Raw genomic sequence first — 84,975 nt, 5'->3', positions numbered from 1 at the left:
GTGGGGGAGCGTGGGGGCGATCCAGGCCGCCGCCGGGCCGCTCCCAAGGCGGCCTGCGGCCCCCTCGGGGGGCAGCGAGTACACGAAGTGACGGCGCGTGGGGGCCACATTCAGCCTTTGCGGGCGGCTGAGCGGCGGATGGCTTCGTTGATTTCGGCGATCGAGCGCTCGATGGCGTCGTCGTCGAGGTCGTCGAGCTCGCTGTCGGAAGGCATGCCGGCCTGGATGGTGGAGGCGAACACGCCGTCGCTGATGCTGTCGGTGGAAACGCCGCGCTTCTGGCCCAGCTCGTCGTGGGTTTCCCATTCGAGCGCGATCAGCGTGACGTTGTCGCTGTGGCTGCCGCCGTTGCGCAGGGCCATCTCGGCCAGGTCGGGCGCCGAGTCGGACACCGGCTTGCCCGACGACAGGATGTGCACGATGACGCCGTCGTCGAGCACGCCCCAGACGCCGTCGGAGCACAGCATGATGCGGTCGCCGCGCAGCAGCGGCAGCGGCGCCGAGACGTCGAACAGCGGCGTGGTCGGCGAGCCCAGGCAGGTCAGCAGCAGGTTGCGGTTGACCGGCTCGGGGCCGGCGTTGGCGCGCGGGCGCTCGGCGTGGGAGTGGTCGCGGGTGCGGGTGAGCAGCTCGCCGTCGCGGATCACGTACAGGCGCGAGTCGCCGCAGTGGATCCAGGTGGCCGTGTTGTCCTGGATGACCGCCGCCACGACCGTGGTGCGGGGCGTGTCGAGCATGCCCTTGTTGCCGGCGTAGCGCATGATCTGCTGGTGCGCGGCCATCACCGCCGAGGTCAGGAAGGCCTTGACGTCCTTGACGACCGGCCGCGCCTCGTGCTGGTAGAGCGCCGCGATGGACTGCAGCGCCAGCTGGGCCGCCACCTCGCCTTCGGGGTGCCCGCCCATGCCGTCGGCCAGCACGAAGAGGCCCGACTCCCGCGTGTAGCAGTAGCCCATGCGGTCTTCGTTCTTGAGACGGCCGCCTTTGCGGCTGACCTGGAATACGGAGAACTTCACAGTGCCTGCCCGGCCGCCCGAAAGGCACTGAGCCCCCCCTGGGGGGGCAGCGAATACACGAAGTGATGAGCGTGGGGGGTCATGCGGGACGTGTGGTGGGTGCTGCGGCCTTGGGCAGGCCCTTCTTTTCGAAGGAGCGCATGTTGTCGATGGAAAGACGCACCTTCTCGCCGACCGTGAGCTTGGTGTAGCGGCGCTCGCCTTCGCGGCTGAGCTCTTTTTGCAGCGCGAACACCGACTGCGGGCGCGACAGCGGGTCGAGCGACATGCACCACTCGACCACCTCGATCAGGTTGTCGGAGTAGATGCCGCGCAGCCGCGAGAGCGACAGGCCGAGGCGGTCTTTCTCGATGCGCTGGGGGGCGTCGTTGGGCGGGTAGCCCTGCATGCAGGCGTAGATGCAGGCGCCGATGGCGTAGATGTCGGTCCAGGGGCCCATCGACGAGTCGCGCCGGTACATCTCGGGGGCCGCGAAGCCGGGGGTGTACATGGGGCGGATGAAGTTGCCCTCCTTGGACAGCACCTCGCGGGCGGCGCCGAAGTCGATCATCACGGCGCGGTCGTCGTCGGTGACGAAGATGTTGGCGGGCTTGATGTCCAGGTGCAGCATCTTGTGCTGGTGGACGATGCGCAGGCCGCGCAGGATCTCGTCGAAGAGCGAGCGGATGGTCGACTCGCGGAATACTTTCTGCTTCTTCAGGTCGCGCGCGGTGACGATGAAATCCTGCAGGGTGGCGCCCTCCAGGTAGTTCATGACCATGTAGACGGTCTCGTTCTCGCGGAAGAAGTTGAGCACGCTGACCACCGAGGCGTGCGAGATCTGGGCCAGCGAGCGGCCTTCCTCGAAGAAGCTCTTGAGGCCCAGGCGGTAGAGCGAGAGCTTTTCGGGCGGCACCTGGGGGGCGAGCTCGCCGGTGCCGCGGGTGGCCAGCGACGAGGGCAGGTATTCCTTGATGGCGACCTGCTGGCCGCCGGTGTCGACGGCCAGGTAGACGACGCCGAAACCGCCGGCGGAAAGCCGCCGCACGACGCGGTAGCCCCCGATCATGGTGTCGGGAAGCAGGGGCGAAGGTTTGACCTTTGACATAATCAGGGAGTTTCGCCCGAAGGCGATGGTGCAGCAAGCGAACGCCGTGCCGAGCCCTCGGTGAAAAGCAAACAAACCACAGCGAGGCGCGATGCCAGTTTACAGCATGACCGGCTATGCCAGCGGCCAGAACGGCCCCACAGGCAGCCACTCCGACGCCGAAGCACGGCCCCAGCCAGCGGGCCGGCTCGGGGTCGAGATCCGTTCGGTCAACAGCCGATTCCTCGACCTGACCTTCAAGCTCCCCGAAGAGCTGCGCCAGCACGAACCGGCGCTGCGCGAGCTGCTCACCGGGCAGTTGAAACGCGGCAAGGTCGAGCTGCGGGTGGCGATCGAGAACACCGCCACCGCCGGTGTCGCCGACCCCTCGCCCAGGCTGCTTCAGCGGCTGAACGGGGTGCAGGACACCATCAAGGCCTGGCTGCCGAGCGCGCGGGACCTGAGCGTGGCCGACGTGCTGCGGCTGGCGGCCGGGGATTCGGCGCCCCGGGGCGACTGGGGGCCGGAGCTGACCGATCTCACCGAGAAGACCGTGAAAGCCCTGATGGCCGCGCGCGAGCGCGAAGGTGCGCGGCTGGCCAAGATGCTGCTGGACCACCTGGGCCAGCTGCGCAAGCTGGCGGCCCAGGCCCTGCCGCTGGTGCCCAAGCTGGTCGAGCAGCAGCGCACCCGTTTTCTCGAACGCTGGACGGAGGCCATGGGCCTGGGCGGCGGCACCACCCCGCCCGAGGCGGCGCAAGACCGGGCGCTGTCGGAAGCCACGGCCTTCGCGATCCGCATCGACGTCGCCGAGGAGCTGACCCGGCTCGACTCGCACCTGGACGAGATCGAGCGGCTGGTGAAGAAGGGCGGCGAGATCGGCAAGCGGCTCGATTTCCTCATCCAGGAGCTGCACCGGGAGGCCAACACCCTGGGTTCGAAGTCGGCCACGCTGGAGCTGACGCGGATCGGGGTGGACATGAAGGTGCTGGTGGAGCAGATGCGGGAGCAGGTGCAGAACATCGAGTGAGGGTTTCAGCCGGCCGAGAGAGGGTGCTCGGCCCGGGAGACGGTCAGAGCTCGTCGTACTTCTCGCGGCTGCCGCGCGCGCGGTCGACCGGATACTTCACGGCGTTGACCTGAAGTTTGGCCTGCGCCGCCGCGATCGGATCGATGCCCAGCGCGCTGCCGAGCTGGATCAGGTACAGCAGGACGTCGGCCACCTCGGCGCCGACGGCGTCTCGTTTCTCGGGCGTCAGCGCCCTGCTCTCCGAATCGGTCAGCCACTGGAAATGCTCGAGCAGTTCGCCCGCCTCGACGACCAGTGCCGATGCCAGGTTCTTCGGGGAATGAAACTGCTGCCAGTTGCGCTCCTTGGCGAACTGGTCGAGTTGGTTCGCGAGTTCGCGGAGTGAGTCGGTCATGGCGAGGGGTCGAAAACGATCATGCGGACGGCCAACAAGGCTAGCATCGAAATGAGGCGACGATGCGCCGAACCCCTGTCACAACACCAGGACCTGAAACGTCTGAGGTGCACATGACCGACCCCACCGCCACCTTCAACCGCCTCCGCCCGCGCCTGCAGGGCATCGCCTACCGCATGCTCGGCTCGGTGGCCGAGGCCGAGGACGTGGTGCAGGACGCCTGGCTGCGCTGGCATGAAGCCGAGCAGGCCGGCATCGACAACGCCGAGGCCTGGCTGGTGACCATCACCACGCGGATCTCGATCGACCGGCTGCGCGCCGCCAAGGTGCAGCGCGAGCACTACGTCGGCTACTGGCTGCCCGAGCCGGTGCTGACCGATGRGCCCTCGACGCCCGAGCAGACCAAGGAGCTGTCGGACGATGTCTCGGTGGCCTTCCTGTTCATGCTCGAACGCCTCGCGCCCGAGGCGCGCGCCGCCTTCCTGCTGCGCGAGGTGTTCGACGCCGACTACGACGAAGTGGCCAAGGCCATCGGCAAGAGCGAGGCGGCCTGCCGCCAGATCGTGCACCGCGCCAAGACGCAGCTGCGCGAGGAGCGGCCGCGCTTCGCGGTCTCGCGCGACACGCACCACCAGCTGATGCGCGGCTTCGCCGAAGCGCTGTCGCGCGGCGACTTCGCGGCCATGAACGGCATGCTGGCCGAGAACGCCGAGCTGATCGGCGACGGCGGCGGCATCGTGCCGAGCTTCGGCAAGCCGCTGCTGGGCGGCCAGCGCATCGCGCAGCTCTTCTATGCCACCCACCTTCGCTTCGGCAGCGGCGTGCGCGTCGAGCTCGCGATGGTCAACGGCGAATGGGCGCTGCTGCGCTTCATCGACGGGGTGCTCGAATCCGCCCAGTCGTACGAGACCGACGGCGAGCACATCACGCGCATCCACGTGCAGCGCAATCCCGAGAAGCTGGCGCGGCTGGCGGCGGCTTTCCGGGGCCATTGAGGCGGGGTCTGTCACAAACCGGCGCGCTGGCGCGTCTTGTGGGCATGGACGAAAAAAAGACGCCCATGCAGCGAGATTTCGCAAGCGGATGCCTCAGCCGTTCTGAGGCTCTCAAGGAAGTGACCATGACCCAACGCATCAACCCCATGCAGCAATCGCCCGCTCTGTACAAGAAATTCGTCGAGTTCAGCATGCTGCAGAAAGACAGCGCGATCGAGCAGAAGATCCAGGACCTGGTGCACATCCGCGCCTCGCAGATCAACGGCTGCGGCTTCTGCCTCGACATGCACGTGAAGGAAGCCAGGCTGCACGGCGAGCGCGAGCTGCGCATCCACCATCTGCCGATCTGGCGCGAATCGAGCCTGTTCGACCCGCGCGAGCGCGCCGCGCTGGCCTGGACCGAGATCCTGACCCGGCTGCCCGAACACGGCGTGCCCGACGAGGTCTACGAGCGCGTGCGCACCCAGCTGTCGGAAAAGGAACTGTCGGACCTGAGCTTCGTCGTGATGACGATCAATGCCTGGAATCGCCTCAGCATCGGCTTCAGGAGTGTGCCGGGCTCGGCCGACAAGGCCTACGGCCTCGACAAGGCAGGACTGGAGTGAACACCATGAAGATCGTCGTCATCGGCGGCTCCGGCCTGATCGGGAGCAAGCTCGTCGCCAACCTGCGCCAGCGCGGCCATGAGGTGCTCGCGGCCTCGCCGGCCTCGGGCGTCAACACCATCACGGGCGAGGGCCTGGCCGAAGCGCTGGCGGGCGCGCAGGTGGTGGTCGACGTCGCGAACTCGCCGTCGTTCGAGGACAAGGCTGTGCTGGAATTCTTCGAGACCGCGGGCCGCAACCTGCTGGCCGCGGAAGCCGCGGCAGGCGTCAAGCACCACGTCGCGCTGTCGGTGGTCGGCACCGACCTGCTGGCCGAGAGCGGCTACTTCCGCGGCAAGATCGCGCAGGAGAAGCTGATCCGCGCCGGCGGGGTCCCCTACACGATTGTCCAGTCGACGCAGTTCTTCGAGTTCCTCGGCGGTATCGCGCACTCGGGCACCGACGGCGAGACCGTGAAGCTCTCGCCGGCCTTCGTGCAGCCGATCAGCTCCGACGACGTGGCGGCGGCGATGGCCGACTACACGCTGGGCGCGCCGGTCAATGGCGTGGTCGAGATCGCCGGGCCGGAACGGGTGCGCTTGTCCGAGCTGGTGCAGCGCTACCTGGCCGCGACGCAGGACCCGCGCAAGGTCGTGGCCGATCCGCAGGCGCGCTACTTCGGCGCCTTGCTGGAAGACAGCACGCTGGTGCCGAGCGGCAAGAGCCCGTGGCTGGGGTCGGTGGGGTTCGAGGACTGGTTCCGCAAGTCCGCGGCCTCGAAGTAGCCGCTCACGCGCTGCGCAGGCCCAGTCCCCCGACCCGTTCCACCCGCTTGCGCACCGCGCCCTGCATCACCTCCGGTGCCGCCACCAGCGTGAACCAGTGCCGGGCCCGCGTGATGCCGGTGTAGACCAGCTCGCGCGTCAGCACCGGGCTGGCCCGTTCGGGCAGCAGCAGCGCGGCATGCGCGAACTCGGAGCCCTGCGACTTGTGGACCGTCATCGCGAACACGGTCTCGACCGCGCGCAGCCGGCTCGGCAGCACCCAGCGGATGCCGTCCTGGCCGTCGCCGGCGGCAAAGGCCACGCGCAAAGTCCAGCGCGGGCGCTGCTCGCCGGGCACCGAGGTCGGCATCGCCAGCGTGACGCCGACGTCGCCGTTCATCAGGCCCAGGCCGTAGTCGTTGCGGGTGACCAGCACCGGACGGCCCGGGTACCAGCCGCCATGCTCGGCCTCCAGCAGGCCCTCGGCGCGCAGCAGGCCGGCGATGCGCTGGTTCAGTCCCTCGACGCCCTGCGGGCCGCTGCGCAAGGCGCATAACAGCTGGAACCGGCCATAGGCCGCGAGCACCTTGCGCGCCCAGGCGTCGAAGTCGGCCTGCGCGGCATCGATGCCCGGCTTGCCTTCGCGCATCTGCGCCAGGTAGTGGCGGTAGCCGGCCGGCGGCGGCACGGCCTTCCCGCCATCGAGGCGCCCCTGTCCCTGGCCCGCGAAGCCCTCGGGGGCGCCGTCGACCACCAGTCGGCGCAGCGCCGCGTCGTCGAGGCTGCGCTGCTGCGACAGGTCCGCATAGCCGCGCTCGAACACGCGCCGCGCCGCGCCGGCGTCGCCCGCATTGACCGCCTCGGCCAGCTTGCCGATGCCGCTCGCGGCACTGAAGCGATGGCTGATGCGCAGCTTGACCACCGCCTGGTCGAGCGCGCTGCCGGCTGCATCGCACAGCTCGGGCTCGAGCAGTTCGCCGGTGACGGCCTGCAGCCATGTGTCGGTGTCGACGCTGTAGTGGCCCGCATCGGCGCGCCGGCAGAGGTCGCCCAGCACCGCGCCGGCCTCGACCGAGGCGAGCTGGTCCTTGTCGCCGAGCAGGATCAACGGCGCATGCGGCGGCAGCGCCGCGAAGACGGCGGCCATCATCTCGAGGTCGAGCATCGAGGCTTCGTCGATCACCAGCAGGTCGAGCGCCAGCGGATTGCGAGCGTCGTGGCGGAAATGGCGGGTGTCGGGGCGGCTGCCGAGCAGCCGGTGCACCGTCGTGACCTCGGTCGGGATGGCCGCGCGCACCGCCGCCGGATCGGCCAGCCCGTCGAGCGGCAGCCGCTCGACCGCGCCGGCGATCGATTCGTTGAGCCGCGCCGCCGCCTTGCCGGTGGGCGCGGCCAGCCGGATGCGCAGGCGGCGGCCCTCCCCGCCGGCCAGCGCCAGGTGCTGCAGTACCGCCAGCAAGCGCACCACGGTGGTCGTCTTGCCGGTGCCCGGGCCGCCGGTGACGATGCCGAAGCCCTGCCGCGCCGCGAGCGCGCAAGCGATCTTCTGCCAGTCGACGGCGGCGCCGTCGCGGTGCGGGAACAGCACGTCGAGCGCCGCGGCCAGGGTGGCCCGGGCCTCGGGCGCGGCCACCGCGGTGGGCGTCGCGACCCGCTCGGCGATGGCCGCGCGCACCGATTGCTCGTACTGCCAGTAGCGGCGCAGATACAGGCGATGGCCGATGCGCACCAGCGGCGTCGCGCCGGCGCCGCCGCCGACCAGCGCGGGATGCGTCAATGCCTTGGTCCAGCGCGCCAGCGTCACGCCGGCCAGCAAGGTCGAAGGCGCGGTGATCGGCGCGGCGTCCTCGGCCGCCCGCCCAGCGCCTTCGGGCGGCATCGACAAGGCCAGGCCCGCATCGGCCAGCGCGGCCTGCAGGTCCAGGCAGGCATGGCCGCGGCCGAGCTGGTGGCTGACGAGCGCGGCAGCGAGGATCAGCAGCGGATCGGCATCGGGCGCCTTCTGCGCCAGGAAGGCCGCGAAGCTGCGGTCGAGCGCGCGCAACCAGCCTTCGGCGACCCAGCGATCGAGGTCGGCGAGCAGGGGCGCATGGCGCGCGGGCAGCGGGCCGAGGAAGACGCCGGCGGACACGGACGAGGCCTTCATGCCGACAACTCCGTCGCGGGGATCGCCGCACCGCCGAACAGGGCGTCGAGCGCATCGATCAGCACTTTCGGCGGCCGCTCGCAGTGCAGCCCCTGGCCCGGCGCCGCATGGCCGCGCAGGAAGAGATAGACCGCGCCGCCGACATGGCGCTCGTAGTCGTAGTCGGGCAGCCGCGCGCGCAGCAGCCGGTGCAGCGCGAAGACGTAGAGCACGTACTGCAGCTCGTAGCGGTGCTGCAGCACGGCGTCGCGCAGCGCGGCGGGCGTGTAGTCGGCATCGCGCGGGCCCAGCCAGTTGGACTTGTAGTCGGCCACGAAGTAGCGGCCGTGGTGCTCGAACACGAGGTCGATGTAGCCCTTGAGCATGCCGTTGAGCTGCTGCGGCAGCAGGGCGGCGCGCGGCGCGGCGCCGAGCGTGTGGCGGCAGACCAGCGCGTCGAGCGCGCGCAGGTCGACCTGCCGCACGCCGAACCAGAACTCCATCTCGATCTGCACCCGGCCCAGCGACGCCGGGGCCACGGCGCCGGCATCGGGGCCCAGCGCGGCGAGGTCCAGCGGCGCGGCCAGCCAGCCCAGCAGCCATTGGCGCAGCGGCTCGGTCCAGGCGCTCCAGCCGCTGAGGTTGCAGCGCCGGGCGATCAGGTCGGCCAGGTCGGCCTGCGCCGCCGCGTCGGACCGCACGCGCCCGAAGCCCTGGCGGCCCACCCATTCGAGCAGGCTGTGCAGGAAGCTGCCCGGGCCGGCGCCGCGAGGGAAGTCGTGCAGGCCGCCGGTGCTGGGCGCGTTGATCTCGTCTTCCGGCGCGGCGGCATCGGAGCGGCTGTCGGCGTAGATGTCCTCGGCGGCACTGGTCGGCGTCGGCGGCAGGGCCAGCCGCGTCGCGGGCTCGCCGAGCGCCAGCGCGGCTTCGTCGTCGAGCGTGTCGGCGGCCCGGCTCAGCGCCGAATAGCTGGCGATCCACCAGCGCTCGCGCGGGCCCTGGGGCAGCGCGGGCTCGGGCGCGAGCTGCGGGGCGGCAGCGACCGGGCGGTAGCGTTCGTCGCCCGCTGCGGGTGCGGCTTCGACCGCGATCGCCGGAGAAGTCTTTGCCAGTTCGAGCAATGCGTCGGTAAGAGCGGAAGACGGCAGCGACGCGCCGCCGCCCAGCAGGTAGCCGAGCGCGCTGCGCTCCACGCCGGCCAGCGGCGCGACGCCGATCCAGGTCGCATGGCGGGCACGCGTGAGCGCCACGTAGAGCTTGCGCAGGTCTTCGCCGAGGCGCTCGCGGTCGACGCGTTCCAGCGCATCGGCATCGGCCTGCAGCGCGACCACGCGTCGCCCCTGGTCGTCGTGCCACTTGAGCGGCAGGTCGTCGGCCTTGGCGGCGCGGAAGGCGGTGGCGAAGGGCAGGAAGACCAGCGGGTACTCGAGCCCCTTGGACTTGTGCACGGTGACGACCTTGACCAGGTCGGCATCGCTTTCGAGACGCAGCTTGCGCGCCTCGTTCTCGCTCGCGCTGTCTTCGCGCTGCTCGGCCAGCCAGCGGATCAGCGCGTGCTCGCCGTCGAGCTGCGCGCTGGCCTGCTGCAGCAGTTCGGCCAGGTGCAGCAGGTCGGTCAGCGTGCGTTCGTCCCCCGCGGCCAGCAGGCGCTGCGGCACGCCGAAGTCGTTCAGCAGGTGGCGCAGCATCGGCAGCACGCCCTGGCGCCGCCAGGTCTGCTGGTAGCGGCGGAACTGCAGCACCCGCGCTTCCCACTGCAGCTCGTCGTGGTTGAGGCGGTCGAGTTCGGTCCAGCTCAACGCCAGCGCGGCGCTGCCCAGCGCGGCGCGCAGCGGCCGGTCGTCGTCGGGCTCGGCGCAGGCGGCCAGCCAGCGCTGCAGCTCGGCCGCCACCGGGCTCTCGAAGACCGAATCCTTGTCCGACAGATAGACGCTGCGCACGCCGCGCTGGGCCAGCGCCTGGCGCACCGCGCCGGCCTCGCGGCCGCTGTTGACCAGCACCGCGATGTCGCCGGGCTGCACAGGGCGCAGCGCCTCGCCTTGTTTCGCGAAGCCGGTGCGGCCAGCCAGTCCATCGGCGAGCAGCCGCACGATCTCGGTGGCGCAGGCGGCGGCCAGCAGGCGCTGGGCCTCGCCGTTGCCGGGCGGCGGGTCGGCGTCGAGCGTCCAGCAGGTGAGCGCGGATGCTTCCTCGCCGGCGACAACCCAGCGCTCGCTGCGGCCCCGGGCCTGCACCGCGAGGAACGGCAGCGGGTTCTCGCCGCGCGCGCGGAACAGGAAGGCGCCCTGCCCTTCCTCGCGCTCCTCGGCCTGCCGGAAGACGCGGTTGACCGCCTCGACCATCGCGGGGGTCGAGCGGAAGTTGGTGCCGAGCGTGGCGTGGCGCCCGCCGGTGTCGCGCCGGGCCGCCAGGTAGGTGTGGATGTCGGCGCCGCGGAAGGCGTAGATCGCCTGCTTGGGGTCGCCGATCAGCACCACGGCGCTGTCCTGCGCGTTGGCGGCGATGCCGTAGACGGCGTCGAAGATGCGGTACTGCAGCGGATCGGTGTCCTGGAACTCGTCGATCAGCGCCACCGGGAACTGGCGCCGGATCAGGGCCGCGAGGCGCTCGCCGTTGGGGCCCTGCAGCGCGGCGTCGAGCCGGGTCAGCAGTTCGTCGAAACCCATCTGGGCGCGGCGCGCCTGCTCGCTGGCGAAGCGCTCGGCGGTCCAGCGGGCCGCGTGGCGCAGCAGGTCCTGGCGGCCGTCGGGCAGGGTCCTCACGGCGTCCTGCAGGCCGGCCAGTGCATGCAGCGCCGGATGGCGCAGCAATGCGGTGTCGCCACTCCAGCCGTCACTCAATCCGCTCGGCGTGAGCCGGTCCCAGGCGGTCTTGGTCAGCGCGGGCAGAAGCGCATCGCCCTCGGCCCAGTCGCGCAGCTTCTGCATCCACTCCTTGCGCTTCGGCAGCTTGCACTGCTTGGCCGCGGCGGCGGCCTCGAGGCCCGCCAGCAGCTCGGCGGCCCAGCCTTCGTCGCCGGCCCACGGTGCCTTGAGGACGGACAGCTCGCGCCCGGTGCGCTCGCGCGCGCGCTGCAGCGCCGCGGCAGGCGGCAGGCCTTCGCCCAGCACCTCGCTCAGGCCGACCAGCTTCTCGACCGCCTTCAGCAAGGCATCGGGCGTGGCCCACCAGCCGTGCACCTGCTTCGCATCGGCCGGCGCCAGCGGCGTGAAGAAGCTGCGCCAGTAGTCGCGCACGACCTCGGCCTGCAGCTCGCGCTGATCGGTCTCCAGCGTCTGCGTGAACAGGCTGCCGCTGTCGAAGGCATGCTCGCGCAGCATGCGGTTGCACCAGCCGTGGATGGTGGACACCGCGGCCTCGTCCATCCACTCGGCCGCGAGCCGCAGGGTGCGGGCGCAGGCCAGCCATTGCGTGGGCGGATAGTCGGCGCGCAGGTCGTGCAGCAGGTCCTCGCCCGGCGCCTTCGGCTGCACCGCCGCGGGATCCGCCAGGAAGGCCTCGGCCGCTTCGGCCAGCCGGGCCCGGATGCGGTCGCGCAGTTCCTTGGTGGCGGCATCGGTGAAGGTGACGACCAGGATCTCGGGCGGCGCCAGCGGCCGCGTGAAGGCGGCCGCGCCGCCGTGCCCCAGCACCAGCCGCAAATACAGCGCGGCGATCGTGAAGGTCTTGCCGGTGCCGGCGCTGGCCTCGATCAGCCGGCTGCCGCGCAACGGGAAGCTCAACGGCTCCAGCAGGGAGGGCAAGGTCATGCGGCCTCCCTGGCCGGCGCCCGGCCGACCGCATCGCTCATCGGCTTCAGCAGCGCCAGGGCCCAGCGGGCGAACTCGCCATCGGCCCACAACGCCTCGAAATCGGGATAGGCGCGGGCCAGGTAGGCATTGCCGTCGCGTTCGCCGAACTTGCCGTACTGCGGGTCGCTGTYCTCGTAGCTGGCGCGTGCGGCTTCGCGCGCTGCGCCGGCCGCCGGATCGGCCGCGGAACCGCCCTTGCCCAGCCACGCCAGGGCGCTGCGCAGCGCCATCGGCAGCGGCCGGGCAAGGCCCTGCTGCCAGGCGTCCAGCAGCACCGACCAACTGGCACGCGCCTGCGCCACGTCGAGCGCATGCAGGGTCACGCTGCCGGCCTTGCTGACGATGCGGCTGGTGAGCGCACCGCCCTCCAGGTGCGCAGCCACGTGCGCGATCCAGAAGGGCACCAGCTTGTCGAGGCGGTATCGGCCCTCCTTGACCAGGCTGCCGCTGTCGAGCAGCAGGCGGCAGCGCTCGCCGCCGGCATTCGCGCGCAGGCCGCCGAGCCAGTCGGACAGGCGCAGCGGCTCTGCGAGGCCCTCGGGCAGGTAATCCAGCGCCGCATCGGGCAGCGCCTCGGGCCATTCGGCCAGCGCCTTCGTGTACTCGGCGAACATCTTCTCCATCGGCTCGGCCAGGCGCTCCTGGGCGAGGTCGGCGAAGTGGCCGGCCGGCAGTTCGCCGCGCCGCGCCATGCGTGCAAGCTGCGCGACCATCGCCTCTTCGCGCGAACCGCCGGCCTCCAGCGCCGCGCGCTGCGCCTGGATCAGTTCGTTCTGCAATTGCCAGTTCTCCAGTGCATCGATGGCGAAGGGCTCCTCGTCCTCGCCGACCGGATCGTCGACCTCGAAGTGGATGCCCAGGCGCTGCCGGAAGAAGCTCTTCACCGGGTCCTTGAGAAAATCGGCCAGCAGGCGCAGCGTGAGCGGGCCGTCGAAGGCCCAGGGCGCCAGCGCCGGTGCTCCGGCATCCGCTTCGATCGACGGTGGTGCCTGCAGGCCGGACCGCCATTCGCGCGCATGGCTGAACAGCCGCGCATCGCCGCCAAGCGTGAAGTAGGCCGGGTGAAAGGGCTGGAGCCGGTGCTCGACAGTCAACGCATGCAACAGCCGCTTGGCGGCTTCCTGCTGCGTCAGGTGCTCGTCGCCCGCCAATCGCCAGCCGGCCGCGAGGTGGTCGCGCAGCTGGGCCACCAGCACCGAGGGCGGGCGCTCCGAATGGTCGAGGATGCTGCGGCCGACCCAGCTGATGTGCAGACGCTCGCGCGCCGACAGCAGCGCCTCGAGGAACAGGTAGCGGTCGTCCTCGCGCCGCGAGCGATCGCCGGGCCGGTAGTCGTGGCCCATCAGGTCGAAGTCCATCGGCACGCGGCTGCGCGGATAGTCGCCGTCGTTCATGCCCAGCAGCGCCACCACGCGGAACGGAATCGCGCGCATCGGCATCAAGGTCGCGAAGGTCACGGCGCCGGCGAAGAAGGGCTGGTTGAGGCTGGCCTGGTCGATCTGCGCCAGCCAGTGTTCGCGCACCACCGACAGCGGGATCTCCTCGGCCATCGCGGCATTGGCGCAGGCGTCGAGCCACTGCTGCAGCGACATCTCGAGCCGCTTCAGCGTGAAGCCGTCGCTTTCCTCGTCGGCGGCGAAGAAGTCGGCCAGCAGCGCACGCAGCCGTTCGCCCCAGGCCGCGGGCGTTGCCGGCGTGGCCAGCGTGCGCCAGTGGGCCTCGAGGGTGGCCAGCAGCTGCACCAGCGGTCCGAGCAGCGCGGCGTCGAGGCCGCCCACTTCGTCGAGCGGCTCGACCTCTTCCCAGGCCTCGCCGCTGCCCACGGCATAGCCCAGCAGCATGCGCTGCAGCCCGAAGTCCCAGCTGTTCTGCGCCAGCGCCTCGGGCAGGTCGAGCCCGCGGCGCTGCTCGGCATGCAGGCCCCAGCGGATGTTGGCGGCCGAGATCCAGCGGTGCAGCAGCGGCAGCTGGTTCTCGTCGATGCCGAAGCGCGCACGCAGCGCCGGCACCTCGAGCCAGTCGAGCAGGTCGCTGACCGCGATGCGCGACTGCGGCAGGGCCAGCAGCTTCTCGAGCGCGCCCAGCAGCGGGTCGTGGTGACGCTGGCCCTGGTCGGCCAAGGTGTAGGGCAGGTGGCGCGGATCGTCGGCGGCCAGCAGGCCGAACACGGCCTGGATGTGCGGCGCGTAGGCGGCGACGTCGGGCACCATCACGATCACGTCGCGCGGACGCAGCGTGGCATCGGCCGCGAAGGCCGACAGCAGCTGGTCGTGCAGCACTTCGACCTCGCGCTGCGGGCCGTGCGTGACGTGGAAGCGGATCGAGCGATCTGCCCGCGCGTCGAGCGCCGGCCATTTGTCGCGGGTCTCGGCCAGCGGGCGCAGGTCGCGGATGTCGTCCTGCAGCTGGCGCAGCAGCGTGTCCTGCGGGTTGGCATCGAAGCAGTCGATGCGCTGGCCGATGGCATCGAAGTGCTGCGCGTAGGCCTCCTGCGCATCGTGGGCGTCGAGCAGGCGGATGAAGTCGCGGCCCTGCTTGCCCCAGGCGGCCAGCAGCGGCTGCGCGTGCAGGTGCAGGCTCTCCTCGGCGATGACACCTTCGCCGCCCGGGCGCCGGCGCTGCCGCAGCCGCTCGGCGCGCAGCAGGTCCTTGTCGGCCACGATGTGCGACCAGTCGTGCTCGCAGGGGTTGTGCACGCACATCAGCACCTGCATCCAGCGCGCCAGCGCACCGAGCACCTCGAGCGACTGCTGCGGCAGCGAGGAGATGCCGAACACCACCAGCCGCCGCGGCAGTCCGGCCGGCCGCTCGCCCTGCCAGCCAGTCGCCGCGGCCATGAAGCGCTGGTGCACGGCGGCACGGCTGTGGGTGGCGCCGGCCGGGCCGACGTCGCCCTGCAGCGCGCGCCACAGGCGCGGCTGCCAGCGCAGCGCGTCGGGCACCGGCTGGGCACCGGTGCGGCTGGCGACGATCCGGTCGTGGCCTTCGGCCCAGCCGGCCAGCCAGTCGGCCCGGTAGACCTGGTACTGGTCGAACAGGTCGGCCAGGCGCTCGGCCAGCTGGTGGCGCTTGCGCAGGTCGGCGTCGTCGGCCAGGAAGCGGCGCAGCGGCGCGAACACCGCCTCGTCGAGCAGCGCGGGCAGCAGGCGCATCAGCCGCCATACCAGCAAGGGCTTGTCGAAGGGCGAGGCCGCGGGCACGGCCTGGACGCCCAGCACCGCGCGGTAGGCCTGCCAGATGAAGGCGGCCGGCAGCTCGGTCTGCAATGCGGCGGCGATGCCGATGCCGCCCTGCCCGGCATCGCGCGCCAGCGACAGCTTGAGCCACTGCGCCACGCCGTTGCTCTGCACCAGCACCCATTCGTCCTCCAGTGGCGCCAGCGGATGGCGCGCCATCCAGGCCAGCATCAGGTCGCGCAGCGCTTCCGGATGGTTGCTGTGCACGGCCATGAAGCCGGGGAAGAGGACGGGGTCGGTCATTGCTTGGGGGATGGGGGATCGTGTCAGGCCAGCGGCCGCACGGCCACGCCCATGTCCTGCCAATTCTGCGGGTGGCAGGTGAACAGCAGCACCTGGTGGCGCTGCGCGGCATCGAAGAGCACGCGCTTCATCCGGGCCAGGCGCGGCGCATCGCTGTGCACCAGCGCATCGTCGAGGATCAGCAGCGTCGGTCGGCCGGCCTGCTGCAGCAGGTCGGCGTAGGCGAAGCGGCTGATCAGGCCGAGCTGCTCGCGGGCGCCGAAGCTCAGGTCCTGCACCTGGCCCGATTCGATCGCGCCGCCGTCCTGCGTGCGGATCAGCGTGCCAGGCGCGAGGCCGGCGTCGATCTGCACCGTGGCGCCGGGCAGCAGCAGCGGCAGGTAGTGCTGCAGCCGCTCCTGCAGCGGCGCCTGCAGGCGGGCCAGCGTGGCCTGGCGCTTGGCGTCGAGCATGCTGCACAGCAGGTCGAGCGCCTCGGCGCGGCGCTGCAGTTCGGCATGGCGGCGGCGGGCCTGGGCAAGGCGGCCGGCCAGCGCGTCGCGCTGCTCCTCCAGCCCCTGCGCGCCGGCCTGCTGCAGCGTGTTCTCGAGCAGCAGGACGTCCTCGCGGCGCTGCTGGTGGCTGCGCGTCATCTGCTCGACGCTGCGCTGAAGGCGGTCGATGTCCTGGGCCACGATGTCGGGCCGGGCCTCGCGAACCTGGGCGCCGGCCTCCTCGATCCGCGCCGCCAGCGCAGCATGCTCGGCACCGGTGGCCAGCAGCTGCTGCTGCGCCTCGGCCTGGCGCCGGGTGCGCGCCGGATCGGCCAGCGCGGCCTGGGCCGCGCGCTGCTCGTGCCGGGCCGTGTCGTGCAGGCTCTGCGCCGCGGCCTGGCGGCGCTGCGCCTGGACCAGCGCGGCGGCGGTGCGCTCCTCGGTGGCCGCGGCGGCGTCCTGTTCGGCCTCGGCCTGGTCCTGCGGCAGCACGGCCTCGGCCGGGGCCGCCGGCAGGCGGGCCAGGGCTTCCTGCGCCGTGCGGATGCGCGACTGCGCCTCGGCCTGGGCGCTGCGCAGAGGCTCCAGCCCCTTCGGCGCGACGATCGCGAAAGCCTGCTCGGCCAGCCGCATCTGCGCTTCGCGATCGGCGACCGCGCTGAGCCGCGCCTGCGCTTCGGCAAGGTCGGCCACGCCCAGCGCCAGCAGCCCGGCCTGCAGCCCCTGCTTCGCCTCCGTATGGCTGCGGGCCAGCTGCGCCAGGTCATCGCCGCCCGGCGTGATGACCAGCTCGCCGCCGCCGGGCAGCTGGAGCGTGGTCGGCGCATCGAGCAGCCGCTCGCCGCGGGCTTGCAGGTCGAGGCTCTGGCCCTGGGTGCGCAGGCCGAGCCTCTGGCCCTCGGGCAGGTTGAACTGCAGCCGCGTGGCCACCGCCTGGCGCCGCAGCGCGGCATCGCGTTCGGCGCGGTCGAGTTCGAGCAGCCGCTGCACCTGGGCCTTGCCGATGGTGGGCGCCGCGGCGGCACCGGCGCGCAGCGCGGCCAGGCGCTGCTGGGCTTCTTCGGCGCGCTGCAGCGCTTCCGCGCTGCGAACGCGCTCGGTCTCGGCCTGCCGCACCTGCTGCCGCAGGCTGTCGCGCTGGCCTTCCTGCCGGGCGATGCGCCAGGCCTCGCGGGCTGCGTGGGCACGCGCGCGGGCCGCTTCGGCATGTTGGCGCGCCGTGGCCACAGCCGCATCGGCAGCCTGCAATTGCTCGGCGGCCTGGGCCTGGGCCTGCCCGCGGGCGGCGGCGTCGGACTGCTGCCGCACCAGAGCTTCGAGTTCCTTGGCGAGCAGGCCGCGGGTGCCTTCGAGTTGAAGCAGGCGGGCCCGGTCGCCCTGCAGCTGCGCCTGGCTCGCCTGCAGCGCCTGCTGGTGCTGGCGGGCGGCGGCCAGTTCCTGGCGCAGCGCCTCCCAGGGCTGGGCCACCTCGTCGGTCCGATGCTGCTGGCGCAGCGCGGCCAGCTGGTCGACCTGCTGGCGGTAGCTGGYGATCTGGGTGTCGAGCGCATCGGCCTGCGATTGCAGGGTGGCGATCGCCTCGGCCGCCTCGAGGTAGGCGGCGCGCGGCTTGCCGGTGCCGGTCAGCAGTTCATTGCGCTGAGCCCGGAACTGCTCCAGCAGCTCATCGCCGCCGGTGGCCGCCAGCGCGCCCGCAGCGGCGCCGACCTGCCCCTGCAGTGCATCGTGCAGATGGTCGCGCGCCGGGTCCACGTCCAGCTCCTGGCCGGTGCCCTGCTCGACCCACAGCAGGCCCGGAATGCCCCAGTGCTCGGGCTTGCTGGCCCCCTTGCTGGCGAAGGCGAAGCCGAGGCTCTGGGCCAGGTGGTCTTCGGCCTCGGTGCCGTCCATCGTGCGCACGCCGATGCGCAAGGTGCAGCGCTTCTTGCCGAGGAAGCTCTTGACCAGCTGGTGCGGCTGGCCGTCGAGCACGAAGTCGAGCTCGACTTGCGGCGCCGCGCTGCTGCCCTCGCCCCAGGGCCGCAGGTCGTCGACCACGGTGGAGCGGTGGCGCTCGAAGAAGGCGGCGCGGATGGCGCGCACCAGCGTGCTCTTGCCGGCCTCGTTGGGGGCCGCGAGGATGTTGAGCCCGGGTTCGAAGCCGCGCAGCTCCAGCGGCTGGCGGAAACGACGCAGCTGCTCGACGCGCAGTCGGGTGATCTGAAGGCTCATGCCGCCGCTGCCTCCAGCGGGACGATGGCCGCCGCCGGCGCGCGCTGCACCAGCGCGGTGGCCAGCAGGGCGAGCGCGTCCTGCGCGACCTGCGCCTGCGGGTCGGTGCCGCCCTGGGCTTCGCGCAGCTCGGCGATCACCTCGCCCAGGTAGCCGTCGGCCTGCAGGCCGGCGATGTCCTCGTCGGTCGGCACCAGCTGCAGCGCCGACAGGTCGGCCTGCAGGTGGCGCGCCCGCGCCTCGGCGCTGCCGACCGCGGCCTGCAGCCGCTGCCGCCCTGCCAGGTCGATGCGGCCCTGCACGCGCAGGTCGACCACCTCCTGGGCGCCGAGCTCCGCGAGTTGCGCCAGCAAGGCATCGAGATCGCTCGCGACATGCAAACGGGCGCCCAGCAGGTGCCAGCGGAACTGGCCGACGGCCAGCGGCGTCACCCGCGGCTCGGCGCCCGGCGCCGTGATCTCCACCAGCAGCGCCTGGCCGGCGTCGTTCGCCTTGAAGCGGTCGGGCTCGGGCGTGCCGGCGTACCAGGTGCGGGCGTCGATGCGCTTGCAGCCGTGCCAGTCGCCCAGGGCCAAGTAGTCGAGCCGCGCGCTGGCGGCGCGATCGGGCGCCAGCGGGTTCGCCGAATCGATGCCTTCGGCCAGGATGCCCTGCACGCTGCCGTGCCCGAGGCCGATGCGCAGCAGGCCGGCCGGCGTCTCGGCGCCGTCGAACCAGGCCGTCAGGTCGTTGTAGGTGTGGCGCTGCGTCAGCGGGGCCGGCAGCACCGCGAAGCCCTGCGCCTCGAAAAGCCGGAGCTCGGGCGCCAGCAACAGATGGGCGTTGGGCGGCACGGCGCCCAGGCGCTGGGCGCGGGTCCAGACGCTTTCGGCCAGGGCGGCGTCATGGTTGCCGGGAATCATCAGCCAGGGGCCGGCGTAGCCCGCCAGCGCATTGAACAGGCGGCGCACGGTGCGCTCCGACACCGTCTGGGCGTCGAACACGTCGCCGGCGACCAGCACCGCGTCGACCCGGTGCTCGGCCGCCAGCGCGGCCAGGCGTTCGACCGCGGCAATGCGCGCCTCCGCGAGGATCGGCGCATGTTCGGGGTCGAAAGAAGCGAACTGGCGCCCGATCTGCCAATCTGCGGTGTGAATGAAGCGGGGCATGGATCTCCAGAAAACCGGGGACGAGGTGGTGGGCGGGTCGAGTGTTGCATTTTCTGCGGTCGACCCCGGGGCCGGCGGGCACTGGAGCCCGGCTGATAAAATGCCGAGGATCGCACCGCCGCTGGTTCGCTCGCCTGCCTTGATCGCATGCCGTCGCCCGACAGCGCAGCCAACCGTAATCGAACACAGAACACCAGCGAATGGACTACCCCGRCAACATCTTCGTGGTCGCTGCACCCAGCGGCGCCGGCAAATCGAGCCTGGTCAAGGCCCTGATGGAGCTCGACTCGGCCGTGCAGCCCTCGGTCTCGCACACCACACGCCCGCCCCGCGGCCAGGAAAAGCACGGCCGCGAGTACTTTTTCGCCTCGCACCCCGAGTTCGACGCCATGGTCGAGGCCGAAGCCTTCGTCGAATGGGCCCACGTGCACGGCCAGCGCTACGGCACCTCCAAGAAGGCGATCGAGGAGCGCATCGCCCAGGGCGCCGACGTGATCCTCGAGATCGACTTCCAGGGCGCGCTGCAGATCCGCAAGACCTTCTCGAACGCGGTCATGATCTTCATCCTGCCGCCGAGCTGGGAAGAACTGCGCTCGCGGCTCGAGCGGCGCGGCGAGGACAGCGCCTCGATCATCGAACTGCGCCTCCAGAACGCCGCCGAAGAGATGGCGCGCGCAGGGGAATTCGACTTCGTTATAATCAACGAGGTATTTGAGCGCGCACTTTTCGACCTGAAGGCGATCGTCCACGCTCAGCGGCTACGCTATTCCGCACAGCGCCGCGCACGCGCCGACACCTTCGCCGCGCTGAACATTCCCTGAAACGACCCCTCGTCCGCCCACCGAAAGATCCTCATGGCCCGCATCACCGTCGAAGATTGCCTCGTTCACATCCCGAATCGCTTCCAGCTCGTGCTGGCCGCCACCTACCGCGCGCGCATGCTGAGCCAGGGCCACGCCCCGAAGATCGAAAGCAAGAACAAGCCGGCCGTGACCGCGCTGCGCGAAATCGCCGAAGGCAAGATCGGCCTCGAGATGCTCAAGAAGGTCCCCGGCTGAGAAGTTGATGCTCACATGCAACAAGGAAGCACCGTACGCGGTGCTTTTTTTGTGCCCGAATGCGACGATTCGGCGGCCAAGCTAAAGTGGTACCCATGAGCGCGGTCGTCAAGCCCCAGACCGGGGCACCCCCTGCCCTGCGGCCGAGTCCCGCAGCGCTGAACGCGGYCGCCGCCAGTTTCGCGGCCCTGACCGACCGGCTCGACTACCTGGGCCCCGAAGACATCGAGCAGATTCGTCGCGCCTACCGTTTCGCCGACGAGGCCCACCTGGGACAGTTGCGCAACAGCGGCGAGCCCTACATCACCCACCCGATCGCGGTGGCGGCGCAGTGCGCCGAATGGAAGCTCGACGCCCAGGCGCTGATGGCGGCCCTGCTGCACGACGCGATCGAGGACTGCGGCGTCACCAAGTCCGAGCTGATCGAGCGCTTCGGCGCCCCGGTGGCCGAACTGGTCGACGGCCTCACCAAGCTGGACAAGCTGCGCTTCAACACCCGCGAGGAGAACCAGGCCGAGTCCTTCCGCAAGATGCTGCTGGCGATGGCGCGTGATGTCCGGGTGATCCTGGTCAAGCTGGCCGACCGCACCCACAACATGCGCACGCTGGACGACGCGCCGCGCGAGAAATGGGCCCGCATCTCCAGCGAGACGCTCGACATCTACGCCCCGATCGCGCACCGGCTGGGCCTCAACCAGACCTACCGCGAGCTGCAGGACCTGTCGTTCCGGCACCTGCGGCCCTGGCGCTATTCGGTGCTGTCGAAAGCGGTCGCCAAGGCGCGCGGCCGGCGCCGCGACCTGATCCAGAAGGTGCAGCAGGAAGTCGAGACTTCCTTCGCCGCCGCCGGCATGAACGTGCGCATCGCCGGCCGCGAGAAGACCCTCTATTCCATCTACCGCAAGATGGACGAGAAGCACCTGAGCTTCGCCCAGGTGACCGACATCTACGGCTTCCGGCTGATCGTTCCGACCGTGATCTCCTGCTACACCGGGCTCGGCATCCTGCACCAGATGTACAAGCCGCTGCCGGGCAAGTTCAAGGACCACATCGCGATCGCCAAGCTCAACGGCTACCAGTCGCTGCACACCACGCTGGTGGGCCCTTCGGGCGTCAACGTCGAGTTCCAGCTGCGAACGGAGGCCATGCACGTGGTGGCCGAGTCGGGCGTCGCGGCCCACTGGCTCTACAAGGCGGCCGAGCCCACGGCGGCGACCAGCGAGCGGCTGGGCGCCAAGTGGCTGCAGTCGCTGCTCGACATCCAGGACGAGACCCGCGACGCCGCCGAGTTCTGGGACCACGTCAAGGTCGACCTGTTCCCCGACGCGGTCTACGTCTTCACGCCCAAGAGCCAGATCATGGCGCTGCCGCGCGGCGCGACCGTGGTCGACTTCGCCTACGCGATCCACAGCAACATCGGCGACCACACCTCGGCGGCGCGCATCAACGGCGACCAGGTGCCGCTGCGCACCGAGCTCAAGAACGGCGACGTGGTCGAGATCATCACGGCGCCGGTGTCGACGCCCAACCCGGCCTGGCTCGGCTTCGTGCGCACCGGCCGCGCCCGCTCCAAGATCCGCCACTACCTGAAGACCCTGGCGCATGCCGAATCCGAAGGCCTGGGCGAGAAATTGCTGGCGCAGGCGCTGCGCGCCGAAGGCCTGGGCAAGCTGCCCGAGGACGACGCCGAGCACCAGCCGCTATGGGAAAAGCTGCTGCGCTTCACCGGCAACCGGACCCGCTCCGAGCTGCTGACCGACATCGGCCTGGGCAAGCGTATCGCCAGCATCGTGGCCAAGCGGCTGATGGCGCTCCTGGCCGAGCGCGGCGAGAAGCCCGACGCGCTGATGCTGAGCCGCGAGCGCTTCACCGCGCACGAGGCCGTGTCGCAGGGCGCGGTCACGCTGGACGGCAGCGAGAACTCGTCGGTGCGCTTTGCGCTCTGCTGCCGGCCGATTCCGGGCGACGGCATCGTCGGCTACCTCGGCCACGGCGAGGGGCTGGTGGTCCACACCGAGGAATGCGGCGTCGGCCAGCGGTTGCGCTACAAGGACAGCGAGCGTTTCTTCGCGGTCGAATGGGCCGACGAACCGGTGCGCACCTTCGAGACCGGCGTGGTCATCACGGTGCGCAACGACAAGGGCGTGCTGGCGCGCGTAGCTGCGACGCTCGCCGATGCCGAAGCCGACATCACGCACGTCGAGATGGCCGACGAGACGCCGCAGGATTCGACCGACCTGCGCTTCGTGATCGCAGTGCGCGACCGCACGCACCTCGATGCGGTGCTGCGGGCGGTGCGGCGGACGTCTTCGGTGCTGGCCGCGGCGCGGACGGTTCCGGCGCCCTGAATATTCAAGTCGGCGCCGGGTAGCTGACCGACAGCACCTCGATCTCGTGCACGCCACCGGGCGTCGCGAGCCTGACCACATCGCCTTCCCTGGCCTTCAGCAGCGCCCGCGCGATCGGCGAGATCCAGCTGACCTGCGCCTGGGCGCTGTTCGCCTCGTCGATGCCGAGGATGGTGACTTCGCGCTCCTCGCCTTCCTCGTCGGCGTAGCGCACGGTGGCGCCGAAGAACACCTGGTCGCGGCCGTGGTGCACCGTCGGGTCGGTCAGCTCCGCCACCTCGAGCCGCTTGGTCAGGAAGCGGATCCGGCGGTCGATCTCGCGCAGCCGCTTCTTGCCGTAGAGGTAGTCGCCGTTCTCGGAGCGGTCGCCGTTCTTGGCCGCCCAATGCACCGCCTCGACCACCTTCGGCCGCTCGTTGTCCATCAGGTCGAGCAGTTCGGCGCGCAGCCGCGCATAGCCGGCCGGCGTCATGTAGTTCTTGCCGCCAGCGGGCAGCGGCGGCAGGGCGGCGCCTTCGCCGTCATCGTCGCCGCTGTCGCTTTCCTTCGTGAATGCCTTGCTCATGCTCCGAAGCTTGTATCACAGCCAAAAGCTAGTCGGTGGTGCTCAGCACCTCGCCGAAGACCTGCCATTGCGAGCCCGTGAAGCGCGCCAGCTGGCCCTGCTTGACCAGGAAGAAATCGGTCGGCGTGGTGTTCAGCGACATGCCCGTCAAGAGCAGCGGCAGCCTCAGGTTCTTGATGTTGGCGGCCTGCTTCATCACGTTCTCGCGCGTGAGATCGTTGCCGCACTGCTTGAGGATCTGCACCATGGTCTGCGCCGCCAGGTAGGCGTAGAGGTTGGCGGCGTCCTTCGGGTCGCCCTCCTTGTAGTAGCGGCCCATGAAGGCGCGCCACTCGAGCATCGCCGGGTCGTCCTTCCACTGCGGGTCGTTCGGGTCCTTGTAGTACAGCAGCGTGAGCAGTCCGGTCGACTTGTCGAGCCCGGCCGGTGCCAGCACCGAGCCCACCGAGGCGGCGACGTTGTTGACGATGTGCAGCGGCTTCCAGCCCGAATCGAAGGCCTTGCGGATCGCCTGGGCCGCGAACTTCGGCGTCGTGATGTCGATGAAGGTGTCGGCGCCGGAGTTCTGCAAGGTGAGGATCTGCGAGTCGACCGTCGGGTCGGTCACTTCGTAGCTGGCTTCGGAGACGACCATCCTGGCGCCCTTCGCGCCCAGGCCGTCCTTCACGCCCTTGAGCAGGTCCTTGCCGTAGTCGTCGTTCTGATAAAGGATCGCGATCTTCGCGTTGGGCTTCTCCTTCATCAAGTACTTGGCGTAGATCAGGCCTTCGGCCTGGTAGCTCAGGTTGAAGCCGAGCGTCCACGGAAAGTTCTGGGGGTCGGCCCACTTGGTCGCGCCGGTGGCCAGCAGCAGGTGCGGCACCTTCTTCGCGTTCACGTACTTGTGGATCGCCGAGTTGCTCGGCGTGCCCAGCGTCTGGAACAGCGCCAGCACCTCGTCCTGCTCGACCAGCCGGCGCACCTGCTCCACCGCTTTCGGCGGACTGTAGCCGTCGTCGAGGCTGATCAGGTTGATCTTCCGGCCGTTGATGCCGCCGTTGTCGTTGATCATCTTGAAATAGGCCTGCTCGAGCTTGCCGATGGTGCCGTAGGCCGAAGCCGGTCCGCTGTAGGGCATGGTCTGGCCGAGCTTGATCTCGGTGTCGGTGACGCCGGGGCCGTATTTCTTCTGCGCCAGCGCCGGTGCCGCGATGACGGCCAGGGCCGCGGCGAGCAAGGTGGCGCGACGGTAGGGACTGAATTTCATGATGTCTCCTTCTGTGTCAACGATGAACTCTCTTGTCGCTCGCGCCGCTGCCGGAAGCGGCCGGCGAGGATGCGAACCAGCCCGGCCACGCCGGTGGGCATCACGTACATGAAGACGATCAGGAAGATGCCGTAGATCGCCCACGGTGCGGCCTTGGAGATCTGGTCGGCGACGTTCGGTATGAACTGGATGAACAGCGCCCCGTAGATCGCGCCCTGGATCGATGCCAGGCCGCCGATCACCACGCCCACCACCAGCGTGATCGACAGGAAGATGGTGAACGAGTCCGGCGCGACGAACTGGACCACGATCGCCCCCAGTGCCCCCGCAACGCCGGTGTACATCGCCGAGACGCCGAAAGTCAACGACTTCACCATCGCGGTGTCGACCCCCATCGCCTGGGCCGCGATCGGCTGGTCGCGGATCGCCACCATCGCGCGTCCGATGCGCCCGCGCAGCAGGTTCCAGGCGAGGACGAACATCACGACCAGCACCCCCAGCACCACGAAGTAGAGCCACTGGTCCTGCGAGAGGCCGGTCCATTCGGGCGCCTCGGGCTTGACGATCACGATGCCCTGCGCGCCGCCGGTCCAGTGCTCGAAGTGCTTGTACTTGAGGATCTGCGGCATCGCCACGCCGAGCGCGAAGGTGGCCAGCGCGAGGTAGAGCCCTTCGAGGCGCAGCGCCGGCAGGCCGAACAGGAAACCGGCCAGCAGGCAGACCGCGCCGGCGGCCGGCACCGTGAGCCAGTAGGGCACGCCGAACTGGTCCATGAGGATCGCCGCCACATAGGCGCCGATGGCGTAGAAGGCGCCGTGGCCGAGCGAGATCTGGCCGTTGTAGCCGGTCAGCATGTTGAGCCCGAGCAGGGCGATGGCGTAGACCAGCGCCAGCGTGAACTGGAACACCCGGTAGTTGCTGACCACGAAGGGCAGCGCGCAGGCCAGCACGACCAGCAGCAGCAGGCCTGCCAGTTGGGCCCTGCTCGGCGCTGTGCGGGTCGGGGTGGGTGGCTGCTTCATGGCTCAGACCCGCGTGACGCTGACCTTCCCGAACAGGCCCGAGGGCCGGATCACCAGCACGCCGACGATCAGCACCAGCGCGACTGTGAGCTTGAGCTCGGTGCCCAGCACCGCGCCGACCAGGTTCTCGAGCACGCCGACGATGAAGCCGCCGAGCACCGCGCCGCCCGGGCTGTCGATGCCGCCGAGCAGGGCGGCGGCGAAGGCATACAGCAGGATGCCGGCCATCATGTTCGGCTCGAGGAACACGGCGGGCGCGACCATGATGCCGGCGATGGCGCCGATCGCCGCCGCCAGGCCCCAGCCGAGGGCCAGCATCCAGCCGACCCGGATGCCCACCAGCCGGCTCGAGACCGGGTTCTGCGCCGCCGCGCGCATCGCCAGGCCCAGCGGCGTGTAGCGGAAGAACACGAACACCATCGCCAGCACCGCCAGCGTGATGCCGATCGAGCCCAGCTCGTGCGAGGACATGAAGCGATTGCCGAACAGCGGCTCGGCCGGGAACGGGCTCGGGAAGGGCTTGATCGTGTAGCTGAAGATCCAGCCCGCGAGGCTGTTGAGGATGACGAGCAGGCCGATGAAGACGATGACCACCGCGAGGATCGGCGCGTTCTCGACCGGCCGCACGACGATGCGCTCGATCAGCACGCCGAGGGCGAAGGCGATCGCCACCGTGACGAAGAACGCGGCCCAGTAGGGCAGGCCGGCCTGCATCAGGCTCCAGGCGATGTAGGTGGAGAACATCGCGAGCTCGCCCTGCGCGAAGTTCACCAGGTGCGTGGCCTGGTAGATCATCACCAGCGCCAGCGCCACGCTGGCATAGATCCCGCCGGTGGCGAGGCCGGAGAGCACCTGGTGCAGAAACAGATTCATGTCAGGTCTCCGCCCGCGATCGCATGAGACCGGCGCAACTCAGGACCACCAGGGATACCGCGGAACCGGCTTCGCCGGGCCGCTGGTATCGCCCCCTTGAGGGGGAGGCGCCGCAGGCGCTTCGGGGGTGTTTCATGTCAATAGCCGAGGTACGAACGCCGCACCGCTTCGTCGTCGCGAACGGTCTCGGCGCGGCCGGAGATCACCACGCGGCCGGTTTCGAGCAGATAGGCGTGGTCGGCCAGCCGCAGCGCCAGTGCCGCGTTCTGCTCCACCAACAGCATGCTCACGCGCTCCCTGGCGTTGATCTCGCGCAGGATCTCGAACAGCTCCTGCACGATGCGCGGCGCCAGGCCGAAGGAGGGCTCGTCGAGCAGCAGCAGCCGCGGCCGCAGCATCAGGGCGCGCGACACCGCCAGCATCTGCTGCTCGCCGCCCGACAGCGTGCCGGCCTGCTGGTACCGGCGCTCGCGCAGCCGCGGGAAGTGGTTGTAGACGCGCTCGAAATCGGCCGCTACCTCGGCCTTGTCGCGGCGGGTGTAGGCGCCCAGGCGCAGGTTCTCCTCGACGCTCAGCGCGACGAAGGTGCCGCGCCCGTCCGGCACGTGGGCGACGCCGAGCCGGACGATGGACTCGGTCGCGCGGCCCTCGATGCGCTGGCCCGCGAAGGCGATCTCGCCCTCGGTCCTGACCATGCCGCAGACCGCCCGCAGGGTGGTCGTCTTGCCGGCGCCGTTGGCACCGAGGATGGTCGTGATGCCGCCCTCCTCGACGCCGAAGTCGATGCCGTGCAGCACCTTGCTCGCGCCGTACTGCGCGCGCAGGCCGCGGACGTCGAGCAGGCGGGCCATCAGTCCGGGTCTCCCAGGTAGGCGCGGATCACTTCGGCGTTGGCCTGCACCTCGGCCGGCGAGCCGTCGGCGATGACGCGGCCGAAGTCCAGCGCCACCACCTGGTCGGAGACCCGCATCACGAGATTCATGTGGTGCTCGACCAGCAGCATCGTGAGCCGGAGCCGCTCGCGCACCTGGCGCAGCAGGTCCATCAGCTTGCCGACTTCCTCATGGTTCAGGCCGCCGGCCGGCTCGTCGAGCAGCAGCAGCTTCGGCCGGCTCGCCAGCGCCCGCGCCAGCTCGACGCGCTTCTGGGTGCCGAAGGGAAGGTCCATCACGCGGGTGGCGGCCACGGCGCCGAGGCCGAGCAGGTCGACCAGCTGGTCGGCGTGCGCTTCGAGCACCTGCTCTTCGCGCCGCACCCCCGGCAGCCGCAGGGCATTGGCGAGGAAGCCGCTGCGGGTGCGGCAATGGCCGCCGAGCAGGATGTTCTGCCGCACGGTCATGGTCCGGAACAGCGCCAGGTTCTGGAAGGTGCGGCCGATGCCCATCGCCGCGACGCCGTGCGCCGGCGTCTCGACCAGCGAGCGGCCCTCGAACGAGATGCGGCCCTCGCTGAAGGCATAGAGCCGCGACAGGCAGTTGAAGAGCGTGGTCTTGCCGGCACCGTTCGGACCGATCAGGCCGACGATGAAACCCTCGGGCACCGCGAACGACACCTTGTCGAGCGCCGTGATTCCCCCAAAGCGCACGGTGACGCCTTCGACGCGCAGCAGATCGGCACGGGGGGCAGGCGAGGCGATTTCCGACTCCTTGCACAGTGGAACCCAACCCGAGCGGGACACTCGGATGCCACTGGATACAAAAGATACCGGTGTTCGGACGAATGGAAAGCCGGCTTTACCCTTGATTGCCCGGCGCGGCAGCCCACGGCTGCGCCGGCGCGCGGACCGCGAAGGCCTGCTGCCGGATCGGAACTGGGAGAGCCTGGGTCAGGCGCGGCGCTCAGCCGACCTGCACTTGCGCGTCGGACGGCAAGGGGCCGGATGCACCGAAGGTCTGCTGCTGGACTTGCACGGGCTCCGTCGCGAGGGCCGACGCCTTCTTGGGCACGACGCCCCGGACGAGGTGCCTCGGCACGTGGTGCTTCTTCTTCAGCAGGGCCAGGGCCTCGCTGCGCGCGGGCTCGGAGGCCGGCAGGAACATGTGCAAAAAGCTCATCGTGGTCGCCCCAATGAACGCCAGGATTCGACAGGGGCCCCTGGCTTGGCCGGATTGCGATTATGGGCGGCGGGCGGTCCGCCGTCACTGGCGGCCCCGCCGGCGGTAGTGTTGATGGGGCCGCCCCCGCATGGGCTCACGAACCGCCCGGGATGTTGGCGACGATGCGCTTGCCCATGCTGACGCGCGGCTCGACCACGTAGCCAAGCGCTTCGTAGAAGGCCGCCACCGACTCGTTGCCGGGCGCAATCTGCAGGTTGATCTTCATGCAACCCCGATCCGCCAGGGCGCGCTCCGCGTGCGCGACCAAGGCCGTGCCGATGCCCCGCGACCGATGCCCCGGATCCACGGCGACGGAGTACAGCCAGCCCCGGTGTCCGTCGTAGCCTGCCAGCACGGTGCCGACCACCGAGCCCTGCGCCAGAGCGACGAAGAAAAGACCATCGGCGACCGCCAGCTTCTTGTCGATGCCGAGGGCGGGCGCGTTGTGCGCCGTGCCGTAGCGGAATGCGGTCTCCCAGAGACGGATCACCTGCGCTCGGTGGACATCATCGAGGTACGGGGCGACCAGGGTCATGCAGTCCCCCTCGGGCTCCGGGGCATGGCAGGCGACGCAGAACTTGTTGCCGTCGGGATCCCGGAAGTAGGCGCCGTAGTAGTGCGGGTGGTACTGGGCCCTCAAGCCGGGTGCGCCTTCGCAACTGCCGCCCTGGGCGAGCGCGACGCGGTGCACCGTGCGCACCATGGCCCGGTCGGCCGCGGCGAAGGCCACCATCTGGCCGTTGCCGGGCGCATGCGGCAGGCCGTTGTGCGGCTCGCAGACCACGAAGAAGGGCCGCGTGCGGCCGGTTCCGTGCCAGCCGGCCCAGGGCTTGTCTCGCTCGCAGAAGCGAAGCTCGAGGCCCAGGCCCTGCATCACCGGCTGATAGAAAAGCAGTGCGCGCTCGAAGTCGCTCACGCTCACGAAGACATGCGAAAACATCTCGGCTCCCCGGAGCGCTTGCCCCTGACGAGCCGAAGATAACGGAAAGCGCTCAGTTCTTCGCCGGCACCGGCACCTCGGTGGGGCGAGAACGGCAAGAAACCGCACGTCCTGCGCACGCTCCAGCTACCAGAACCGCCACCAAGGCCGCGCAGGCCTGCCTTTGGGCTCGAGCGGGGTGCGATCGGACGGTGTGGAACCCAGGCGCCTGCGCAGCTCCGCCTCCATGCGTTGCGCCTGCTTCAAGGCATCCGGGTCGCCAAGCTCGGCCCGCTTTCGCAGCACATACGCAGCCGCGGCGAGTTCTTCGTCTCCCATCGTCTCCATTCATGGAATTCTGGCTGCGGCCGTCGAGGCGGCCAATAAGCCATCCGGCCGGTGTGACTCGGCCGCGCGACATGCGCCCGCCCTAAGTCTTGGTGGCGGATTTCGAAGACGCGGCCATGCTGGTGGCCAGGAAGACCCAGGCGATCAAGCTGACGAGCGTGCCGCCCCAGCCGAACCCGGTCCTGCAGTCGACCTTGAAGAATTCCGCGACCAGCGGAAAGCTGTCGACGATGACCATGCCCGTGTAGGCGCGAAGATGGAAGACGTACACCGCCCAGGTGACGAAGTCGTCGAGGGAGACGACACCATCGGCGTTCGCATCGAGCGTCTGTCGGACGGCGTCTCCCGCCCTGGAGCCGACCCACCAGCGGCGGCAATGTTCGCTGTCATTGACGATACGCATGCTGGCGTTCTCCTCGAATTCGCTGTCGTCGCGGGGCGCCGACGCGCGAGGGAGTGTCGTCCTACGTCGTCAGGATGGCAAAAACTTCATGTTCATCCGGTGGTCCTTGCGGCTCGAGCAGGCGGAGGGAAGGATCGACTCCCCTGAAAGTCCCCCAAAAGAAAATGGCCTAGAGGAGAAAAATCCTCTAGGCCATTCGAGAGAGTGGTGCGGCTGGCAGGAATTGAACCCACGACCCCTTGGTTCGTAGCCAAGTACTCTATCCAACTGAGCTACAGCCGCACAGCTTGCGATTATAGCATCCATTTCAGCCATCTGTCCACGCTTCGATTCTTGACTTGCAAAAGAAGCTTCGCGGAAGCAGACCCGAGTCTCCGGCGGATGCTTTTGGTAGGCCGTGCTGGGCTTGAACCAGCGACCAACGGATTATGAGTCCGCTGCTCTAACCAACTGAGCTAACGGCCCACGTGGCACCAATTCTAGTAGGGCGCGGCGCCCTTCTCTACTTGCGGTGGCTCAGCGCGTTGGTGACCAGCTTCGACGTGATGTCGACGATCTGGATCATGCGTTCGTAGGGCATGCGGGTCGGGCCGATGACGCCCAGTGTGCCGACAACCTTTCCGTCGACCTCGTAGTTCGCGCTGACGATCGACAGGTCGTCGAAGGGCACCACCTGGCTCTCGCCGCCGATGAAGATGCGCACGCCCTCGGCCTGGCTCGAGACGTCGAGCAGGCGCATCAGCTGCGTCTTGTGCTCGAACAACTCGAAGGCGCGCCGCAGGTGCCCCATGTCGCTGGAAAAGTCGGTGACCGCGAGCAGGTTGCGCTCGCCCGCGATCACGACCTCGTCCTGGGCCTCGGTCATGACCTCGGAGCTGACCTGCACGGCAGCCTGCATCAGCGCCGCGATCTCGCCGCGCAGCTGCTCGACCTCGGACTGCAGCCGGTCGCGCACCTGCTCGATCGAGAGGCCGGCGAAATGGGTGTTGATGTAGTTGGAGGCCTCGACCAGCTGCGACTGCGTGTAGTCGACCTCGGGGAAGATCACGCGGTTCTGCACGTCGCCGTCGGGCGCGACGATGATCACCAGCAACCGACGGTCGGACAGCCGCAGGAACTCGATCTGCCGGAACACCGAGGCGCGCCGCGGCGCCATCACCACGCCCACGAACTGCGACAGGTTCGACAGCAGGTTGGCGGCGTTCGCGATCACCTTCTGCGGCTGGTCGGCCGCCAGGCTCGGCGCCGACGCGAACTGCTCGCGCTGCGCGGTCAGCATGGTGTCGACGAAGAGGCGGTAACCCCGTGCGGTCGGAATGCGGCCTGCGGAGGTGTGGGGGCTTGCGATCAGCCCGAGCACCTCGAGGTCGGACATCACGTTGCGGATGGTCGCGGGGGACAGGTCCAGCCCCGGCGCGCGGGAAAGCGTGCGCGACCCCACGGGCTGCCCGTCGGCGATGTAGCGCTCGACGAGAGTCTTCAGCAGCAACTTGGCACGGTCGTCCAGCATCGAATGATTTTAATGTTGTAATTTGTGAATGAGCTCCCGCTTTCGGCATGTCGCACTGATCGGTAAATACCAGGCCTCCGGCGCCCGGGCGCAATGCGGCGCGCATGACAACGTCATGGAGGGCATCGGCGCCTTCCTCGAATCGCAGGGCTGCAAGGTCTTCGTCGAGAAGTCGCAGTCGGACTCGGTCGAATCCGGCCCCTATCCCGCACTGACGGTGGAGGAAATCGGCCAGCAGTGCGACCTCGGCCTGGTGGTCGGCGGCGACGGCACCATGCTCGGCATCGGCCGCCAGCTGGCGCCGCACGACGTGCCGCTGATCGGCATCAACCGCGGCCGGCTCGGCTTCATCACCGACATCTCGCTCGACAACTACCAGGCGACGCTGATCCCGATGCTGGCCGGCGACTACGAGGAAGACCTGCGCACGCTGATGAAGGCGCGGGTGGTGCGCGACGGCGAGTCGGTGTTCGACACCCTGGCAATGAACGACGTGGTGGTCAACCGCGGCGCCACTTCGGGCATGGTCGAGCTGCGGGTCACGGTGGGCCACCATTTCGTGGCCAACCAGCGCGCCGACGGCATGATCATCTCCACGCCCACGGGCTCGACCGCCTACGCGCTGTCGGCCGGGGGGCCGCTGCTGCATCCCGCGGTGCGCGGCTGGGTGCTGGTGCCGATCGCGCCGCACACGCTGTCGAATCGGCCGCTGCTGCTGCCCGACGCCGACGAGGTCACGATGGAACTGGTCGGCGGGCGCGATGCCAGCGCCAATTTCGACATGCAATCGCTGGCCACGCTGGCCATCGGCGACAAGGTGATGGTGCGCCGCTCGGACTATCGGGTGCGCTTCCTGCATCCGCGAGGCTGGAGCTATTTCGACACCTTGCGCAGGAAACTGCATTGGAACGAAGGGGGATCTTGAGATGGCGTTGAGGCGCATTGCGCTGCGGGATTTCGTGATCGTGCGCTCGCTCGAGCTCGATTTCTCCGCCGGCTTCACGGTGCTCACCGGCGAGACCGGCGCCGGCAAGTCGATCCTGATCGACGCACTGCAGCTGGCACTGGGCAACCGGGCCGATGCCGGCGCGGTGCGCGAAGGCGCCGAGCGGCTGGACGTCAGCGCCGAGTTCGATGCCGACCCGGGCCTCGCCGGCTGGCTCGACGAGGGCGGCTTCGAAGGCGGCGATGCCCTGCTGCTGCGCCGCACGGTCGACCTCCAGGGCCGCAGCCGCGGCTGGATCAACGGCAGCCCGGCCACCGCCACCCAGTTGCGCGAGCTCGGCGACCACCTGCTGGACATCCATGGCCAGCACGCCTGGCAGAGCCTGACCCGGCCCGAGGCCGTGCGCGGCCTGCTCGATGCCTACGCCGGCATCGACACCGGCGCGCTCGAGAGCGCCTGGCAGCTCTGGCGGCAGGCGATCGGGGCACTCGAAACCGCCCGCTCGGCCCAGGATTCCCTGCAGCGCGAACGCGAACGCCTCCAGTGGCAGGTCGCCGAGGTCGCCAAGCTGGCACCGGGCGACGACGAGTGGGAAGAGCTGTCGGCGAGCCACAGCCGCATTTCCAACGCCCAGGCGCTGATCGATGCCGCCGAAGGCGCCAGCAACGCGCTCGAGGATGACGACAGCGGCGCCCTGGCGGCGCTCGGCCGCGCCCTCGCGCTGCTGCAGAACTGCGAGCACATCGAGCCGGAATTCAAGGCGCTGGGCGAGGTGCTGGCCTCCAGCGTGGCCCAGGCCTCGGATGCCGCGCATTCGCTGCACAGCTACCTGCGCCAGGCCGACCCCGACCCCGAGCGGCTGGCCGAACTGGACGAGCGCATGGGCAGCTGGATGTCGCTCGCGCGCCGCTACCGGCGTCCGCCGGCCGAGTTGCCGGCCTTACTCGCCGGCTGGCAGGCCGAGTTGAAGGCCCTCGACGCGCAGAGCGACCTCGACGCGCTCGAGCGCACCGAGCAGTCGGCGCAGCAGGCCTACCTGAAAGAGGCCAAGGCCGTGGCCAGGGCCCGCAAGCAGGCGGCGCCCAAGCTCTCGCAGGCGGTCACGCAGGCGATGCAGGAACTCGGCATGAAGGGCGGCCGCTTCGAGGTCGCACTGCAGCCGCTGGCGCAACCCGGCCGGGCCGGCCTCGAAGAGATCTCCTTCCTGGTCAGCGGCCATGCGGGCAGCACGCCGCGTTCGATCGGCAAGGTGGCCTCCGGCGGCGAGCTCTCCCGCATCGCGCTGGCCATCGCGGTCACGACCAGCGAGCTCGGCGCCGCCCAGACGCTGATCTTCGACGAGGTCGATGCCGGTGTCGGCGGTGCCGTGGCCGAGACCGTCGGCCGGCTCATGAAGCAGCTCGGCCGCGATCGCCAGGTGCTGGCGGTGACCCACCTGCCGCAGGTGGCGGCCTGCGCGGACCACCACCTGGTGGTCGCCAARCGGCAGACCGCCGCCAAGGGCCAGGACGCCGCCCGCACCGAAAGCAGTGTCGCCGTGCTCGACGGCGAAGGCCGCGCCCAGGAGGTTGCCCGGATGCTGGGCGGCGAGCGCGTCTCCCGAACCTCGCTGGCGCATGCGCGCGAAATGCTGGGCCAGAAGGCACAGGTGGCCTGGCCATGAGCCTCGAACTCGTGCTCATCACCGGCATGTCCGGTTCCGGCAAGTCCGTCGCCCTGCACGCGCTCGAGGACGCGGGCTATTACTGCGTCGACAACCTGCCGCCCGAGCTGCTTTCGCCCTTTATCGCGCTGCAACAGCAGCAGCATGTCGCCAAGGTGGCGATCGCGATGGACGTGCGCAGCGGTGTCTCGCTGCCCCTGGTGCCGCAGCAGCTCGAGGGCCTGCGGCAGCAGGGCATTTCGCTGCGCTCGCTGTTCCTCGACGCCACCACCGATGCCCTGGTGCGCCGCTATTCCGAAACCCGGCGCCGCCATCCGCTGTCGCGCCAGGAAGGCCGCACCGACGCGCCCGAACAGCAGCGCGTGCTGGTGCAGGCGATCGAGCTCGAGCGGGAATTGCTCGCCGACCTGCGCGATGGCGCCGACGTGATCGACACCAGCATCATCCGCCCGGCGCAGCTCCAGAGCTACGTCAAGGCGCTGATCTCGGCACCCGACAGTGCATTGACCCTGGTGTTCGAGTCCTTCGCCTTCAAGCGCGGCGTGCCGCTCGACGCCGACTTCGTGTTCGACGTCCGCATGCTGCCCAATCCGCACTACGTGCCGGCGCTGCGCGCACTGACCGGACGCGATGCGCCCGTGATCGAGTGGCTGCGCGAACACGAGGATGTCGCCCGCATGTACGGCGACATCGAACAGTTCCTGCAGCGCTGGCTCGACGCCCTGGCGCGCGACCATCGCAGCTATGTCACGGTGGCCATCGGCTGCACCGGCGGCCAGCATCGCTCGGTGTTCCTGGTCGAGCAACTGGCGCGCGGCTTCGGCGCCCGCTGGGCCGCGCTCAAGCGGCACCGCGAGCTCGACAGCGCCTAGCTGCTGCTCACGAGCCGTTTTCGCACGGGTGCCGGCAAGCCCAGCGCGGTCCACTGATCGGCGGCAAACCAGCCCCCCGTCCCGGCCAGTGGCTGCGTGCTGCGGCGTTCGACCGCCACCGGATGCAGGTGCAGATCCTTGTGCGTGAGCACATGCAGGAAGGCGGCTTCGTCGTGGACGCTGGCGAGGTCCCTGGCAGTGAGCGTTGCCGCCAGCGCCTCGCGACTCTCGTAGATCGGCACACAGTAGAGCCCGGCCCAGATGCCGCGCGACGGCCGCTTCTCCAACCACACGCGCCCCTCCGGGTCGCGAGCCAGCAGCATCCAGAGCGACTGCGACGTCCGCCGCAGCTTGCGGGTCTTGACCGGGTAGTTCTCCGGCGCCCCCTGGCGGCGGCCCGCGCACAGGTCGCTCACCGGGCAGATCATGCAGCTGGGCTTGCGCGGCAGACACACCGTGGCACCCAGGTCCATCAAGCCCTGGGTGTAGCCGGCGATGGCGCCTCGATCCTCGGCCGGCGGCAGCAGTTCGGTCGCCTCGTTCCACAGCAGCCGCTCCTGGGCAGCCGACGACAGGTCGCCGTCGAAGGCCAGCAACCGCGACAGCACCCGCTTGACGTTGCCGTCCAGGATCGCCACCCGTTCGCCGAAGCAGAAGGCCGCGATCGCCGCCGCGGTCGAGCGGCCGATCCCGGGCAGTGTCTGCAGTTCGGCCGCCGTGCGCGGGAATTCGCCGCCGAAGCGCGCCACCACGTCCTGCGCGCAGCGATGCATGTTGCGCGCGCGACTGTAGTAGCCGAGTCCGCTCCAGAGCCCGAACACCTCGTCCTCGGTGCCGGCCGCCAGGTCGGCCACCGACGGGAAGCGTGCCAGGAAGCGCGCGAAGTAGCCGAGCACGGTGCTCACCTGGGTCTGCTGCAGCATCACCTCGGACAACCAGACGCGATAGGGGTCCCGGGTGTTCTGCCACGGCAGTTCGCTGCGGCCGTGGCTGCGCTGCCAGGCCACGATGCGCTCTGCGAAGCCCGGTGCGCGCCCCTGCGGACTTTCAGGCAACAAGTTCGGTCCGTGCCACCGGAGCGTTCGGCGCTTCGTTGCTGGTCAGCAAGGTGGTGAGTTCGGCCAGCCGCCGGTGCAGCTCGCCCAGATGGCCCTCCTGGGCGGCCAGCTCGGCCAGGCGCTCGTCGAGGCTGCCAGCCGCGCCCTGGATGCGTTCGACGGCCTCGATGCGCTTGGTGAAATTGCGGCGCCGCTCCCTGAGCTGCGCATCGAGCTGGGCGCCTGCACCTTTGCTCCAGCGCTCGACCTCGGTCATCGCTGCCTCGTTGACCACCCGCAGCCGGCTGGCCAGCGCGCGCACCAGCTTGTCGCAGAAATCGGGCTGTGCCAGCTTGAGCATGTTGCCCACGCCCAGGTAGTGGACATGGCTGCGTTCGATCTGGTCGAGCTGCTGCTCGAAGCCCGACAGGTCGGGCTCGGGCGGCGCCTGCAGCGTGAAGCCGTGTTCGGCATTGAGCTGGCGAAAGGTCGCATGCAGCATCGACTGGATCTCGGCGCTGGTCGCCTGCACCTCGCGCAGGTTGTTGCGCAGCGATTCGAAGGTCTCGCCGTAGACTTTGCGCACGCTGAACTTGATGCCTCGCCGCTTGAGCGCCGCCGACAGGCGGCCCATGTCGGCCTTGAGCGCGGTGCCGCCGAGCACCGCATAGACCTCGCGCAGCAGCTTGCCCTGCACCGAGCGCAGCGCCAGGATGCGGGCGTTGCTGCCCTCGAACTCGGTCTGCTCCTGCTCGATGCGCGTGCGCATGTGGCGGATCACCGATCCGTTCTTGCCGCGCAGGCCCTGCAGTTCGAGCGCCTGCTCGGACAGGTCGCGCTGGCGCACGTTGAGGATGCGCGCGGCTTCGGTCCTGAGCGCGACGATGCCGGCATCGACGGCGAGCCTGAGCATCGTCTCGCGCTTGCCGAGCAGGCCCTCGCCGAGCACCGCTTCGAGCGCCGGCAGCCGGCTCGCCTGGAGCAGCGGCACGTCGCGGCGGATCTTGGCCTGCAGCCCCTTCTGCGCCGAGACCGGCAGGACCTGCGGCAGCGGGACGCCGAGCAGTTCGGCGGCACCCTTTCGCTGGCGCTGGATCTGGGCATCGATCTGGGCCGGCGTGCTGAGGATGTCCCACATCGTGTCGATCTTGTTGAGCACCACGATCCGGGTTTCGCTCAGGTCGCCCTCGGTGACCAGGTGCTCGCGCCAGATGGAAAGGTCGGAACGGGTCACCCCGGTGTCGGCGCCGAGGATGAAGACCACCGCGTGGGCCTGCGGAATCAGGCTCACCGTGAGCTCGGGTTCGGCGCCGATCGCGTTGAGGCCGGGCGTGTCGAGGATCACCAACCCCTGCTCCAGCAGCGGATGCGGCATGTTCAGCACCGCATGGCGCCAGCGCGGGATCTCGACCCGGCCATCCGAATCGGGCACCGGGTTGTCGTCCGGGACATCGTCGCTCCAGAAGCCGAGTGCGCGCGCTTCCTCGAGCGGCACCCAGCGCACCTCGGCGACCTTGCTCATCGCCTGCGACAGATCCTCGGCGTTCTCGACATTGATCGCGATCTCGATCCAGCGCTCGGGCTCGTCGCGCCAATGGGCCAGCGAATGCGCCTCGAGGCGGGTTTCGATCGGCAGCAGACGCAGGCTGGGCGGCAGCGTGTGGTCATAGCCGAGCTCGGTCGGGCACATCGTGGTGCGGCCCGCGCTGGCCGGCATGATCCGGCGCCCGTAGCCGGCGAAGAAGATCGCGTTGATCAGCTCGGATTTGCCGCGCGAGAACTCGGCCACGAAGGCGACCATGACCTTGCTGGTGCGCAGTTGGGATTCCAGGTCGCGCAGCCGTTCGGCCACGCTCTGGTTCAGTAGTTCGTTTTCATTCAGCCAGCGGGACAACCACTTGAGGCGGTGCGCGAAATTGCGCCGCCAAGCGCCATGCTTGTCGAATTGCTGATTGAAGGAATCGGTCAAAGCAGGATTTGTAAGGGCGACTTACAAAATATAGCATCGGCACGCGCTTCGGGGCGCCATTCACTGGTGGGATTCAATGCTTTTGGCACACCGGACAGAAATAGGTTGCGCGCTGGCCCTGGCGAATCATGCGCACCGGTGTCGCGCAGACCCGACACGGCTCGCCCTCGCGCCCGTAGACCGTGGCCTCCAGCTGGAAATAGCCGCTCTGGCCGTCCACGTTCGAGAAATCCCGCAAGGTGCTGCCGCCGCGCTCGACCGCCCGCGCAAGAATGTCCCGCACCGCGGCATGCAGGCGCAGCGCACGCGGCCGGCTGATGCGCGCGGCCGACAGGGTCGGGCGGATGCCGGCAAGAAAGAGCGCCTCGGACGCATAGATGTTGCCCACGCCGACCACCACGTCGCCCGCCAGCAGCACCTGCTTGATCGGTGCGCGGCGCCGGCGCAGGCCGGCGTGGAAGGCCTCGAAGTCGAAGGCATCGCCGAGCGGCTCCATGCCCAGACCGCCGAGCAGCTTGAGCGCCAGCGGCGAGCGCTCGTCCTCGACATGGACCACGGCACCGAAGCGGCGCGGATCGTTGAGTCGCAGCGTGCCGCGGCTGGTGACGAGGTCGAAGTGATCGTGCGCCCCAGGGGCGGGCAGCGCGGTGTCGAAGCGCAGGCTGCCCGACATGCCCAGGTGCATCAGCAGCAATCCGGCATCGAGGTCGACCAGCAGGTACTTGCCGCGCCGGCGGACGGCGCGCACGGTGCGCCCCACCAGTTCGACGGGATCCACCGCCAACGCCCAGCGCAACGGCTTGCCGACCCGCACCGCCTCGATGCGGGCGCCCGCGATGCGATCCGCGAATCCGCGGCGGGTGACTTCGACTTCGGGGAGTTCAGGCATGGGAGCGGGCTGACTTGAAAAAAGGTCGGCGTTGAAACCCCACGCGACAAGACGCAAAAGGCTTGGATTATTATGGCTTCGATGACCTTTACGCCTCGCCGATCCCGCCTTGCGGCGGCCGCTTTCCTGGCCCTGATCGCGCTCGCGGCGCAAGGCCAGACCGAAGCGCCCGCACCCTCCGGCCCCGCATCCATCGTCGACCCCGCGCGGCCCGCAGGATCGCCCGAGACACCGGAGCCCCCCAAGGCGAGCGCGCAGGCCCAGCCGTCGGCAATGACCGCCGAGCTGTTCTACGAAGTGCTGCTGGGCGAGCTCAACGCGCGCTCCGACCCCGGCACGGCCTACGGACTGGTGCTCGACGCCGCCCGTCGTGCGCGCGACGGCAAGCTGTTCCAGCGCGCGGTCGAGATCGCACTGCAGTCGCGCTCCGGCGATTCCGCCCTGGCGGCGGCCCGGGCCTGGAAGGAAACGCTGCCCGATTCGCGCGATGCACGCCGCTTCGAGCTCCAGATCCTGATCGCCCTGAACCGCATCGCCGAGACGGTCGAGCCGCTGCGCGCCGAGATGGCCGCCACGCCCCAGGTCGAACGCCCGTTCCTGATGGCCCTGATCGCCCGCAACTATTCCAGGGCCACGGACAAGAAGCTCGCGGCATCCGTGGTCGAACAGGCGCTGGCCGACGAACTCGCAAGCCCCGCCACCGGGGGGGCCGCCTGGGCCACCGTGGGCCGCCTGCGGCTGGCCGCCGGCGACATCCCCGGTGCACTCGACGCCGCCATCAAGGGCCAGCAACTGGACCCGTCGGCCGAGGGACCCGCGCTGCTGGCGCTCGAGATCATGGACCCCAGCCAGCCGCTGGCCGAGCCGATCATCAAGCGCTACCTCGCCGGACCGAAGGCCCAGCCCGAAATGCGCGTCGGCTACGCACGGGCGCTGGTCGAGGGACGGCGCTACGCCGAGGCCTCGGCCGAGCTCACGACGCTCACCGCGGCCCGGCCCGAACTGCCCGAACCCTGGCTGCTGCTCGGCAGCCTCCAGATTCAGGCGCGCCAGGACAAGGCGGCCGAGGCCTCGCTCAACCGCTTCATCTCGCTCGCGCCCACGCTGCGCGACCCCGAGAGCCGCGAGCGCGGCTTGACGCAGGCCTACCTGCTGATGGCGCAGCTGTCCGAGCGGCGCAAGGATTTCACCGGCGCCGAGGCCTGGCTGGCCCGCATCGACAGCACCGACGACCTGGTCGGCGCACAGGCGCGCCGCGCCGCGCTGCTGGCCCGCCAGGGCAAGCTGGCGCAAGCGCGCGAGCTGGTCCGCAGCCTGCCCGAACGCACCGCGGACGAGAAGAAGCAGAAGTTCCTGACCGAAGTGCAGCTGCTGCGCGACGCCAAGCAGTACCAGGCCGCCTTCGACATGCTGGCCCAGGCCAGCGCCGCGGCGCCGACCGACACCGACCTGATCTACGACCAGGCGATGGTGGCCGAGAAGCTCAACCGCCTCGACGAGATGGAACGCCTTCTGCGCCGCGTGATCGAGATCAAGCCGGACAACCAGAACGCCTACAACGCGCTGGGCTACTCGCTGGCCGATCGCAAGGTGCGGCTCGAAGAGGCGCGCACGCTGATCCAGAAGGCGGTGCAGCTGGCGCCCGACGATCCGTTCATCGCCGACAGCCTGGGCTGGGTCGAGTACCGGCTGGGCAACATGGCCGAGGCCACGCGCATCCTCGAAGACGCCTACAAGCGCCGGCCCGACCCCGAGATCGGCGCCCACCTGGGCGAAGTGCTGTGGGCCGCCRGCCAGCGCGACCGCGCGGTGAGCATCTGGAAGGAAGCGTCGCTCGCGGATGCGGACAACGAGACGCTGCAGGAAACGCTCAAGCGCCTGCACGTGAAGCTTTGAACCGGCGCCGGGCGCTGCTGGCCGGCGCGGCCGGCCTCCTGCTGCTGGCCGGTTGCGCAAGCCCCGGGGGACCACCCGGCGCGGCCCGCCCCGAGGCCTGGAGCGGCCGCCTTTCGCTGCGCATCGACGGCGAGACCACGCAGAGCTTCTCGGCCCTGTTCGAACTGCGCGGTGCGCCGCAGGCCGGCGAACTGATCCTCACGAGCCCGATCGGCAGCACCCTGGCCCAGCTTCACTGGGCGCCCGGAGAGGCCCTGTTCAGCAACGGCAGCGAGACCCGCCGCTACGACTCGGTCGATGCGCTGATCGAGGCCGCGACCGGGGCGGCGATCCCGGTCGCCGCCCTGTTCGCCTGGCTGGCCGGCCGCGAGGAGCGGGTGCCCGGCTGGCGGCCCGACCTGTCGCAGGTCGCTGCCGGCCGCCTTCAGGCCACGCGCGAGTCGCCGACGCCCCGGGCCGACCTGCGCATCGTCTTCGAGCGCGCATGAAGGCCCTCTACGACCTCCCGGCGCCGGCCAAGCTCAACCTCTTCCTGCACATCACGGGCCGGCGGGCCGACGGCTACCACCTGCTGCAGTCGGTCTTCATGCTGATCGACTGGTGCGACACGCTGCACGTCGAAAAGCGCGCCGACGGCGCGATCACGCGCGAGGACCTCACGACGCCGCTGCCGGCCGACGACCTGGTCGTGCGCGCAGCCAAGGCGCTGCAAGCCGCCGCTAAGACACCCCTGGGGGCCCACATCGGCGTCGCCAAGCAGGTGCCGGCGCAGGCGGGCATGGGCGGCGGATCTTCCGACGCGGCCACCTGCCTGCTGGCGCTGAACCGGCTCTGGGGCCTCGACCTGCCGCTCGCAACGCTGGAACGGATCGGCCTCGGCCTGGGCGCCGACGTGCCCTTCTTCCTGCGCGGGCACAATGCCTGGGTCGAAGGAATCGGCGAGATCATCACGCCGATCGCGTTGCCGCCAGGATGGTTCGCGGTCGCGAAACCACCCGATGGACTCGATACCCGTCAGATTTTTGCAGCAGAAGATCTGCAACGCTCAACTCCTGCTGCTATAATCTCGGGCTTTGCTGCACATAGCGAATCGCGCCAGGGTCAAATCGAAACAAGATTCGGCTTTGGTCGCAACGATCTGCAGCCGGTTGCCCAGCGGCTTTGTCCCGCGGTCACCGAAGCCATCGAATGGCTCGGYCGCCAAGGACTCGAGGCCCGGATGACCGGTTCGGGAAGTTCGGTGTTTGCAGCAATGCCGCACGACGCGGAACTCGCCGAGGCCCCCATGGGCTGGCAGGTTCGCAAGTGCAGCAACCTGGCCGTTCATCCCCTCGTGGGTTGGGCGGTCTGAAAATAGTCAGGGCGTTCACGCGTTCTGATGCGACATATATCGGTTGACGACATTGGTCGTCGACCCGTGTAGGGGAGTCGCCAAGCTGGTTAAGGCACTGGATTTTGATTCCAGCATGCAAAGGTTCGAATCCTTTCTCCCCTGCCAAATTCATTCAAGAGATTTTTGGCGGCTCTCCCGAAAGAGCCACTTCGCATTGCCGGGACGCACTCATGCAGGTTCAACACCCTGACTTCATGGTTTTCACCGGCAACGCCAATCCGGGCCTTGCCGCCGAGATCTCGCAGCACCTGGGCACCTCGCTCGGCGCCGCGCGCGTCGGTCGCTTCTCCGACGGTGAAGTCACCGTCGAGATCAACCAGAACGTCCGCGCCCGCGATGTCTTCGTGGTGCAGTCGACCTGCGCGCCGACCAACGAAAACCTGATGGAACTGCTCATCATGGTCGACGCGCTCAAGCGCGCTTCGGCCGAGCGCATCAGTGCCGTGATCCCCTACTTCGGCTATGCGCGCCAGGACCGCCGTCCGCGCTCGAGCCGGGTGCCGATCTCGGCCAAGGTGGTGGCCAACCTGCTCGAAACAGTGGGCGTGGCCCGCGTGCTGACCATGGACCTGCACGCCGACCAGATCCAGGGCTTCTTCGACATCCCGGTCGACAACATCTATGCGTCGCCGGTGCTCTTGGGCGACCTGCGCCAGAAGAACTACGAAGACCTGATCGTGGTCTCGCCCGACGTCGGCGGCGTGGTCCGCGCCCGGGCGCTGGCCAAGCAATTGAATTGCGACCTCGCGATCATCGACAAGCGCCGTCCGCGCGCCAACGTGAGCGAAGTCATGCACGTGATCGGCGAGATCGACGGCCGCAACTGCGTGATCATGGACGACATGATCGACACCGCCGGCACGCTGGTGAAGGCGGCCGAGGTCCTGAAGGAACGCGGCGCGAAGAAGGTGTATGCCTACTGCACGCACCCGATCTTCTCGGGCCCCGCGATCGAACGCATCGCCCAGGGCAGCGCGCTCGACGAAGTGGTCGTGACCAACACGATCCCGTTGAGCGACAGCGCCACCGGCTGCACCAAGATCCGCCAGCTGTCCGTGGCGCCGCTGATCGCCGAGACGATCCAGCGCATCGCCAAGGGCGAGTCGGTGATGAGTTTGTTCTCGGACCAGGAAAATCTCTTCTGAGATTTCTATCAAACCTGTTCTGAGAAAAGAGCCGGGCTTCCCGCAGCGGAAGCCCATTTTGAAACCGGAGTCGCACTGGTCGCGGTCGGCTTCCACAGGAGTTATCCATGAAATTCGTCGCTTTTGAGCGCGCCAAGCAGGGCACGGGTGCGAGCCGCCGTCTCCGCATCACGGGCAAGACGCCCGGTATCGTCTACGGTGGCGAAGGCCAGCCGCAACTGATCGAGCTCGATCACAACGCGCTGTGGCATGCCCTCAAGAAGGAAGCCTTCCACTCGTCGATCCTCGAGATGGAACTCGCCGGCGCCACCACCAAGGTGCTGCTGCGCGACGTGCAATACCACCCGTTCCGCCAGCTCGTGCAGCACGTCGACTTCCAGCGCGTCGACGCCCGCACCCGCATGACGGTCAAGGTGCCGCTGCACTTCAAGGGTGAGGAAGAGTCGACCGCCGTCAAGCTCGACCACAACCTCGTGAACCACGTGATGACCGAAATCGAAGTCAGCTGCCTGCCGGCCGACCTGCCCGAGTTCATCGAAGTCGACCTGTCGGGCCTGACCAAGAACGCCACCGTGCACGTCAACGACATCAAGCTGCCCAAGGGCCTGAAGTTCGTGAGCCACGGCAAGGTCAACCCGGTGATGGTCTCGGCCGTGCCGCCGCTGGTCGCCGAAGAGCCGGCCGCCGGCACCGAAGGCGCCCCGGCCGAAGGTGCTGCGGCACCGGCCGCCAAGGCCGAGGCCAAGGCGCCCGCGAAGAAGAAGTAATCCTTCGGACAGCAGCGTTCATCGCTTCGACGGCCCGCCCAGTGCGGGCCGTTTTCATTTGTCGGGCGCAAGTCACAATCCATTCCCATGATCAAGCTGTTTGTCGGCCTCGGAAATCCGGGCCCTGAATACGAAGCCACGCGCCACAACGCCGGCTTCTGGTGGATCGACGCGCTGGCCCGCGACCTGAAGCTCACGCTCACGCCCGAACGCAGCTACCACGGGCTGGTGGCGCGCACGCAGATCGGCGGCAAGCCGATCTGGCTGCTCGAGCCACAGACTTTCATGAACCTGTCGGGCAAGTCGACGGCCGCGCTGGCGCGCTTCTTCAAGATCGAGCCGAACGAGATCCTGGTCGCGCACGACGAACTCGATGTGGTGCCCGGGCAGGCCAAGCTGAAGTTCGGCGGCAGCCACGCCGGCCACAACGGCCTGCGTGACATCCATGCTCAGCTCGGCACCGGCGACTACTGGCGGCTGCGGCTCGGCATCGGCCACCCGGGCGTGAAATCCGAGGTCGTGAACTGGGTGCTGAAGAAGCCGCTGAAGGAACAACGCGAAGCGATCGAAGACGCGATCATGCGCACGCTGCACGCCTTTCCGGCCCTGGTGGCCGGCGAGATGGACAAGGCGACCCTGCTCATTCACACGAGCAAGCCGCCGCGCCCCAAACCTCCGCGGCGCGAGCCCGGCGACGGGGGTGCACCCGCCGCGGGCTAGCGGAAGCAAGAGAGAAGAAGGAAAAGGGAGACAAGAAGAATGAGACTGTCACACGCACGATCCGCAACCCGGGGCAGCCTGCTGCTGGCGGGCGCCTGCATTCATTGGGCCGCGCAGGCGCAAGGCGCCAGCGGCGTCTGGCGCTGCGGCAATACCTACACCGACCAGCCCTGCAATGCCGGCCGGGCCCTGCCGCTCGATGAAGCCCCCAGCACGGCACGGAAACGCGAAGCCGACCGGGCGACGCGGGAAGCCCGCGCCGAGGCGCAGCGCATGGAACGCGATCGGCTACGGCTCGAAGCGGCGCAGGGGCCCGGGCAAGCGGCGCTGATCGACAACGCGCCCCGGGCGCGAGAGGCCGCGCCGGAGCCTCGGGACACCGCGATGAAAAAGGGCAAGGCGAGAAAGGATCCGCAGTACCTGAGCCCGCAGGATCCGTCGGCGCCGGGCAAGAAGAGGCGCCCCAAGGCGGGCGCCGCGAACGACCCGAAAAGCTAGGGCGCCGGGGCGGCGGCCGGATCCGCCTGCGCCGCCGCCTTGGCGGCCTTGGCTGCCGCGAGCCGCTCGAACTTCTGCCACAGGGTCTCGCGGGTTTCGACGTAACCCGGGTGGGTCGGGATGCAGGCGACCGGACACACCTGCACGCACTGCGGTTCGTCGAAGTGGCCCACGCATTCGGTGCACTTGTGCGGGTCGATCTCGTAGATCTCCGCGCCCATGTAGATCGCGTCGTTGGGACACTCCGGCTCGCAGACGTCGCAGTTGATGCATTCGTCGGTGATCATGAGAGCCATGGGGTCGATTATCGATCGACTCGGGCATGGACGTTGCGTGTCGGGTTATGCTGCGGCCCGCCCTATGAGTCTGTTTCTCTTCAAGCGTTTCCTGACCCTGATCGCGACCCTGGTCGGCGCATCCGTCATCGTTTTCCTGGTGCTCGAGATCCTGCCAGGCAATGCCGCGCAGATGCTCATGGGCCCGGACGCCGCACCCGAGGCGGTGGCCGCGCTGGCCGCCAAGCTCGGCCTCGACCAGCCGGCCTGGACCCGCTACTGGCACTGGATCGGCGGGCTGCTGACGGGCGAGCTCGGCGACAGCTACGCCTACAGCTCGCCGGTGCTCGACCTGATCCTCGAACGCCTCGCGCTGACCGTGCCGCTGGCCCTGCTGGCGATGGCCTTCACCACCGTGCTGGCGCTGGCGGTCGGCGTGACCGCCGCGGCCCGCCACAACAAGCTCGGCGACGTCGGGCTGATGGGGCTGACGCAGGTCGRCATCGCGATCCCCAACTTCTGGTTCGCGATCCTGCTGATCCTGGTCTTCTCGGTGCAGCTGCAGTGGTTCTCTGCCGGCGGCTTCGAGGGCTGGGGCGAAGGCATCCTGCCGGGGCTCAAGGCACTGCTGCTGCCGGCCCTGTCGCTGGCGGTGGTGCAGGCCGCGATCCTGGCGCGGATCACGCGCTCGGCGGTGCTCGAGGTGATGCGCGAGGACTTCGTCCGCACCGCGCGCGCCAAGGGCGTGTCGCAGCGCGCGGTGCTGTGGAGCCACGTGCTGCGCAACGCGATGATTCCGGTGGTCACGGTGATGGGCATGCAGTTCTCCGAACTGCTGGCCGGCACCATCGTGGTCGAGAACGTGTTCTACCTGCCGGGCCTCGGCCGGCTGATCTTCCAGGCCATCAGCAACCGCGACCTGATCGTGGTGCGCAACTGCGTGATGCTGCTGGCCGCGATGGTCGTCATCGTCAACTTCGTGGTCGACGTGCTGTACGCCGTGATCGACCCGCGCATCAAGGCTTCCGACATATGAGCGCAGCGACATGAGCGCCCTTCCCACCGCCGTGCCGAGCGCGGCCGCCTTCAAGGTGCCCGGCTTCTGGCGCCGCGCCCTGCGGCACCGCAGCTTCACGATCGGCGCCGTGCTGAGCCTGTTGCTGATCCTGGCGGCGGCGGTCTCGCTCGTCTGGACGCCCTGGTCGCCCTACGAGATGGACCTGGCGAGCAAGCTGCAGAAGCCGAGCTGGAGCCATTGGCTGGGCACCGACACCTTCGGCCGCGACGTCGCCACGCTGCTGCTGGTCGGCGCCCGCGCCTCGATCCTGGTCGGCGTCATCGCGGTCGGCATCGGCCTCACGGTCGGCACCGCGCTCGGGCTTCTGGCCGCGGCGAAGCGCGGCTGGGTCGAGGAAGCGATCATGCGGCTGACCGACTTCACGATGGCCTTCCCGGCGATCCTGTCGGCGATCATGATGACCGCGGTGTTCGGCGCCGGCATCGTCAACGCGATCATCGCCATCGGCATCTACAACATCCCGACCTTCGCGCGCATCACGCGCGCCTCCGCCAACGCGATCTGGTCGCGCGAGTACGTGGCGGCGGCGCGGGCCTGCGGCAAGGGCGCCTTCTCGATCACGATGCAGCATGTGCTGCCGAACATCTCGGCGGTGCTGATCGTGCAGATCACGATCCGCTTCGCGGTCGCGATCCTGGCCGAAGCGGCGCTCTCCTACCTCGGCCTCGGCACGCAGCCGCCGCAGCCTTCGTGGGGCCGCATGCTGAGCGAAGCCCAGACCATGATGTTCCAGGCCCCCCTGCTGGCGGTGTTCCCCGGCATGGCGATCGCGCTGGCGGTGCTGGGCCTCAACCTGCTCGGCGACGGCCTGCGCGATCTGCTGGACCCCCGCCTGGCCCGCGCCCGCTGAATCCCCCATGCCCCTTCTCGAAGTCAACGACCTCCATGTCCAATTGCAGACGCAGCGCGGCCCGGCCGAGGCGGTGCGCGGCATCGGCTTCACGCTGGAGCGCGGCGAAACCCTGGGCATCGTCGGCGAGTCCGGCTGCGGCAAGTCGATCACGGTGCAATCGCTGATGGGCCTGCTGCCATCCAGCGCCAAGGTCAGCGGCAGCATCCGCTTCGAGGGCACCGAGCTGGTCGGCCTGCCCGAGCGCGAGATGTGCCGGCTGCGCGGCGACCGCATCGGCATGATCTTCCAGGAGCCGATGACAGCGCTGAACCCGGTCCACACGATCGCGCGCCAGGTCGGCGAGCCGCTGCGGCTGCACCGCGGGCTGTCGGCCACCGAGGCGCGCAAGGAAGCGCTGGCGCTGCTCGAGCGGGTCGGCATTCCCGATGCCGCATCGCGCCTGGACGCCTATCCGCATCAGTTCTCCGGCGGCCAGCGGCAACGCATCGGCATCGCGATGGCACTGGCCTGCGGGCCCGACCTGCTGATCGCCGACGAACCGACCACCGCGCTCGACGTCACGATCCAGAAGCAGATCCTCGAGCTGATCCGCGGCCTGGTGGCCGAGCGCGGCATGGCGCTGATCCTGATCTCGCACGACCTCGGCGTGATCGCCGAGAGCGTCTCGAAGATGCTCGTGATGTACGGCGGCAGCGTGGTCGAGAGCGGTCCGACCGCCGCGGTCTTCGCCGAGCGCGCCCATCCCTACACGCAGGGCCTGTTCGCGGCCCGCCCGGCGCTGGGCGCGCCGCGCGGCGTCAAACTCGCGACCATCCGCGGCAGCGTGCCCGAGCTGGTCGACCTGCCGCCGGGCTGCCCCTTCGCGGGCCGCTGCCGCTACACCGTCGATGCCTGCCAGGCGACCCGGCCGCCGCCCGTGCGACTGCCCCACGACCACCACGTGCGCTGCATCCGGCTCGACGAGATCGCCGCCGAGGAAGGAGCTGCAGCGTGACCGAACATCGCTTCGACCCCGACCCGAAGTCCGCCCCGCTGCTCGAAGTCACGGACCTCGTGCGCCACTACACCCTGCCGCGCGAGCGCCTCTTCGGGCCGCCGCCGATGGTCAAGGCGCTCAACGGCGTGAGCTTCAGCGTCCGCCCCGGCCAGAGCCTGGGCATCGTCGGCGAATCGGGCTCGGGCAAGTCGACCATCGCACGGCTGGTGATGGCGCTCGACCGGCCGACCTCGGGCAGCGTCAGGCTGCTCGGGCGCAACCTGCACGCGCTGCCGAAGAACGAACTGCGGGCCGCGCGGCGCGATGTGCAGATGGTGTTCCAGGATCCCTACGGTTCGCTCGATCCGCGCCAGACCGTGGCGCGGATCGTCGCCGAGCCGTTGGAAGCATTGGCCGAATTGCCGCGCAAGGCGCAGCGCGAGCGCGCGGCCGAGTCGCTCGCCGCCGTCGGCCTGCGCAGCACCGACATGGACAAGTACCCGCACGAGTTCTCSGGCGGCCAGCGSCAGCGCATCGCGATCGCGCGSGCCCTGATCACGCGGCCSAAGCTGATCGTGGCCGACGAGCCGGTCAGCGCGCTCGACGTCTCGGTGCAGGCCCAGGTGCTCAACCTGATGCAGGACCTGCAGCARCAGTTCGGCATCAGCTACCTGCTGATCAGCCACGACCTCGCGGTGGTCAACCACCTGTGCGACGAAGTCTGCGTGCTGCACCGCGGCATCGTGGTCGAGCGCGGGGCGCCGCAGCGGCTGTTCGCGCACGCGAAGCATCCGTACACCCAGGCCCTGCTGGCCGCCGTGCCGCGCGCCGAACCACTCGCTTTCACATGAGCAAATGCTTGCGGCGCAGGCGCCCGTTCGCGATGATGTAACGTTGTATTTGCCCATCCGCCTTTCCCTGGAGCCCAGAACCATGCTGAATCGCCGTACCCTCCTGACCACCGCCGCACTCGCCACCGTGCCGCTCGCGCTGCCGCAAGCCGCGCTGGCGCAGGGCCGCAAGGACTCGATGGTGATCGGCATGACGCTCGAGCCGCCGGGACTGGACCCGACCGCCGGCGCCGCCGCCGCGATCGCCGAGATCGTCCAGTACAACGTCCTCGAGACCCTGACCAAGATCAATGCCGACGGCAGCGTCTCGCCGCTGCTGGCCGAGAGCTGGGAGATCTCGCCCGACCTGCGCACCTACACCTTCAAGCTGCGCSRCGGCGTSAAGTTCCAKRACGGCGAGCCCTTCAACGCGSASGCGGTCAAGTTCTCCTTCGACCGCGCCGGCGGCGAAAAAAGCACCAACAAGGACAAGCGCACCTTCGCCAACATCAGCACCCAGGTGATCGACGACTACACGGTGGTGATCATCAACAAGGAGATCGACCCCGACCTGCCCTTCGTGCTGGGCCAGGCGACGGCCGTCATCGTCGAGCCCAAGAGCGCCGACACCAACGCCACCAAGCCGGTCGGCACCGGACCCTACAAGCTCGACAGCTGGAACAAGGGCAGCTCGCTGGTGCTGAGCAAGTGGGACGGCTTCCGCAACCCGGGTGCGGCGAAGCTCAACAAGGTCACCTTCCGCTTCATCTCCGACCCGGCGGCCCAGGCCGCCTCGCTGCTGGCCGGGGACGTCGATGCCTTCCCGCGCATCGCCACGCGCGTGGTGCCGCAGTTCAAGAACAACCCGCAGTTCCAGGTGATCCTGGGGGGCTCGCGGGCCAAGACCATCCTGGCGATCAACAACAAGCGCAAGCCGCTCGACGATGTGCGCGTGCGGCGCGCGATCTCGATGGCGATCGATCGCAAGGCGGTGATCGAGGGTGCGGCCGACGGTTTCGGCGTGCCCATCGGCAGCCACTACGTGCCGGGCGCGGCGGGCTATGTCGACACCACGGGCGTGAATCCCTTCAACATCGAGAAGGCCAAGCAGTTGCTGGCCGAGGCCGGCGTGAAGACGCCGCTTGAACTCACGATGACGCTGCCGCCGCCGCCGTATGCGCGCCAGGGGGGCGAGGTGATCGTTGCCCAGCTGGCCAAGATCGGCATCAACGTGAAGATCCAGAACGTCGAATGGGCCCAATGGTTGAGCGGCACTTACGGCAACAAGGACTACGACCTCAGCATCGTCTCGCACGTCGAGCCCTTCGACCTCGGCAACTACGCCAAGTCGGACTACTACTGGGGCTATCAGTCGAAGGAATTCAACGCGCTGTTCGACAAGATCAAGGCGACCGGCAACACGGCCGAGCGCAACAAGCTGCTGGGCGATGCGCAGCGCCTGCTGGCCAACGACGCGGCCAACGCCTTCCTGTTCCAGCCGCAGTTCCCGGTCATCGCGAAGAAGGGTGTCAAGGGCCTCTGGAAGGAGATGCCGATCTTCGCCAACGACCTGGCGGCGCTGTCCTGGTCGTGACCGGCGGGCTGTACCAGCTGTCGGCGCAGGAACTGATCGCCGGCTACCGCGAGAAGAGTCTCTCGCCGGTCGAAGTCACGCAGTCGGTGCTCGCGCACATCGCGCGCTGGGAGCCGCACCTTCAGGCCACCTGGCTGCTGCGTCCCGAGTCCGCGCTCGAACAGGCCCGCGCGGCCGAGGCGCGCTGGGCCCGAGGCGAGCCAATGGGCCCGCTCGACGGCGTGCCCACCACGATCAAGGAAAACATCGCAACCCGGGGCGACCCGATGCCGGCCGGCACCGCGGCGACCGAGCTGCGACCGGCCGCGGCCGACGCGCCCCCCGCGGCGCGGCTGAAGGAAGCCGGCGCGGTGATCCTGGCCAAGACCACCATGCCCGACTACGGCATGCTGTCCTCGGGACTGTCGAGCTTCCATGCGCCGGCGCGCAATCCCTGGGACCTCTCGCGCACGCCCGGCGGATCGAGCGCCGGGGCCGGCGCCGCGGCGGCCGCGGGCTACGGACCGCTGCACATCGGCACCGACATCGGCGGCTCGCTGCGGCTGCCGGCGGCCTGGTGCGGCATCTTCACGCTCAAGCCCAGCCTGGGCCGGATCCCGATCGACCCACCTTACATGGGGCGCGCCGCGGGCCCCATGACGCGCACCGTGGCCGATGCGGCGCTGATGATGGCGCCGCTGACGCTCGCCGATGCGCGCGACAGCATGAGCCTGCCGCCACAGGACATCGATTGGTCCGGCTTCGACGTGGGCGCCGATCATCTGCGTGGCCTGCGCATCGGCTTGCTGCTCGACGCCGGCTGCGGCCTCGCGGTCGCGCCCGAGATCCGCGCCGCGGTCGAACATGCGGCCCGCCTCTTCGAGCGCGCGGGCGCGATCGTCGAGCCGATGCCGCCTTTCATGACTCAGACCATGCTCGAGGGCATGGACCACCTGTGGCGCATGCGATCGCTGGTCGACATGAAGGCGCTGCGGCCCGAACAGCGCGCCAAGGTGCTGCCCTACATCCGCCAGTGGGCCGAGAGCGCCGAGGGCTTCGGCGGCGAGCATGTCTTCCGCGCCTTCAGCCAGTTCCATGCGACGCGCGTGGCCAGCGTGGCGGCCTGCGCCCGCTACGACTACGTGATCTCGCCGACGGCGCCGAACCTGCCGGCCGCGGCCGAGGCGCCCTCGCCCACCAACGACCCGCTGCACCCGCTGGAGCACATCGGCTTCACGGTGCCCTTCAACATGTCGGAGCAGCCGGCGGCCTCGATCAACTGCGGCTACAGCGCCGGCGGCCTGCCGATCGGCCTGCAGATCGCGGGGCAGCGCTTCGATGACCTGGGCGTGCTCAGGGTCTCGCGCGCCTTCGAGCTGGTCCGCGATCCGCAGCGGCCCTGGCCCGAACCGCCGGGCGGCTGATCGGCAGGACGAAACGCACAACGCCATGAGCTTCACCGACAGCCTGGGCAATCCGGTCACGGTCGACGACGCCGCGAGCCTGCCGGCGATCGATGCCTTCGTCGAGGGCTTCATCTCCTGCGAGGCCCGCGCGGTCGACGCGCTGGCCGCCGCCGAAGATGCCAGCCCGCTCGTGCAGGCCTACTGCGCCACCTTGCACCTGTTCGCCGAATCGAAGGATGCGGCGGCCAACGCCCGCCCCTTCCTCCAGCGCGCACAGGCCGGCGCGTTGCGCGCCACGCCGCGCGAGCAGCGCTATATCGAGGCCATCGCGGCCTGGGCCGCCGGCGACATCGCGCGCGCGATCGCGCTGCACCGGGAGCAGGCCAAAGAACATCCGCGCGACCTGGCCTCGCTCAAGCTCGGCCAATACCACTGCTTCAATACCGGCGACTGCCCCGGCATGCTGCGGCTCGCACTGGCGGCGCTGCCCGCCGCCGGCGACGTGCCCTACCTGCACGGCATGGCGGCCTTCGGCTACGAGCAATGCCACCTGATGCGCGAGGCCGAGGCCAGCGCGCGACGGGCCATCATGATGCGCCGCAAGGAGCCCTGGGCCCACCATGCGCTGGCCCACGTGATGCTGACCGAAGGGCGACTCGCCGAGGGGCTGGCCGTCATGCGCGCCCTCAGCGACACCTGGGTCGGACTCAACTCCTTCATGGTCACCCACAACTGGTGGCACGTGGCGCTGTTCCTGATCGACCTCGGCCGCGATGACGAGGCGCTGGCCCTCTACGACCGCGAGGTCTGGGGCGTGGTCAAGGACTACTCGCAGGACCAGATCGGTGCGGTCTCGCTGCTGGCGCGCTTCGAGCTCGCAGGCATCGACGTCGGCGAGCGCTGGCACGACCTGGCCCTGCACCTGGCGCAGCGGCTCGACGACCATGTGCTGCCCTTCCTGGACTTGCAATACCTCTACGGGCTGGCCCGCGCCGGCCGCAGCGAGGCCGACCTGCTGCTGCACAACATCGAGGCCTTCGCGCCGAACGCGCCGCCTTCCACGCGCGACGCCTGGCAGCGCGTCTGCGTGCCGGCAGCGCACGGGCTGCGCGCCCACGCCCGCGGCGACTTCGCGGCGGCGATCGATGGATTGGGCCTGGCCCTGCCCCGGCTGGTCGAGATCGGCGGCAGCCATGCGCAGCGCGACCTGTTCGAGCAGGTGTACCTCGATGCGATGCTGCGCCTCGGCACCGAGTCTTCGCTGGCCGGCGCGCAAGGCATCCTGCAGCAGCAGCTCAACGGCCAGCCCGAGTCGGTGCGGCTGCGGCGGAAGGCCGCCGCGGTCTACGCCCGGCTCGGCCTGCCCGACTTCGGCGATCGCGTGACGCACGGCGCATAAGTCCCCGCGCAGCCAACGTCCAGAGCTACCGCGGAACCGGCTTTGCCGGGCCGCTGGTATCGCCCCCTCGAGGGGGAGGCGCCGCAGGCGCTTCGGGGGTGTTTCGCGTTATGCCACCTCGTGCGCGGCCATGGCTTCGAGCGCCTTGACCAGCGCCGAGTGATCGAGCTGGTCCCAGCCGTGGGCGGCGCAGGACTGCATCAGCTGGGCCGCGGACGCGGTCTGCGGCAGCGCCACGTCCATTTCCTTCGCGCCCGCGAGCGCCAGGTTCAGGTCCTTCTGGTGCAGCGCGATGCGGAAGCCCGGGTTGAAGGTGCGCTTGATCATCCGCTCGCCATGCACCTCGAGGATGCGGCTGGCCGCGAAGCCGCCCATCAGCGCCTGCCGCACCTTGGCCGGATCGGCGCCGGCCTTGCTCGCGAACAGCAGCGCCTCGCCGACCGCCGCAATGTTGAGCGCCACGATGATCTGGTTCGCCACCTTGGTGGTCTGGCCGTCGCCATTGCCGCCGACCAGGGTGATGTTCTTGCCCATGGCCTCGAACAGCGGCCTGGCGCGCTCGAACACTGCGGCGTCGCCGCCCACCATGATCGTCAGGCTCGCGGCCTTGGCGCCGACCTCGCCGCCCGAGACCGGCGCATCGAGGTAGTCGCAGCCGAGCGCGTTGATCTTCTTCGCGAAGCGCTTGGTCTCCATCGGCGCGATCGAACTCATGTCGATCACGGTCTTGCCCCGGGTCAGGCCCGAGGCCACGCCGTCCTCGCCGAACAGCACCTGCTCGACGTCGGGCGTGTCGGGCAGCATCAGGATCACGACCTCGGCCGCGCGCGCGACCTCGGCGTTGGTCTTGCAGACGGTGGCGCCCTGGAGTGCGTCGGGCACCTTGCTGCGCGTGCGCACGATCATCTCGTGGCCGGCCTGCATCAGGTTCTGCGCCATCGGCGCGCCCATGATGCCGAGGCCGATGAATCCGATCTTCATGTTCTGTTTCCTTTCAGTAGGTGGAGGGGCCGGGCGCGGCCGGTGCGGCGCGCATCCTGGAAAGCAGCTGCTGCGAGCCGGCCGCGATCATTCGCGCATCGGAGCTCACGGTGACGAATTGGAAGCCCTTGGCGATGCGCGCCAGCGCGCCCTCGGCCGTGCCGTTGTGGATACCGGCCACCAGGCCGTGCGCCTTGGCGCGCTCGAGGATGTGGTCGATGGCCTGCGCCGCCGGCGGGTCGACATCGTCGAACACCGGCCGGCAGCCGAGCGCCAGCGAAAGGTCCGACGGCCCGATGTAGACCGCGTCCAGCCCCTCGACCGACATGATCGCGTCGAGGTTCTCGAGCGCCTGGGCGGTCTCGATCATCGCGAAGGTGACGATGGTGTCGTTGGCATGCTGCGCATAGTCGGCGCCGCCGTAGAGCGAAGCCCGGATCGGCCCGAAGCTGCGCGTCCCGCGCGGCGCGTAGTGGGTATAGGCCACCAGCTTCGCGGCCTCGTCGGGCGTGCTGATCATCGGGCAGATGACGCCGTAGGCACCGGCATCGAGCGCCTTCATGAGCGCGCTCGGGTCGAGCCAGGGCACGCGCACCACCGGCACCGTGTCGGTGGTCGAGATCGCCTGCAGCATCGGGATCATCGACTGGTAGTCAACCACGCCGTGCTGCAGGTCGATGGTCAGCGAGTCCCAGCCCTGGTGGGCCATGGTCTCGGCCGAGAAGCCGTTGGGGATCGCGAGCCAGCCGTTGACCGCGGCGCCCCCCGATTTCCACAGCGTGCGCAGGCGGTTTTCTCTCATGGGTGGCTCCTTTTAATCAGTTGAGGACAGAGCAAAAACTGCTGCGCAGTTTCTTGGTCTGTCCCGCAATGTCTCAGTTCGTCGAGGAAAGAGCAAAAACTGCTGCGCAGTTTCTTGGTCTGTCCCGCAAGGTTTTCAACGATCGAAGGCCGGTCGCTTGGGGTCGAATTTCCAGCCGGGGATCAGGGCCTGCATCGCGACCGCGTCGTCGCGCGCGCCGAGCCCGTGCTGCTTGTACAGCTGGTGGGCCTTCTCGACCTCGGCCATGTCGAGCTCGACGCCCAGGCCGGGCTTCTTCGGCACCTGCACCTGGCCGCCGACGATCTGCAGCGGCTCCTTGGTCAGGCGCTGGCCGTCCTGCCAGATCCAGTGGGTGTCGATCGCGGTCACGCGGCCCGGGGCGGCGGCGCCGACCTGAGTGAACATCGCCAGCGAGACGTCGAAGTGGTTGTTCGAATGCGAGCCCCAGGTCAGGCCCCAGTCGCGGCAGGTCTGGGCCACGCGCACCGAGCCGGCCATCGTCCAGAAATGCGGATCGGCCAGCGGGATGTCGACCGACTGCAGCGCCAGCGCATGGCTCATCTGGCGCCAGTCGGTGGCGATCATGTTGGTGGCGGTCGGCAGGCCGGTGGCGCGGCGGAACTCGGCCATCACCTCGCGGCCCGAGAAGCCCTCCTCGGCGCCGCAGGGATCCTCGGCATAGGCCACCACGCCGCGCATGTCGCGCATCAGGCGGATCGCATCCTTCAGCAGCCAGCCACCGTTGGGGTCGAGCGTGACGCGGGCCTCGGGGAAGCGCTCGTGCAGGGCGACGATGGCCTGCACCTCTTCCTCGCCGCGCAGCACGCCGCCCTTGAGCTTGAAGTCGTTGAAGCCGTACTTGTCGCGCGCCGCCTCGGCCAGGCGGACGATGGCCCCGGGGGTCATCGCCTGCTCGTGGCGCAGGCGGAACCAGTCGTTGTCGGCCTCGGGCTCGCGGGCGTAGGGCAGATCGCTCTTGTCGCGGTCGCCGACATAAAAAAGATAGCCGAGCATCTCGACCGCATCGCGCTGCTGGCCTTCGCCGAGCAGCGCCGCGACCGGCACGCCCAGGTGCTGGCCCAGCAGGTCGAGCAGCGCCGATTCGATCGCGGTCACGGCGTGGATGGTGGTGCGCAGGTCGAAGGTCTGGAGGCCGCGGCCGCCGGCGTCGCGGTCGGCGAACTGCTTGTGCACCCGCTGCATCACGCGCTGGCAGTGGCCGATCGACTGGCCGACCACCAGATCGCGGGCGTCTTCGAGGGTCTGGCGGATCTTCTCGCCGCCGGGCACCTCGCCGACCCCGGTGCGGCCGGCGTTGTCCGTGAGGACCAGGATGTTGCGGGTGAAGAAGGGACCGTGGGCGCCGCTCAGGTTGAGCAGCATGCTGTCGCGGCCGGCGACCGGGATGACGCGCAGGTCTGTGACGAGGGGGGTTTCATTCGGCATGGCGAGATTCAAAAAAGTTCAGCAAGCGAGGATCAATCCATACCCAGGCCAGGAACACCGCGGAACCGGCTGCGCCGGGCCGCTGGTGCTGCCCCCGGTCGGGGGTGGGCGCCCGGACACGAAGTGCCGGGCAACCTGGGGGCGAGCTCAATCCACCGTGATCTTGCCCGTCTCGATCACCTTCTTCCAGCGGGCGAACTCCTGCTGCTGGAACTTCGCGAATTGCTCGGGCGTGTTGGCGACCACCTCGAGGCCGATGGTGGTGAACTGCTGCTTCACGGCGGGGTCGTTCAGCGCGGCGGCCATCGCATCATGCGCCTTGCTGCGCACCGTGGGCGGCAGCCCCTTGGGGGCGACGATGGCCTGCCACGAATAGACCTCGAGGTTCTTGATGCCGGCCTCGGCCGCAGTGGGCACGTCGGGCAGCACCGGCGATCGCTTGTCGCCGGTGACCGCCAGCGCCCGCAGCTTGCCGGCGTTGATGTTCTGCACCACCGCGTTGACGTTCTGGAACGAAGCGTCGACCTGCCCGCCGAGCAGGTCGGTGATCGCCGGCGCGCCGCCCTTGTAGGGCACGTGCAGGCCGCTGGTGCCGGTCTGCTGCCAGAACAATTCGGCCGTGAGGTGGTCGCTCGAGCCATTGCCCGAGGAGGCGAAGGTCATCTTTCCCGGGTTCGCCTTGAGGTTCGCGATGACGTCGGCCACTGTCTTGTGCGGCGACTTGGCCGGCACCACGAGCACGTTGGGCGCCTGGACCGCCACCGTGATCAGGTCGAAGTCCTTCAGCGCGTCGTATTGCATGCCCTTGATCAGGTGCGGCGCGATCACCAGCGGTCCCAGCGAGGTCACCAGGAATGTGGCGCCATCGGGGGCCGAACGCTTGACCTGGGTGGCGCCGATGGTGCCCGTGGCGCCGGCCTTGTTGTCGACCAGGAAGGTCTGGCCCAGCTTCTCGCCGAGCTTCGGCGCGATGGCGCGCGCCACCATGTCGGTCGATCCGCCGGGCGGGAACGGAACCACCAGGTTCACCGGTTTCTGGGGCCAGTCCTGGGCCTGGGCGCCGAGGGCCGCGAGGCCGAGGGCGAAGCTGCCGAACAATCTCTTCATGTCTGTCTTCTGGGAGTGATTTGAAATGGTAGCGCTACCTTGGATAAACGAATGATAGCGCTACCGTCCCAGGAAGGAATCAAAATCAACTAGGGGTTTGTACGGATCAGGCGCTCTCGCGCTCGACGATCGAGAAGCCGATGTCCACCACCCGTGGCCCGACTTGCCGACCCTCCGCCCGGTCGACGATGAACTGGGCGGCCTGGCGGCCGATGGCCGTGCCGTCGATGCGCACCGTCGTCAGTGCGGGATGCAGGTCGGCGGCGAATTCGAGGTCGCCGAAACCGACCACCGCCACCTGGCCGGGCACGGCCACGCCGCGCGCCTGTGCCTCGGTCATGACGCCGAGCGCCAGCAAGTCCGAACTGCAGAACACGGCGTCGATGCCGGGCGCGTCGCGCAGCAGCTGCGCCAGCGCCGTGCGGCCGCTCTTCAGCGTCGTCGGCGCCGGCACCCGAACCACCGCCACCTCGGGCAGCCCGGTGCTGCGTGCGGCTTCCTGGAAGGCCTGCAGCCGCCGGAAGGCGCGCTCGTCGTCGCCCGCGACGACCGCCAGCCGGCGCCGGCCCCGGGCATGGAGGAATTCGACCACCGCGCGGCCGACGGCGGGGTGCGAGAAGCCCACCAGCATGTCGAGCGGCGTCGGCGTCAGGTCCCAGGTCTCGACCACCGGGATGCCGGCAGCGAGCAGCCGCTTGCGCCCCTCGGGTGAATGCATGATGCCGGTCAGGACGATGCCGTCGGGGCGGCGGCCGATGATGGCTTCGAGCAGCGCGTCCTCGCGCGAATCGACGTAGCCGCTCTGGCCCAGCATCAGCTGGTAGCCGCGTTCGGCCAGCGCCTGGGTCAGCGATTGCACGGTCTGCAGGAACACCGGGCCGGCGATCGTCGGCACCACGGCCGCGACCAGCCGGCTGCGGGTGGACGCCAACCCGCCGGCCAGCACGTTGCGCACGTAGCCGGTGCGCTCGACCGCGGCCGTGACTTTCTTCAGCACCTCGGCCGACACCTGCCGGGGCGAGCTCAGCGCCCGCGAGGCGGTGATCGGCGCCACGCCCGCGAGCCTGGCGACATCGTGCAGCGTGACCGCACCGCTGCCGCGGCGGGCACGTCGGGCGGGGGGCTGCTCGCTGCTCATGCTGCAGATTCTAGGCGCACGGTAGCGCTACCGAACGGCCGCATGCCTCAGGCATCGTAGCCCCGTGGCACCACGAATCCGCCGAGCGCGCGCTCCACGGCCTCGGCGAAGGCGATCGTCGTGCGATCTTCCAGGTAGGGGCCGATGATCTGCATGCCGACCGGCAGCCCCTCGTCGCTCCGCCCGATCGGCATGACGGTCGCGGGCAGGCCGGTCAGCGTCGCGAGACTGGACCAGGGGGACTGGTCCTTGTAGGCGATCTCGCGGTCGTCGACGCGCAGCCGCCGCGCCTCCATCTCGCCCTGGTCATGGGCGAAGGCCGGTGTCGGCGCGACCGGGCACAAGACCACATCCCACTGCGCGAAGAACGCGCGCCACCGGTGCGCGATGCTGGCGCGCACGCGGTCCGCGTGGATCCAGTCGCGGTGGCTGATGCCGGCTTCGACGCCCGGCATGTCGGCACCCAGTTGCGCCCACAGCAGCTGGCCCCACAAGGATGCAACCCGCGCCAGGTCCGGCAGCAGCGGGCTGCCACGGCCGACCCGGCAGCCGGCTCGCTCGAGTGCTTCGCCGAGGTGCTGCAGGGCCGAACGTACCGCCTTCGAGGTCGGCACCAGCGGATGCTCGTCGAGCAGCAGCACGCGGAAATCGGCGAGCGCGGCGTGGCGCGCGGGCGGCAGCGCCAGCCGGTAGGCGATCGCTTCCGCATCGTCGGGACCGGCGACCACATCGAGCGCCAGCGCGAGGTCGGCGGCGCTGCGCGCCATCGGGCCGACCACGGCGAGGTCGACCGCCGGATCCGCCGACAGCGCCGGCGTGCCCGGCGGCGCGCTGCCGCGCATCGGCACCAGGCCGTGCGTGGGCTTGTGCGCGAAGACGCCGCAGAAATGGGCCGGCACGCGCAGCGAACCGACCAGGTCGGAGCCGAACTCGAGCGAGACATAGCCCGCCGCCAACGCGGCCGCGCCGCCGCCGGACGAGCCCCCCGGCGTGCGCGCCAGGTCCCACGGATTGTTCGTGGTGCCGTAGACCGGATTGCTGGACTGCCAGTCGGCCAGTTGCATCGCGACGTTGGTCTTGCCGAGAACGACGGCACCGGCCGCCTTCAGGCGCCGGACCAGCACCGCGTCTTCGGCCGCAGCCGGCTGCCCCGTGCCCGGAATGCCCCAGGTGGTCGGCAGGCCCTCGACGTTGAAGGCTTCCTTGACCGTGACGGGAACGCCCAGCAGCGGGCGGCGTTCACCGCGCGCCAGCGCCGCATCGGCGGCCCGGGCCGCCTCGCGGGCGCGCTCGAAATCGCGCACCACCACGGCATTGAGCGCGGGGTCGAGTCGCTCGATGCGCGCGACCGATCGCTCCAGCAGGGCGACGGCCGAGGTCGTTCCGGCTTGCAGCGCCGCGACGAGTTCTCGGGCGGTCGCGTAGTCCATGGGCATCGGTCCGGCGGGTTTCACACGGCTACTTCTTCAGGTGCCGGCTCTGGTCGTAGGTCGGCTGCGCCGGCAGGTCCGCCAGGTGCCGCGTGTCGGCCCAGTCGACGATCTCAATCTGCTCGGGCTGCGCGGCATCGGCAATGCGGATCCGGTTGAAGCCGGCATTGGGGATGTCGCTCTGACGCGGTCCATTGAGCCCCAGTCCGCGCGCGGTCCGCCAGACCATGTCGAGCACGCCGCCATGCGTGACCACCAGCAGCTTCTGCCCGGTGTGTGCAGTCGCGATGCGGCCCAGCGCCGCGATGATGCGGGCATGGAACTGGCGCGGCGATTCGCCCTCGGGCATCGCATGGTCCTCGCGGAACTGCAGCCAGTCCTCCCAGGCCCGCGGGTGCAGGGTCTGGATCTCGTCGGCGCGCATGCCTTCGACGATGCCGAAGTGCTGCTCGCGCAGCGAGACCGTGGTGAGGATCTCGAGCTCGAGCTGGCGCGCCGCCGGCGTCGCGGTCTGCTGCGCCCGCATCAGGTCGCTGCTGATGAGCTGCTGCACCGGCTCGCCGGCCAGGCGCAGTCCGAGCCGGCGCGCCTGCTCGTGGCCCATGTCGTTGAGGGGAACGTCGATGTGGCCCTGGAAGCGCAACTCGCGGTTCCAGTCGGTCTCGCCGTGGCGGATCAGGATGAGTTCGGTGGTGTTGGGCATAGGCTGGGCTCCATTCTCCCCCGCAGCGCGTGCCGGGCATACGGCGGCGCCCGCTTCGCCGAGAATCCGGACATGCCAAGTCTCGTATTGCTGCCCGGCCTCGCCTGCGACGAACGCCTCTGGGAGGCCCAGCGGCCCGCCCTGCCCCCCGCCCTCGATGTGCGCGTGACCGACGCCCACATGCGCCACGACCGCATCGAAACCATGGCCGCCGCCGTGCTGGCCGAGAACCCCGGGCCGCTGATCCTCTGCGGCGCATCGATGGGCGGCATGGTCGCGATGGAGGTCGCGCGGCAGGCGCCAGGCCGCATCGCCGGCCTGGCGCTGCTCGGCACCAATGCCCGCGCCGAGACGCCCGAGATGTATGAATTGCGGCGTTCGGCCATCGAACTCTTCGAGAACGGCGAGGCCCGCGACGTCATCGAGCTCAACGCCGGCTTCGCCTTCCATCGTTCGCGCGCCGGCGACGCGGCACTGCTGCGGCGCTACGTCGACCTGGTGCTCGACGCCGGCGCGCCGCAGCTGGTGCGGCAGAACCGGGCGCTGATGGCGCGTCCCGACGCCCGCTCCCACCTGCCCGGCTTGCGCTGCCCGGTGCTCGTGATGTGCGGCGACGACGACCGGCTGACGCCGCCCGAATGCTCGCGCGAAATCGCCGCGCTGATCCCGCAGGCCGAGCTGGTCTGGGTCGCGCAGTGCGGCCACATGCTCACGATGGAGCGGCCCGAGTTCGTCAATGCGACGCTCGGCCCCTGGCTGCAGCGCTGGGTCGAGAAACCTTGACCACCCGGGGGTCAGTGCAACTGGCCGCCGGTTTCGCGTACATCGTCGCGAACCACGAGCGCCGTGGCGATCGCGATGCGCAGCCCGGCGACCACGGTGGCCAGCGCCATGCTCGGAAGCCCCGGCCGCTGCGCCACCTGCTCGGGCAGATAGGGAATGTGGATGAAGCCGCCGCGCATTCCTGCCACCGGCCGGATCGCGATCCGATGCATCAGGCCGAAGAACAGGTGGTTGCAGACGAAGGTGCCGGCGGTGTTCGACACCGCGGCCGGAATGCCCGCGGCGCGCAGGTCGCGCACCATGGCCTTGATCGGCAGGGTCGAGAAGTAGGCCGCAGGCGCGCCGGCCACCACCGGGGTGTCGATCGGCTGGCAGCCGGCGTTGTCGCAGATGCGGCCGTCGTCGACATTGATCGCCACCCGCTCGGGCGTCAGCTCGCTGCGGCCGCCGGCCTGGCCGACGGCCAGCACCAGCTGCGGCTGCAGTTCGTCGATCGCGGCGTCGAGTTCGCGCAGGGCGCTACCGAACACGCACGAGATGCAGCGCACATGCACCACGGCGCCCTCGGGGCGCCAGCCATCGAGCGCGCGCACCGCTTCCCAGGACGGATTGACCGCCTCCTGCTCGAAGGGCTCGAAGCCTGTCAGCAGGACGTTCACGTCGCCGCCACCGCGATGCCTTCGGCCGCCAGCCGCGCGCGGATGCGGCGCGCGAAGGCCAGTGCGTGCGGGCCGTCGCCGTGCAGGCAGACGGTCTGCGCGTTCACCGCCACCAGGCTGCCGTCGATCGCACGCACCCGGTGGTCGCGCACCAGCGACAAGGTCTGCGCCAGCGAGGCCTCTTCGTCGTCGATCAGGGCGCCCGGCTGGCTGCGCGGCACCAGGCTGCCGTCGGGCATGTAGCCGCGGTCGGCGAAGACCTCTTCCACCGGCACCAGGCCGGCGCGCTCGGCGGCGCCGATCATGCCGCTGCCCGCCAGCCCGAAATAGCGCAGCGAGGGATCGAAGCGGCGCACCGCTTCGCAGATCGCCTCGGCCAGCGCCGGCTCCTTGACCGCCTGGTTGTAGAGAGCGCCATGCGGCTTGACGTGGGCCAGCTTGCCGCCCTCGGCCCTGACGATCGCCGCCAGTGCGCCGATCTGGTAGAGCACGCCGGCCACGATCTCGTCGGGCGGCAGGTTCATGGTGCTGCGGCCGAAGTTCTCGCGGTCCGGGAAGCTCGGATGGGCACCGATCGCGACGCCGTTGGCGATCGCCCAGCGCACGCACTGCTGCATGGTGCGGGCGTCGCCGGCGTGCCAGCCGCAGGCGATGTTGGCCGAACTCACCAGGCCCAGCAAGGCCTCGTCGTTGGCGCATCCTTCGCCGAGGTCGGCGTTGAGGTCAATCTGCATGGCTTTCTCCTTGGGCCGGATTCTGCGCCGGCACGGCCCAGCCTGCGGACCCCAGGCCTTGCGCCACCTGCGCCAGGTAGCGCCGGCGCTCGTCCCAGGCAGCAAGGGCTTCGGCCGAATCCACCTGCTGCAGGCGCAGGCGGCCATTGAGCGGGGCCTGGGCCAGCTTCCAGAGGTCGGCGCGGATCACCACGCCGATGCGCGGATAGCCGCCCGTCGTCTGGGCATCGCCCATCAGGATGATCGGCTGACCCGAGGGCGGCACCTGGATCGTGCCCGGGATCACCCCCGAGGACAGCATGTCGACCGCGCGCCGGCGCTTGAGCTCGAAGCCCTCGAGCCGGCTGCCCATGCGGTTGCTCTGCGGCGTGATTCGCCAGGAGCCGCCCCACATCGCCTCGCGCGAGGCGATCGTGAACTGCCCGAACTCGGGGCCCGGCATGACGCGCAGCAAGGTCGCACGATCGCCATCCAGGCGCGGCGCAGGGCCGCGGACACCGAAGGGGCTGCGCGCCAGCTGCTGCGCATCGAGTGCCGAGGCGCCGAGCATCAGCTTGTCGCCCTTCTTCAGCGCCCGCCCCTGGAGGCCGCCGAACCCGGCCTTGAGGTCGGTGCTGCGCGAACCGAGGATCACCGGCACGTCGATGCCACCCGCCACCGCCAGCCAGGTCCTCAGCCCCGCCTTGAGCGGTGATCGGTTGGCTCCGGCCAGCGCGAGCACCTGCCCGGCAGCCACCGGCAGGCTCCAGTTCGGCCACAGCGCCACACCGTCGAGCGTGGCGCCGAAATCGTCGCCGGTGATCGCGATCCGCGTGGCGGTCTCGAAGCGAATCGCGCAGCCGCCCATCGTGAGCTCGATTCCGGCGGCGCCATCGGGGTTGCCGACCAGGCGATTGGCCAGCGTCATCGCCAGGGTGTCGAGCGCTCCGCCCGGGCAGATGCCGAGGTGGCGATGGCCCGGGCGGCCAAGGTCCTGCACCGAGGCCAGCATGCCCGGTCGCAGGACCGTGAGTCCGGTGCCGGCCGCCATCAAAGCGTCATGCTTTCGACCACGAAGCGCACCTGGTCGCCGGGCCGCAGCCGGGTCGGCTCGGCCGCGCCCGGATCGAACATCTCCAGCGGCGTGCGGCCGATCAGTTGCCAACCGCCCGGCGAGACCAGCGGATAGATGCCGGTCTGCTCGCCACCGATGCCCACCGAGCGCGCCGGCACCGCCAGCCGCGGCTCCCTGCGGCGCGGCGTCGCGAGCTCCGGCGGCAGCCCGCCCATGAAGGCGAATCCCGGCAGGAAGCCGAGCAGGTACACCACATAGTCGCCCGCACTGTGGCGCTTCACGACCTCGGCCGGAGACAAGCCCGTGTGGCGGGCGACCTCGGCCAGATCGGGACCGGACTCGCCGCCATAGGCGACCGGAATCTCGATGCGGCGCCCCTGGATGCCGGCCGCGGCCAACTGCGGCCAGGCCGACAGCACCTGCATCTCGAGCTCGACCACGTCGATCTGGGCCGGATCGAACAGCAGGCTCAGGTTGTTCATGCCCGGCAGCGCCTCCTGCACCCCGCGCCACCGCAGCGCTTCGGCGGCCAGTGCCCAGATCCGCTGCTGCTGCGCCAGCGTGGCGGGCGCCGGCAGCTCGCACACCAGGGCTGCCTCGCCCAGCGAATGCAGCCTGAGCGGCGCCTCGCTCACGCGGCGCTCATTCACGACCGAGGCTGCGGACCTTGGCGAGCAGGCTGTCCTGGACGTTGGGCGAGACGAACTTGTCGACCTCGCCGCCCAGCATCGCGATCTCGCGGACGAAGGTGCTCGAAATGAACTGGTACTTGTCGCTGGGCGTCAGGAACACGGTCTCGACCTCGGGCATCAGCGAGCGGTTCATGCCGGCCAATTGGAATTCGTAGTCGAAGTCGGTCACGGCGCGCAGGCCGCGCACCATCGCCTTGCCGCCGCGCGCCACCACGAAGTCGCGCAGGAGGCCCGAGAAGCTCTCGACCGTGACCTGGTCGCTGTAGGGCTTGACCGCGTCGCGCGCCATGTCGATGCGCTCCTGCAGCGTGAACAAAGCCTTCTTGTGGTGTCCCGCCGCCACCGCGACGATGACCCGGGAGAACAGTTGGGTCGCCCTGCGCACCACATCCTCGTGGCCTAGCGTCATGGGGTCGAAGGTGCCGGGATACACCGCGATCACGTTGCTGGACATGCTTTGCTTCCTCCTGATTCGGCCCTGGTGGCACGGTTCGGCGGATTATGCAGCGGCGTTCGCCGCCGGCTGGAGAAGATGGGCGTGCACCGCGCCGGCTTTCAGGTAGCGGTAGGCCGCGAGGCCGCGCTCGGCGAGTTCGTCGTCGCTCCAGCGCCGAGCCGCCTCCAGGTAGATCACGCCCTCGGGCCGCAGGGCCCGCAGGGCCGCGCGCAAGGCCGGCTCGTACAGGACCGCGTTCTCGAACGGCGGGTCCAGGAACACCGCATGCAGGCTGCCGGCCGGCACGCGCTCGAGCGCCGTGACGCCGTTGCCGCGCTCGATGCGCACCGCGTCGGCGCCGAGCTTGGTCTTCAGCGCCTGCAATTGGGCGACCAGCGCCGGGTCCTGCTCGCACAGCAGCACCGAGGCGGCGCCGCGCGAGGCGGCTTCGAGGCCGATCGCGCCGGTGCCGGCGAAGGCATCGACGCACTGCCAGCCCGGCAGCTCGCCGCCGCCGGCGCCGGCCAGGCTGGCGAGCCAGTTGAAGAGGGTTTCGCGCACCCGGTCGGGGGTCGGCCGGAGGCCGGGCTTGTCGGCGACCGCGAGGCGGGTTCGCTTCCACCGGCCGCCGATGATGCGGACGAAATGGGGCGCCTTGGCGAGCTTGCTCGGCTTCGTGGGCACCGCGGGCGCGGGGGTTCGGGGCTTCGTTTTCACACCCGGAGCTTAACGGCAGCCGGGCGCCCGGGGCCGCCGCTCAGGCCGGCGCCGGGCCGCCCCAAGCCGGTCTGCGCCCCCTCGGGGGGCAGCGAGTACACGAAGTGCGAGAGTGGGGGCCTCAAGGTTTGCCGCCCACCACCACCGTCACCATCTTCTCGGGCTGCAGCTTGCGGGCGAACGCGGCCTTGACGTCGGCCACGGTGATCGCATTGACGCGCGCGGTCCAGGTGTCGAGGTAGTCGAGCGGCAGATCGTTCCAGGCGATGTTCGCGACATTGCCGAGCAGCTTGCGGTTGCTGTCCAGCAGCAGCGGAAAGCCGCCGACCAGGTTGTCCTTGGCGGCCTTGAGTTCGGCCGCGGTCGGGCCGTCGGCGACGAATTTCGCCAGCACCTCGTTCGACACCTTCACCGCTTCGGCGGCCTGGTCGGGCCGGGTCTGGAAACCGATGCGGAAGGCGCCTGCGTGCAGCCCCGGCGAAAAGCCGCTGTAGACGCTGTAGGCCAGCCCGCGCTTCTCGCGCACTTGTTCGGTCAGGCGAGAGACGAAGCCGCCGCCCCCGAGCACGTAGTTGCCGAGCGTCAGCGCGAAATGATCGGGGTCGGCACGGCGGTAGCCGGGCTGGCCGATCAGCACATGGGCCTGCGCCGAGTCGAAGGGAATGCGCTCGTCCCTGGGTGCCGCCAGCGGTTGCACTTCGGGCACGACCGGCAGCTCGGCGCAGGCGCCACCGGCCGGCAGCCTCGACAGCAGCGTGGTGGCGATGCCTTCGGCCTGCGCGCGCGTGACCGCGCCGACGATGCTGATCTTGGCGCGGCAGGGGACGATCAGGCGCTCGTAGTGCGCGCGCATCGCCGCCACGTCGATCTTCGCCAGCGTGGCCTCGGTGGTTTCGAGGCCGTAGGGATGGGCACCGTAGACGGCATGCGCGAAGCTCCGCTCGACCCGGGTCGCGGGCTTGGTGTTGGCCTCGCGGATCGAGGCGCTGAGGCGCTCGCGCTCGCGCTTCCACACATCTTCCGGGAATGCCGGCTCACCGATCTCGCGCGCCGCGAGCCGCACCGCCTTGTCGAGCAGCGCCGGGTCGGACAGCGTGCGCAGCGTGAAGCTGGCGCGGTCGGTGCCGGCGCTGGCGTCGAAATTCGCGCCGAGGTCGGCCCAGGCCTCGCCGAGCGCATTCTGGTCGAGCGCCGGTTCATAGCCCCCCACGCTCGCCACTGACCTGTCCTCGCTGCCCCCCGAGGGGGCTGTCCCGTCTTGGGGCGGCCCGGCGGCGGGACTGCCATTTGCGCGAACGCCCTTCTCGACCATGCCCGCCGTCACCGAGGCGAGGCCGGCCTGAGCCGGCGGATCGCGCCGCCCGCCGGCATCGAAGTCGACCTCGACATCGACGATCGGCAGTGCCTGGGTGGCGGCCAGGTAGACCTTGGCACCGTTCGGCAGGCTCCAGTGCTGGATCGGAATGGCGGCCTGGGCGGCAACGGCCAGAGAAAGCGCCGCGCCAGCCAGGAGGCCGCGCAGCTTGAAACGTCGTGAATCGATCATCGGGATGCAGCCTTGGTTCAACGCAGCTCGCCCGCGGGCGCTGCAAAGCCGCGCGGGCGGCGGTTGGGTTCGAGCGGCAGCGGCCGCAGGGTGGCGGCCGTCATCTGGTCGTCGCCGAAGTACCTGGCGGCCACCGCCTGCACCTGCTCGGCCGTCACCGCCCGCAGTTTCGCGATGATCCGTTCGCTGGCGTCCAGCGGCAGGCCCTGCACCCAGTTGCTGCCGAGCTCGCGCGCCTGCGCCATCACCGAGTCGCGCTTGTAGGTCTCGCTGGCCACCCACTGCGTCTTGACGCGGGCCAGTTCGGCCGCGCCGACGCCTTCGCGCGCGACCTTCGCAACCTCGGCGCGCAGCGCGGCCTCGAGCGCCTCGGGGGTCTTGCCCGCGGCCGGCACACCCTCGAGCACGAAGAGCTGCGGCCCACGGCCGGCGAAACCCGCATAGGCGCCGGCCGAATCGGCCACGCGGTCGGGCCCCTGGGTCAGCGCGCGGTCGAGCCGGGAGCCGGCATAGCCGTCGAGCAGGGCCGAGAGCACCACCAGCGCATAGGCGTCGTTCTTGGCGGCAGCGTCGAACTGGTCGCCCGTTGCGATCTGCGGCGCACGGAAGGCCAGCGACACGTAGGCCTGCTCGGCCGGTGCCTTGAACTCGACGCGGCGCACGCCGCGCTGCGCGGGCTCGGTGCGCGGCTTGCGCGGGGGCACCGCACGCGCCGGGATCGAGCCGTAGTACTTCTCGGCCAGGGCCCGCACCTTGTCGACATCGACGTCGCCGGCCACCACGATCGCCGCGTTGGACGGAACGTACCAGGCCTGGAAGAAGGCGCGGGCATCGGCCGGCGTCATCGACTCCAGGTCGCTCATCCAGCCGACCACCGGGCGGTGGTAGGGCGAGGCGGTGAAGATGGCCGCGTTCTGCTGCTCGCCGAGCAGCGCGCGCGGCTGGTCGTCGGTGCGCATCCGGCGCTCCTCCTTGACCACCTCGATCTCGCGCTTGAATTCGTCGTCGGGCCACTGGTTGCTGGCGAAACGATCGGACTCCAGCTTCATGACCTGCTCCAGCTGATCGACCGGAATCTGCTGGTAGTAGCCGGTGTAGTCGCGGGTGGTGAAGGCGTTCTCGCGGCCGCCGAGACCGGCCACGCGGCGCGAGAACTCGCCCGGCTTGAGGTTCTTGCTGCCCTTGAACATCATGTGCTCGAGCACGTGCGCGATGCCCGAGGTGCCGTCGACTTCGTCCATCGACCCGACCCGGACCCAGAGCATCTGGACCGCGGTCGGGGCCCGCCGGTCGGGCTTGACAATCAGGGTCATGCCGTTGGAAAGCGTGAATTGCCGGGCCGGAATCGCCGCCGTGGCGGCGCTCGACGAAGCGGCGGGGGGAGGGGCGTCCTGGGCCAGGGCAGGCAGGCTCGACAGCGCGATCAGCACCGAAGCCAGCACCGCACCCGACGCAGCGCGGCGTGGCAAGGGGTGTTTCATAGAATGGCTCGGATTGTAAAAAGCGCCCAATGTTCAGTTTCTTCAAGAAAAAACCTGCGGTCGAGAGCCCGGCGCCGGCTCCCGAGCCCGCGGCCCCGCCAGCCGAAATGCCGGCGGCTGCGCCGAAATCGGTCTTTTCGCCTTCCAGCTGGTTCGGCGGCAAGGCTGCGCCGGCGGAGCCACCGGTTCCGCCTCCGCCAGCGCCTGCGCCACCCGTGGCCGCGCCGACTCCGACGCCAGTTCCCGCGCCCTCTCCGGTCGCGCCGGTCGCCGCACCGGCCGAGCCGGTGCCGGTTCCCGCGCCGCCGCCTGTACCGCCGCCGCCTCCCGCGCCCGCCCCTGCACCCGCCCCCGAGCGCAGCGGCTGGCTCGGCAAGCTCAGGAACGGCTTGCGCAAGACCGGCAACTCGATCACCGCCGCCTTCGTCAATGCCCAGATCGATGACGCGCTGTACGAGGAGCTCGAAGAAGCGCTGCTGATGGCCGACACCGGCGTCAAGGCCACCGAACATCTGCTGGAAGACCTGCGCCGCCGCGTCAAGAGCCAGATGGCGACCGACGCGGCGCAGGTCAAGCTGCTGCTGGCCGACGCCATCACGGACCTGCTGCGGCCGCTGGAGAAGTCGCTGGTGATCGGCGAGCACACGCCGACCGTGATCATGGTCGCCGGCGTCAACGGTGCCGGCAAGACCACCTCGATCGGCAAGCTCACCAAGCACCTGGCCAACGAGGGCGCCTCGGTGCTGCTGGCGGCGGCCGACACCTTCCGTGCTGCGGCGCGCGAGCAGTTGCTGGTCTGGGCCGACCGCAACACGGTCGAGATCGTGAGCCAGGAAGGCGGCGACCCGGCCGCCGTGAGCTTCGACGCGGTCAACGCGGGCAAGGCACGCGGCAAGGACGTGGTGCTGGTCGACACCGCCGGCCGGCTGCCGACCCAGATCCACCTGATGGACGAGCTCAAGAAGATCAAGCGGGTCGTCAACCGGGCCGACCCCACGGCGCCGCACGAGGTGCTGCTGGTGATCGACGGCAACACCGGCCAGAACGCGCTGGCGCAGGTCAAGTCCTTCGACGAGGCACTGGGCCTGACCGGCCTGGTCGTGACCAAGCTCGACGGCACGGCCAAGGGCGGCGTGCTGTGCGCGATCGCGCGCGAGCGGCCGATCCCGGTCTATTTCATCGGTGTCGGCGAAAAGCTCGAAGACCTGGAAACCTTCGACGCCCGGGAATTCGCCCAGGCCCTGCTCGGCTAGCCCGGCGGGGTTTGTGCGCCTGGAGGCGCTCTGGCATCATGGTCGGTGCCCGCCAAGAGGCCCCCAGGAGACCCGCATGGACACCGCAGCCGCCCCGCTCGCCGACGCCGACCGCAAGGTCGATCGCCTGCTCGCCCACTACGGCGAGAGCCACCGCCATCCGACCAACGAGGCGATCCACATGGTCGCCATCYCGGCGATCATGCTGAGCATCGTCGGGCTGCTGTTCGCCCTCCATCCCTGGGTCGCCTACGCCTTCGTCGCCGCCAGCCTGGTCTACTACGCGACCCTGCGCTCCCCGGCCTTCCTGGCGACCATGCTCGTCGGCACGGTCGCGCTGCTGGCGCTGGTGCATGCGATGGGCGGCCTTGTCTTGCCGGTGTCCGCCGTCATCTTCGTGGTGGCCTGGATCTTCCAGTTCATCGGCCACAAGATCGAAGGCAGGAAACCCTCCTTCTTCGAAGACCTCCAATACCTCTGGGTCGGCCCGCTGTTCGTGCTGTCCAAGGTCTTCGAGCGTCTCGGCATCCGCTGGTAGGCCTGCCGGACAGGCCCGCCTGGCTATCGACCCCATAGAAAATAAGGGGGAACCCTTAGCTTAGCACTCCCTCTAATCGAGTGCTAATATGGCTATGAACGAAGGAGTTTCCCCAATGACAACACTGTCTGGAGCCTCTGCCAACCAGCTTGCCGTCGCCAACCCGTGGTCGATGGTGCCCTCGCTGGGTAACTTGGACGCCTACATCTCTGCAGCCAACCGGCTGCCGCTGCTGACGCTCGAAGAAGAGCAGGGCTTTGCGCGCAAGCTGCGCGACGACAACGACCTCGAAGCCGCCGGTGCGCTCATCTTGTCGCATCTGCGTCTTGTTGTATCCATCTCTCGCCAATATCTTGGTTACGGGCTGCCGCATGGCGACCTGATCCAGGAAGGCAACGTCGGCCTCATGAAGGCCGTCAAGCGCTTCGATCCCGACCAGGGCGTGCGGCTGGTCAGCTACGCCATGCACTGGATCAAGGCCGAGATCCACGAGTACATCCTGAAGAACTGGCGCATGGTCAAGGTCGCGACGACCAAGGCCCAGCGCAAGCTGTTCTTCAACCTGCGTTCCATGAAGCAGGGCTTCAAGGCCGATTCGGCCGCAGCGGACGGCGGCACCCACCGCGACACGCTGAGCCCGGACGAGGTTTCGCAGATGGCGACCCGGCTCAACGTGAAGCCCGAGGAAGTGCTCGAGATGGAAACCCGGCTCTCGGGCGGCGACGTGCTGCTCGATCCGAGCCCGTCCGACGACGGCGACGAAGGCTTCGGCCCGATCGCCTACCTGGCCGACGCGACGCAGGAGCCAACCGCCCAGATCGAATCGCGGCAACGCGACCGGTTGTCGACCGATGGCATCTCGACCGCGCTGGAGGCTTTGGACGACCGCAGCCGCCGCATCGTCGAAGAGCGCTGGCTCAAGGTCAACGACGACGGCTCGGGCGGCATGACGCTCCACGACCTGGCCGCGGTCTATGGCGTGAGCGCCGAGCGCATTCGCCAGATCGAAGTGGCGGCGATGAAGAAGATGAAAAAAGCGTTGGCCGAGTACGCCTGACCCCGCCCTCCCTTCGCAACAAGCCCGGCCCTGTGCCGGGCTTTTTCTTTGTCAGGCCGCCTCGGGCGCCCGCTTCGCCAGCGTCCTCGATGCCCGGCGCGCGATGTAGCGGGTTTCGGCCGCATCGCTTTCGGCCAGCCAGCGCGCGCAGGTCGCTTCTACCCAGTCCGGCTGCGTCCGGCTGGCGTCGTTGAGCCAGTTGGCGACCGAGTTCTGGACGTAGCGGCTGCTGTCCGCCTTCAGCGGCTCCAGCAGCGGCAAGGCCAGCCAGGGCTCGGCCTTGAGGCGCTCGATCTGGGCGCACCAGACGCCGCGCGGACGGGTCAGTTCGCTGGCGAAGCGGCGGATGTTCGGGTCCGGGTCGGCGGTCCAGGGCTGCAGCAGCGCCAGGGCCTGCTCGAGCGAGCGGATGGTCGCTTCGCGCACGCCCATCCAGGCCATCTCGCGGACGCCGAAATGCGGATCGGCGGCAAAGCGGCGAGCCGCTGCCAGCTGCTCGGGCAGCGCCAGCCCCGACATCGGGATCCACTGCGTCGCCCAGCAGCGCGCCACGTCGCTCGGGTGGGTGGCCAGCCGGTGCGCCACCGCATCGCGCTCCGGATGCACCGCCGTCAGGTCGTAGAGCGCCCGCGCGACGTGGCCGTGCCGCTGCATCGGCTTGAAGGCGCCCAGCATCGCGAAGGTGTCGAGCAGGCGCTCGCTGGCCGCATCGAGCCCGATCTGCGCGGCCACGCCGCGCGCCAGCCGGGGCAGTTCCAGCGCCATGAACTCGTTGAGGTTGACGGTCTCGAGCAGGCCGTCGTTGAGCGCCTCCAGCACCTCCGGCGGGATCAGCGCGATGCGGAAGGCTCCCTTGCGATGCTTCAGGTGATCGAGCGAGACCACGGCGCACATAGGGCAACCTCCGTTCTCCGCACTGCGGTGCGGGCTTGCTTGGGGCGGCCCGGCGCGGCGCTCATAAGGCAACCTCCGTGCTTCGCACTGCGGTGCGAGCGCCTTCGGGCGGCCGGGCGGCGCTCATGACTTGAGCAGGACCTTGAGATCCTCGACCATCGGCGCCACGCCGGCGCCATAGCGCGCATACAGGCGCAGCCGGCCTTGCGGGTCGTAGACGAAGCTCGCCGCCGAGTGGTCCATCGAGTAGCTGGTCGGCGTCTTGCCGTCGACCTTCTTGAAGTAGACCTTGAAGTCCTTGGCCAACGCCGCGAGCTGGTCCGGGGTCGGGATCAAGGCGATGAAGGACGGGTCGAAGGCCCCCATGTAGGCCTTCATGACCTCCGGCGTGTCGCGGGCCGGATCGACCGTGACGAACACCACCTGCAGCTTGTCGCCGTCGGCGCCCAGCTGCTGCCTGACCTGCGCCATCTCGCTCATGGTGGTCGGGCAGACGTCGGGGCACTGGGCGTAGCCGAAGAACAGCACCACCGCCTTGCCCTTGAAGTCGGCCAGCGTGCGCAGCTTGCCGTCGGCGTCGGTCAGGGAAAAATCGCGGGCGTAGTCGGCGCCGGTGATGTCGACCGCGTGGAAGCTGGGCTTGGCCTCGGTACAGGCCGCGAGATGCAGGCCGGCGACCGCGGCGACGCCGGTCCAGGCCAGGGTCCGGAGCGCTTGCCGCTTGTTCATGGATGGGGTCATTGGAGGTAGTGGTCGACCAGCAGCCCCGCGAACAGCACGCTCAGGTGGATCAGCGAGAAACGGAAGGTCTTGCGCGCCAGCGCATCGGAGTAGTTGCGCCACAGCGCGAAGGCATAGCCGGTGAAGCCGATGCTGACGCCGATCGCGACCACCAGGTACAGCCACCCGCTCATGCCGTAGATGAAGGGCATCAGGCAGGCCGCGAACAGAATGAAGGTGTAGAGCAGCACCTGCAGCCGCGTGAATTCGTTGCCATGCGTTACCGGCAGCATCGGCAGGCCCGCCTTGCGGTAGTCCTCGACCCGGTACAGGGCCAGGGCCCAGAAGTGCGGCGGCGTCCACAGGAAGATGATCAGGAACAGGATCAGCGCCTCGGGACCGACATCGCCGGACATGGCGGCCCAGCCGAGCACCGGCGGCATCGCGCCCGAGGCGCCGCCGATCACGATGTTCTGCGGCGTCAGCGGCTTCAGGATCACGGTATAGACCACCGCGTAGCCGACGAAGGTGGCGAAGGTCAGCCACATGGTCAGCGGGTTGACCGTGAACCAGAGCAGCGCCGAGCCGGCCGCGCACAGCGCCGCCGAGAAGATCAGCGCCTGCTTGTCGCTCAGCTGCCCGCGCGCGGTCGGCCGCCAGGCGGTGCGCTTCATCTTGGCGTCGATACCCTTCTCGACCAGGCAGTTGAAGGCGGCCGCGGCACCGGCGACCAGCCAGATGCCGAGGCAGGCCAGCGCGCCCTGCTGCAGGTCGGCCCAGGTCGGCACGCCGGGCACGGCGAGCACCATGCCGATCAGGGCGCAGAAGACGATCAGTTGAACCACCCGCGGCTTGGTCAGCGCATAGAACTGACGCAGCACGCTGGCGGTGGTCTGGGCGGGGACGGAAACGGGGGCGCTCATTGGGCCACCTCCATGGTAGGTACGCGTCTGCCGGCGCCGGCGGCGCTGTGTGCGCCCGCGCGACGGCTTTCGCAGAGGGTCCAGGTCAGCACCACCGCCAGCGCGGCGGCGCCGCCGGTGTGCAGCAGCGCCGCCGCGAGCGGCCAGCCGAGCAGCACGTTGCCGAGGCCGCTGGCAAGCTGCAGCAGCGCGAGACCGCCGAGCCAGCGCGCCTGGGCCCGCAGCGGCGCGACGCGGCGCAGCCGCCAGGCCAGCAGGCCGACGGCGACGAACACGAGATAGGCCATCAGCCGGTGCGCATAGTGGATCGCGGTGAGCGCGGTGAAATCGATCGGGGCGCCGGCGCCGGTCTCGCCCAGATGGCGCCAGATCTCGAAGCCTTGCGCGAAGTCCATCGGCGGCCACCAACTGTCCTGGCAGATCGGGAACTGCGTGCAGGCCAGGACGGCATAGTTGGTACTGACCCAGCCGCCCAGCGCGATCTGCAGGCCCAGCAGCACGGTGGTGGCGATCAGCAAGGTGCGCAGCGCCGACGGCAGGGCCGTCGGCAGGCGCTGCAGCGCCGCCTGCTGGTAGCGCACCGCCTGGATGCACAGCAGCGCCAGCAGCACGACCGCGCCCATCAGGTGCAGCGTGACGATGGCGGGGAACAGCTTCCAGGTCACGGTCAGGGCGCCGAAGGCACCCTGCAGGCAGACCCAGGCCAGCGTCGCCGCCGGCCACCAGGCGCTCAGCGCGCGCTCTCCGCGATGGTCGGCCTGTCGCTGGCGGCGGCGCACCACCCAGGTGGCGATCGCCAGCACCAGGATCAGGAAGCCGACGCCGGTGGCGAGATAGCGGTGGACCATCTCGACCCAGGCCTTGCCGTGTGTCACGGGCCCGGTCGGCTGCGCGGCCTGCGCCATCGCGATGTCGTGGCGGGCGCCGACCGGGCTGGCGTTGCCATAGCAGCCGGGCCAGTCGGGGCAGCCCAGGCCCGAATCGCTCAGGCGCGTGAAGGCGCCGAACAGGGTCAGGTCGAAGGTCAGGAACAGGGTGAGCACGGTCAGCGCATGCAGCCGGCGCGCGGCACCGGCGCCGGCATTGCGGCGCCAGACCCAGATCAGCGGGCCGAGGGCCAGCAGCACGCCCACCGCCAGCAGCCAGGCGATCGGCTTGAGGTCGTAGAGCGAACTGGCGTCCATGGCGGGATCAGCGGCCGGCCTCGTCCCAGGACGAGGAAGCGCGCAGCAGGCGGTCGAGGTCGCGCTTGCCCCGGCTGGCGCCGGCGGCATCCATGCGGGCCGGGAATCGCATCATGAGGTTGCCCAGCGGGTCGACCACGAAGAGGTGCTCCGCCGGCGCATGGCCCGCGGCCCCAGGCAGCCATCTGGCGATGTCGGCCGCCGGCAGGCGCAGCACGGTCGCGCCGCGCAAGCCGTTGGCCAGGCGCTCGGGCAGCGGCTGGTCGTCGCTGACCAGCCAGACGCGGTCGAGCCGGTCTTTCTCGCGCCCCAGGCTCTCGCGCAACTGGCGCTGCAGGTAGAGCTGCTGCTCGCAGAGGGCGTCGCAAGCGGCATCGGCCACCGACAGCAGCAGCCACTGGCCCTTGAGCGAAGGCAGGCGCAGCGTCTTGCCGTCCGGCAGTGTGGCCGCGACGTTCGGAAGCGGGCGCTGAGGATCGATCAGCTCGCCGTAGACGCTTCGGCTTTCGGGACGCACCACGTAGTAGGTGAAGTAGGAGGCGATCACCGGCGCCGCGCAGCACAGCAGCACGAAGACCATCTTCCATCGGCCCTGGACCGTTCGCCGGCCCTCGGCGCCCGCCAGCGCATGGCGCGGCGACGGCATCGAGTGCACGGTCAGGCCGAGCGGCTCGTCAGCTGCGGCGGGCAAGGCGTGCGCGGCGGAAGGGGGCGATGAGTTGGAACCAGACATAGAGGAGTACCACGAGAGCCGAGAGGCCGAACCACTGGAATGCATAGCCGTAGTGCTTTTCGACACCCAGCGCAGGGGCCGGCCAATCGCGCTGAAGGCCCTCGGAAGCCGGCCCGATCTGCTGCAGCGAGACGTCGGTCCGCAGCGGCAGCCCGGTTTCGGCGCGGAACGCTTCGAGACCGAGATTCTGCCGGATGCGCGAAGACCCCACGGCTTCAGGCGTGGCGGCGCTCGCAGGCGCCGGCGCCGACGCGGCGGACGCCGGCGCATCGGCCTTGCCCAGCTCCAGCAGGTGGGCCGGCGGCGGCGCGATCCGGGCCGTGACCTCGACCAGGCCGCTCGGCGTCTCGACAGCGCCCAGCTGGGCCCGGTCGGTGAAGTTGCGCTGGATCCAGCCGCGCTGGATCAGGACGGTCTGCTCGGTGCCTTCGAGGGCGAAGGGCGTCAGCACGTAGAAGCCGGGCACGCCGTGCATCTGCCGGTTGTCGAGATAGACCGTGTGCGGCGACAGCCAGAGCCCACGCAGGCGAACCGGGCGGTGCATGGCGGCAGAGGCGTCTCCGAGGGCCAGGAATGCCTGCTGGTCGAGCGGCGGAAGGCTCTTCTGGGCGTCGATCTCGGCCTGGATGGCTTCCTTCTGCGCCGCGCGCGACAGCTGCCAGCGGCCCAGCGAGACCGTGGCGGCGAGCGTCAGCAGAGCGACCGCGGTGACGAACCAGAAGCGGCCGGCGCGCCGGGGACTGTCCGGTTCCCCGAAGTCCGCGTTCAAGGGAGGGGGCGGCACTGGCGGCCGATAATGTGGGTCATGAAATATCTTGTCGCCCTCGCCTTCCTGGGCATCCTGGCGAGTCTTGCGGTGGCGCTGTTCTTCATGCTGAGGGACGGGCGCGACGGCCGCGCCAAGAGCGGCGGCATGGCGCGCGCGCTCACGGTTCGGATCGCGCTGTCGGTCGTTTTGTTCCTCTGCGTCCTGCTGGCGTGGAAGCTCGGCTACATCCAGCCAGGGGGCCTGCCGATCGGCAAGTAGATGATGCTCGTTCCAGGAGAACCATGAAAAAAGCGCCTTGCGGCGCTTTTTTGTTTTGCCGTCGCCGATGCTCAAAGCCAATAGACCAGGAAGTACAGGCCGAGCCACACCACGTCGACGAAGTGCCAGTACCAGGCCGCGCCCTCGAAGCCGAAATGGCGCTCCGGCGTGAAATGGCCCCTGCGCAGACGCAAGGTGATGAAGAACAGCATCAGCATGCCGATGAACACGTGCAGCCCGTGGAAGCCGGTCAGCATGAAGAAGGTCGAGCCGTAGGCGCCCGAGCTCAGCTTGAGGTTCAGCTCGGTGTACAGGTGGTGGTATTCGTAGCCCTGGACGCTCAGGAAGCTGAAGCCGAGCAGCACGGTCAGCCACATGAAGCGCACGCTCTGCGCGCGATGACCGGCACGCAGCGCGTGGTGGGCGATCGTCAGCGTGACGCCGGAGCTCAGGAGCAGCGCGGTGTTGATGGTCGGCAGCCAGAACGGGCCGACGGTCTGGAAGGGCTCGACGGTGCCGGCCGGCGAGCCGGTCACGCCGACGGCCGCGGTCGGCCAGACCGCCTTGAAGTCGGGCCACAGCAGCGCGTTGTCGAGGCTGCCGAGCGAAGGCAGCGCGTGGGTGCGGGCCCACCACAGCGCGGTGAAGAAGGCGCCGAAGAACATCACCTCGGAGAAGATGAACCAGCTCATGCTCCAGCGGAACGAGAGGTCGACCTTGTGGCCGTACAGGCCGCCTTCGCTTTCGCGGATCGAGGTTCTGAACCAGGCGAAAAGCGTGCCGAGCCAGATGATCATGCCGGCCAGCAGCGACCAGGCGCCCCACTGGTGGCCGTTGATCCACTGGGCCGCGCCCAGGATGACGAAGAGCAGGCCGGTCGCGGCCATGACCGGGTAGGCCGATGGCGCGGGCACGAAGTAGTAAGGCGTGCTGCCGTGGGTGGTTGAGCTCATATCAGGTCCTGGCTTTCTTCTCTGGCTTCATTTTCTGTGGGATTCTGTTCATCAGGCGGTGGCCACCCAGCGCACCAGCAGAATCAGCGCGGCCACGAACAGGGCGACGGCCACGAAGGCCACGGCGATGATGTGCAGCGGGTTGACCTTGGCGAGATCGTCCTGGTAGCCGCTCTTCTTGCGGATGCCGAGGAACGACCAGCCCACGGTCTTCACCGTGTGCCACAACGAGCCCTTGCGTGCGACATCCGGCGTGCTCACGAGCGCGGCTCCGTCGCGGGCACGGCGACTGCCGCATTGGCGGCCACCGGCGCCGCCGGCGTCTTGCCACCGACCTCGAAGAAGGTGTACGACAGCGTGATCGTCTTCACGTCCCTGGAGATCTTCGGGTCGATCACGAAGGCGACCGGCCACTGCTTCTTCTCGCCAGGGTCGAGCGTGTACTGGTTGAAGCAGAAGCACTCGAGCTTGTTGAAGTACGGTGCGGCCTGCTGCGGCGCATAGCTCGGGATCGCCTGGGCCGCCATGCGGCGGTTCTGCACGTTCTGGAACTCGTACATCACGGTGTTGAGCTGGCCCGGATGGACTTCCATCGAACGCTGCGCGGGCTTGAAATCCCAGAGGCCGCGCACGTTGGCATCGAACTCGACCGTGATGGTGCGGCTCATGTCGACCTGGGTGTTGTCGGGCACGCGGACCTTGTCGCCGCCGCTGGCGCCGCCCGGCACCTGCAGCTCCGACAGGGCCAGGATATTGATGCCGGTCATCTCGCAGATGGCGCGATAGAGCGGCACCAGCGCATAGCCGAAGGCGAACATGCCGGCCGCGACAACGGCCAGCTTGCCGACCATGCGGACGTTCTCGCGGCGGATGCGTTGACCGATGCCCATGGCGATGCAGTCCCCGGCCCTAGCGGCCGATCCAGACCATGCGAACGATGAAGCCGATGAAGAACAGCAGCGCGATCGAGGCCAGCGTGAGCCCCATGCGGCGGTTGTTCCTCTTCTGTTCGGGAGTCATCTCGTGCTGCGCGTCAGCCGATCACCTTGGTCGCGGTGGGGTCCAGCCGCGGCGGGGTCTCGAAGGTGTGGAACGGTGCCGGCGAGGGGACTTCCCACTCGAGGCCTTCAGCTGCTTCCCAGGGCTTCTGCGAAGCCTTCTCGCCCTTGCCCATCATGGTCGGCAGGACGATGAAGAAGAAGAAGTACACCTGAGCCAGGCCGAAGGCGAAAGCGCCGACGCTGGCCACCGCATTGAAGTCGGCGAACTGCATCGGGTAGTCGGCATAGCGGCGCGGCATGCCCGCCAGGCCCAGGAAGTGCATCGGGAAGAAGGTGATGTTGAAGGAGATCAGCGACCACCAGAAGTGGATCTTGCCGCGTGCTTCGTTGTACATCACGCCGGTCCACTTCGGCGCCCAGTAGTAGTAGCCCGCGAACATCGCGTACAGCGAGCCGGCCACCAGCACGTAGTGGAAGTGGGCGACGACGTAGTAGGTGTCCTGCAGCTGGGTGTCGATCGGCGCGACTGCCAGGATCAGGCCGGTGAAGCCGCCCATCGTGAACACGAAGATGAAGCCGACCGCGAACAGCATCGGGGTCTCGAAGGTCATCGAGCCCTGCCACATGGTAGCGACCCAGTTGAAGATCTTCACGGCCGTGGGCACGGCGATCAGCATGGTCGCGTACATGAAGAACAGCTGGCCGGTGAGCGGCATGCCGGTCGTGAACATGTGGTGCGCCCAGACGATGAACGACAGGATCGCGATCGACGAGGTGGCGTACACCATCGAGGCGTAGCCGAACAGCTTCTTGCGCGAGAAGGCCGGCACGATCTGGCTGACGATGCCGAAGGCCGGCAAGATCATGATGTAGACCTCGGGGTGGCCGAAGAACCAGAAGATGTGCTGGTACATCACCGGGTCGCCGCCGCCGGCGGGGTTGAAGAAGCTGGTGCCGAAGTGGCGGTCGGTCAGCGTCATCGTGATGGCGCCGGCGAGCACCGGCATCACGGCGATCAGCAGGTAGGCGGTAATGAGCCAGGTCCAGCAGAACATCGGCATCTTCATCAGCGTCATGCCTGGGGCGCGCATGTTCAGGATGGTGACGATGATGTTGATCGAGCCCATGATCGACGAGGCGCCCATGATGTGCATCGCGAAGATGCCGGCGTCCATCGAGGGGCCCATCTGCAGGGTGAGCGGCGCGTAGAGCGTCCAGCCCGCGGCGGGCGCGCCGCCGGGCATGAAGAACGAACCCACCAGCATCAGCGCCGCCGGGATCAGCAGCCAGAAGCTGAAGTTGTTCATGCGCGCGAACGCCATGTCGGATGCGCCGATCTGCAGCGGGATCATCCAGTTTGCGAAGCCCACGAAGGCCGGCATGATGGCGCCGAACACCATGATCAGGCCRTGCATGGTGGTGAACTGGTTGAACAGCTCGGGGTTCACCAGCTGCAGGCCGGGCTGGAACAGCTCGGCGCGGATCAGGAGCGCGAGCACGCCACCGACCATCAGCATCGTGAACGAGAACAGCAGGTACAGCGTGCCGATGTCCTTGTGGTTGGTCGCGAACACCCAGCGGCGCCAGCCGGCCGGCGCGCCGTGGTGGTCGTCGTGGGCATGGTCGTCGTGACCGTGTGCGTGGCCGTGGGGGTCGAGGACTGCGCTCATCTTGGTATTCCTTGCAAACTCTTCGTGGGCGCCGGCTTACTTGGCGCGCTCGGCCAGCACTTCGGACGGCTGGACCAATTGGCCGGTCTTGTTCGACCAGGCGTTCTTGGTGAAGCTCACGACCGCAGCGATATCGGTGTCGCTGAGCTGCTTCCAGGCCGGCATCGCGCCGTTGTTCTGACCATTGAGCACCACGTGGACCTGCTTCTGGTGATCGGCGTCGAGCACGGTCGGGGAACCGTCGAGCGCCTTGATCGGGCCGGCGCCGCGGCCATTGGCCTGGTGGCAGGCCGCGCAGTTGGCCGCGTAGACCTTCTCGCCGCGGGCCAGCAGGTCGGGCAGGGTCCAGACCTTGGTCGGATCGTCCTGCTTGGCGGCGGCTTCCTTGCGCTTGCCGTCGACCCAGGCGGTGTAGTCGGCCGCGGCCAGCACCTTCACGTGGATCGGCATGTAGGCGTGCTCCTTGCCGCAGAGCTCCTGGCACTGGCCGTAGTAGTCGCCGACCTTCTCGGCCCGGAACCAGGTGTCGCGCACGAAGCCGGGGATCGCATCCTGCTTGACGCCGAGCTGCGGCACCGCGAAGGCGTGGATCACGTCGTTGGCGGTGGTGATGATGCGGATCTTGGCGTTGACCGGCACCACCAGCGGGTTGTCGACCTTCAGCAGGTAGTCGTCCGGAATCTCGCCGTGGGCGCCGGCGTTGGACATTGCGCGCTGCGAGCTGTCGAGCGTCGAGATGAACGACAGCCCCTCGCCTTCGCCCTTGAGGTAGTCGTAGCCCCACTTCCATTGGTAGCCGGTGGTCTTGATCGTGAGGTCGGAGTTGGTGGTGTCCTTCTGGGCCACCAGCACCCGGGTCGCCGGCAGCGCCATCAGGATCACGATGAGGAAGGGCACGATGGTCCAGATCACCTCGACCACCACCGATTCATGGAAGTTGGCCGCCTTGTGGCCGACCGACTTGCGGTGCTTCCAGATCGAATAGAACATGACCGCGAACACCGCCACGAAGATGACCGTGCAGAGCACCATCATCACCGTGTGAAGGAAGTGCTGCTCCTGCGAGATCTTCGTGACACCGAAGGGCAGATTCAATTGACGCACCGACGGGCCGCCGGGCAGGTCGTTGACTGCGTGCGCCGCGCCGCTGAACGCCGCGCCGGCCGCCAGCAGCAGATTCGCCGGCCAGATCTTGTTCCGCCAATTGCTCTTCATCGTGTTCACTTCTTCGTTTCCTGTTAACCCCACCGGTCCCCACGGTGCGACATCGCGATCGCCCCCTCAGGCGCTGCGCAATGCCATGCGAATCTCGCGCGCCAGCGCCGCACGCAACTCCGGGCGCACATAGCGCCCCACCCTGACCGAACGACCCTGACCCGAGACCTCGATCAGCGAGCGATCGCTGTCCTGGGGCTCGACCCGCACCTGGTGCGGCAAGAATTCCGTGCGCTCATAGTGCCCACCGTTCTCGAGCTCGACCACCAGCCTGCCGCCCTGCAAGGCGATCTTCTCGCCATCGGTCGCGTGCCGCGCATAAAGCACGAACGCAAACCCGACCGCGGCGAGTTCGAGCCACGCAAACGGCAGCACGAGCCGCGCGCCGTTCAGCCAGAAGACCATTCCGATGCCGAGCGACACCACGCAGAGCGACGCGTACAGCCAGCCGAGCTGGCTCGGCGTGACCGAGCAGTTGCGCTTCAGGAACCAGTGGATGCTCTGGCCGGAAACAGTGGCAAAACGAAACACGGAATTCGACACGGGCGAGTTCAGCAAATCGGTGCGTCGACACGCTGTCAAACTTGGGTCGGACAGGCCTCGATCACGGGACAATACCCGGGAGTTCACGCAGCGGCGAATTGTAGCGGGTCGGCCAAGTCGGACTCAGTTGCCTACACGACCTCGCTGCAGCATGGAACGCATTTCGCGCAAGGAAACCGCACTTTCGGACGCCAACGCCACGCGCGGGGCCGGCTTGAAGGCATGGCCGTAGATGATTTCGAAAGTCAGGGCGATCCGCCCGCCCCCCTCGGGCGCCGGCGCGAGTTCCGGCAGGGCGGCGCCCAGCGCCCGCCGCCACGCCTTGCCGCGCAAGGCCGGGAAACGTCCCGAATGGAGGTTGCGTCCCAGCGTGCGAAGCTCGGCCAGGGCGGCGTCGGCACTGGCCCAGGTCAGCACGATGCGCTCCATGTCCATCACCGGTTCGGCGAAGCCGGCGCCGACCAGCATGTCGCCCCAGTCGTGCATGTCGGTGAACTCGTGGCTGGCGGGCGGCCAGCCGAGCCGCCGGTGCAGGCCGCGCAGTTCCTGCAGGGTGTCGGGCCCGAAGCAGGAGAACATCAGGAAGCCATCGGTCGCGACCCCCCGGTGCCAGCGGGCGATCAGCGCCTGGGGGTCGGCCGCCATGTGCAGCGCCATGTTGGCCCACAGCAGGTCGACGCCGTCCTCGGGCGGCGGCTCGAAGCTCGGGCGGGCGCCCTGCCAGCGGCGGGCGGTCCACCAGGGGGCGGTCAGCGAGCGGGCGGTGACGGCAGCCAGTGCCGGTTCCGGCTCGATCACGAAGGGCGCGGCATCGCGGTAGCGGCGCGCGACCAGCGCATGCGCCTCGAGGCCACCGCGCAAGGGCGCCCAGTCGGCCCAATGGCGCGGCTGCGCCTTGATCCACTGCAGCCGGTCTTCCATCCGGCGGCCGATTTCCTCGTGCAGCCAGGGGGATTCGACCGCCGGCGCCAGCCGGCTCCAGCGCGCGGCCGCCGTGGCATCGATGGTCGGCGGGCGCTGTGCGGGGTCGGTGGGCATGGGCCGCTGAGTATATTGACGGATGTTCAAGCGCTGGGCCGTACGGCCTTTCTCGTCGCTGCTCGCCCGCCTGCCCAGCCAGTGCGCAGTCTGCCGGGCCTGGCCTTCGGCGCCGGTCTGCGACGCCTGCGTCGGGCGCTTCGCGCCGCCGGTCCGGCGCTGCGGCACCTGTGCGCTGCCCCTGGGACCCGGTTCGGCGCCGTGCGGCGAGTGCCTGCTGCATCCGCCGCCGCTCGACGCCTGCCTGGCGGCCTGTGCCTACGTCTGGCCCTGGCCGCAGTGCATCGCGGAATTCAAGTTCCTCGGCGACGCCGGCCGCGCCGGGCCGCTGGCCACGCTGATCAGGAGCGCACCCTGGGTCGAACCGGCGCTCGAGGCGGCGGATCTCCTGCTGCCGATGCCATTGGCGCCGATTCGTCTGCGCCAGCGCGGCTTCAACCAGGCCCACGAGCTGGCGCGGCGGCTGGACGCCGCCAAATGCGCCCCCGGGCTGCTGCTGCGCACCCGCGAGACCGCAGCGCAAAGCGGCCTCGACCGCAAGGAGCGGCTGCGCAGCCTGCACGGTGCCTTCGCACTGGACCCGTTGCGCGCCGAGGAGGTACAGGGTCGCCGCGTGGTGCTGGTCGACGACGTGATGACCAGCGGCGCCTCGCTGTTCTCGGCGGCCCGGGTGCTGCGCGCCGGTGGCGCCGCCCACATCACGGCGATCGTGCTGGCGCGGACCGACCGGCCTGACTAGCCCCCACGCTCCCCCACTGCGTGTGGGTCGCTGCCCCCCCGAGGGGGCCGCAGGCCGCCTTGGGGCGGCCCGGCGCCGGCCTGGCCCCCACGCTCCCCCACTGCGTGT

Annotated in this window: 81 protein-coding genes, 3 tRNA genes and 2 pseudogenes; 31 read left to right on the top strand and 55 right to left on the bottom strand. The window is 69.4% G+C overall.

The features are described from left to right. Positions 1-110: 110 nt before the first annotated feature. Both AC1D2E_RS06665 and AC1D2E_RS06660 read right to left on the bottom strand, forming a co-directional pair. The gene (locus tag AC1D2E_RS06665; protein WP_478196662.1) at positions 111-1,016 is read right to left on the bottom strand and encodes a PP2C family protein-serine/threonine phosphatase; all 906 of its coding nucleotides are present in this window, start codon (positions 1,014-1,016) and stop codon (positions 111-113) included. 79 nt (positions 1,017-1,095) lie between these two features. After that, positions 1,096-2,103 carry a serine/threonine protein kinase gene (locus AC1D2E_RS06660; protein WP_478174706.1) on the bottom strand — a complete coding sequence of 336 codons (1,008 nt, stop codon included), beginning with the start codon at positions 2,101-2,103 and terminating at the stop codon, positions 1,096-1,098. A 91-nt stretch (positions 2,104-2,194) separates the two neighbouring features. Here AC1D2E_RS06660 and AC1D2E_RS06655 point away from each other — a divergent pair, with 91 nt between their 5' ends. Then, positions 2,195-3,112 carry a YicC/YloC family endoribonuclease gene (locus AC1D2E_RS06655; protein ID WP_478196661.1) on the top strand — a complete coding sequence of 306 codons (918 nt, stop codon included), beginning with the start codon at positions 2,195-2,197 and terminating at the stop codon, positions 3,110-3,112. Positions 3,113-3,155: 43 nt separating this feature from the next. Here the strand turns inward: AC1D2E_RS06655 and AC1D2E_RS06650 are convergent, their stop codons facing one another. After that, positions 3,156-3,506, bottom strand: coding sequence for a nucleotide pyrophosphohydrolase (locus tag AC1D2E_RS06650; protein ID WP_478196660.1), 351 nt, complete (start codon positions 3,504-3,506; stop codon positions 3,156-3,158). A gap of 113 nt (positions 3,507-3,619) precedes the next feature. On the opposite strand from AC1D2E_RS06650, the gene AC1D2E_RS06645 reads away from it, so the two are divergent. The 3 genes from AC1D2E_RS06645 to AC1D2E_RS06635 all read left to right on the top strand — a co-directional run bounded on the left by AC1D2E_RS06645 (position 3,620) and on the right by AC1D2E_RS06635 (position 5,870). Further along, a complete protein-coding gene (locus tag AC1D2E_RS06645) occupies positions 3,620-4,501 on the top strand; it encodes an RNA polymerase sigma-70 factor (RefSeq protein ID WP_478196659.1) in 882 nt (293 codons plus the stop codon). A 125-nt stretch (positions 4,502-4,626) separates the two neighbouring features. After that, positions 4,627-5,106, top strand: a complete 480-nt coding sequence (locus AC1D2E_RS06640; RefSeq protein WP_478196658.1) for a carboxymuconolactone decarboxylase family protein — start codon at positions 4,627-4,629, stop codon at positions 5,104-5,106. Positions 5,107-5,111: 5 nt separating this feature from the next. Then, entirely contained in the window at positions 5,112-5,870 is a 759-nt protein-coding gene (locus AC1D2E_RS06635; protein ID WP_478196657.1) for an SDR family oxidoreductase, read from the top strand. A gap of 4 nt (positions 5,871-5,874) precedes the next feature. On the opposite strand, the gene recD is transcribed toward AC1D2E_RS06635, so the two are convergent. From recD to AC1D2E_RS06610, 5 genes are read right to left on the bottom strand one after another with little or no spacing between them, the layout of a single operon-like run. Further along, positions 5,875-7,995, bottom strand: a complete 2,121-nt coding sequence (recD, locus tag AC1D2E_RS06630) for an exodeoxyribonuclease V subunit alpha (protein ID WP_478196656.1) — start codon at positions 7,993-7,995, stop codon at positions 5,875-5,877. Beyond that, positions 7,992-11,723 (bottom strand): exodeoxyribonuclease V subunit beta, encoded by a 3,732-nt coding sequence (gene recB, locus AC1D2E_RS06625; RefSeq protein ID WP_478196655.1) that lies wholly within the window; start codon positions 11,721-11,723, stop codon positions 7,992-7,994. The genes recD and recB overlap by 4 nt, the downstream gene beginning before the upstream one ends. Then, the gene (gene recC, locus AC1D2E_RS06620) at positions 11,720-15,244 is read right to left on the bottom strand and encodes an exodeoxyribonuclease V subunit gamma (RefSeq protein WP_478196654.1); all 3,525 of its coding nucleotides are present in this window, start codon (positions 15,242-15,244) and stop codon (positions 11,720-11,722) included. The genes recB and recC overlap by 4 nt, the downstream gene beginning before the upstream one ends. 23 nt (positions 15,245-15,267) lie before the next feature. Further along, the gene (locus AC1D2E_RS06615; RefSeq protein WP_478196653.1) at positions 15,268-17,928 is read right to left on the bottom strand and encodes an AAA family ATPase; all 2,661 of its coding nucleotides are present in this window, start codon (positions 17,926-17,928) and stop codon (positions 15,268-15,270) included. Next, the gene (locus tag AC1D2E_RS06610) at positions 17,925-19,076 is read right to left on the bottom strand and encodes a metallophosphoesterase family protein (RefSeq protein WP_478196652.1); all 1,152 of its coding nucleotides are present in this window, start codon (positions 19,074-19,076) and stop codon (positions 17,925-17,927) included. Before AC1D2E_RS06610 ends, AC1D2E_RS06615 begins: the two co-directional genes overlap by 4 nt. Positions 19,077-19,276: 200 nt before the next feature. Between AC1D2E_RS06610 and gmk the strand changes: the two genes are divergently transcribed. The 3 genes from gmk to AC1D2E_RS06595 all read left to right on the top strand — a co-directional run bounded on the left by gmk (position 19,277) and on the right by AC1D2E_RS06595 (position 22,482). Continuing rightward, a complete protein-coding gene (gene gmk / locus AC1D2E_RS06605) occupies positions 19,277-19,897 on the top strand; it encodes a guanylate kinase (RefSeq protein ID WP_478196651.1) in 621 nt (206 codons plus the stop codon). Between the two features lie 33 nt (positions 19,898-19,930). Next, a complete protein-coding gene (gene rpoZ / locus AC1D2E_RS06600; protein ID WP_019656435.1) occupies positions 19,931-20,134 on the top strand; it encodes a DNA-directed RNA polymerase subunit omega in 204 nt (67 codons plus the stop codon). 95 nt (positions 20,135-20,229) lie between these two features. Then, positions 20,230-22,482 carry a RelA/SpoT family protein gene (locus tag AC1D2E_RS06595; RefSeq protein WP_478196650.1) on the top strand — a complete coding sequence of 751 codons (2,253 nt, stop codon included), beginning with the start codon at positions 20,230-20,232 and terminating at the stop codon, positions 22,480-22,482. A 4-nt stretch (positions 22,483-22,486) separates the two neighbouring features. On the opposite strand, the gene greB is transcribed toward AC1D2E_RS06595, so the two are convergent. The 14 genes and pseudogenes from greB to hrcA all read right to left on the bottom strand — a co-directional run bounded on the left by greB (position 22,487) and on the right by hrcA (position 31,464). Continuing rightward, the gene (gene greB, locus AC1D2E_RS06590; protein ID WP_478196649.1) at positions 22,487-23,047 is read right to left on the bottom strand and encodes a transcription elongation factor GreB; all 561 of its coding nucleotides are present in this window, start codon (positions 23,045-23,047) and stop codon (positions 22,487-22,489) included. 28 nt (positions 23,048-23,075) lie between these two features. Continuing rightward, a complete protein-coding gene (locus AC1D2E_RS06585; RefSeq protein WP_478174719.1) occupies positions 23,076-24,293 on the bottom strand; it encodes an ABC transporter substrate-binding protein in 1,218 nt (405 codons plus the stop codon). Next, entirely contained in the window at positions 24,290-25,315 is a 1,026-nt protein-coding gene (locus AC1D2E_RS06580; protein WP_478196648.1) for a branched-chain amino acid ABC transporter permease, read from the bottom strand. The genes AC1D2E_RS06585 and AC1D2E_RS06580 overlap by 4 nt, the downstream gene beginning before the upstream one ends. A gap of 3 nt (positions 25,316-25,318) precedes the next feature. Then, positions 25,319-26,188: a branched-chain amino acid ABC transporter permease gene (locus tag AC1D2E_RS06575; RefSeq protein ID WP_478196647.1), complete on the bottom strand. Its 870-nt coding sequence runs from the start codon at positions 26,186-26,188 to the stop codon at positions 25,319-25,321. Positions 26,189-26,325: 137 nt separating this feature from the next. Continuing rightward, positions 26,326-27,039 (bottom strand): ABC transporter ATP-binding protein, encoded by a 714-nt coding sequence (locus AC1D2E_RS06570; RefSeq protein ID WP_478196646.1) that lies wholly within the window; start codon positions 27,037-27,039, stop codon positions 26,326-26,328. Next, a complete protein-coding gene (locus tag AC1D2E_RS06565; RefSeq protein WP_478196663.1) occupies positions 27,039-27,824 on the bottom strand; it encodes an ABC transporter ATP-binding protein in 786 nt (261 codons plus the stop codon). The genes AC1D2E_RS06570 and AC1D2E_RS06565 overlap by 1 nt, the downstream gene beginning before the upstream one ends. Before the next feature lie 202 nt (positions 27,825-28,026). Further along, positions 28,027-28,242 (bottom strand): hypothetical protein, encoded by a 216-nt coding sequence (locus tag AC1D2E_RS06560; RefSeq protein ID WP_478174723.1) that lies wholly within the window; start codon positions 28,240-28,242, stop codon positions 28,027-28,029. 136 nt (positions 28,243-28,378) lie between these two features. Further along, a pseudogene (locus AC1D2E_RS06555) lies at positions 28,379-28,786 on the bottom strand (GNAT family acetyltransferase); the annotation flags it as partial. Between the two features lie 51 nt (positions 28,787-28,837). Continuing rightward, a pseudogene (locus tag AC1D2E_RS06550) lies at positions 28,838-29,224 on the bottom strand (VOC family protein); the annotation flags it as partial. A 126-nt stretch (positions 29,225-29,350) separates the two neighbouring features. Continuing rightward, entirely contained in the window at positions 29,351-29,551 is a 201-nt protein-coding gene (locus AC1D2E_RS06545) for a hypothetical protein (RefSeq protein ID WP_478196645.1), read from the bottom strand. Between the two features lie 82 nt (positions 29,552-29,633). Continuing rightward, a complete protein-coding gene (locus tag AC1D2E_RS06540) occupies positions 29,634-29,954 on the bottom strand; it encodes a hypothetical protein (protein WP_478196644.1) in 321 nt (106 codons plus the stop codon). A gap of 205 nt (positions 29,955-30,159) precedes the next feature. Beyond that, positions 30,160-30,236 (bottom strand) — tRNA-Arg (locus AC1D2E_RS06535). Positions 30,237-30,342: 106 nt separating this feature from the next. Continuing rightward, positions 30,343-30,419 (bottom strand) — tRNA-Ile (locus tag AC1D2E_RS06530). A 37-nt stretch (positions 30,420-30,456) separates the two neighbouring features. Beyond that, positions 30,457-31,464: a heat-inducible transcriptional repressor HrcA gene (gene hrcA / locus AC1D2E_RS06525; RefSeq protein ID WP_478174725.1), complete on the bottom strand. Its 1,008-nt coding sequence runs from the start codon at positions 31,462-31,464 to the stop codon at positions 30,457-30,459. Positions 31,465-31,492: 28 nt separating this feature from the next. On the opposite strand from hrcA, the gene AC1D2E_RS06520 reads away from it, so the two are divergent. The 3 genes from AC1D2E_RS06520 to rapZ are packed head-to-tail and all read left to right on the top strand — an operon-like array spanning position 31,493 to position 34,945. Next, the gene (locus AC1D2E_RS06520; protein ID WP_478196643.1) at positions 31,493-32,389 is read left to right on the top strand and encodes an NAD kinase; all 897 of its coding nucleotides are present in this window, start codon (positions 31,493-31,495) and stop codon (positions 32,387-32,389) included. Between the two features lies 1 nt (position 32,390). After that, the gene (recN, locus tag AC1D2E_RS06515; protein ID WP_478196642.1) at positions 32,391-34,073 is read left to right on the top strand and encodes a DNA repair protein RecN; all 1,683 of its coding nucleotides are present in this window, start codon (positions 32,391-32,393) and stop codon (positions 34,071-34,073) included. Next, the gene (gene rapZ, locus AC1D2E_RS06510; protein ID WP_478174728.1) at positions 34,070-34,945 is read left to right on the top strand and encodes an RNase adapter RapZ; all 876 of its coding nucleotides are present in this window, start codon (positions 34,070-34,072) and stop codon (positions 34,943-34,945) included. The genes recN and rapZ overlap by 4 nt, the downstream gene beginning before the upstream one ends. On the opposite strand, the gene mutY is transcribed toward rapZ, so the two are convergent. From mutY to mutM, 3 genes are all read right to left on the bottom strand, one after another. Beyond that, positions 34,942-36,000 carry an A/G-specific adenine glycosylase gene (mutY, locus tag AC1D2E_RS06505; protein WP_478196641.1) on the bottom strand — a complete coding sequence of 353 codons (1,059 nt, stop codon included), beginning with the start codon at positions 35,998-36,000 and terminating at the stop codon, positions 34,942-34,944. The two genes, rapZ and mutY, sit on opposite strands and share 4 nt — an antisense overlap. Next, positions 35,993-37,951: a dynamin family protein gene (locus AC1D2E_RS06500; RefSeq protein WP_478196640.1), complete on the bottom strand. Its 1,959-nt coding sequence runs from the start codon at positions 37,949-37,951 to the stop codon at positions 35,993-35,995. Before AC1D2E_RS06500 ends, mutY begins: the two co-directional genes overlap by 8 nt. 73 nt (positions 37,952-38,024) lie before the next feature. Further along, positions 38,025-38,840: a bifunctional DNA-formamidopyrimidine glycosylase/DNA-(apurinic or apyrimidinic site) lyase gene (gene mutM, locus AC1D2E_RS06495; protein WP_478196639.1), complete on the bottom strand. Its 816-nt coding sequence runs from the start codon at positions 38,838-38,840 to the stop codon at positions 38,025-38,027. Between the two features lie 81 nt (positions 38,841-38,921). Between mutM and AC1D2E_RS06490 the strand changes: the two genes are divergently transcribed. The 8 genes from AC1D2E_RS06490 to AC1D2E_RS06455 all read left to right on the top strand — a co-directional run bounded on the left by AC1D2E_RS06490 (position 38,922) and on the right by AC1D2E_RS06455 (position 45,259). Continuing rightward, positions 38,922-40,736 (top strand): tetratricopeptide repeat protein, encoded by a 1,815-nt coding sequence (locus tag AC1D2E_RS06490; RefSeq protein WP_478196638.1) that lies wholly within the window; start codon positions 38,922-38,924, stop codon positions 40,734-40,736. Continuing rightward, the gene (locus AC1D2E_RS06485; RefSeq protein ID WP_478196637.1) at positions 40,733-41,224 is read left to right on the top strand and encodes a lipoprotein insertase outer membrane protein LolB; all 492 of its coding nucleotides are present in this window, start codon (positions 40,733-40,735) and stop codon (positions 41,222-41,224) included. The genes AC1D2E_RS06490 and AC1D2E_RS06485 overlap by 4 nt, the downstream gene beginning before the upstream one ends. Then, complete coding sequence (ispE, locus tag AC1D2E_RS06480) at positions 41,221-42,087, top strand: 4-(cytidine 5'-diphospho)-2-C-methyl-D-erythritol kinase (RefSeq protein WP_478196636.1); 867 nt, start codon at positions 41,221-41,223, stop codon at positions 42,085-42,087. Before AC1D2E_RS06485 ends, ispE begins: the two co-directional genes overlap by 4 nt. Before the next feature lie 70 nt (positions 42,088-42,157). Then, positions 42,158-42,234: transfer RNA gene (locus AC1D2E_RS06475), tRNA-Gln, on the top strand. Positions 42,235-42,299: 65 nt separating this feature from the next. Continuing rightward, the gene (locus AC1D2E_RS06470; protein WP_478174735.1) at positions 42,300-43,274 is read left to right on the top strand and encodes a ribose-phosphate pyrophosphokinase; all 975 of its coding nucleotides are present in this window, start codon (positions 42,300-42,302) and stop codon (positions 43,272-43,274) included. Between the two features lie 107 nt (positions 43,275-43,381). Then, positions 43,382-44,041, top strand: coding sequence for a 50S ribosomal protein L25/general stress protein Ctc (locus tag AC1D2E_RS06465; protein ID WP_478196635.1), 660 nt, complete (start codon positions 43,382-43,384; stop codon positions 44,039-44,041). Positions 44,042-44,128: 87 nt separating this feature from the next. Further along, positions 44,129-44,761 carry an aminoacyl-tRNA hydrolase gene (gene pth, locus AC1D2E_RS06460; RefSeq protein WP_478196634.1) on the top strand — a complete coding sequence of 211 codons (633 nt, stop codon included), beginning with the start codon at positions 44,129-44,131 and terminating at the stop codon, positions 44,759-44,761. 39 nt (positions 44,762-44,800) lie between these two features. Beyond that, on the top strand, positions 44,801-45,259 hold the full coding sequence (locus AC1D2E_RS06455) for a hypothetical protein (protein ID WP_478196633.1): 459 nt from the start codon (positions 44,801-44,803) through the stop codon (positions 45,257-45,259). Here AC1D2E_RS06455 and AC1D2E_RS06450 read toward each other — a convergent pair. Then, positions 45,256-45,555 carry a YfhL family 4Fe-4S dicluster ferredoxin gene (locus AC1D2E_RS06450; RefSeq protein WP_478174739.1) on the bottom strand — a complete coding sequence of 100 codons (300 nt, stop codon included), beginning with the start codon at positions 45,553-45,555 and terminating at the stop codon, positions 45,256-45,258. The genes AC1D2E_RS06455 and AC1D2E_RS06450 overlap by 4 nt on opposite strands. A gap of 64 nt (positions 45,556-45,619) precedes the next feature. Here AC1D2E_RS06450 and AC1D2E_RS06445 point away from each other — a divergent pair, with 64 nt between their 5' ends. The 7 genes from AC1D2E_RS06445 (at position 45,620) to AC1D2E_RS06415 (ending at position 53,649) form a co-directional block, all read left to right on the top strand. After that, positions 45,620-46,570 carry an ABC transporter permease gene (locus AC1D2E_RS06445; RefSeq protein WP_478196632.1) on the top strand — a complete coding sequence of 317 codons (951 nt, stop codon included), beginning with the start codon at positions 45,620-45,622 and terminating at the stop codon, positions 46,568-46,570. A gap of 10 nt (positions 46,571-46,580) precedes the next feature. Then, positions 46,581-47,462, top strand: coding sequence for an ABC transporter permease (locus tag AC1D2E_RS06440; RefSeq protein ID WP_478196631.1), 882 nt, complete (start codon positions 46,581-46,583; stop codon positions 47,460-47,462). 7 nt (positions 47,463-47,469) lie between these two features. After that, on the top strand, positions 47,470-48,459 hold the full coding sequence (locus AC1D2E_RS06435) for an ABC transporter ATP-binding protein (protein ID WP_478196630.1): 990 nt from the start codon (positions 47,470-47,472) through the stop codon (positions 48,457-48,459). After that, complete coding sequence (locus AC1D2E_RS06430) at positions 48,456-49,292, top strand: ATP-binding cassette domain-containing protein (RefSeq protein ID WP_478196629.1); 837 nt, start codon at positions 48,456-48,458, stop codon at positions 49,290-49,292. Before AC1D2E_RS06435 ends, AC1D2E_RS06430 begins: the two co-directional genes overlap by 4 nt. An 82-nt stretch (positions 49,293-49,374) precedes the next feature. Beyond that, a complete protein-coding gene (locus AC1D2E_RS06425; protein ID WP_478196628.1) occupies positions 49,375-50,865 on the top strand; it encodes an ABC transporter substrate-binding protein in 1,491 nt (496 codons plus the stop codon). After that, positions 50,862-52,268 (top strand): amidase, encoded by a 1,407-nt coding sequence (locus AC1D2E_RS06420; protein WP_478196627.1) that lies wholly within the window; start codon positions 50,862-50,864, stop codon positions 52,266-52,268. The genes AC1D2E_RS06425 and AC1D2E_RS06420 overlap by 4 nt, the downstream gene beginning before the upstream one ends. Before the next feature lie 25 nt (positions 52,269-52,293). Further along, positions 52,294-53,649: a tetratricopeptide repeat protein gene (locus AC1D2E_RS06415; RefSeq protein ID WP_478196626.1), complete on the top strand. Its 1,356-nt coding sequence runs from the start codon at positions 52,294-52,296 to the stop codon at positions 53,647-53,649. Positions 53,650-53,757: 108 nt separating this feature from the next. Here AC1D2E_RS06415 and AC1D2E_RS06410 read toward each other — a convergent pair whose 3' ends face one another. The 7 genes from AC1D2E_RS06410 to AC1D2E_RS06380 all read right to left on the bottom strand — a co-directional run bounded on the left by AC1D2E_RS06410 (position 53,758) and on the right by AC1D2E_RS06380 (position 61,277). Next, entirely contained in the window at positions 53,758-54,630 is an 873-nt protein-coding gene (locus tag AC1D2E_RS06410; RefSeq protein WP_478196625.1) for a 2-hydroxy-3-oxopropionate reductase, read from the bottom strand. 13 nt (positions 54,631-54,643) lie between these two features. Beyond that, complete coding sequence (locus AC1D2E_RS06405; RefSeq protein WP_478196624.1) at positions 54,644-55,432, bottom strand: HpcH/HpaI aldolase family protein; 789 nt, start codon at positions 55,430-55,432, stop codon at positions 54,644-54,646. A gap of 135 nt (positions 55,433-55,567) precedes the next feature. Then, positions 55,568-56,899, bottom strand: a complete 1,332-nt coding sequence (gudD, locus tag AC1D2E_RS06400) for a glucarate dehydratase (RefSeq protein ID WP_478196623.1) — start codon at positions 56,897-56,899, stop codon at positions 55,568-55,570. 147 nt (positions 56,900-57,046) lie between these two features. After that, the gene (locus tag AC1D2E_RS06395) at positions 57,047-58,006 is read right to left on the bottom strand and encodes a Bug family tripartite tricarboxylate transporter substrate binding protein (RefSeq protein ID WP_478196622.1); all 960 of its coding nucleotides are present in this window, start codon (positions 58,004-58,006) and stop codon (positions 57,047-57,049) included. A 106-nt stretch (positions 58,007-58,112) separates the two neighbouring features. Next, positions 58,113-59,144 (bottom strand): LacI family DNA-binding transcriptional regulator, encoded by a 1,032-nt coding sequence (locus tag AC1D2E_RS06390; RefSeq protein ID WP_478196621.1) that lies wholly within the window; start codon positions 59,142-59,144, stop codon positions 58,113-58,115. Positions 59,145-59,191: 47 nt separating this feature from the next. Beyond that, complete coding sequence (locus AC1D2E_RS06385; protein ID WP_478196620.1) at positions 59,192-60,574, bottom strand: amidase family protein; 1,383 nt, start codon at positions 60,572-60,574, stop codon at positions 59,192-59,194. Positions 60,575-60,602: 28 nt separating this feature from the next. Then, positions 60,603-61,277, bottom strand: coding sequence for a histidine phosphatase family protein (locus AC1D2E_RS06380; protein ID WP_478174753.1), 675 nt, complete (start codon positions 61,275-61,277; stop codon positions 60,603-60,605). A gap of 72 nt (positions 61,278-61,349) precedes the next feature. On the opposite strand from AC1D2E_RS06380, the gene AC1D2E_RS06375 reads away from it, so the two are divergent. Then, on the top strand, positions 61,350-62,060 hold the full coding sequence (locus AC1D2E_RS06375; RefSeq protein WP_478196619.1) for an alpha/beta fold hydrolase: 711 nt from the start codon (positions 61,350-61,352) through the stop codon (positions 62,058-62,060). Between the two features lie 11 nt (positions 62,061-62,071). Here the strand turns inward: AC1D2E_RS06375 and pcp are convergent, their stop codons facing one another. The 8 genes from pcp to AC1D2E_RS06335 form a co-directional block, all read right to left on the bottom strand. Next, the gene (gene pcp / locus AC1D2E_RS06370; RefSeq protein ID WP_478196618.1) at positions 62,072-62,719 is read right to left on the bottom strand and encodes a pyroglutamyl-peptidase I; all 648 of its coding nucleotides are present in this window, start codon (positions 62,717-62,719) and stop codon (positions 62,072-62,074) included. Beyond that, on the bottom strand, positions 62,716-63,453 hold the full coding sequence (pxpA, locus tag AC1D2E_RS06365) for a 5-oxoprolinase subunit PxpA (protein ID WP_478196617.1): 738 nt from the start codon (positions 63,451-63,453) through the stop codon (positions 62,716-62,718). Before pxpA ends, pcp begins: the two co-directional genes overlap by 4 nt. Further along, entirely contained in the window at positions 63,443-64,483 is a 1,041-nt protein-coding gene (locus AC1D2E_RS06360) for a 5-oxoprolinase subunit C family protein (RefSeq protein WP_478196616.1), read from the bottom strand. The genes pxpA and AC1D2E_RS06360 overlap by 11 nt, the downstream gene beginning before the upstream one ends. Then, positions 64,483-65,157, bottom strand: coding sequence for a 5-oxoprolinase subunit PxpB (pxpB, locus tag AC1D2E_RS06355; RefSeq protein ID WP_478196615.1), 675 nt, complete (start codon positions 65,155-65,157; stop codon positions 64,483-64,485). Before pxpB ends, AC1D2E_RS06360 begins: the two co-directional genes overlap by 1 nt. After that, positions 65,150-65,653, bottom strand: a complete 504-nt coding sequence (gene coaD, locus AC1D2E_RS06350; RefSeq protein ID WP_286506056.1) for a pantetheine-phosphate adenylyltransferase — start codon at positions 65,651-65,653, stop codon at positions 65,150-65,152. Before coaD ends, pxpB begins: the two co-directional genes overlap by 8 nt. Before the next feature lie 45 nt (positions 65,654-65,698). Next, positions 65,699-66,352, bottom strand: coding sequence for an RsmD family RNA methyltransferase (locus AC1D2E_RS06345; protein WP_478196614.1), 654 nt, complete (start codon positions 66,350-66,352; stop codon positions 65,699-65,701). A 121-nt stretch (positions 66,353-66,473) separates the two neighbouring features. Further along, entirely contained in the window at positions 66,474-67,898 is a 1,425-nt protein-coding gene (locus AC1D2E_RS06340; protein ID WP_478196613.1) for a M16 family metallopeptidase, read from the bottom strand. Positions 67,899-67,915: 17 nt separating this feature from the next. Further along, complete coding sequence (locus AC1D2E_RS06335) at positions 67,916-69,379, bottom strand: M16 family metallopeptidase (protein WP_478196612.1); 1,464 nt, start codon at positions 69,377-69,379, stop codon at positions 67,916-67,918. Positions 69,380-69,408: 29 nt separating this feature from the next. Between AC1D2E_RS06335 and ftsY the strand changes: the two genes are divergently transcribed. From ftsY to rpoH, 3 genes are all read left to right on the top strand, one after another. Further along, a complete protein-coding gene (gene ftsY / locus AC1D2E_RS06330; protein ID WP_478196611.1) occupies positions 69,409-70,632 on the top strand; it encodes a signal recognition particle-docking protein FtsY in 1,224 nt (407 codons plus the stop codon). A gap of 76 nt (positions 70,633-70,708) precedes the next feature. Continuing rightward, the gene (locus tag AC1D2E_RS06325) at positions 70,709-71,170 is read left to right on the top strand and encodes an Mpo1 family 2-hydroxy fatty acid dioxygenase (protein ID WP_478196610.1); all 462 of its coding nucleotides are present in this window, start codon (positions 70,709-70,711) and stop codon (positions 71,168-71,170) included. Positions 71,171-71,285: 115 nt separating this feature from the next. Further along, positions 71,286-72,227: an RNA polymerase sigma factor RpoH gene (rpoH, locus tag AC1D2E_RS06320; RefSeq protein WP_478172254.1), complete on the top strand. Its 942-nt coding sequence runs from the start codon at positions 71,286-71,288 to the stop codon at positions 72,225-72,227. A gap of 51 nt (positions 72,228-72,278) precedes the next feature. On the opposite strand, the gene AC1D2E_RS06315 is transcribed toward rpoH, so the two are convergent. The 6 genes from AC1D2E_RS06315 to AC1D2E_RS06290 all read right to left on the bottom strand — a co-directional run bounded on the left by AC1D2E_RS06315 (position 72,279) and on the right by AC1D2E_RS06290 (position 77,465). Further along, positions 72,279-73,121, bottom strand: coding sequence for a DNA alkylation repair protein (locus tag AC1D2E_RS06315; protein ID WP_478196609.1), 843 nt, complete (start codon positions 73,119-73,121; stop codon positions 72,279-72,281). A 123-nt stretch (positions 73,122-73,244) separates the two neighbouring features. Continuing rightward, complete coding sequence (locus tag AC1D2E_RS06310; protein WP_478172256.1) at positions 73,245-73,850, bottom strand: SCO family protein; 606 nt, start codon at positions 73,848-73,850, stop codon at positions 73,245-73,247. Positions 73,851-73,858: 8 nt separating this feature from the next. Further along, entirely contained in the window at positions 73,859-74,764 is a 906-nt protein-coding gene (gene cyoE / locus AC1D2E_RS06305; protein WP_478172257.1) for a heme o synthase, read from the bottom strand. Then, positions 74,761-75,948 (bottom strand): COX15/CtaA family protein, encoded by a 1,188-nt coding sequence (locus AC1D2E_RS06300; RefSeq protein ID WP_478196608.1) that lies wholly within the window; start codon positions 75,946-75,948, stop codon positions 74,761-74,763. Before AC1D2E_RS06300 ends, cyoE begins: the two co-directional genes overlap by 4 nt. Before the next feature lie 7 nt (positions 75,949-75,955). Further along, positions 75,956-76,681 carry an SCO family protein gene (locus AC1D2E_RS06295; protein ID WP_478196607.1) on the bottom strand — a complete coding sequence of 242 codons (726 nt, stop codon included), beginning with the start codon at positions 76,679-76,681 and terminating at the stop codon, positions 75,956-75,958. Further along, positions 76,623-77,465, bottom strand: coding sequence for an SURF1 family protein (locus AC1D2E_RS06290; protein WP_478196606.1), 843 nt, complete (start codon positions 77,463-77,465; stop codon positions 76,623-76,625). Before AC1D2E_RS06290 ends, AC1D2E_RS06295 begins: the two co-directional genes overlap by 59 nt. A gap of 21 nt (positions 77,466-77,486) precedes the next feature. Between AC1D2E_RS06290 and AC1D2E_RS06285 the strand changes: the two genes are divergently transcribed. Then, the gene (locus AC1D2E_RS06285; protein ID WP_478196605.1) at positions 77,487-77,708 is read left to right on the top strand and encodes a twin transmembrane helix small protein; all 222 of its coding nucleotides are present in this window, start codon (positions 77,487-77,489) and stop codon (positions 77,706-77,708) included. A gap of 71 nt (positions 77,709-77,779) precedes the next feature. Here the strand turns inward: AC1D2E_RS06285 and AC1D2E_RS06280 are convergent, their stop codons facing one another. From AC1D2E_RS06280 to AC1D2E_RS06245, 8 genes are all read right to left on the bottom strand, one after another. After that, on the bottom strand, positions 77,780-78,661 hold the full coding sequence (locus AC1D2E_RS06280; protein WP_478196604.1) for a cytochrome c oxidase subunit 3: 882 nt from the start codon (positions 78,659-78,661) through the stop codon (positions 77,780-77,782). 51 nt (positions 78,662-78,712) lie between these two features. Beyond that, positions 78,713-78,922, bottom strand: coding sequence for a DUF2970 domain-containing protein (locus tag AC1D2E_RS06275; protein WP_478196603.1), 210 nt, complete (start codon positions 78,920-78,922; stop codon positions 78,713-78,715). Next, entirely contained in the window at positions 78,919-79,551 is a 633-nt protein-coding gene (locus AC1D2E_RS06270) for a cytochrome c oxidase assembly protein (RefSeq protein ID WP_478196602.1), read from the bottom strand. Before AC1D2E_RS06270 ends, AC1D2E_RS06275 begins: the two co-directional genes overlap by 4 nt. A gap of 19 nt (positions 79,552-79,570) precedes the next feature. Continuing rightward, positions 79,571-79,681 carry a cytochrome oxidase small assembly protein gene (locus AC1D2E_RS06265; RefSeq protein ID WP_478196601.1) on the bottom strand — a complete coding sequence of 37 codons (111 nt, stop codon included), beginning with the start codon at positions 79,679-79,681 and terminating at the stop codon, positions 79,571-79,573. A 13-nt stretch (positions 79,682-79,694) separates the two neighbouring features. Next, complete coding sequence (gene ctaD, locus AC1D2E_RS06260; RefSeq protein ID WP_478196600.1) at positions 79,695-81,332, bottom strand: cytochrome c oxidase subunit I; 1,638 nt, start codon at positions 81,330-81,332, stop codon at positions 79,695-79,697. A gap of 36 nt (positions 81,333-81,368) precedes the next feature. Continuing rightward, positions 81,369-82,547: a cytochrome c oxidase subunit II gene (coxB, locus tag AC1D2E_RS06255; protein WP_478196599.1), complete on the bottom strand. Its 1,179-nt coding sequence runs from the start codon at positions 82,545-82,547 to the stop codon at positions 81,369-81,371. A 66-nt stretch (positions 82,548-82,613) separates the two neighbouring features. Further along, positions 82,614-83,090 (bottom strand): DUF2244 domain-containing protein, encoded by a 477-nt coding sequence (locus tag AC1D2E_RS06250; RefSeq protein ID WP_478115831.1) that lies wholly within the window; start codon positions 83,088-83,090, stop codon positions 82,614-82,616. 123 nt (positions 83,091-83,213) lie between these two features. Further along, positions 83,214-84,128 (bottom strand): biotin synthase, encoded by a 915-nt coding sequence (locus AC1D2E_RS06245; protein WP_478196598.1) that lies wholly within the window; start codon positions 84,126-84,128, stop codon positions 83,214-83,216. Between the two features lie 22 nt (positions 84,129-84,150). On the opposite strand from AC1D2E_RS06245, the gene AC1D2E_RS06240 reads away from it, so the two are divergent. After that, entirely contained in the window at positions 84,151-84,867 is a 717-nt protein-coding gene (locus AC1D2E_RS06240; protein WP_478196597.1) for a phosphoribosyltransferase family protein, read from the top strand. Positions 84,868-84,975: the final 108 nt, after the last annotated feature.

Source organism: Variovorax sp. P1_H2, assembly GCF_056405295.1.
Note: the sequence above shows the minus strand (reverse complement) of the source record. Positions and strands in the feature narration are given on the sequence as shown.

Coding starts and splice junctions, on each gene's coding strand:
- AC1D2E_RS06660 (WP_478174706.1), bottom strand. CDS start 2,103: ATGTCAAAGGTCAAACCTTCGCCCCTGCTTCCCGACACCATGATCGGG.
- AC1D2E_RS06265 (WP_478196601.1), bottom strand. CDS start 79,681: ATGACTCCCGAACAGAAGAGGAACAACCGCCGCATGGGGCTCACGCTG.
- recB (WP_478196655.1), bottom strand. CDS start 11,723: ATGACCTTGCCCTCCCTGCTGGAGCCGTTGAGCTTCCCGTTGCGCGGC.
- AC1D2E_RS06545 (WP_478196645.1), bottom strand. CDS start 29,551: ATGGAGACGATGGGAGACGAAGAACTCGCCGCGGCTGCGTATGTGCTG.
- AC1D2E_RS06585 (WP_478174719.1), bottom strand. CDS start 24,293: ATGAAATTCAGTCCCTACCGTCGCGCCACCTTGCTCGCCGCGGCCCTG.
- recD (WP_478196656.1), bottom strand. CDS start 7,995: ATGAAGGCCTCGTCCGTGTCCGCCGGCGTCTTCCTCGGCCCGCTGCCC.
- AC1D2E_RS06240 (WP_478196597.1), top strand. CDS start 84,151: ATGTTCAAGCGCTGGGCCGTACGGCCTTTCTCGTCGCTGCTCGCCCGC.
- AC1D2E_RS06335 (WP_478196612.1), bottom strand. CDS start 69,379: ATGAAACACCCCTTGCCACGCCGCGCTGCGTCGGGTGCGGTGCTGGCT.
- coaD (WP_286506056.1), bottom strand. CDS start 65,653: ATGTCCAGCAACGTGATCGCGGTGTATCCCGGCACCTTCGACCCCATG.
- AC1D2E_RS06580 (WP_478196648.1), bottom strand. CDS start 25,315: ATGAAGCAGCCACCCACCCCGACCCGCACAGCGCCGAGCAGGGCCCAA.
- AC1D2E_RS06640 (WP_478196658.1), top strand. CDS start 4,627: ATGACCCAACGCATCAACCCCATGCAGCAATCGCCCGCTCTGTACAAG.
- gudD (WP_478196623.1), bottom strand. CDS start 56,899: ATGCCGAATGAAACCCCCCTCGTCACAGACCTGCGCGTCATCCCGGTC.
- AC1D2E_RS06540 (WP_478196644.1), bottom strand. CDS start 29,954: ATGCGTATCGTCAATGACAGCGAACATTGCCGCCGCTGGTGGGTCGGC.
- AC1D2E_RS06395 (WP_478196622.1), bottom strand. CDS start 58,006: ATGAAGAGATTGTTCGGCAGCTTCGCCCTCGGCCTCGCGGCCCTCGGC.
- rpoH (WP_478172254.1), top strand. CDS start 71,286: ATGACAACACTGTCTGGAGCCTCTGCCAACCAGCTTGCCGTCGCCAAC.
- AC1D2E_RS06610 (WP_478196652.1), bottom strand. CDS start 19,076: ATGCCCCGCTTCATTCACACCGCAGATTGGCAGATCGGGCGCCAGTTC.
- greB (WP_478196649.1), bottom strand. CDS start 23,047: ATGAGCAAGGCATTCACGAAGGAAAGCGACAGCGGCGACGATGACGGC.
- pxpA (WP_478196617.1), bottom strand. CDS start 63,453: ATGCAGATTGACCTCAACGCCGACCTCGGCGAAGGATGCGCCAACGAC.
- AC1D2E_RS06655 (WP_478196661.1), top strand. CDS start 2,195: ATGCCAGTTTACAGCATGACCGGCTATGCCAGCGGCCAGAACGGCCCC.
- hrcA (WP_478174725.1), bottom strand. CDS start 31,464: ATGCTGGACGACCGTGCCAAGTTGCTGCTGAAGACTCTCGTCGAGCGC.
- AC1D2E_RS06635 (WP_478196657.1), top strand. CDS start 5,112: ATGAAGATCGTCGTCATCGGCGGCTCCGGCCTGATCGGGAGCAAGCTC.
- AC1D2E_RS06415 (WP_478196626.1), top strand. CDS start 52,294: ATGAGCTTCACCGACAGCCTGGGCAATCCGGTCACGGTCGACGACGCC.
- coxB (WP_478196599.1), bottom strand. CDS start 82,547: ATGAAGAGCAATTGGCGGAACAAGATCTGGCCGGCGAATCTGCTGCTG.
- AC1D2E_RS06385 (WP_478196620.1), bottom strand. CDS start 60,574: ATGGACTACGCGACCGCCCGAGAACTCGTCGCGGCGCTGCAAGCCGGA.
- AC1D2E_RS06405 (WP_478196624.1), bottom strand. CDS start 55,432: ATGAGAGAAAACCGCCTGCGCACGCTGTGGAAATCGGGGGGCGCCGCG.
- AC1D2E_RS06520 (WP_478196643.1), top strand. CDS start 31,493: ATGAGCTCCCGCTTTCGGCATGTCGCACTGATCGGTAAATACCAGGCC.
- ftsY (WP_478196611.1), top strand. CDS start 69,409: ATGTTCAGTTTCTTCAAGAAAAAACCTGCGGTCGAGAGCCCGGCGCCG.
- AC1D2E_RS06360 (WP_478196616.1), bottom strand. CDS start 64,483: ATGGCGGCCGGCACCGGACTCACGGTCCTGCGACCGGGCATGCTGGCC.
- AC1D2E_RS06435 (WP_478196630.1), top strand. CDS start 47,470: ATGCCCCTTCTCGAAGTCAACGACCTCCATGTCCAATTGCAGACGCAG.
- AC1D2E_RS06280 (WP_478196604.1), bottom strand. CDS start 78,661: ATGAGCTCAACCACCCACGGCAGCACGCCTTACTACTTCGTGCCCGCG.
- AC1D2E_RS06465 (WP_478196635.1), top strand. CDS start 43,382: ATGAAATTCGTCGCTTTTGAGCGCGCCAAGCAGGGCACGGGTGCGAGC.
- AC1D2E_RS06375 (WP_478196619.1), top strand. CDS start 61,350: ATGCCAAGTCTCGTATTGCTGCCCGGCCTCGCCTGCGACGAACGCCTC.
- rapZ (WP_478174728.1), top strand. CDS start 34,070: ATGAGCCTCGAACTCGTGCTCATCACCGGCATGTCCGGTTCCGGCAAG.
- AC1D2E_RS06560 (WP_478174723.1), bottom strand. CDS start 28,242: ATGAGCTTTTTGCACATGTTCCTGCCGGCCTCCGAGCCCGCGCGCAGC.
- rpoZ (WP_019656435.1), top strand. CDS start 19,931: ATGGCCCGCATCACCGTCGAAGATTGCCTCGTTCACATCCCGAATCGC.
- AC1D2E_RS06380 (WP_478174753.1), bottom strand. CDS start 61,277: ATGCCCAACACCACCGAACTCATCCTGATCCGCCACGGCGAGACCGAC.
- AC1D2E_RS06440 (WP_478196631.1), top strand. CDS start 46,581: ATGAGCGCCCTTCCCACCGCCGTGCCGAGCGCGGCCGCCTTCAAGGTG.
- cyoE (WP_478172257.1), bottom strand. CDS start 74,764: ATGAGCGCCCCCGTTTCCGTCCCCGCCCAGACCACCGCCAGCGTGCTG.
- AC1D2E_RS06295 (WP_478196607.1), bottom strand. CDS start 76,681: ATGTCTGGTTCCAACTCATCGCCCCCTTCCGCCGCGCACGCCTTGCCC.
- AC1D2E_RS06310 (WP_478172256.1), bottom strand. CDS start 73,850: ATGAACAAGCGGCAAGCGCTCCGGACCCTGGCCTGGACCGGCGTCGCC.
- AC1D2E_RS06575 (WP_478196647.1), bottom strand. CDS start 26,188: ATGAATCTGTTTCTGCACCAGGTGCTCTCCGGCCTCGCCACCGGCGGG.
- AC1D2E_RS06470 (WP_478174735.1), top strand. CDS start 42,300: ATGCAGGTTCAACACCCTGACTTCATGGTTTTCACCGGCAACGCCAAT.
- AC1D2E_RS06450 (WP_478174739.1), bottom strand. CDS start 45,555: ATGGCTCTCATGATCACCGACGAATGCATCAACTGCGACGTCTGCGAG.
- pth (WP_478196634.1), top strand. CDS start 44,129: ATGATCAAGCTGTTTGTCGGCCTCGGAAATCCGGGCCCTGAATACGAA.
- AC1D2E_RS06245 (WP_478196598.1), bottom strand. CDS start 84,128: ATGCCCACCGACCCCGCACAGCGCCCGCCGACCATCGATGCCACGGCG.
- AC1D2E_RS06300 (WP_478196608.1), bottom strand. CDS start 75,948: ATGGACGCCAGTTCGCTCTACGACCTCAAGCCGATCGCCTGGCTGCTG.
- mutM (WP_478196639.1), bottom strand. CDS start 38,840: ATGCCTGAACTCCCCGAAGTCGAAGTCACCCGCCGCGGATTCGCGGAT.
- AC1D2E_RS06390 (WP_478196621.1), bottom strand. CDS start 59,144: ATGAGCAGCGAGCAGCCCCCCGCCCGACGTGCCCGCCGCGGCAGCGGT.
- AC1D2E_RS06570 (WP_478196646.1), bottom strand. CDS start 27,039: ATGGCCCGCCTGCTCGACGTCCGCGGCCTGCGCGCGCAGTACGGCGCG.
- AC1D2E_RS06650 (WP_478196660.1), bottom strand. CDS start 3,506: ATGACCGACTCACTCCGCGAACTCGCGAACCAACTCGACCAGTTCGCC.
- AC1D2E_RS06315 (WP_478196609.1), bottom strand. CDS start 73,121: ATGTGCGCCGTGGTCTCGCTCGATCACCTGAAGCATCGCAAGGGAGCC.
- AC1D2E_RS06270 (WP_478196602.1), bottom strand. CDS start 79,551: ATGGGCATCGGTCAACGCATCCGCCGCGAGAACGTCCGCATGGTCGGC.
- AC1D2E_RS06340 (WP_478196613.1), bottom strand. CDS start 67,898: ATGATCGATTCACGACGTTTCAAGCTGCGCGGCCTCCTGGCTGGCGCG.
- AC1D2E_RS06455 (WP_478196633.1), top strand. CDS start 44,801: ATGAGACTGTCACACGCACGATCCGCAACCCGGGGCAGCCTGCTGCTG.
- AC1D2E_RS06285 (WP_478196605.1), top strand. CDS start 77,487: ATGAAATATCTTGTCGCCCTCGCCTTCCTGGGCATCCTGGCGAGTCTT.
- AC1D2E_RS06410 (WP_478196625.1), bottom strand. CDS start 54,630: ATGAAGATCGGATTCATCGGCCTCGGCATCATGGGCGCGCCGATGGCG.